Here is a 91,652-nt window from a genome sequence, read left to right as displayed (position 1 = left end):
GAATGATCTGCTTCTTCAGATCGCCGGCGCTTTCGTAGAATTCATCCGTTTTCTCAGGTGTACGGTTAAAGACAGCAATCTTGTTGCCTTTTTCCGCAATGTTGAGCGCCAGGTTGGAACCCATGACCGCAAGGCCGATAAGCCCGATTTCTGCCTTTTCCATAACGTCTCTACCTTGATGCTGTGCAGCGTCAGAACGCGAGTTGAACCTTCATCGATTTCGTGCGGTCACCGGCAGCTTCGAATGCACTGACGGCGTCCTCTATCGGATATGTGCCTGTTAGAAGCGGCTTCAGATCGACTCGACGCTGGTTGATCAGAACGACGGCCAGACCAAACTCCTCATGGAACCGGAATGTCCCCTTCATCTCGATTTCCTTGGCGACCACCATGTTCTGCGGGATTGAAACATCCCCGCCCAGGCCAAGCTGGACAAGCGTGGAACGCGGACGAAGGACCTCAAGGCCGGAACGGACTGCCCGCTCATTGCCCGACGCCTCGAACTGGACGTCGAAGTATCCCTTGTTCGCTGAGTAAGCCGAGAGTTCTTCCGGATGATTGGCAACGTTGATGACGCGATCTGCACCAATTTCCGAAGCCTTGTGCAGGACTGCGTCCATAACGTCGGTAGCGACGACTTCACGGGCACCGTGAGCACGTGCCGCGATGATCGCCAGCGCCCCGATCGGGCCGCAGCCCGAGACGAGAACGCGCTTGCCGATGAGTGGGCCGGCGCGGTTGACGGCGTGGAGTGTCACAGCGAAGGGCTCGGCCATGGCGGCTTCGTTGATCGAGACGCCATCGGCAACCTTGTGACACTGCCAGGCTTCGGCAACCAGCCGCTGGCGGAATGCACCCTGGATGTGCGGCATCGGCATGGCGGAGCCGTAGAACCGCATGTTCAGGCAGTGGTTCTGCTCGCCACGCAGGCAATATTCACAGGTGTTGCACGGGCGACTGGGTGATACGGCGACCCGATCGCCGACGGCAAATGTCGAGACCCCCGCGCCCAAAGCCTTGATCGTTCCTGCCACCTCGTGCCCGAGGATCATTGGCTCCCGGACACGGACCGTCCCGAAGCCGCCGTGATTGTAATAGTGGAGGTCGGAACCGCAAATGCCGCCGGCCTCGATGGCGACCTCTACCTGTCCAGGCCCAAGCGCCTCGACCTCGAACTCCTCGACCCGGAGATCCTTTGCTGCGTGAATGACGACTGCTTTCATCACCTTGTCCTCACAAAACGGGCGTCGGCAGAGATTGGCCGGCGAAATGCGCGGCAAGATTGTCACGCACGAGCTGGCCCATGGCCTTGCGGGTTTCAACGGTACCCGACCCGTGATGCGGCTGCAGCACGACATTGTCGAGTTCCACGAAGCGTGGATCGATCTTAGGCTCGTTATAAAAGACATCCAGGCCGGCGGCCTTGATCGTCCGATTTTGGAGGGCCGTTATGAGCGCGTCTTCATCGACAGTCGATCCGCGCGACACGTTGATGAGAATACCCTCTGGTCCCAGCGCTTCGAGCACTGTCCCGTTGATGATGTTCTTCGTGGCATCCCCGCCCGGAACAATGACGACGAGGAACTCCGCCCAACTGGCCAATGCAATAAGGTCGGGTTCGTGCTGGTAAGATACCTGCGGCTGCGGGTTGCGCGAGAAGTAGCGAATGTCGCAGTTGAACGCGGCAGCCCGGCTGGCGATCGCCTGGCCGATGCGCCCCATACCAATAACTCCCAGACGCTTGCCGGTGACACGGGTGACGAGCGGCATCACCGTCTTTCCCCACTGCCCGGATCGTACGAAGACATCCGCTTGCGGCATATGGCGCGCGGTAGCCAGCAGCAGTCCGAGCGCGATGTCCGCAACGTCATCCGTCAACACATCGGGCGTGTTGGTGACACGAATGCCATGGTCACGCGCATGAGCAAGATTGACCGCGTCCGTGCCGACGCCATACACCGAAACAACTTCGAGCTTCGGAAGGCTCCGCATCAGCTCCGCGGAGGCGCCGAGTTCACCGCGCGTGGCGATGGCGCGGATATTCCCACCCACCTCTTTGACGAATGCCTCGCGATCGGTAGCCTCGTAGAGCTTGTGAACCACATAGCGGTCCTCAAGATCGACCATATCCCATTGCGGATAAGGGCCAGCGAGTAGGATTTCGGGCTTGGACATGGCTTCCTCCGTCAGATTGTTATATCGCCACGCCGATAGGTCATCGTTGCAGCGTGTGCGATAGCGGTCGAGGCGATCCGCTCGACCGGCTGATCAATTTCAATGGTGATGACGTCGCGTTCGGCGCCCGGCAGTTCCAGTGTCTGCAACTGGCTGTCGAGAAGCGAAAGCGGCATGTAGTGTCCCTTGCGGGCAGCCAGTCGTTCCGCCAGCGTTGCGCGCGATCCCTGAAGGAAGACAAAGGTCACAGGTCCGGCAGCCCGCAGCCTCAAGAGATCGCGATAAGAGCGCTTGAGCGCCGAACATGAGATGACCGTTTCCGTGCTGGCTTTCAGTTCGTCCCCGAGGTTCTCGAGCCACGGCCAGCGGTCGCCATCGTCAAGGGCGATGCCGGCCCTCATCTTTTCGACGTTTGCTAGAGGGTGCCGGCTATCGCCTTCGATGAAGTGATAGCCGAGCTGGGAGGCAAGCAATTTGCCGACCGAGGTCTTGCCGCATCCCGACACCCCCATCACGACGAGGGGGCCGAGCTTTGCACTAGAGACAAGTTGTGATGCCGCCGTCGACATAAAGCGTGTGTCCGTTCACAAAGGAGGAAGCCTTGCTTGAAAGGAAAACAGCGGCGCCGACGAGCTCATCGACATTGCCCCAACGGGCGGCCGGCGTGCGCTTTTCAAGCCAGGCAGAAAACTCGGCATTGTCGACGAGCGCCTGATTGAGCGGTGTCTTGAAGTACCCCGGTGCGATTGCGTTGACCTGAAGACCATATTTGGCCCAGTCGGCACACATCCCACGCGTCAGGTTCTTCACTGCACCTTTCGTCGCCGTGTAGGGCGCAATTCCGGGACGAGCGAGTTCGCTCTGGACGGAGGCAATATTGATGATCTTTCCGCCGCCGCGCTTGATCATGTAGCGTGCAACAGCTTGGCCGACATAGAACACGCTGGAGATATTCGTCCGCAGCAACTGCTCCCAGCGGTCAGCCGGAAAGTCCTCGAGTGGCGTGCGAAACTGCATGCCGGCATTGTTCACGAGGACGTCGATCGCCCCGATATCACGCTCGATTTTCTCAACGCCTTGTTCAACAGCTGTGGGGTCGGTGACATCGAAGTCAGCGGTTACGACTTGATGTCCCGAATTGCCGAGATCGCTCGCGGCCGCAGCCAGCTTTTCCTTATCTCTCCCGTTCAGGACAAGGGTCGCGCCGTGCTCGGCGAGTCCCCTCGCCAATGCCAGCCCTATGCCCTGTGAAGAGCCTGTTACAAGGACCCTCTTCCCGGAAAGATCGAAGAGCGGATAGGTCATTTCTTGCTCCACACCACCACGAGGGCTCAGGCATCCACGACCAGGCCCTTGGCCTTCAGCACGGCCTCGAGATTGGACACCTCCACGACTGACTTTCCAGCCTTGTAGGCGGCAATGTAGCCGGCTTCGGCGTCCTCGCGTGCCTGCGACAGCTTGGCGACATCCAGTGCCTCATTCTTCCTGACGACAACGAGGCCGTCAGCATCACCGACGATGATGTCACCTGGATTGATGATTTCATCCCCAATGGTGATCGGTTCGTTGGTTGCTCCAAGCGTTTCTTTCACTGTCCCCTTGATGCAAACGCTCAAGGAGAAGACCGGGAAGCCAAGCTCGCGGAGCTGAACCGTGTCGCGTACGCCGGTGTCAGTGACGAGACCGCCAATTCCCTTAGCGAGGCAGGCGTTTGCCAGCACATCGCCGAAGGATCCGGCTTCCTCATATTCACCGGCGGAAACCACGATGATATCGCCGGGCTGGGCGTAGTTGATTGCGACCTGAAGCATGATGTTGTCACGCGGCGCGCACTTGACGGTAAATGCGGGGCCGCAAAGCTTCATGCCGTGATCAACCGGCTTTATGCGCGATGAAAGCGCACCCTTGCGACCCTGTGCTTCGTGGATTGTAGCCGGCGAGAATTTGGCAATGGCGGCGATCTCGTCCTTGGATGGGCGCTCGATCTTCTGGTTCAGCTTGATCATCTTTTCCTCCTTGGCGGGCACGCGATCCTCGCCTACCCGATGCTGCCAGCGTTTTATCAAGGCGCAGATCCATCGCACAAATATATGTTCTCGATGCCAGCTATAATTTCTCGATATACGAACGCATGCTCGATATCTCGTTGGCGCGGGTCTGACATCCGGCGAAATCCAACAGAGAGGGCAGAGCCTAGTGAATGATCTGGCTGAGGAACAGCTGTGTGCGCTCGTGCTGCGGATTGTCGAAGAACTCGGCCGGCGAATTCTGCTCGACGATCTGCCCCTGGTCCATGAAGATGACGCGGTTGGCGACCTGGCGCGCAAAGCCCATTTCGTGCGTCACGCAGAGCATCGTCATGCCTTCTTCCGCAAGCCCGACCATGGTCTCCAGAACTTCCTTGATCATTTCTGGGTCGAGCGCCGAGGTCGGTTCATCGAAGAGCATGATCTTCGGGTTCATGCAGAGCGAGCGGGCGATCGCCACGCGCTGCTGCTGACCGCCCGAGAGCTGGCCCGGATACTTGTTGGCCTGTTCCGGGATCTTGACGCGCTTCAGGAAGTGCATGGCGACTTCTTCCGCCTGCTTCTTCGGCATCGTGCGCACCCAGATCGGCGCCAGCGTGCAGTTTTCCAGGATCGTCAGGTGCGGGAAGAGGTTGAAGTGCTGGAAGACCATGCCGACTTCGCGGCGCACTTCGTCGATCTTCTTGAGGTCGTTGATGAGTTCGACGCCATCGACGATGATCTGGCCCTTCTGGTGTTCTTCCAGACGGTTGATGCAGCGGATCATCGTCGACTTGCCGGAACCCGACGGGCCGGCGATGACGATGCGCTCGCCACGCATCACTTTCAGATTGATGTCGCGCAGCACGCGGAAATCGCCGTACCACTTCTGAAGATTGACGATATCGACTGCAGGTGTGGTGTCTGACATTGGCGTTATCCGAGAAGGCGTTCTAGCGGGTACGGTTGACGGCAGAGAGGAACGAGCGAACCTCGCTCGGTGCGTCTTCGGAAAAAAAGGCGTCTGGTTCGCCGTTGAACTTGAGTTCGCCCTTCTTCAGGAACCAGATCCGATCCGACACTTCGCGGGCAAAACCCATTTCATGGGTGACGCACATCATCGTCATCCCTTCCTCCGACAGCTTCCGGAGTAGCTTGAGAACTTCGCCGACCATCTCCGGGTCAAGCGCGCTGGTCGGTTCATCAAGAACGAGAACGCCGGGAGTAAGCACAAGCGATCGCGCGATCGCGACCCGCTGCGACTGACCGCCGGAGATGTCTGCCGGAAGTGATTTTGCCCGTTCTGCGAGGCCTACCCGCTTGAGCATGTCCATGGCAGTCGGCTCCGCTTGCTTTCGCGACTGACCGCGTATGCGCTGCAGCGGGAGCATGACGTTTTCGAGCACGCTCAGATGCGGGAAAAGATTGAACTGCTGGAAGACGAAGCCGATACCGGTTCGCAGCTTGTTGACATCGACGCCGGCGGCATGAATGTCAGCGCCATCTACGGTGATTGTGCCTTCCTGGATCGGCTCCAGCCGATTGACGGTCCGCGCGAGCGTGGACTTGCCAGAACCGGATGGTCCGCACAGCACGATGGTACTACCTTTCGGCACGGTCGCCGATACCGACGTCAGCACCCGGAGTGCGCCGAACCACTTCGAGACGTTGCTGAACTCAATCATGCCAGCGCCTCCACGAAGAAGCGCCCCGTCCGCCTCTTGGCGATCCGGCGTTCGAGCCAGTTAGTCGCCTGCGAAAGGCAGAAGCACAAGATGAAGTAGGTCGCGGCCAGGATGCCAAAGATCTGCAGCGGTTTGGTTACTTCGTTCGAATTGACTTGCAGCATCACGTAGGAGAGTTCCGAAACGGCGATGATTGACCCGAGCGAGCTTTCCTTGATGATCGTCGTCAGCTGATTGATGATGCCCGGGATCACGTTGAAGAGCGCCTGGGGCAACACGACCCTGAACGTCGTCGGGATGTATCCAAGGCCCAATGCCTTGGCTGCTTCAGCCTGCCCTTTCGGCAGGCCCTTGATTCCTGCGGCCACGATCTCGCCGAGATAGGCGGTCTGATAGATCACGATCGCCACAACGAGTGTTACCGTCGCGTCGATTGGGAAGCCGATCAGCATCGGCAGCGCGAAATAAGCCCAGAAGATCAACATCAGCAGTGGGATCGCCCGCACTGAATGCACGAAGCCCGCGGCGAGCTTCTGAAGCCAGACCACGTTTCCCGTGCGCGCCAACGCAACGAGGACGCTGCACGGGAATGTGGCAAAGAGGCTGACGAAAGAGATGATAAGGGTGAGCGCAAGGCCACCAAGTTTGCCGTGCGGATACTCGCCAATAAGCAGCATCAACCCATATTCCCGGAGAATTTCCACCATTACTTGACCCGCAACTGGAAGCGCTTTTCGAGCCGGGACGAGGCCCACATGATCGCAAATGAAATAGCCATGTAGATCGCAGTGGTGATCCCGTAGGCTTCGAATATCCGGAACGACTGCTCCTCCACATATCGCGCCTGATAGGAGAGTTCCGCGACGCCAATGGCAGCGCCGAGGCTGGTCGCCTTGAACAGGATCAGCGTCTGGCCGAGAAGTGCCGGCAGGGCGAGCCTCCACGCCTGCGGCAGAATCACCCATCTCATGGCGCCGAGATAGGGGAGTCCGATTGACCTCGCCGCCTCCATCTGCGCCGGGTGTATCGAGCGCAGCCCGCTACGAAAGTCTTCCGACATATAGGCAGCCTTGTTGAGAGCAAGGGCCACGATCGCATAGCCCATCTCGGCACCGATATCGTTTAGGAAATCATTGACCGAGTCGGGAAGGATAACGGCAAAACCGAAATACCACACGAAAAGCTGGATCAGGATCGGCACATTGCGGTGGTACTCGACAAAGGCGGCAACCAGAAAGTTGGTTGGCTTGAACTCGGTCGCCCGAATAACGGTCAGGATGATCGCCAGGAGCAGTCCGAAGACCCAGGAGACAACGAATAGGATCATCGTTGTCTCCAGGCCCTGCAAGATCATGTCGAGATACTGGCCCTGCAGGACCTTGCCGAAGTCGAGTTGGTAACCCATGCAATTAGGCCCTAGTCAGATCAGTTGGTAAACCAGGTTTCCTGCGGCTTACCGAATTCGAATTTGCGCGTAGACTTCAGGTCCGAGTCCTTGCCGAGCCACTTGTCGTAAAGCTTCTGGCCCTCGCCGGACGTTTCGAGCTGCGCAAGAAAATCGTTGGCCGCCTTTACAAGCTCCGGGGAACCCTTGCGGAAGGCAAAGCCCGAGGGCATCGACAGAAGCGGTTCATCCAGGAAACGGAGCGCCTTGATTCCATCGCCGGCATTACGCTCGACAGCCTTGCCCTCGGAGTAGCGGTAGACCGTCGCCTTCACCTTGCCCTGCTGGAGAGCCAGGAACGAGGCGGCACTCGTCTCGAAAGACAGGATTCGAGCGTCCGGCAGCCGCTTTTCGGTGAGCGGAATGAGAACCGATCCCTTCACGAGGCCGATGCGCTGGCCGGAGAGGTCGTCGACCTTCTTGATGTCGGACTGGTCAAGTACAACGAAGTTGAAATCTTCGGCGATGTAGGCGCCGCTGAAATCGACCTGCTCGGCACGTTCCTTGCTGTAGCTCAGCAAGGAGGCGAGCACGTCGACACGGCCCTGGACCAGCTCTGCCATGCGGGTTTGCGGCGAGACCGGCACCAGCTCGGCCGTCACGCCGAGCGACTGGGCAAACTGCCGGCAGATATCGATCTCGTAACCCGCCGGCTCGCGGCTCTTAGGATCCTGGAAGCCGAGCGGTGGGGAGTTCGTCAGAACACCGCAAGTGATCTTTCCGGCTTTTTTGACGTCGTCCAGCTGGCTTGCGGAAACGGAATGGGTCAAGGCCGCGAGTCCGATAACGGATGCGGCAAGCAGTGTCTTGAAGCTCATGATGTCCTCCTACTGAGCGTCCTCTCGCTGACTATCCGTTTAAGTGGGTTGCGCTATTCTCACAAATATATATTGAAGATGACGGTTATAAAAATCCGTTATGGGGGCATCAAGCAGGCGTGGCACTCGATCTCCTGAAACTGCGCTACTTCGCCAAGATCGCGGAGTTTGGTTCGTTCACGCGAGCCGCGCACGAGCTTGGCGTTGCTCAGCCAGCGCTCAGCCTCCACATGCGCTCGCTTGAAGAACAGCTTTCCGTACAGCTATTGACCCGTACGCCCCGAGGCGTCGTCGTAACGGAAGCCGGTACCACGCTCCTGACGCACACTCAGGCTATTCTCAAGGCGCTCGAGCAGGCCGAGGCGGCGACGAAGGAGCAAGCGAAAAACCCCACGGGAGACGTTTCGCTCGGCGTGCTCGCATCCATAGCCCCTCTTGTCGCCGTCCCCATCCTCAAGATTTGCGAGGAACGCTTTCCCAAGATCCGGCTGATGATCAGCGAGGGAGACAGCCAGACCCTGCGAGCTGCGATCGAGACGAAGGCGCATGATCTCGCGGTCAATCTTGGCGAAGTCGCTCGCCCCACGGCATCGCCGCTATTCGACGAGATGCTCTACGCCGTCGGCCCGGCCGGGCATTTCACCCAAGACGGATCGTCAATCTCAATCAGCCAGGCGCTGGAGCTTCCTCTGATTTTGCCGACGCGCCGCCACGGTATCCGGATCCTCCTCGAGCGTGAGGCGCTCATTCTCGGAAAGGCGATCAACATCGTGCGCGAAATCGAGGGCCTTGCGAGCACCAAGGCTGCCATCGGCGCAGGCTTCGGCTTCACCGTTCTTGGCCGCGGAGCAATCTTCGAAGATTTTCAGAAGGGCGCCTTGTCTGTACTTCCACTGGCAGGCAAGGGATTTACGCGACGGCTGGTTCTGGATAGCCCTGTCGATCATCCCCAGACCAAGGCCGTGATAGAGGTCAGGAATATCCTGGTCGAAGTCGTGCGCGATCTCGGTGAACAGGGAAACTGGTCGTGCGTCGCCTCGTGAGCCGGCATAGCGCCATTTGAGGGTCGGCAACCCGCGTAGAAAGTTGAAGCGGCAGGGATCCCCGCCGCCTCGCGATCTCGAACCAATTGATATCTACGACGTTGCGCGCACGCCGTTCAGGGGATCGGGTCGAACTTCAGTTCAGACAGCGGCACGACCTTGTCGGTGCGGGTCATTTTGTATTCGGTGTTCGGCCCGAGCCAGGTATCCCAGATCTTGTTGATCTCACCCGAGTTGTCGAGCTTGTGCAGGATCTCGTTTACCTTTGCGGTCAGTGCCGGTTGGTCCTTTTGCATGCCGATGCCGATCGGCTGATAGAGCATAGGGCCTTCGATCATGCGCATCTTCTTGCCGCGCACCTGGGATTCGTTGACAAGCTTGGTGATGGTCATGGTGTTTGCGACCATGCCGCGCGCCTTGCCTTGCTGCAGGGCGAGGTACGCCGAGCCCGTATCCTGGAATGTCAACGGTTCGGACTTGTTGAGCTTGATCGACAGTTCGGAGGTTGATCCCTTGCTGGAGGCCAGACGCTGGCCCTGATAGTCCGCCTTGGTCTTGCCCTTGTCGTCGGCAGGGACCATCAGCATTTCCTTGGCCATGTAGTATGGATCGCTATACTGAATCTGCTCGGCGCGGCTCTGCGTATAGGCTAAGTTTGCGACCGTGATATCGACGCGGCCGAGCTTCACCTCTGATACGCGAGCTTCGACCGAGATCGGCTTGATCTCGGCGGCAACACCGAGTTCGCGAGCAACTGCTTTGCAAAGATCGACGTCGAAGCCGACCATTTCGCGGGTCTTCACATCGGGGGACGAAAAGGGAGGAACGTCAGCGTAGGTTGCGCAACGCAGCGTCTTGTTGGCAAGGATCGTATCAAGCTGATCGGCCTTGGCAGGGAGCGCCGCGGCGCCGGCAAACATCAGTCCGGCAGTAATGCATTTCCAGTTCATTGCTGTTCTCCGTTGTTATGAAGCTTTGCCCGTCAGTGCCGCAGATCCGAGAGAAAGCGCTGCGCGCGTGGGTGACGGGGATTCTTGAAGAATTCATCCGGCGTCGCGGTCTCGAGGATTTCACCAGCGTCGATAAACCAGATGCGGTCCGCGACATCGCGCGCGAAATTCATCTCGTGCGTGACGCAGAGCATCGTCATGCCCTCGGCCGCAAGGCTCTTCATGACCGCCAGAACTTCGCCAACCATTTCGGGGTCGAGCGCGCTTGTCGGCTCATCGAAAAGCATGACCGGCGGCTCCATGGCAAGCGCTCGCGCGATTGCCACACGTTGCTGCTGTCCGCCGGAAAGCTGTGCAGGAAAGGAATTTGCCTTATCAGCAAGACCAACTCGGTCGAGAAGCTTGATTGCCTTTTCCCGCGCAACATTCGCAGGTACGCCCTTTATCTTGATTGGAGACATCGACACATTCTCGAGGACCGAGAGATGCGGGAAAAGATTGAAGCTCTGAAAGACGAAGCCGATCCGGCTGCGCAATTTGTTCAGCTCGGAGGCACGCATCTTCGCGTGAATGTTCTGGCCTTCGAACTCAATCGCGCCGCTGTTGATCTCCTCAAGGCGATTGACGGTGCGGATCAGGGTCGACTTCCCCGAGCCCGATGGCCCGCAAATCACGACCACCTCGCCGCGCTTGACCTCGGCATCGATGTTCTTGAGCACCTGGTAGTCTCCGTAGCTTTTGCTTACGGCTGCGAGGCGAATGGCCTGCCCATCCTGCGGCTTTGACTGTGGCGCGGTCATAGTTGCTCCGTGAGTGTCTTGAGGGGCAGGCTTTCGGCCGGGAGGCGGACGTTGACGGGCCCGGCGCGGCGGCGCGTAATGCGCTTTTCGACGGTGTTGGCAACGAAAGTGAGCGTCCAGCACAGCACGTAGTAAACCAGTGCAAGCACCAGGAAGACCTGGAATGGCTGCGTCAGGAGCTGGTTATTGACCTGGCTTGCGGCGAAGGTCAGATCTGGAACGTTGATGACATAGCCGAGCGTCGTGTCCTTGATCGTGGAGACGAAGGTCGAGATCATGCTGGGGATCATGTTGTAGAGAGCCTGCGGAAGAATGACGTAGCGCATTGCCCCCAGGTAGCTGTGGCCAAGAGCGCGAGCGGCATCCATTTGTCCTTGTCCGAGCGAAACGATCCCTGCCCGCACAACCTCGCTCAGAAAGGCGCCTTCGTAGATCACGAGCGTCACGAGCATGATCCAGAAGCTCGGCACGTCAGCGCCTGTCCATAGCGGCACGACGAAGTAGCACCACAGGATAAGCATCAGCAACGGCACGCCGCGCGTCACATAAACGAGGCCTGTAACCGGCCACCGCAGGATTCGGAACTTCGAGAGGCGAGCAAGCGCCAACAGAATGCTCAGCGGAAATGCAAGAGCGATCGCAAGAACGGACAGAACGAGCGTATTCGCCAGGCCACCAAGCGGGCCGTTCGGATATTGACCGATCAACAGGAGCAGCCAGTAGTCCTTGAGGATGTTGACGATATCCTGGATCATCGGCCGGCCCTCAGAGCGGGATCCGCGCGCATCGAGATGACGGCACCGGCACCCATGATGATGAGTGAGAAAAACAGGTAGATCAGCGTGCCGACGAGATAGATCTCGAACGTCCGGAAACTAACGTTGTCGATCTCCTTGATCGCGTGGGTCAGCTCCGAAGCGCCGACGACGATCGCCAGACTGCTGTTCTTGAAGAGGGAGACGGAATGATTGATGAGCGGCGGAAGCGCGTTGCGAATACCCTGCGGCATGATGACGAAACGCATCGCGGAAACGTAGCCATGACCTAGCGCCTTCGCGGCTTCCATCTGGCCTGGGCTCACGGCACGAAGCCCGGAGCGAAGGTCTTCGCTGAAGTAGGCTGCCTGACAGAGCCCGAGTCCGATTATTGCGAAAATAGCTTCAGCGTTGTGATCTGCGAGCCAGCCCGTAACGCCATCCGGCATGAGAGTGTAGATGCCGAAATACCAGAGCATCAACTGTACAAGCGTTGGGACATTCCGATGGTAGGATACATAGGCCTTGACGATTGGATCCGCGAAACGAAGTGGTGAAATCCTAAGTCCCAGAAGCAGGATCGCCAGCGTCATCGCCAACGTCCACGAGCCGATATAGATGATGAAGGTCATCTCGACGCCATGCAGAAGCAGGGAACGATATTCCGGGTTGGAAAGTATCGCCGAGAGATCGAACCCGTTCACGGCTTTGTCCTCTCGCCGGCCTTCTCACTAGCGGGCGATTGGGGCTTTGCTGTCTGCAAGCCACCCATGACTTGAAGGGTCGGCGTGATCTCCATATGGCCGATGTTGACGGCAACTGGAGCAGCGATTGCAAAAGCGATCGCGTCGGCGATATCGCTCGCTTGCGGCAATTCGAAGCCGTCGATGAAGCGTTGGCGAACGCTCGGATCGTCGCCGTGCACGTGGTTGAAAATATCTGTGGCGACGCGACCGGGGCAGACTTCTGTCACGCGGACGCGCTTGCCGAAGGCATCAATGCGGAGCTGGTTCGACAGCATGGCAACCCCAGCCTTGACAGCATGATAGGTCGAATTGCCCCCGAAATTATAGTTTCCGGCAATCGAGGAGATGTTGATGACATGGCCACGATCGCGGGCAACCATGCCCGGAACGACCAGACGGCAGATATGCAGGACGGCGCGAAGATTGACGTCGACAAGCAGGTCGATATCGGCTTCATCCGCCTCGAGGAACTTCTTCGGCCGATCGACGCCGGCATTGTTGACGAGGATGTCGAAGTCGATGCGCGCTGAAAGGCTGGCCATAGCCTGGCGGTCGGTAACATCGATGGCATGCGCGATGCATCCGGTTCGGGCAGCAAGTTCGTTCAAAGCCTTCTCACTGCGAGCGACGGCATGGACCTCGATGTCCTCGCGGCGGAGCCGTTCCACCACGGCTGCACCGATGCCGGATGAGGCCCCTGTTACCAATGCTGTCTTGTAATCTGAGAAAGGCATCTTGGTTCCCTTTTTGTTGGCTCGGACCTTAGCGGAGCTTTTAACCCTTGCCTAAGACCGATTATTTCTGACCTAATAAGCAAGTCTTATGGACCGGACGCCGCTATCCAGCGCCTCGGATTCGGCCTACTGCGGGCCCGAACTCGGGAGGTACGGCAGGCTGCATGCGTTGCAAAACCCGCCCGCAGCAGTAAGAATAAACGCCAAAAAGCATCGGAACGCCCTGCCCCAGATGGATATCAAGCGCCTCAAATCCTTTATCGTCATCGTCGACAGTGGCAGCATTACGCGCGCCGCCGACATACTGCATCTTGCTCAACCGGCGCTCAGCCAACAATTGGCCGCGCTCGAAGACCATTTTGGCCAGAAGCTGCTCATTCGCAGCCAGCAGGGCGTCAGCATGACCGACGCCGGCCACGCCGTTTACCGGCACGCGCAGATTATTCTGCGCCAGATGGAGCAGGCCCAGGCGGACGCTTCCGCGGCCGGAAATTCGCTAGCGGGTCGGGTCTCGGTCGGGCTGGTTCCGTTCAGCAGCGCGGCTATGCTTTCGGTCGAACTTCTTGCAGAGACCCGCAGACGCCATCCCGGCATCCTGTTGCATCTGACCGAAAGTGTCGGGCAAACCTACAGCCAGATGATCATGAACGGCCGACTTGAGATGGCGCTCATTCACGGCATCGGCCCAATCAAGGGTGTTCGCTTCGAGCCAATCCTCAGTGAGGAGTTTTATCTCGTCGCCCCGCACGACTTTTCGATCGATGCGGATACGAAGCCGGTTCCGGTCAGCGCCCTGGACGGAATCCCGCTCCTGCTGCCGCCGTCCTACAACTTCGTGCGGCGCGCCATCGAGACCGCATTTACGCGCAGTAAGATCAATCTCAAGGTGGTCGCCGAGGTTGAAGTCGTAAGGACGTTGGCACGCGCGGTTTCAAGCGGCCTGGGGGCGACGATCATGCCGAAAGCGATTGCCGACCGTATCGTCACCGAATCGAGCGAGCCACTGGTTTGCCGGATTGTTTCCCCAAGGATCGAGGAAACATTGTCCCTATGTACCTCCGACCAGAATGCACTGTCGGAGCCCGCCCTTGCGGTTCGCGATATCCTTGTCGAACTGACGGAGCGCCTCAAGGATTAGGAGCCCGCGAAGGCGGACTCCGCTGCTTGTCGGATCAGCGCATGTCGTCGCAGAATTGCGCAATCCTGGCGCAGCCCTCTCGAAGCATCTCAATGCTCGTCGCGTAGGAGATACGGAAATAGGGGCTCATCCCATAGGCCGCACCCTGGACAGTGGCGACATGGTGCTCATCGACCAGAGCCATGACGAAATCGACATCACTCTCGATCTTGCGTCCCCCTTTGGTTCTCTTTCCGATCAGCGATGCCATGTTGGGATAAACGTAGAAGGCGCCTTCCGGCTTATGGCAGCGAAGACCGTCGATCTTTGAGAGCGTATCGACGACGAAGTCGCGACGTTCCCGGTAAATCGAGGCACGCTCCTTGAGCAGATCCTGGGAGCCGTTCAAGGCAGCAATGGCCGCGGCCTGTGTGACCGTGGAAATGCCGCCGCTATTTTGGCCGTTGACGTTGCTGATGGCGCCAATCAATTCCTTGGAGCCGCTGGCGCAGAAGCCAAGCCGCCATCCGGTCATCGCGTAGGCCTTTGATACGCCGTTCATCGTCAGCACCCTGTCGTGAAGCCGCGGCTCCACCTCGGCGATGGTGCAGAATTCGAAATCGTCATAGACGAGGTGTTCGTAGATATCGTCTGTGAGAATCCAGATGTCCGGATGGCGCAGCATGACGTCTGCGATCGCGGCCATCTCCGCGCGCGAGCACGCTGCGCCCGTCGGATTGTTGGGGAAGTTGAGGAGCAGCCACTTGGTGCGCGGCGTGATCGCGGCCTCAAGATCTTCGGCGCGAAGCTTGAAACCGGATTGCTCGAAGCAGGGCACCGGCACCGGCGTGCCGCCCGCAAACTTGACGATATCGGCGTAGCTTACCCAGGACGGGGTCGGGATGACGACCTCATCGCCCGGGTTGCAGGTGGCGAGCATCGCATTGAAGATGACCTGCTTGCCGCCACCGGAAACGATGATCTGGCTGGCGTCATAATCAAGATTGTTATCGCGCTTGAATTTCCGCGATATCGCCGTTTTCAGCGCCAACGTCCCATCCATCGGAGGGTATTTTGTGTCTCCGCCGAGGGCTGCTGCATGAGCGGCCTCGATCGCATGAACTGGCGTCGGAAAATCCGGCTCGCCGGAGGACAGGCTTACCACCTTTATTCCCTTGGCAGCGAGTTCACGGGCGCGCTGGGTCATGGCGGCGGATGCGGAGATGGAAACGTTCTTCAGGCGGTCGGCTACGGAGGGCATGGTCCGATCTTTCACTTTCGGGAAAATGTGTGACGGGGCTGGTGGATAGTCAGGACGCGAGCTCAAAAACCGATGCGAGCTCGGCTCCGGCTTGCTTGATTTCATTTCGGATGAGTTTTGCGAGCTCGAGCGAGCCAGGCGTGTCGCTGTGGACGAGGATGGACCGTGCCGGCATGTTGATTACGGTCCCGTCGATCGCCTCGACAGTACCGTCGAGCAAGAAACGGCGCACGCGAGTGCGTACCGAAGCTTCGTCCTTGACGAGGGCTCCGGGGAGCCCGCGAGCAACAAGCTTGCCACTGGCATCATAGGCACGATCGGCAAGGAAAAGGGACAACGTCCTCAGGCGCGCACGTTTGGCGGCTCTTTCTATCTCGCTGTCCGGAGTGACGAAGATCACCAACCGCTCATCCACTTTGGCGATCGCGTCCACCATCATATCCGCAAGCCTGGAGTCGCGATTGACCATGTTTCCCATCGCCGCATGGAAGGAAAAGTGGCCGACGGTCATGCCCTCGGCCTTGGCGATCGCTTGAAGAGCGCCCAACTGATAGATCATCTGCTGGCGCAGTTCATCAGGTTGAAAGGCGATCTCACGGCGGCCGAAGCCTACCCTGTCCGGCAAACCGGGATGGGCACCGATCCCAACGCCGTTTTCCTTGGCCAGACGAACCATACGCGCCATCGTCTCCGGGTCTCCCCCATGGAAGCCGCAGGCGATATTCGCGGAAGACACGACACGCATCATGGCCTCGTCGTCGCAAAGACGATAGGGGCCAAATCCCTCACCCATGTCCGAATTCAGATCGATCTTCACCGTGTCCTCCATTCAGGTCCGAGACGCCCTCAGGCGATCACGCCGAGCGCGCGCTTGACCATTGTTGCCGTTCGGCACACGTCCTCGACATAGCGGTCGACAGCTTGTTCCGCGGCCCTAGCTTCAGCGTGAGTGGACCGCACGAATCGGATCTTTGTCCCGATACGCGCTTGGCCGAGACGCCAAAGATCGCTTTCGATCACGCCGGCGATTTTCGGATATCCGCCTGCGGTATTCGCATCGCTCATCTGAATGATCGGCTCGCCACCTGGAGGCACCTGAACAACGCCAGGCACGACGCCATGAGAGCGCATTTCCACCGGTGCCTCCGGTTTGATCGGCTCACCCGACAGTCGATAGCCGGTCCGGTCGCTCTGCGGTGAGATCCGCCAGAGCTGGCTCCAGAACCGGTCCGCATCGGACGCAAAGAGGTCGTGCTCGCCTGCTGGAATTGCACGGACGTGCAGAACATCATCGATCGAGGAGGGGAAGATGCCCTGTAGAGCGGCAGCAGGCTCAACTACGGCGACCGGGCGGTACTGCACCTGGCTTTCAACCGGCGCGATCGCAAGTGCGTCGCCCGCAGCAAACGGGCGTCCATGGCTGCCACCAAAACCACCACGCAACGTCGTGCTTCGTGATCCCATGACGACCGGTACGTCCACGCCGCCGGCAACGGTGATATAGACACGGGCCATGCGACGCGGCTGGCGAATTTCCAGGACATCGCCCGGTACCGCTCGGTGGACACACCAAGACATCACGTCGCGATCATTCAACAAATTGGCGCCATCAGCGCCTGTGACCGCAAACTCGGCGATCGCGGCGAAACGCACCTTGAATGGAAAGGTTTGAAGTTCGATCGCGGCCGCGTCCTGCGCGTTGCCAAGAAGGACATTTCCGACCCGGACCGCGAGCGGATCCATCGCACCGCTGGCCGAGACGCCGATCGCACGATAGCCGGGACGGCCCAAGTCCTGGACAGTGTTGAGCGGGCCGGTTTGGACAATCTCGATCACAACTCGATCCTTTCCGGGAGAAAGCGTACGACATCGCCGGGTGCCATGAGCGCGGGGGTGGCTGATGTCGGATCGAACATCTTCTGGTCGGCGTGGCCGATCGAGTTCCAGCCGTTGGGGCCGGTCAGCATAGCAACGCCGGTCTGCATTCCCCCGATTGTGACGGATCCTTTTTCCATGCGCAGCGACGGCACCTTCTTGCGCGGCATATAGATGCCTGGATTGAGGCCATGCAGGTAGCCAAAGCCGGGTGCGCTTCCGAGCGCGAAGACCCGGTATGTTGCTTCATGATGGAGTTTGACGACTTCGCGGTCGCTCAGGCCCGAATGATCACAGATGGCCGCAAGGTCCGTGGCATATTCGCCACCGTAGACCACGGGGATCTCGATGGTTTTGCCGTTGAGATCGACACTACGGGCCTCCCACCAGGCAGCCTGGAAGCGCTCGACAAAGAATCCGGGGTCCTCCGGCGTTTCCTTGAGGATTGCGAGCAGATTGGTCATGCCCGGAATGACCTCTCCAACGTCATCCCATTCCCCGACCAAGCGCGCCACCGCCCAAATAAGTCGTTGTGCCGGCAAGTCGAAATCACCGGGAGCCTCAAGCAAGAAGGATCGGGCACCAATAAACGAAATGCGAGCGCCCTCGCGAAGGTTGGATGGAGTATCGCAACGGGGCGGGTTGTTGGCTGGCTGGATCGTCATGGCGTTTTCTGGATCTCGAACAGGGGGGTTCCGAAACCTGTCAAGGTCTCAGGCGCGATAAGCTGCCGCCGAAGCAGGCCGGAGTGTGTTGCCACCAAGGGAACCAGGATCGGGCCGATTGCCATGAAACCGAGGATTTCACCCTGCGATATCTCGCGCGCGTCCTCGTCATTTTCGACCGCAACCGGTCGAAAATGACCAGCGATCGGCGCCTTGATGACCGCGTTGTCGGCGGAGTTGCCCGGCGCAACCTTCAAGTGGGAAACTTCGATATCCTTGTTCGTCGAAACGACGATCCTGACATGGCCGTCCCGCGTGGTGATCTCGAGACCTTCGACGCCGGCCCTCGTGAGCGCGTCGGATAGAGCAGCGATCGTCACCGGATCCGAAAGACCGATGGCACTCATGCCGGCCTCCTCTGCTTGAGCCAGTGCTCGAGGTAATGGATGTCGGTCTCGCCCCGGCCAAACTCCTCGTCATCAAGAAGCGCGCGCAGGAACGGTAGGTTCGTAGAAATTCCGCCGATGCGCGTCGCTGCCAGGGCATCGCGCATCCGGGCGATTGCAGCAGGCCGGCTCTCCGCGTGGACTATAAGCTTGGCAATGAGCGAATCGTAGTAGGGCGATACCCGGTATCCTGCATGGATATGCGTGTCTACGCGAACGCCTGGACCTTCTAGGAAGCTCAGATCGTTGATGGTGCCGGCCGATGGCAGGAAGCTGTCGGGATCTTCAGCGTTGATACGGCACTCGATCGAATGACCGTTGCATACGATCTCGGCCTGGCGAAAGGCTAAGGGACGGCCCTGGGCGACACCGATCTGCTCCTTGACGATATCGACTCCGCTCGTCATTTCGGTGACCGGGTGTTCTACCTGAAGTCGGGTGTTCATCTCGATGAAATAGAACCGCCCGTCTTCGTAAAGAAACTCGAAGGTTCCGACGCCGCGATAACCGATCTGCCGACAGGCTTCGACACAGGCTTGACCTACTGGGCCGATCGTATCGGCCGCAATCCCCGGAGCGGGCGCTTCTTCAACCACTTTCTGATGCCGGCGCTGCATTGAGCAGTCGCGATGGCCGAGCCACACCGCGTTGCCGTGGTTGTCGCAGACGACCTGTATCTCGATATGGCGTGGATGCTGCAGGAACTTTTCCATGTAGAGTTCGGCTGAACCGAACGCCTGGCGGGCTTCCTCGCGCGTCAGCGCGATCGCTTCATGAAGCTGTTCCGGCCCGGATACGACGCGCATTCCACGTCCGCCGCCACCGCCTGAGGCCTTGATTATTACAGGGTATCCGATCTCACGCGCGGTGCGCTCGACCAGTTCACGGTCATCGGGAAGTGCAGTGTCCGGACCGGGAACGCACGGGACCCCAGCCGATATCATCGCGCGCTTTGCAGCGATCTTGTCGCCCATGGTGGCGATCGCGGAGGCGGGTGGTCCGACGAAGACAAGGCCTGCGCCATCGATCGCTTCCGCGAACGAGGACTTTTCCGACAGAAAGCCATATCCGGGATGAATGGCACCAGCACCGGTCAATCGCGCGGCAAGAAGGATCGCGTCCTGGTTCAGGTAGCTCTTGGCCGCTGCAGAAGGCCCGACACACAGGAAGTGTTCCGCCGCTTCGCCATACTTCGCAGACCTGTCCGCCTCGGAGCAAATCATCACGGTCTTGAGTCCGAGCGAATGACAAGCTTTCTGGATTCTGACCGCAATCTCGCCGCGGTTGGCGATGAGCACGGTATCAAAGCTCGCATTGGCTTTCTCGACGACGAGGCAAACGCTCATTCGGCAATCTCCGCAAGCATGTCACCTACTTCGACCTCGGCGCCGTCGACATCCGTAAGCGCGGCGATACGCCCCGCGCGCGGCGCTGCAACGCGATTGAAGACCTTCATGGCTTCGATGATGAAAAGGGTCTGCCCCTCCTCGACCACGTCGCCGATTTGAACGAATGGCGGCTCACCGGGAGCGGGAGTGCGATGCAGGATGCCGAAAACAGGAGCAGTCACGGTCTCGAAAGCCACGCCAGCGGTTGCAGATGCGAGCGACGTCAGTGTTGACGCCGGGGAAGCAGTGCCTTCCTCCGCACTCAGTTGATCACGTACGCGGAAGATGCGAACAGTCGTGTCTTTTTCCGTGACGGACAGTTCGGTGACATTCGACCGCCCCACGAAATCGATCAAGGTTTTTATCTTCTCCAGATCCATCAACATCTCGACACATTGGAATGCAGCTAGCGATGACGGCCCGTGCCGAAATCGGTGTTTGAATTCGTAGCATGATGAGTATGACGATGGGGTCAGACGAAGTTTTGATGACCGAAAGAATCTGGGCAGCATCCGGCGCTAACGCCAATCTCGTTGCCAGGAGTTGGACGACTAAATTTAGAGTACGGCGTTATGATTTTGGGCCGCAAGCGCGTTGGCCGGTCTTGAAGGGACCAGAACCTTCGACCCATGATTTCATTGCGGGCTCCAGCGGCCCGGGCTTCGGTTTCTAATCAATCAACGTTCACTTCGCAGAGCATGCTTGACACGCACGATCAGTAGCGCGACGGCCCCAACTACAATCGGAATCGACACGAGCACGACCTTCAAAATTCCGAGGAGGTAGTAGCCAATCGCGATGACGGAGAAGCCCTCCACCGCCCGCTGGATCTTTACCTGAGTGGCCGCACGCTCGTCCGGGAACCACTACGCCGGCCCAGCCTTCTGCCGCGGCGAGCGTTGTTGTCGAGGTAACGCTCAGTACCCGCGAAGATCCGAGCAGGCCATATACGATAGCGGGGACTAACGCAGTGTAGAGCCCAACCGCCACAGGCAACCCCGCGACCGTCGCGTAGGCCATCGCCTTGGGCAGCACCACGGTTGCAGCCGTCAGGCCAGCAATGACGTCGAAGCGGGGCGCATCGGAGGGGCGGCTGCTATTGCTGGCGCGTTATAGTTTGCCGATCCTAGCGTAGGGTCGGCCGCTCGCCGGCACCAGCGATCATATCTGGATGCTTCGGGGCAACCTTGGTATAGTGTGTACCTCCTGAGCCAACGGTAGGGTCGCTCTTCTGTGGAAAATCCCGTTACTGCGATCTCATCCCGTAGCGCGCTTTTGCGAACCCTGATGCCGGCACACGCAGCGCTGTCGCTGGCGGAATCGTCCCTGGACCGTCGCGATCTGGTCAAGTGCATTGGCAGGATCCGCGCGGGAGCCGCGACGATGGGTGATCCCATGCCTTCGACGGTTTCTCTGACGGGAGACCAAGATGCCCGATGATACGACTCCTGCCGGCGGCACCCACCGTCAACTCGGGCTTGGCACAGCCGGCCTGATTGAGCGCAGCATCACTTTGCTGATGGTCGTGGTCCTGCTTGTCGGCGTGCTCGCGATATTGAAGCCCTTTGCCGCCGCCATCCTTTTCGGGGCGACGTTGGCGATTGCCGCCTGGCCCTTGCGCCAATGGATGATCGGCCGAGGTGTCGGGCCTCGCCTGACTGCAGCGCTGCTTCTCCTGCTTTCGCTTCTGGTGATCGTGTTGCCGGCACTGATCATGGCTCCGGTCCTCACCGACGAACTGAAGGCGTTCACGGAGAGCGTCGAGAACTACTTCGCGGCAACACCACAACGTCCCGGCTGGATCGAGAACGTCCCCCTGATCGGTGGCAAACTTGCTTCTGCATGGGATGGTCTACTAGAAGCGAAGGGTGACGTCGCCACTGCACTTGCACCCCAATCCGAGATTTTGCAGCGGTGGCTAATCACGGCGGCGCGTGCGCTTGGCGACAGCGTCGTCCAGATGATCCTGGCGCTGATCGTGGCAACCATGTTTTGTATCAACGGGAGCAAGCTGGTTGAAGAACTGGATAGCATCGTCGTCCGGCTGGGCGGGGCAACGGCGCATGCCAGCCTTCTTGCAGCGGCCGGCGCGGTTCGCAGCGTCTCCTATGGCGTGATCGGCACAGCTCTCGCGCAGGCAGCGCTACTGGTGCTCGGCCTGGCACTCGCAGGTGTGCCTGGTGCGACCACGCTCGGCTTCGTCGGCCTACTGCTCTCCATCAGCCAGATCGGAGCCCCCCTCCTGGTGCTGATCTGGGGTGGTGCGGCGTGGTGGCTGTTCGGACAGGGCCAGGTCGGATGGGGGAGCTTCATGGTCGCATGGGGAGTTTTGGTCAGTATGGTCGACAACGTTCTCAAACCATGGCTGATCGGTCGCGGCATTCGAATGCCTATGCCTCTGACGATCCTGGGCGTCTTTGGTGGCTTTATCGCCTTTGGCTTCCTTGGTCTGTTTATTGGACCGACGCTGCTTGCTGTCGCTTTCGTCCTGCTGCAAGCATGGCGGACGAGCCCGCCCGGCTAACAACTGGCTTCCAATTGGATCGCGGCAAAGGCGAGTTACCGAGGATTGCCGCTTAAACTTCCAGAAGATGTCGACGGACTTCGTCTCCTTGGAGCCAAGCGGAATCGGAGGTGTCGATGCAAGTGCTCTAGACATCAACATGGACGCAGAAACGCGCAAGAAGCGCGGCGGCTTGCCCGCATCTGGGACAGCGGTGGGTCAAATGCGTTGGCCGGCGAAATATGATATATTCTTGCATATTACGAGGAGGTGAACCTGCCAGATGTAGCCGAAAAGGCGAGGTCGACAACAATGATGGGGGGTGAAAAAGGTAAGTGGCTGACGCAACCCAAAACCAATTGGCGCGCTGGCTGCCGGGGTTTCAATTTCTTCGTCAATACAAGGCTGCCTGGCTTTTCCATGATTTTGTTGCAGGGATCGTGCTGACCACCATGCTGGTGCCGGTCGGCATCGCCCATGCCGCAGCGTCGGGGACACCTGGAATTTACGGGCTCTAGGCGACACTTGTCCCTTGTTAGCCTATGCGGTGTTTGGCGTATCGCCGTCGACCGAGCCGGCTCCATCAGGCGCAGTTCGGGCCGACAGCGAGGGCCGGTGATTCCTCGGAGCAACGCCGGCTGGCACTTGCAACAGGAAATTGCGGAATGTCCACGCCGCTGCACGAATGCGTGAATGCTGACACAACAAGGATGTCGACTTCGGTTACCAAAATGGGAGCATGTCATGGCAGAGGACAAGATGAAACTGGATGTGGATTTTGACCAGAAGCGTGAGATCCCTGTGGGGGACAGCGGCCGCGTACGCTTTCGTTTCCGCGACATTGCCGTGGAGCCCGGAAAGTCGGTTTCGCTTAAGGATTTCGACCCGGATTTTACCGGCGGCTATGACGACAAGGCCGGGGCGCTCGAAAAAGTGGCGGCAAACGTCGACCGCCTGTCTGCGATGCAGGAAGTTCTCTATGCCCAGGATAACTACGCCCTATTGATCATTTTTCAGGCCATGGACGCGGCGGGCAAGGATGGCGCGATCCGCCATGTCATGTCCGGGATCAATCCGCAGGGCTGCCAGGTCACAAGCTTTAAGGCGCCGTCGGCGGAGGATCTAGATTATGGCTATCTTTGGCGCGCATCAAAGGCGCTGCCAGGGCGCGGCATGATCGGCATTTTCAACCGATCCTACTACGAGGATGTTCTGGTTGTCAGGGTTCACCCGGAACTGCTTGAAAAGCAAAAGCTTCCGGCGCGCGCTCGCAAAGGAGATATCTGGCAACGCCGGTTCAAGGAAATAAACAATTTTGAAAAATATCTTCGGCAAAACGGCACAATCGTTTTGAAGTTTTTTCTCAATGTCTCCAAGAAGGAGCAGAAGAATCGCTTCCTGGCGCGGATAGACGAGCCAGAAAAGAACTGGAAGTTTTCACCGGCGGATTATGCAGAGCGAAAACACTGGGACGACTACCAAAAGGCGTTCGAGGATATGCTGGAAAACACCAGCACGGAGTGGGCTCCCTGGTTCGTCATTCCGGCCGACAACAAATGGTTTGCCCGGCTGGCGGTTTCGGAGGTGATCTCCGGGGCCTTCGAGAGGATCGATCTGCAGATGCCTGTGGTCAGTGAAGCGCGAAAGAAAGAACTGGGGCAGATACGAAGCCAGCTTCTCGACGAAGAGGACTGATGGCGCGGCTCTGTCGCTGGCATGTTGTCCGTCGCCACCCCGTGCCTGTCGCTTCAGGGCAGCGCGGTGATTTGAAACACGTGGTAGCCCCACGGCGGCAGATCGAGATAGAGCCCCCTTGAGACGAGGGCGCTCCCGTCGCGGTCATAGCTGGCGAGACCCATCAGATCCTTGAGCCGCACCGCTCGACCGGCCAGGTCGGGGAACGGGAGCTGGACAAAACACTGGCTCTGGTTTGGAGCATAGTTGACGACGATCATCTGCCGCTGGCCGTCATTCTTCTCCCAGGCCCAGGAGATGAAGCAATCCGACGTCCAGTTGCCCTCCCAGGCCGGCACGCAGTCGAGCAGACGCCACTGGCCGTCGCGGACGATCGGCTCCCGGAGCACTGCCAGAAGGTCTTCGTAGAACTGCTGGCAGGCCTCACTCACCGGCTCCAATGGCGCACGGATCAAATGCGGCGAGATGCGCTTCTTCCGCCCCTCGAACTGGCCCTGATGAAAGAACCGCAGTCCAGGCGAAAGGAAGGTCACAATCGCCGCGGCTTGGTGCATCTCGGGCGTGAAGGTCGCAGCGACCCGGGGCTCGTCGTGGTTCTCCAAAAACCGAGCAAGCTTCTGCTGGTAGTCGAGCCCCGCGTACAGATGCTCGCGCACCGGCCGCGCGTGGCGCTCCCGCAGGCGATCGTAAAGCCGCTTGTCGTAGGCGTAGTCGAAGCCCTGCTGCTGCAGCGTCCATTCCATGTCCCAGTACACCTCGGCCATGAAGGTAAACCCCGGGAATTGTTTGCGGACGCGTTGCGTCGCTTGCGGCCAGAACGGCTCGGCGTGGATGTGCCACGTCCGTTCGAATACCTCCGGCAACACCAGCATCGCCATGTCGCAGCGGACCCCGTCGCACTGCTTGGCGATGCGCAACAGCTCGCCGATCATCGCGTGCTGCAAGTTCGGATTGCCGTAGTTGAGCTGCAGCGTGTCGGGCCAGCCGTCGAAATACGGGTCGCGGCCGTAGGCTAGCACCAGCGGCCCTTTCGACGTTCGCACGCGGCAATAGTTCTGCGGTGCCTTTGCGAAATCGGCGTCGCTGCCGTGGACGAAATAGTCGGGATGTTGTTCGAGCCACGGGTGATCCGGCGCCATGTGATTTGGCACGAAGTCTAGCAGCAGCCGCAGGCCACGCTGCTTGAGCCGTTCGCGCAGGCGCGCCAGCGCAGCATCGCCACCCAGACTGGAGTGCACGGTGTAATCGGCTATGGCGAAGCCCGATCCTGCGATGTCTGTCTCGCGCAGGTCGGGCAATGTCTCCTCAAACTGGTGGCGCCAGTCTAGGTTGGTGCGAGATACACTTTGTGCCGCTGGACCGGTCTGCCAGACGCTTAGCAGCCAGATCCAGTCGAACCCCATCTCGGCAAGGCGCTCCAGCTCAGTGTCGGGAATGTCATCAAGCGCGGCCGGCCGGCCGAGCCCTTGGGACAGCTCGGTAAGCCAGACGCGCGTGTTGATCTGAAAGAGCGAGGGATGGAATCCCGTGTTCATCTCAGTTCCCTCTCCGCAATGGCTGCTCCTCTATCCGCTGCCTCGCGAGGCAGCTCCATACGCCCGTTCCCGGACGAGGCGGTCCACGAACCGCCGTTTCTCCTTCTCCTCCAGAATGTCGGCGGCGCTGGTACGGCCGAAGAGGTCGAGCAGGCGCGCGATCACGCCCGTCCAACCGGTCTGGTGACTCGCCCCGAGGCCCGCCCCGTTGTCCCCGTTGAAATATTCGTAGAAGAGGATGAGGTCGCGCCAGTGCGGGTCCTCCTGAAACTTCGCGGTCCCTCCATAGACCGGGCGACGGCCGTTCGCGTCTCTCAGGAAAATGCTCGTGAGCCGCTGCTTTATCTCCTGAGCCACCTCGAAGAGCGTCATGCGGCGACCGGAGCCGGTCGGACACTCGACCGTGAAGTCGTCGCCATAGAAACCGTAGAGATTGAGGAGCCCACGCACGATTAGCGCGTTGACCGGCATCCAGACGGGGCCCCGCCAGTTCGAGTTCCCGCCGAACATCCCCGTGTCCGACTCGGCCGGCAGGTAGGAGACGCGGTGGGCGTCACCCCCGACATGAAGAACGAACGGGTGGTCCTGGTGGTAGCGGGAGAGAGAGCGGACACCGTACGGGCTCAGGAACTCCCTCTCGTCGAGCATATAGCCGAGCACCCTCTCGAGGCGTTTCCTGGACAGCGGCGAGAGCAGGCGGCGCCCGGCGTAGCCGACGAAGCCGTGCTCGGTTGGAGCAACCTGCGCCACGACGTCGGGATGGCGCTCCCTGAAAAGGTTGACGAGTTCGCGAAGCTTTGGAAATCGTTCGAAGTCGTCTGGGCCGAAGATTGTGGAGGCGCAAAGCGGGATCAGCCCTACCATCGACCGGACCTTGAGGCGGGTCGCGGATCCGTCCGGCAGCCGCAGCACGTCGTAGAAAAATCCATCCGTCTCATCCCACATCTCGTCATTGTGCTCACCGATGCGGTCCATTGCGTAGGCGATCCACATGAAGTGCTCAATGAACTTGAACGCTGCCTCCTCGTAGACGGGATCGTGGTCGGCGAGTATGAGAGCGATCTCGATCATGCTCTGGCAGTAGAACGCCATCCAAGCGGTGCCGTCGGCCTGTTCGAGCGACCCGCCGGTCGGGAGCGGCGCGCTGCGGTCGAAGACACCGATGTTGTCGAGGCCGAGGAACCCGCCGGCGAAAACGTTCCGGCCGTCGGGGTCCTTGCGGTTTACCCACCAGTTGAAGTTGAGCATGAGACCCTGGAACGAGCGTTCCAGGAAGTCGATATCCTCCCGCCCGAGGGCTTGCTCCGTCCTGTAGAGAAAAAGCGTCGCCCACGCATGCACGGGCGGATTGACGTCGCTGAAGTTCCACTCGTAGGCCGGGATCTGCCCATTCGGATGCACATACAGGCTTCGCAGCATGAGGAGGAGTTGCGCTTTTGCGAAGTCCAAATCGACGACCGCGAGCGCGAGCGTGTGGAACGCGAGGTCCCATGCGGCATACCACGGGTATTCCCACTTGTCGGGCATGGAGATGATATCGCCATTGAACATGTGGAACCATTCGGCGTTGCGCATCCGCCGCCTGGAGGTTCCGACGAGAGGATGCGCCTCGTGCTCCTTGAGCCAGGTGTCCACGTCGTAGAAGTAGTACTGCTTCGACCAGAGCATCCCCGCAAGCGCCTGGCGGTGGACCCGCCGCTCGTCCTCGTTCAGCGACCCGGGGGTAATCCGCTGGTAGAACTCGTCGGCATCCTTTTTGCGGGCGGCCACCGTCGCATCGAAGCTCTTCGCGAACGGCCTCGCCGGCAGCCTTGCTGACAATCGCAACCGGACGATCGAGGCACCGCCCGCCGGCACGTCGAGAATGTAACGCGCCGCGGCCTTCGTGCCGGTCTTTTCCGGGTTGATGGCCCCGGTGTCACCAGTAACGACGTATCGGTGGAACGCGTCCTTGACGAACGGCGTCGGGTTCGGCTGCCCCCAGAGGAGGGAAACATTGCTCTCGTTCTCGGTGAAGAGAAATTCCGGACGTCCGTCGCACGCGAGCGTGTAGTCGCCGACCTCGGGGTGCGAGGCGTGGATGGTCCCACAGGCTTCCCGCAGGAGCGGCTTGGCCCCATTTTTCCCCCACGACCACGTGTTGCGGAACCAGAGCGTCGGCAGCACGTGGAGCCGCGCGGCCTCGGGCCCCCGGTTATGCACCGTCACCTGGATCAGCATGTCCTCAGGGTCTTCCTTGGCATACTCGAGGAACACGTCGAAGTAGCGGTCGTCGTCAAAGACAGAGGTATCGAGCAGTTCGTACTCGAACTCCTCCCTCGACCGGTGCCGGCTGGTCTCGACGAGGTCCCGATAGGGGAACTCCCGCTGGGGGTACTTGTAGAGATACTTCATGTAGGAATGTGTAGGCGTCGAGTCGAGGTAGAAGTAGTATTCCTTGACGTCCTCGCCGTGATTTGACTCGCTGTTCGTGAGCCCGAACAAACGCTCTTTCAGGATCGGATCGTGCTCGTTCCAGAGCGCGAGCGCAAAGCAGAGCCGCTGGCCGTCGTCCGAGATGCCGCCAAGGCCATCTTCGCCCCAGCGATAGGCCCGCGAGCGCGCCTGGTCGTGGGTGAAATAGTTCCAGGCGTCGCCCGACTCGCTGTAGTCCTCGCGTACCGTGCCCCACTGCCTCTCGCTCAGGTAGGGGCCCCATTTCTTCCAGGCCCCCCCCGCCTCTCTGTCCTCCTCGAGGCGACGTTGTTCCGTGACAAGGACGGACCGCGACGGCTGCGCCGGCTCGGCTTGCGCCCTTGCGCCCGATGGACCATTCGACATAGTTCGGCCCCCTCATTTTCCGTGGATACGCATGCGCGGAGTTCTGGCTCGCGGCATGTGTTGATTGTAGCGGAAATGCTGGGGGTCATGTTCAAATTTAGCGGAGAGCTTTCGCCGGCAACGCAAAGCGGAGAATTTCAAAGCCCCAGAGGACCGGCCTTGAGCGGAATCGAACTCGCGCCCCCATGGATCAGAACACCACGTCGCTATTAGGCATCGATTTTAGCACCAAATGGTGCTATGCGTGCAATAAGGCGCGGGAGATTGAAATGCGATCCACCATAAATCTTGACGACAACCTCCTGGAACGAGCCAAATCCCTGACAGGCACGAAGGAAACGGCGGCTCTTGTCCGTTTGGCGCTGGAGACGCTTGTGCGCGTTGAATCTGGCAAGCGGTTGATCGCTCTTGGCGGCTCTATGCCGAACGCCGAGGCTGCCCCTCGCCGCCGGAGCGAAGTGGCCAAGTGATCCTTGTAGATACCTCAATCTGGATCGACCATTTTCGGTATGGAGACGCCGACCTGAAAAAAATCATCGAGGATGACCGTCTGCTCTGCCACCCTTTTGTCGTTGGCGAATTGGCTCTAGGCAGTCTGCGAGAACGAGATGCCGTTATCGCGTTTCTCTCGGCTCAACGGGAAGCCGTGATCGCAACTCATGCAGAGGTAATGACTGTCATTGAGCGCCACTCAATATTCTGTATGGGGATTGGCTACACTGATGCGCACCTGCTGACTTCAACACTCCTTGACCGAAGAACCAGCTTGTGGACGCGAGACAAGCGCCTAGCGGCCGCAGCACAGAAGGTTGGTGCGCCGGTTTTTCTATCCGCGCAAATGCCCAACTAGTATTGAAGCGATGCACTCCCTCAGCATTTTTTACTATTGAGGGAATCGAACCGCAGGGGCATTCTGCGCTTTCTCGTTTCGCCACTTGGTCCAAAGGATAAAAAGGGGAGGTAGCGCGTACCTTTTCCCCAAACGGCGACCGATGCATTCTTCCCAGGCAGCATGATACGAACTCAGCCGGAAGGCGGAGGAACGATACGCAAGCCTTGCCAACAATCTGGCCGAGCCTTGCCGCCCTGATCGTCCAGCTTTCCGGTGCCTACGACACGATCATCGCCGCCGCCACCTCGACCGACAAGAACGTCATGCCGCGCGTGGCAGCCCTGCTCGACGTCGCCCAGGTTTCTGAGATCATCGACGTCGTCTCCTCAGACCCCTTCAAGCGGCCGATCTACTGGGGGTACTTGTAGAGGTACTTCGTGTAGGAATGTGTAGGAGTCGAGTTGAGGTAGAAGTAGTATTCCTTGACGTCCTCGCCGTGATTTGACTCGCTCTTCGTGGGCCCGAACAAACGCTCTTTCAGGATCGCGCTCGTTCCAGAGCGCGAGCGCAAAGCAGAGCCGCTGGCCGTCGTCCGAGATGCCGCCAAGGCCATCTTCGCCCCAGCGATAGGCCCGCGAGCGCGCCGGGTCGTGGGTGAAATAGTTCCAGGCGTCGCCCTGCGGATGTGTCAGCTGGCATTTGAAAGGCTGCTTTTCCATTGACCACTTAATGATCTATATTCTGGTCAATAGGGAGTAAGTGCATGAAGCTTTCAGAGCGGGTCAAGCCAATCAGTTATCTCAAGGCGCATGCGCCCGAGATTATCCGGACGCTAAAGGACAATCCGCAGCCGGTCGTCATTACGCTTCATGGAGAGGCGAAAGCCATTCTTCAGGACGTCGGCCAATACGAAGAAACACAAGAGACGGTGGCGCTCCTGAAGGTACTGGCGCTCACCAACCGGCAAGTGGAGGAAGGCAAAGTGCGCCCCGTTGCGGACGCCTTTTCGCGCATCCGCAAGCGTCTAGCCGACAGCCAATCCTGATGCCATATCGTGTCGTTTTGCTGAGGAAGCGGAACGCGACATCGAGGAGCTCTATCACATCATCGCTAGCCGCTATGGGACCGAGGCGGCAGAGCGCATCCTGACGGAAATTGAAAGCACCTGCGCCGAGCTTGAAGCACTCCCCGCCGGCGGAAATGTACCGAAGGAGTTGGCGGGTATCGGAATCTCCGAATATCGGGAACTGCACCATAAGCCGTGACGCATGATCTATCGCAGGCCACTGATGTCGTTGTCTACTGCGTCGTGGACGGACGCCGTGACATGCAGGCGTTTCTGGAGCGAAGGCTGCTGCGCTGATGTTAGGGCGGCGCGGTTTTTGGTTGTTATATCATCGACTACGACGGGATCCCGGCGGGCGTCGCTGAATGGAACCGACCAGCCTCAATGAACGGCGGCCGACGTCGGCGCGTTTACCCTGGTGGCCTCTTGGCCAACATAAGTGGATATCAGCATTGCGGCAATCTCGTCCAAGGACCGGTAACCCTCGTTGTATAGTTCTATCGCGGCCAGGCAGAGTACGCTTGTCGACTGCTCATTGGGGATAATGCCATAATGGCGATGCCAGGCCTGTACAGCTTCGGACATCGTTCGAAAATCAGGTTCCGGCTTCTGCAGCACAGGCTGTTCCTTAGTTACTTATTCTCGGAGGCCAGTTCACCCGGCTTGAACGAACCAGGCCCGCCTTCTGACGAAATGGCATCTGAACTCGCCTTTTCGTCTCCAGGTATCGTTGTCGCGCTGTGATGCGAAGGCGAAGACGTCTGGGGCAAGTCGTCGTCTTCGGCCAGTTCGCGCTCAGCCTCATACCAACGTCGATCCTGGCCTTCCGGACGACCCTCCGGCTCCCGCTTCTCGAACGCCCGGCGTCTCACGTGCTCCGTGTCCATGAAAGCCTCCATTGTTGGCAATCATAAACGTTCGCTGCACGGAGTGGTTCCTCGATTGCCGGTGGGGTCGCAATGACATTTTTGTGCACGATACGGGCATCTAACTCCGGATCCTGACCCGGATAAGACACTGACGCTGTTTCAAGCTCAAATGCGGTGAAGCACGGAGGGGTGGAATGTCTGACTTCCCAGCCCGGCGGCTGGCGACATAAAACTGAGCCGCGGTCTGGGCTGATCATGAACTTCCGGGGTACTTGGCTGCTACGGGCCTAGACAACGCTCAGCCGCCGCCTCGAAATTCGGAATGATGCCGAGCACCGCGGCAAAGGTGTCGAGCAGCGACGCATCGAATGTCGCCTTCACCGCCTCGAAACCCGACTCGAGCTCCATCTCGGACGGGATTGCACAGCTGGAACCTATCAAACCCACACGTATTTGTTGCGTCCGATAACTTTATCTAACTTGACCGATTATAATTTTTTGATACCTGTGAGGAAACAGGCAAAATGAGCGAGGATACCATCTTGAGATCCAACCTTATCTAAATCTGCAAAAGCGACTTTCTGACTGTCGTTTTGTTCTCTACGCAAATATCTCTCTAGTGGGACATTTGCTTTGGAGTCAGCAGGTAAATTTCGCTGGCGTAGATAACTGCTGGCTCAGATGAGGCGAGGTATACCTCGGCCATCTGAGCACCACGCATGTGATCTATCCTCGAAAAGAGGTAGGTTGTTCCATGTATTCTAAATCTAAAGATTCTTCATCTGATAACATAACGGAACTAACGGCAAACATCGTTACCGCCTACGTAAGCAGACACGATGTTCCCGTGCAGGACTTGCCTTCACTTATCGCAAGCGTTCAAGCCGCGTTAGGACAGGGGCATAAGGTTCCTGAAGCTGTACCGGAAACAAGGCCTTCGTTCGCCTCGCATCAGCGCCCAGCTGTGCCTATCGAACAATCGATAGAAAAGGATCACTTAATTTGCTTGGAAGACGGCCGGAAGTTCCGCTCGCTGAAACGGCATTTGAAAACTCAGTACAATCTAAACCCTGACGAATATCGAATTAAGTGGGGTCTTCCGCCCGAATACCCGATGGTTGCCCCCTCTTATGCCGCTCGGCGCTCATCAATTGCCAAGGGCATCGGTTTGGGCGTCAACGTATCAAGACGGTCAAACAAGCAGGAAGAGTAGGCTCCAAAGAGGTTAAAGCGGGAAATCTCGCTTTAACCTCATGAAAAGGGCATTGGCTCCAAACGCTTCATTTCATCTGTACAAAATAGGCTTATCCACTTGTTATCATTATTATTATGATCGCCCGGGTTCATATGGATAAAGAAATCCGGAGATACGATTCGGCAAAAGTGCAGCTGGGTTCCAGGCAGGTTGATAGCGCGAGAGTATACATAGATGTTGCTGGAGACAGATAGAATATTTTCTGCGAGCCTCTCGATGTTCCTGTCTGGTATGCTCGTTCCTATCTCCAGTGGAGCGACTTCGACGCCAAGCTCAAATCCTGCTTTGTTCGCGGCTTGGAAATTTTCTTTGAGAAACGTGCTGCCGTAGTCTCGACTGTTGAAGAATTCCATTTGGGGAAGCAGTAGAGATGTTTGCCAAGCTTCTGTAAAGGCCTTCGTTGTTGCCATTTCGGGATTGAGATCAGCAGAGCAGCCGCAGGAGAAATTGACTAATGCATCTGCATCGTTCGAGCGGTACTCGCAACACTTGACGCTGACCCCCGCCAGGAAGGAAATGTCGATTAATCTCAGGTTGCCATTGGAAGACATTTGATCGTGAATTTTCTGGGCCTTCCAATCTGTGAGGCTGCCCCGCAGACTGTTCCCCTCGATAGCGTTGCAGCGTCGGGAAACCCACATAGCCGTTGTGCACTGCCTTTCAACGAACTCCAACAGCGCGCCCCGAAACGCGTCGAGTTCATTGCGATGTATTGCCGAACCGGACGTATCACGTATCGGTGCGAATAGAGCGTCGCGCTGTGCGTCAAAACTGTGCAATGACAGAAGAATTGCCGGGTAGAGAGCTTTGCTATCGGAGCCCAAGCGGCTAACGTCCACAAGACGGAAGTTCGTGCCGTGCACGTCGTCGCGAACATCATCGTGGCAGGTTTGCTGGAGCGCAAACGCCAATGCGGCCTGTTCATCGACGTTAAGTCGCATGTCTGCAATGGCACCTGATTGTGTAGAGGTTACAGCTCGGAACGCCGTATAGCGTTCAAAATATTCTCCCATGGCTTTGACCGCCGCGCCTGGGCCAAAACCAAACCCGTGACCGTTGAGATCGTTGGTGTCATCTGCTGAGAAGACGGTAGGTTCATAGATGCAAGCCGGATAGGCTGGTGTTAGCCGATATCTCGGTGTGCTGGAGGCGAAATTGCGATATGAATGTTGCACTAGTCGTCCTCCGGATAGGCAAAAGCCTGAATGATTCCCGGCAACAGAATGCGGCTATCCAGCCCGCATCTCTTCGCCAGAGCGTACTCAGAAAAGCCAGATAGAACGCGGGACCGAATTCCTTGCTGTTGGGCAATTTGAAGCATCTGTTGGTACATCGATCCGACTTCCATCAGTGCGAGCCGATAACCGCGCGATCGATACTTGAATATCGCCTTTTTGAGGCTGATCAGATACACTACGTAGAACGCAGCGCGATCGATCTTATAGATATCGTTATATGAGGCGCTATCATATTCCCCTTGAAGCACCTCGAAAGCGTTGCTTACCGGCAGGTAATGCAAAACATCAAAGTCTGCGTCTCGTCCTGAGATGTTCCCCAGGATAACGACTGTTTCAACACTGTAGAGGGCGCCGCCCGAGGGATAAGGGCGCCGTCGGGCCTGGTCAGCGCCAAGAGCTTGTGAGAAGATTTGGCAAATAGTCTGGAAGTCGACAGACCTTGTTCCACCCTTTTCAAGAGACGGTAGTCGCCAGATCGATTCAGGGATATTTTTCCCGAGTGAGATCGTTCCAGTGATATGGGAAAACCTTGTTTCGAAGGCTTCCGCCCGCTTTAAGTCTTCGACCGTTAGATATGGCTGGCTCAGAGCGCTTTCTAGTGGGGAGCCGGCAACGGAGATACAATGCTGGTGAAAAGTGCGGATTTCGCTTTCAACTTCTGGGTCAACAAACTGGCTTGCGTGTGCGATTTGGTTGACCGACGATATTATTGCGTGTCGCATCGACGGTCTCTCCCTAAATATCACGTGGTGATGAGCTGAAATTTGAATGGACTCCCCTGTGTCGTTCAATGCGGCCAGTGTCGAGATTCAATTCGATCACGGTGCTGAGGTCGTCGGGGAAGAGCGGAGAAACACCATCTGCGATGAGTGGGCGAAGCCGCATATAAGCAAGGTGGAGTGCGGTTGCGGACTCGATTTGCGAGGCGGGAAATGTTGGTACCGCTAGCGTTTCGATCGCATAGGGATCAGAAAAGAAATAGTCTGCCCAACTAGAAGGCTTGAATTTTGAAGATCGATCAAGACCAGCGAGATTATGGACGCCGCTGAAATGATCGGGTAGGTCGATCGCCGGCGAATAGAATCCATCGACGATGAAATGTCGGAAAACGAAATATGAATGAAGCAAGATCGATTCTCTTCTCGATTTGCACGCGGCGTATATTTTCCTGGCGAGCTCAGGCTCGTAACGATCTTGAATAGCCAGGATAAGATCGGCGCCCGCGATATCTGCAATGTTTGCAGAAGAGCGGCATGACACAGCGTCACGATCGAGTATCAACTGCGCAACGTCATCGGCGAGTTTTTGGGACGGAGAAAAAACCACTACTTTTTTCATATCTTCGACTTTTCGGAGCACTCTCAGGCGCTCTAGGAACTGCTGAGCGGCCGTGACTGGGAGCGTCTGACTCTCTAAAATCTTCTCAATTTCCCGTTCGTGAACGCGAGATTGAAGTCCTTTAATTTCGCCAAGAGCAGCCACAAGATTTGCGTCGGTAACGCGCGCTGCGCCTACCGGCGTGAAAAGCTGCCATGCGCCATCTGTCGGCGCTGAACTGATTACGAACGGGGAAACCGAAAGCATCTTGCAACCCTCCTTGTGAAAGTGGCGGCCCCGATGTGGGGCCGCCGTCGTTCTCTAGACCGAAACCGAGCTTGCCGAGCCGGAAGACTTGCCGGAAGCGCCGCAGCGGCTGCTGCTGTCGCACCGGGCGCACGTTGCAGCGGTTTGAACCGTAGCATCGCCCCCATCGACGAACTCGATTTCGGTTCCAAACTGCGGCGGATTGAGAATCTGTGTAGTCATCACATACCTCCTATTTGCGGGTTGAGGTTGCAGCGAAAAATGCCGCAAAAGAAAAATTATTCCTAAATTCGTCTTAGTCAAGCATAAAAACAGTGCTAGTATGTATTTATTGGCAATTTCCAAGAATAATATTCTTAGTTATTGCCTAGTAATACTTTGCAACGGAGTGATATTCATGGGTAACTCGCAAAACGCATTTTTGGTAATAAGCAATATGCTTCTGAATAACAGCAAACAGCGCGCTCTGTTTCTGTTGGTATTATGCACTATAACGCTCACCGCAATTGGTTCAGCGTTGTTTCCAGTATTCTTCTCCCTAGGTATTGATGCGCTGGCCGAGGGAGGTGCGAGTGTCAATGTAGGTACTCGCTATATAATCGCTTTCGGAATTGGCCTGACAGTTGTCGGGGCTCTAGAGCAGGCCCAATGGCTTACATTCGGACCAATGAACCTGCGTCTTCAAAGACACCTAACGAGGCATGTATTCGAACATGCTCTTTCCCTGCCGTATCGTAAGCTGAAGGAATATACGACTTACGAGATTGGCAGAACCGTAGAGCGTGGCCTCGATGCGGTCCGCGAAATCACGTCAAATCTGACCTTCTTCCTGATACCTACATTTATTGAGCTGATCATTGCGGCGTCGGTTATAGCCTTCATGATCGACGTATGGATCGCGTTGCTACTATTTTCCGCGCTGCTCCTGTACGCGATCATCGCCAACGTATCGGCAGCCAAAATCAGAAGATCCACTGAAAGTGCGATGGAGACCGGGATCGACGCTTGGAATTTCGGTCTTGATGGCGTCGCTAATGCAGAACTTGTTCAGCAGGCCAACAGGGTCAATGAATTCGCTGAGCGTTTAAACCGCAAGCTCAAAGTCAACGATCAAGCGTGGGCTTTGACATTCCAACAGAGAGCTTTTTTTGGCGTTCTCCAGGCGCTTGTGTTCGGCGCTGTCGTGACGGGTGTACTCTGGCGTGGGGCCTCGGATGTTGCCGATGGGACGATGACCATCGGCAATTTAGTACTGCTGAACACTTACATTATCCGGCTGCTGCAGCCAGTCGAAACCTTTGCAAGGGTTTATCGGGAGGTGAACTCCTCCTTGGGAGAAGCCAGATTGCTTATGGAGCTTCTCTCGACGCCTGTACCTGAAATGCTGACGCAGCCTGTTGGCTGTGATCGATTGCCGATGACCCTGGAACTGTCTGATATAGCGATCTCGATGAATGAACGGGACTTATTGGCCGACCTTTCCCTTATGGTGCCGGCTAGGGGGAAGCTGTTCATAGTCGGCCCATCGGGCGTTGGAAAATCATCTTTGTTGAAGGTGATCTCGTGCCTGTCCATGGCTGATCGTGGCAAATACCTCATCGATGGCGCGTTGGTCACTGAAGGAAATGCGGGTGGTTTTAGGTCGAGTATCAGCGTCGTGCAGCAGGACTGCCTTCTATTCGATTGGTCGATATCTGAAAATATTGCATTTGGCGTAGAGGCGCCTCAGGAGGAAATAGAAAAGGTCATTCTAAGGCTTGGCCTGCATGACGTGGTGCAACGTCACCAAGAATTGGGAGAGCCAACCGTCGGCGAGCGCGGCAGCCGTTTGTCGGGCGGAGAAAAGCAGCGGGTATCGCTCGCGCGTGCACTTCTTGCCAAACCCCTGCTACTTATTCTTGATGAGCCTACGGCAGCACTGGATGAAATAAATCGGAAGGGTGTTTTAGATGCAATCGCGGAATTGCAGCAGACATGCACCACGGTTTTTGTCACTCATGATCTCTCCATAGTGGACGCTGAAAGCGAAGTTTTGTTCCTCGGACCAAATCACCTCTATTGGACGGGAACTCATGCGGATCTCCAAAGGGAGAGCGGGGAATACCAGGCATTTGTGGACGGCAAAGTAATCGGGCAATTTTCTGACATGTCGCAGAAATCCTGAGTTTCTCGACAAGATTGTCGGCCCTGGAAAATCAGGGAAATTCTCTCGCAAAGCTCGCTTGCAAGAGTCACGGTTTCGCGACAGATATATGCGACAGGATTACGCCGCTGGTGACATCCCCTCGGCCTTGCCTCCTACCAGCGCCCAGATCTGGCCAAGAGGAGCGAAGATCAGGCCACGCGGCAGCCGATCATGTCAGTTTGGATTTCGTTACGCATCACAGCTCCGCCGTGACGGCTCACTGCATTACGACAGGCAGGACGAGACAGCCGAGGCTGCCCCGAATTTCGTTCGCTAGAGCGATCCAAGTTTTGCGAGAGCGTCGGAGACACCCTTGTCATATGCAGGATCGGTCTCGTGCAATTTTCATATGACGTTGCTTCACCTCGCTCCGGGCGTCGCCCATCGCGCGCCTGCCATTGAAGCGCTTCAAGCGTCTGGGCTCGTTTCGCGAGCTACAAAGAAACGGCATTCCAAAGTTTGTCTAACTTTATTCGGCAAACTCGGATTGTCGATCAATCCTTGGAAGTAATCCCTTCAAATTGGCCGAATTGAGAATATTTCAATCCAGACTCATGAGCGCCGATTTTCGCCCTCGCAGGCAATTGCAAGCGTCGCCTGTGCCAGCACATCACAGCCGATGACGGCATGCGCAGGCTCGACATACTCGGCCTCGTTGTGACTGAGCCCATCGCGGCACGGAACGAAGATCATCGCTGCCGGCGCAACGCGATTAACGAACAGCGCATCGTGAAAGGCCCCTGATAGCATTACCGCGCTTTTGACCCCGCGCGCAGCTGCTGCCTGCTCGATTGCCCGCTGCAATGCGTCGGAAAAGACGCAGGGCGCCATATCGAACGATCGGGCGATCTCGGTCGTGCATCCCTGCCGCTTCGCTTCCTCCGCTATGCGCGATGTCACGAGCCGTTCGATATCATCCAGCCGCGATGGCTCTGGATGACGCATATCGACCGTGCAGTGGACCTTGTCCGGGATCGCATTGACCGAGCCAGGCTCGGCTGAAATCCGCCCAACCGTAAACCGCGCGTCCGGATCGGCTGGCATCACCGCCTCGTAGAGGCCAGACAGCGCCGCGGTCAGCGCCCGCAATGGATCGCGGCGATACGACAGTCCCGTCGTGCCGGCATGGGCCGTCTGCCCCGTAACCGACACATCCAGCCAACGCGTGCCCTGGATACCCTTTACCACGCCGATCGGAATGTCGTTCGCCTCGAGAGAGGGCCCCTGCTCGATATGGACTTCGATATAGGCGTGAATCGGAAAGCCGAGCGGCAGCATCTCGGCCTCGGGCAGGCTCGCGATCGTCAGTGCCAGTTCCTCGGCAAAGCCGGTGCCATCGGTGGCGACCTTGCCCTGCCAGACGGCCGGAATCTCACCCGCCGAAAAGGCCATGGATCCCATGCATCCCGGCGCAAAGCGGCACCCCTCCTCGTTGGTCCAGGAGACCACAACGACGGGACGCGCCGTCTCGATCCCCGCGTCCTCCAGGCTCTCCAGCACCTCGAAAGCAGAGAGGGTGCCAAGCGCGCCGTCGAACCGGCCGCCGGCCGGCTGGCTGTCGAGATGACTGCCGATGATCACCGGCGCGAGCGTATCGTCCCGGCCCTTGCGTCGGATGAAGAGGTTGGCCATCGAGTCCTGAAAGACGAGGAACCCCCTCGCCCAGGCAAGCTCGGCCAGAAGCCGCCGCGCCCGGCGGTCGCCTTCTGTCAGCGCCTGGCGATTGACGCCGCCCTTCGCCGTGCCGCCGATGGCGGCGAAGGTTTCGAGCCGGGCGTTGAGACGATCGTCGTCTATATCGAGCATGGTTTCACCTCAGAGATAAGGAGCGTCGTGGAAGGCGATCTCGAGCGCCTGCGCGCGGCCGAAGATGCCGCTGAGCCGGGAACGTTCCTCCAGGCTCATGCCCTCGCCGGCGTCATCGAGCTCTGCCTTCAGCCACAACGCCTGGGCGGCGAAGTCCTCATGCGCGTGCAGGTCCACCCACTCCTTGAGCAGCGGATCGCTCATCTCGTAACGGGTGGCCTCCTTCGACCAGGTCCAGTACATCCACTCGGCGGCAAACATGGCGGCGACCGTGTCGAGGTAGCCACCATCCCGAGAGATCGCCAGCATGTCGTCGCGGAACGCCGCCACTTCGGGGATCGCCGTGTTGTAGGCCGCGGGATCAATACCGCGCTCGGCGAAGGTCTTTTCGAAATAGGCGATCTGCTGGTTGGCCAGCGCATCGAGAACGCCGATCAGCCAGCGCTTCTGGGCGATCGTCTCGGCCTTGGCGGCTGCAAAGGCAAAGATCGAGATGGCGGTATCGACGAAGGCGCCCTCGAAAACGAGGTAGCGTTCGAAGACTTCCTTCGAGAGCCTGCCTGCCTTGATGTCCTTGACGAAACGATGGGTTACCATCGCATCGAAGACGGCGGCATTTTCACGCAGGATCTGCTCGGACAGTGTCTCGCTCATATCAGCCTTCCAGACCCGGACGCGCGGCTTCGACGAAGGCCTTGACGCGGGAGAGCTCCACAGGATTCCACCAGACGCCGCCTTCCTTGAGCGAGGACGCGACGATGACGCCGTTCGTCCGCTTCAGGATCTCGACGATATTTTCCTTCGTAACGCCAGAGCCGACGAGCAGCGGCAGATGGGTCGCGGCGCCGATCGTCTCGATCTCCTCCACGGTCGCCGAATTGCCGGTGCGCTGGCCGGTGGCAATCACCACATCGGCGTCGAAGAAGGCGAGATCGCGGGTCAGTTCTTCGATCGTCCGGTCGGCGGTGATCGCGTGCGCGCCATGCTTCACATGGCTGTCGGCGAAGACCTTGATGTGCTCGGCGCGCAGAGCCGAGCGGTAGCGCATCGCTTCGGCCGCGCGACCTTCCATAAAGCCCTCGTTGGCGACATAGGCGTTGGCCCACTGGTTTACACGGATAAACCTGGCGCCGCCGGCCATGGCGATGGCGAAGGCCGGGATTGGGGCGTTTGCAAGCACGTTGATGCCCATCGGGATGCCGGTCGCCCGTCTGATCCGGTCGGTGACGACGGACATGAAGGCGGATGTCTCGGGGCCGATATCCTCGGGCTTCGAGAAGGGAATATCGCCGTGGTTTTCGATGATCAGGCCATGCAGGCCGCCCTCGATCAGTGCCTCGGCATCGCGCATCGCGACATCGTAGATCGCATCGACAGTCGCGCCGCGGTAGCGCGGGGCGCCGGGAAAGGGCGAGCAATGGATCATCCCGATCAGCGCCTTGTCAGTGCCGAATATTTCCCTTATGGCGCTTGAATTGTTATCCGAAATCGTCTGCATTTTCATTTCCTTTCGAAGGCCAGCCATGCCTGCCAATGTTCGTGCTCATGTCATCGGTAACGTCGCCGTCGACGAAACCATATCCGTTTCGACCATGCCGGAAGCCGGGGCTTCGATCCTTGGCCGCGAAGAAACACGCGACCTTGGCGGCAAGGGTGCGAACCAGGCCGTGGTCATGGCCCGCACAGGCCTCCCCACCACCCTCGTTGCGGCCGTGGGCGAGGATTTCCGCGCCCAGACCATTCGTGATCAACTGGCGCCAGAACCGGTCGAGGCCAAGCTGATTGCGCTTGCCGGCCGTTCCAGCGACTTCTCCATCATCTTCACCACGCCTGATGGCGAAAACGCCATCGTCACCACCACCGATTCAGCCGGATCGCTGACGCCGGGAGAGGCCATCGCTGCGCTCGACACCGCCGTATCAGGCGACCTCATGGTCCTGCAGGGCAATCTCAGCGAGGCAACCACGCTTGGCCTGCTCCAGGAAGCCCGCCGCCGCGACCTCGTTACCGCCTTCAACCCCTCGCCCCTCAGGCCCTATTTCGGCGACTTCTGGCCGCTGGTCGACATCGCATTCCTGAACCGAGGCGAGGCGGAGAGCCTCACCGGTTCATCCGACACGGCCGCGACCGAAAAGCTGCTGCAATCGGGCGTGCGCCACGTCGTTCTGACGCTCGGCGGCGACGGCGCCCTTTTGGCAAGCCGTGGGGCCGCTATCGCCACCATTCCGGCCGTGTCCACCAAGGCGATCGACACAACAGGCGCCGGTGACACCTTCATGGCGGTGGCGCTGGCTTCCGCCGCGTTGCGCGGCGTCGAGCTCGACCCCCGCGCCATCGGCCACGCCGCCTCCGCCTCCGCCTTGACAGTCAGCCGCCGCGGTACCCGCTCGGCCTTCCCGACCACCGACGAGCTGCAGGCGATCCTGGCGCGCTGAAGCGCGCCAAGGGCCATCGACGCCTCAGCGCTTGTCGCTCAGCCAGCCGAGGATATTCTTCCACAGGCGGCCATAGCCTTCCCATTCGCAGAAGGCGGGCGACAGCCAGTGCGGGCCGATATCGGATGTCCACGCCGCGCTGCGCCCCTTTTTGAACGTTCCGGTGACGAGCAGCGGATGGCCGCCCTGATCATCCGGCAGGCGGGCGACGACTTCGACGTCGGCGCGGTCGCGCACTTCCACCTCGTTGATGCCGAGCAGCAGCGGCCATTCACCGCTCATGCCTGCTACCGTGGGGTGGTCCGCCTTGGCGATGACGGCTCCCGTGCCTTCTGGAATCTCGACGCGGTCGTCATATGGCAGGCAGGTGACGGGGAGCACATCCTCGACCGGCGTGCGGCGCCAACGCGCCTTGCCGTCGATGCCTTGGAAGGAGAAATAGCCGCCGACCATCAACAGGCCGCCGCCCTTTTCCACCCAGGCCTTGATGAGCTTCAGCCGGTTCGGCACCGTCTTCGAATGCAGCCAGACAGCGGGCGGCAGCAGCAGCGAGTTCGCGCCGATATCCGACAGGATGATCACGTCATAGACGTCGAGCCCCGCCATATCGAAGGGGAATTTTTCAACTGCCTCATGGGCCGGCATGTAGGTCAGCTCGTACTCACTGCCTTCGAGCGCCTTTACCAGCGGCTCGGCGCCGAGATGGAAGGTGACGCTTCCGAACTGGTCGAAGCCTTTGTAATGGGTGGCGGAGCTGACCCAGCTCTCGCCGACGAGGAGGACTTTTTTTGTCATGGTCTTTCCATTTCTATAAACGTTCTGCGGTCAGGCCTTGGCCTCGAATACCGATCTCGGATTGTCGCACATGAGAATATCGAGCTGTTGATCGGTCAGCCCGTGGCGCTTCAGCCGCGGCAAGAAGTGCTTGAGAATGTAGGCATAGCCATTGCCTCCGTAGCGCGTCAGCATCATCTTCAGGAAGACGTCGTGGGAAAGGAGGATGCGATCGATATGCCCCTGCTCCACCAGCTTGACGATGGCGCGCGCCGCCTCCTCGTCGCTCGGGCACTGCACCTGCTGGTCGGCGTAGAAGAAATCCATGCCGATCATGTCGTATTCCAGGAAGGCGCCGCGCGACGCGAGCTCGCCCTGATAGGCAAGATCGTCATGCGACGGGTTCATGTGGCAGAGCACGGTGTGGCGAAGCTCCGCTCCCTCCACCGCCGCGATATCAAGCACCTTGTGGCCGAGCCGGAACCAGCCGGGCAGATGCACCATCAGCGGAAGACCGGTGCGCGCCTGCGCCCGCGCCGCCGCCCTCAGTGACTTCTCTTCCTGATCAGTGAAATCCGAGGACACCCCGATCTCGCCGATCAATCCGACCTTGATGTCGGTGCCATCTACGCCGGCGGTTGCTTCCTGAACGATCTCGTCGGCGATCTGGTCGATCGTCATGCCGGCGACCTTTGCCGGATGCGACGAGCCAAGATAGTAGCCGGCGCCCATGATAATATTGAGCCCGGAAGCCTGCGATATCCGCTTCAGTGCCCGGGGATCTCGACCGATGCCCTGGCAGGTCGGCTCGACAACGGTGTGTCCCCCATGTGCGGCGAAATCCTTGAGCTCGGTGATGGCCAGCGGCTCATCATCCAGCGTGATGTTGTGCTTGTTGACGAAAGGATCCTGGCGCAGCTCGCTCAGGATCTCCATGCAGACGAAGCTGTCGGAGAGGTACTGGCGCTCCGGCGTCTTCGGTGCATGCCACCAGCAGCGGCAGTCGTTGAGGATATGCTCGTGCATCAGCGTGATGCCGAGAGCAGAAGCAGGGATTGCCCCCGCTACGGTCATCACCTTGCCCGAGCGCACATGGGCTTCTGAAAGTTCGCTCATGCCGACCTCACTTCTTCTTTCCGCCGAAGCGGAAGTTAGTGGTAAAGATCTTGGTGTTGAGCCAGATTGCCACGAGGATGATGGCGCCCGTCACGATCTGCGTGAAGAAGGGCGAGATGTGCATCAGGATCAGCCCGTTGCCGATGACGGCGATGGTGAGTGTCCCGAGCACCGTGCCGAGAATGCTGCCGCGTCCGCCCATCAGCGATGTGCCGCCGAGCACCACGGCCGCGATGACCTGCAGTTCGAAACCGACGGCTGCGTTGGACGAGCCGGAGCCGAGACGGGCGGCGATCAGAAGTCCGGCCAATGCGCAGGCAATCCCTGACACCATGTAGACCGAGGCAACGATCCATTTCGCCGGCATGCCGACGCGGCGTGCGGCCTCGAGATTGGAGCCGACCGCGACGACTTGCCGGCCGTATTTCGTGTAGGCGATCACAACGTAGCCGATCACGGCCACAAGCACGGCTATCAGCGCCGGAACCGGAAGCCCGAGGAACTCGCCCCGGCCGAGCCAGAAGAAGCCGGGCGCATCCTTGATCGGGATCGAATATCCCTGCGTCAGCCACAGCGCGAAACCTCGCAGAATGGAGAGGCCCGCGAGCGTGACGATGAAGGCCGGGATGCCTTGATAGGCAATGAACCAGCCCTGGGCGATGCCCATCAGCGCGCCAAAGGCAATCATGCCGATCACTACAGTCGGCCATGGATAGCCCATGGCCATGATGATTGCCGCCACCGCATTAACCAGCGCCACCTGCGAACCGACGGAAAGATCGATGCCGCCAGTGATGATGACAAGCGTCATCGCGACCGCGACGACCAGGATGGGAGCGGCCTGGCGCACGACGTTGAGGATATTGCCCAGCGTCAGGAACGTGTCCGTGGTGGCGGAGAAGAAGACGAGGCAAGCGAGGAAGAACACGGTGATCGACAGCACCTGCGCGTGTTCGGAAAGGAAGTCCGCGACCGGCGATCCGGCCGCGCGTTCGGTATAGGCGCTCAATGCTTCTGCCCTCCGACGATGAGCTGCACAAGATCCTGCAAGTCGGTCTTGGCGATATCGCGTTCGGCGACCTTGGTGCCTTCGTACATGACGGCGATACGGTCGCAAACGCGGAAGAGATCCTGCAGACGGTGGGTGATAAGGATGACCGACACCCCTTTGGCCTTGACGCGGTTGATCAGGTTGAGCACGGCCTCGACCTCCGCCACGGCAAGAGCCGATGTCGGCTCGTCCATGATCAGCACCTTCGGATTGAAGGACGCGGCGCGCGCGATAGCGATCGCCTGCCGCTGACCGCCCGACAGTTTCTCCACCTTAGCACCAAGTCGTGGGATGCGGATCTCGAGCGCATCCAGCATGGCGCGGGCCTCGGTCAGCATGCGCGCGCGGTCGAGGAACGGTCCCTTGGTCAGTTCGCGGCCCAGAAACAGATTGCCGACCACATCGACATGGTCGCACAGGCTGAGGTCCTGAAACACCATTTCGATATTCCTATCGCGGGCGTCGGCCGGTCCGCTGAAGCGAACCTCCTGTCCGTCGACGGCGATCGTGCCGTCATCGGGGATATAGGTACCGGAGATGACCTTGGTCAGCGTCGACTTGCCGGCTGCGTTGTCGCCGACCAATCCCAGGCATTCGCCGGGATAAATGTCGAGATCGACGCCGCGCAGCGCCTGATGCGAGCCGAAGTTCTTGCGGATGCCCTTCAAGGAAATGCGGGGCTGGCGATTGCCGCCTTCGCCGGACTGCCGGGGGAGAATTTCTCCGCCCCCGGATCCTGCGACAGCGGTTGGGTGCTGTCTGTCAGAGATCATTTGAAAACGGCCCGGTAGGGTTCGACATTCTCCTTGGTGACGATAGTGATCGGCACCGAGATCGTCTTCTCGACGCTGCCGCCGTCCGAGATCTTCTTGAGGGCATCGACGGCCGCCGCACCCATGGCGGACGGATCCTGCTGGATCACGGCTGTGACGTAGCCCGCGTCGATGCCGGCGATTGCCTGGGCGGTCAGATCCCAGCCGAAGATCTTGACATCAGACTGCTTGCCCTGGCTTTCGACAGCGGCGATGGCGCCCATCAGCGCTGGCTCGCCGGTGGCGTAAACTGCGTTCATGTCGGGGTTGCCGGTGATAAGGTTTTCAGCGGCGGCCAGCGCGTTGTCCTGGATGTTCTGGCCATCGACGACGCCAGCGGTGGTGACGCCTTCGACACTTTTGACGGTCTTTTCGAAGCCTTCCTGGCGGACATTCTGGATGAAGGAGTTCAGTGCGCCGACAACGCCATACTTCACCTTGCCGCCCATGTTACTTTTCACATAATCGAGGAAGAACTTGCCCATGTCTGCACCAGCCTTGGCATTGTCGACGCCGATCTGCGCCTTCTGCGGGCCTTCCGGGAGAATCGCATCGATGGCGACAACGGGAATGCCCGCGGCGGCGGCCTGCTGCACGGCTGGCATGATGCCATTAACGTCGATTGCAACGACCGCGAGGCCGTCTACCTTCTGCTGGATATAGGTTTCGATGGCGCTGTTTTGCGCGGCCGGGTCGTTATTGGCGTTGAAGATCACCAGCTTGGCGCCGGCCGCGTCGGCCGCCTTTTGCGCGCCTTCGTTCATCTGGTTGAAGAACAGCGCCTGCTGGTTGATCTGCACAAGCGCGAAGGTCTTTTCAGCGGCGAAGGCACTCCCGAACGAGATGCCGGCAAAGACCGTGGTCGCGAGTGCAGTCGTGAACGTCCTGCGTGTCAGAATAGTCATGTCTTGTTCCTCTGGTTAGGTTCATCTTCGTTGCTTTTTTATTGTTTCGACGGCGGTGCAACGGAGTTCCGCACGACGATTTCGACCGGCAGCAGTTCCTCGGAGCGCAAGGTCTCGGGCTCCTGCCAGTTTGTTTCCAGAACGAGCGCCAAGGCGCGTTCGCCAAGCGCCCGGACGGGCTGGCGTATGGCGGTCAGCGGCGGCGCAAAAAGATGCAGCGGTCCGACGTCGTCGAAGCCGATCACCGAAACCTCGCCGGGAACCGAGACGCCCTCGGCAAGCAGCACTTCGATCAAGCCGATCGCTATTTCGTCCGAACTGGCAAAGATGCCCGTCGCCTGCTTGCCCTCATCGATAAAACGGCGCGCCGCCTGCCGGCCGAATTCCACCGTGAAGCTGCCCTCGTAGCGTGTCACCTGGAACGGCTCTCCACGCTCCATAAGCGCGCGTTCCAGGCCGAGGAAGCGGCGGCGCGTGCTGATCATTTCCTGTGGGCCGCCGATGTAGACGATGTGCCTATGCCCATGGTCTGCTAGATGCCGACCCGCGAGATAGCCACCCTCCTCGTTATCGGCGAAGAGTTTCGGCACTATCGCATTCGGCACGTCTTCGTCGACGATGACGACCTTGCCGGCCTGGTTGATCACTGCCGCCAGTTCGCCGTCGTCTGGATGGTTGGTAACGAAGATGAGGCCATCAACATGGTTGCGCGCAAGCCCTGTCACATATGAGATCTCACGGCCAGGGCGGTTGAGCGTCGCATGCAGCGACAGGGCGAGGCCGCGCTTATCCGCCTCGTGCTCTACAGCAGCAACAAGCGTTGCGAAGAACGGATTGGCAATATCCGGCACCACAAGACCGATCGTCTCCGAACGGCCGCGGCTCAGACGGCGCGCATGCGGGTTCGGCTCGTAGCGAAGTTCCCGGATTGCCTTGTCGATGCGCTCTTTGGTTTCAGGGGGAAGTTGAAGCGAACCGTTCAGAAGCCGTGATACCGTCGCTACCGATACGCCAGCGGCATCGGCGACATCCTTCAGGCTTGTAGCACGCTTGCTGGACATCATGTCTCCCTGACAGGATAACTAAGCTTGTAAAGCGATTTACTAAACCGCTTTACAATGACACCCGCAATCCCGCTGTCAAGCGTGAAAATTGGGCACGAAGAAAAATTAGGCGAAAGGCCCGCTTCCGCATTAGCCAAGGTCGATGGCGAACAATCCGTGACAGGCCTCGGGGCTCGAAGCGCGTTCGCGGGTGGTCTTTAGCGCGCAGGATCTAATTTAGCCCGCAAGCTTGGCAACCGGGCGTTTTCATGTGTCACGCGGAGCCTCGTGCCGCGATGCTGCAAAGAAGCCGAACGATGCCCGGCTCCAGCTTTTCGCGGCGCGAAAGCCCGAGGATCGCGAGGCCCGCACGATGCCCGATTTCCTTGAGTTCCATGTCGATCGTCGTGAGCGGTGGTCGTGTTTGCTTCGAGATGACCTCCCAGTTATCGAACCCAACGACGGCGACGTCGTCAGGGATCGACACACCCCGGTCGCGAAGCGCATCGATGACGCCGCGCGCAATTTCGTCGCTTCCACAGAAGATTGCATCAGGTTTTGGGCCTGATTGCGAATAGACAGCATCAATTGCTGAGTGTCCCCATTCTTCGGACCACTCGCCGAACATCACTTGGCCGGATGAGCCCACAAGTTCCCTATAGGCATCCGCACGGATCCGGGCGGCGAGGTAGTTCTGCACGCCGGTGATGTGCAGGATGCGTGACCTGCCCAGGGTCTGGAGATGTTGCACGGCAATGCGCGCACCCTGGGCATCATCAGGATGGAAGCTCAATCTATCGGCAGTACCGGCCACATGCAGGCAACCCGGTCGTGTTCGGTATCCGGCCTGAATCGATATCGAGTCTGACACCAAAACCCGGCTTCGAAACGGTCGAGGCGAATATCGATCTCGTTGAGCCGCTTGGACCGGAGACGATGAACTACTTCGATATCGGGCCGGTGAGCCTTTGCGCCAATGTCGATCCGGAAAGTGAGCCGCGTCCAGGTTCGCGTATGCCGCTTTCCTTCAACATGAACCGCATGCATCTTTTCGATCCGGCTGGGGGCTGTTCGCTTTCGTCCTAATGACATCAGGAATTGACCTTGCCCCCAGGTTTTATCCAGTTTTAAGTTCGCTCCAGCGGTTTTTTTGAAGTGCTACCCGATTTTGGGCCAGCGGGAGCTGGAATTTTCCGGGGTTAAGGCTCAGTTCGGCGGGGGTGCCGATGAGCCGTTCATTGTTGCCAACGGTCTCCGAACTGGGCCGCATGAGCAATCGCTCACTCCATGACCTTGGCATCGATCGCGGCGAAATCAAGCGGATCGCAAGAGCTGGCGCTCGCTAAGTCCGCGAAGACAATGTGCAGTTTGAAGCGCTCGTCCTACCAGGCGGGCGCTTTTGTTTTGCTAGTGATGGATAGCGCCAAAGCGCCCCGCGTATCGCCCTTACTCTTTGGGCAAAATATCGCTCCGATGGACGATGGCCTACGGCGTCACCATCTTCCGTTCATCCTCTGTGGAAAGAATTCTAGTTTCGGATCGAACGTCCCTCGTATCATACTAGAGTTGGCGCCCTCGAAGAGCCCGGAGGCAGTGAATGACCTGCGAGGCGAACTCGCGGGCCCGACCGGCCTCTTTCTCGTCGGCCGCGCGATCTCCGATGTCGAGGTAGCAGTCCGCTAGGAATTCGCAGAGCGGCAGAGCACTTTCAACCGCCTTTCGTGTCGCCTTCCCCGGGCGCGGAGTGGTAAGTAGCGGGAATTCTCGCATCGAGCTCGACCTCAGCTCGGCTTCTTTTGAAAGAGCCAGGAGGTCGTCGCCTCCGTCTGTCCTTGATAGTTCCGTCAACGATCTGAGCTGTCCAGACAATATCTGCTCAAGCATCGGCAAATCGCCTTTGTCGACCGTTAGAGTTTGATCTCGTTCCCGGTGAAATGCCAGTCGTCGCTCGCGTCTCAATGTTGCAACATGGCCGAGTTCCTCCCGGGCCATTCGTTCGGCTGCATCTCTAACGTCGTCCGACCCGGCATGGGCCGAGACGTAGGACCAGAACACGAACGCGCGTTCCTCGTTGCGAACGGCTATCGAGAAAGCGCGGTAGGCGCTCAACATCTCGGGAGCCACTTTCCCAGCTCCTTCGTCATCGAACAGGTGTTCCGGGGGATAGGCGGAAACCGCAAGTGTTTTGCATCCGAGTGCTTTCTCCCATTCATTCACTTTGCTCAAGTGCCCCTGTTCCTCGGCGACCAGCGCATCGAACACTGCCGCAAGCTCGGGGTGTCCCATCTCCGTCATTCTAAGACCGAGGGCGAGGTAACCTTCTATTGCTTCCTGTTCCATGGCACGACCAAGCGCCAAAAGCTCGTCCAACGACGCTAGATGCCAAGGATCGGAGGTCTTTGCTGGCATGCAGTCCACTCCTGTTAGGCCTTCCCCTTGCCGGATATGGGCCCATTTGAAACGCGTACGTTTTTCCAACGAGGAGTTGTCTTCGGCCGAGGTTAGGATACATTCTCATCTCGGAACTGCAAAGAAATCCAAGGCCAGCGCAATGAACTTTTCAAAGAAAGTTCGGTCGTCATGGTTAGCAAGCATGCTCGTGCTTGCGGTCGCGTTCGTCGGCCTCTCGTCCACAACCCCCGCATTCGCAGCCGGGCAGCTTCCCACCTTTCTTGAAAGAGTTCAGCCAAGCGAGCTTTTCGAGGGTGCCGACCGCTTCGGCGACGCCGTGGGAGACCCCCCCATCGCGCCGGTCTATCGAGGTGACGTTCTGCTTGGGTATGTCTACCTCAATTCCGATTTTACCAGTTCGGTTGGCTATTCTGGTAAGCCGATCCACATCGCAGTTGGCATCGATCCATCCGGAATTATCAGGGGCTTCAAGCTCATAGAACACCACGAGCCGATCGTCCTCGTCGGAATTCCCCAGGCCAAAGTCGTCGCCGCCTTGAATTCGATTATCGGCAAAGACCTTGGAAGGGTAGCCTCCGGGGCTGAGCGCCCGCCGGAGGTGGATATCGTCAGTGGAGCGACCGTCACGGTGCTCGTCATGGGCGACAGCGTCGTTCGCTCCGCCGTCAACCTCATCCGGAGCAAGCGCCTGGGCGCGAGCGGTCCGGCAGGTGTTAGACCTGTTTCAGTTGTCAAAACGCTCGACCTTTCGAGAGACCAGGCGAGCGACTGGCAGACCCTCCTCGGTGACGGCTCGGTCCGGAGCCTGCGGTTGACGGTTGGCGAGGTTTCGAAGGCCTTTGAAGAGGCCTCACATCCGGAAGCGGCTTCGCACCCGGAAACCGCGAACCCGGAAGACCGTTTCATCGATCTATACATTGCGCCTGTGAGCGTCCCCGCAATCGGCAAGACGCTCCTTGGAGATGTCGCGTATCAGCGCCTCGCCACCCAGCTCAAGCCGGGACAGTCCGCGATCCTCGTGGCCGGAGACGGGGCATACTCCTTTAAAGGCTCCGCCTACGTCCGCGGCGGCATCTTCGATCGCGTCGAATTGCTACAGAGCGGGCAAGGTTTGCGATTTCGCGATCGCGACCATACGAGGATCGCGGCTCTCGCGCCGTCGGACGCACCACGCCTGAGGGAGATAGCGCTGTTCGTTGTGCCGCCGGAATTCTCCTTCGAGGTGACCGAGCCGTGGGAGCTGGAAATGCTCGTGCAACGCAGCAGCACGGGCGCGCGCGACAAGTCCGTCATCCCCTATTCGATCCCATACGCCCTTCCGTCCACCTACTACACCGTGACGCAGACCTCCTCGCAAGAGCAGGTCCCGGTCGCCGCCGCCGAGAAGAGCGATCCGGCGGAAGCGAAACCGGAACCCGGCGAGCCTCCGCTGTGGAAGCGCATGTGGGGTATGAACAGAGCCTCGATTGCGATCATCGTCGCTGCGCTCCTCGTCCTGACGGCAATCTTCTTCTTCCAGGACTGGCTGGTCAAACGTCCGAAGCTGTTCGGATGGATCCGTACCGGGTATCTCGTTTTCACCCTCGTCTGGCTCGGATGGTACGCGAACGCCCAGCTGTCGGTTGTCAACGTCCTAACATTCACGAACGCGCTGGTCACCAATTTCAGTTGGGAGTTCTTCCTCGCGGCACCGTTGATTTTCATCCTTTGGGCCGCGGTGGCGGCCGGTCTGCTGTTTTGGGGGCGCGGTCCGTACTGCGGATGGCTCTGCCCGTTCGGTGCGCTGCAGGAGCTGCTGAGCCAGGCTGCGAAGCGCCTCAGAATACCCCAGGTGAAAGTTCCGTGGGGACTTCACGAGCGTCTTTGGCCAATCAAATACATGACCTTCCTTGGGCTTTTCGGAATGTCGTTCTATTCGATGGCCTATGCGGAGATGCTCTCGGAGATCGAGCCGTTCAAGACCGCGATCATCCTGAAGTTCATCCGTGACTGGCCATTCGTTGTCTTCGCTTTGCTACTCCTCGTGGCCAGCCTCTTTATCGAGCGGTTCTACTGCCGCTACCTCTGCCCGCTTGGGGCGGCACTTGCCATTCCAGGTCGTATCCGGACGTTCGAATGGTTGAAGCGCTGGCCCGAATGTGGAACGCCCTGCCAGCGTTGCGCGAAGGAATGTCCGGTGCAAGCGATACACCCTGAAGGCCCGATCAACGTCAACGAGTGCATCTACTGCATGCACTGCCAGGAACTCTACCATGACGACCAGCGCTGTCCCCACATGATCCAGGTACGGCTCAAGCGAGAAAAGTTCATGGCGCTGTCAACTCCGGAATCGAGAGGAGAAAATAAACCACCAAAGACGCTCGTTACTCATAATGGAGAACCGGTCAAATAGGCACGCGACGTATGCGGGCCGCACCCCAGGAGGCAAATACCATGTCGAATGAAGACAAAAAACTGCCCCTTTTCAACAGACGTCAACTACTGGGGACCACTGCCGTGGCTGCGGCCGCAGGAGCGGCGACGGCCAGCGGTGCGTTGGGCCTTTCGGGTGGGGCATCTCCAGCGATGGCCCAGGAACGCGCAAAGTGGGAGGTCAAACCTGGCGAGCTCGACGAATACTACACCTTCTTCTCGAGCGGCCAGTCAGGCGAAGTCCGCATCGTCGGTGTTCCGTCGATGCGCGAAATCATGCGCATTCCTGTGTTCAACCGTTGCAGTGCCACGGGATGGGGTCAGACGAACGAGAGCCTGAAGGTGCTTACGGAGAACATGCGGCCGGAGACGGTGGAGTTTCTCAAAGACCGCGGCGGCGTCTACCAGAACGGTGACCTTCACCACCCGCACCCATCCTTCACGGACGGCACCTACGACGGCCGCTATCTCTTCGCCAACGACAAGTCCAACACGCGGGTCTGCCGTATTCGCCTTGACGTCATGAAGTGCGACAAGATCATCGAGCTTCCAAACCAGCACACCGTGCACGGCCTGCGCGTCCAGAAGTTCCCCAAGACCGGCTACGTGTTCTGCAATGGCGAAGACGGTGTCCCGATCCCCAACGACGGCAAAGTACTGGACGATCCGAAGCAGTACCGCTCCATCTTCACCGCGGTCGATGGCGAGACGATGAAAGTCGCCTGGCAGGTCATCGTGGACGGCAACCTCGACAACGTCGATGCCGACTATCAAGGCAAGTACTGCTATTCCACCTGCTACAACTCAGAGGGCGGCGTGACCCTCGAAGAGATGATGAGCAAGGACCTGGACTGGGTCGTGGTGTTTAACCTCAAACGCATCGAAGAAGCGGTCGCCAACGGTGACTTCAAGGAAATCGGCGGCGTTCCAGTAATCGATGGCTCCCACGGTTCGAAGTACACCCGCTACATTCCGGTCCCGAACAGTCCCCATGGTATAAATACGGCCCCGGACGGGATCCACTTCGTGGCCAACGGCAAGCTCTCACCGACCGTCACGGTGTTCGACGTGCGCAAGTTCGACGACCTCTTCGACGACAAGATCGAGCCGCGCGACACAGTCGTCGCCGAAACTGAACTTGGGCTTGGGCCGCTGCACACGGCTTACGACGGGAGGGGAAACGCCTACACCACGCTGTTCCTCGACAGCCAAGTGTGCAAGTGGAACATCGAGGACGCCATTCGGGCGTTCAAAGGCGAGAAGGTCAATCCTATCCGCCAGAAGCTGGACGTCCACTACCAGCCGGGACACAACCACTCCTCGATGGGTCAGACCAAGGAGGCTGACGGCAAGTGGCTCATCTCGCTCAACAAGTTCTCGAAGGACCGCTACCTCAACGCCGGCCCACTGAAGCCGGAGAGCGATCAGCTGATTGACATCTCGGGCGACGAAATGGTGCTCGTTCACGACGGCCCCTCCTTCGCCGAGCCGCACGACGCGACGATCGTGCATGCGTCCAAGATCAATCCGCTCCATGTGTGGAAGCGCGAAGACCCATTCTTCGCCGACGCAGTCGCTCAGGCCAAAAAGGACAATATCGACCTCATGGTAGACTCCGAAATCATTCGCGATGGTGACAAGGTTCGGGTTTACATGACGTCCGCGGCTCCCGCGTTCGGGCTGACGTCCTTCACCGTCAAGGAGGGCGACGAGGTGACCGTATACGTCACCAATATCGACGAGGTCGAGGACCTGACGCACGGCTTCTGCATCGTCAACTACGGCATCAACATGGAGATCGGGCCGCAGGCGACGGCATCGGTGACCTTCAAGGCGGCCAAGCCCGGTGTCTACTGGTATTATTGCACGTGGTTCTGCCATGCGATGCACATGGAAATGAAAGGTCGCATGATGGTCGAACCTAAGTCGGTATGATGGTGCGCGTGACGATCATAGCGATGGTGGCGTTCTGGGTCGCCATCGCCATCCCCGCCGAGGCCGCAGAGCGGATGGTCACACCTGCCGATAACCTGGCAGCGATCCTGGAGGCGGCATCGCCGAGGGACCGCATTACCCTGCAACCAGGCAAGCACAAGGGTCCCGTGAAGATCGTCAAGCCTGTGACCGTGGAAGGGGAGCCGGGGGCTGCGATCATAGGCGACGGAAAAGGCACCGTCGTTACCATAGACGCGGCGGGCGTCGTTCTCCGGGGCCTTGAGATCAGCGGATCGGGCACGAACCTCGAAGGCGCGGACTCGGGTGTGTTCGCGACCGAGAACGCGAAAGGTGCGCTCATCGAACGGAACAAGGTCACTGGAAACCTCTACGGCATCTACGTCCACGGGGCGACCGATTCTTTGGTCCGCAACAACACGGTCATCGGCCTGAAGAAGGGCCACCTGAGCGAATTGGGCACCGGCATCGCGGTTTGGAATGCGCCGGGTGCCAAGATCGTCGGCAACGACGTCAGCTTCGGCCGCGATGGCATCTTCACCATCGCGAGCAAGCGCAATGTGTTCAGCGGCAACAACTTCCATGACGTTCGTTTCGCGATTCACTACATGTACACCAACAACAGTGAGATCAGCGGCAACACGTCTACTGGGAACGCAGTCGGCTACGCGCTCATGTTCTCAAACAAGCTGAAAATCATCGGCAATGTGTCTGACGGAGACCGCGATCATGGCCTCGTGCTGAACTTCGCCAACGGATCGCAGATTGAGGAGAACACCGTCATCGGGCGGATGCAGCCCCAGAGCCGCTGGACAACGGCCGGGAACCGCGACCCCGCTGACAAAATGCCTTCAGACGATAGTCCAGTGAGCCCCGACGTCAGCCTCTCGGGCGAGCGACTGGGCCCGGAGAAGTGCGTTTTCATCTACAACGCCAACAACAACCGACTGAGGGGCAACAGGTTTGAAGGTTGTTCGATCGGTATTCACTTTACGGCCGGATCAGAAGGCAACTCTATGAGCGAAAACGCCTTTATCAATAATCGCACTCAGGTCAAATACGTGGGAACCCGGTATCTCGATTGGTCGGCGGACGGCCGTGGCAACTACTGGAGCGACAATCCGGCGTTCGACCTCGATGGAGACGGGATCGCCGACAACGCCTACCGCCCGAACGATGTCATGGACAAGGTGATGTGGACCTCTCCCCAAGCGAAGGTGCTGGCCACCAGCCCCGCAGTCCAGGTCATCCGCTGGGCTCAGGCTCAGTTCCCGGCCTTACTGCCGGGGGGCGTCGTTGACAGCCATCCCCTAATGGCACCTCCCCCCCAAAAGGAGCCGGTGCAATGACAGCACCGACCGCAACAATTTCAGGCGTCGCCAAGCGCTATGGAAACGTCCAAGCGGTCAGGGACGTTACTTTCGAGCTCAACGAAGGGGAAACCGTCGCGCTTGTCGGCCACAACGGCGCCGGAAAGACGACATTGATCAAGCTTATGCTCGGCCTGATCCGCCCCTCCGCGGGCAACGTGCTTGTTCTCGGCGAAGACCCAGCCAAGGGCGATTTCGAGGTTCGGAGGCGGCTCGGCTACCTGCCGGAAAGCGTGTCCTTTCACATGGCCTTGACGGGGCGGGAAACCTTGGCCTTCTACGCGCGACTGAAACGGGTTGAGGTTTCCGTGGTGCCGGAGCTTCTTGAGCGGGTTGGACTGGCTGCGGTTGCGGCCGACCGTCCGGTCCGGACCTATTCAAAGGGCATGCGGCAGAGACTTGGTCTGGCACAGGCGCTGCTTGGCCAGCCGCGGGTCCTGCTCCTGGACGAGCCTACGAGCGGCCTCGATCCGGCTCTTCGCCGACGATTCTACGATATCCTGGGCGAACTGCGATCCGCTGGGACCACAATCCTTCTTTCGTCGCACGCACTCACCGAACTTGAAGGACGGGCCAATCGCGTGGTGATCGTCAACGAAGGCGTGAAGGTCGCCGATGGATCGCTGGAGACTTTGCGAACCCTTGCGCATTTGCCCACCCGCGTGAGCGTGAAACTTGCAGGCGGTGGTTCGCCGGTCGATTGGAAATTTGGAAGTGGCTGGAGGAAGACAGGTGTCGACACGGTCGAGACCGAGGTGACGGTGGAGGACAAAGTCGCACTCCTTCGAGAGGTCACGGCCAATCCTGCGGAGGTAGCCGGGGTGCACCTCGTAGAGCCGACACTGGACGATCTCTATGCCCATTTCCTTGGCGGGCGGAAGGCGGCCGAATGAAGAACATCCTTATCGTAGCCCGCAAGGAAATTCTGGAAGGGTTGCGCAATCGGTGGGTGCTCGGGGCAACACTTCTCCTTGCAGCATTGGCGCTCACCCTCACTGCGCTGGGCAGCGCGCCGACGGGTAACGTCGGGGTCAACCAGCTCGACGTGGTCATCGTCAGTCTATCCAGCCTCACCATTTTTCTCGTGCCGTTGATCGCGCTCCTGCTCTCGCACGACGCGATCGTGGGCGAGATGGAACGCGGCACCATGCAGCTGCTTTTAAGCTATCCGGTCGGGCGCAATCAGGTTATTCTCGGCAAGTTCTTCGGGCATGTCGCCATCCTCGCCTTCGCGACACTCTGCGGCTACGGTGCCGCCGCATTGGCCCTCGCGATCACAAGTCCTGACATTGACGCCGCCAGTTGGCGTGCCTTTCTCGCCATGATCGGGTCGTCCGTGCTTTTGGGTGCGGTGTTCGTCGCTATCGGATACCTGGCAAGCACGATTGTCAGCGAGCGGAGCACGGCGGGCGGCATAGCCATCGGCATCTGGCTACTGTTCGTCCTGATTTATGACATGGCGTTGCTCGGCGCACTCGTCGCGGCGGCGGGGCACGCTCTTCCCTCCGGTCTTCTGGACACGTTCTTGCTGCTCAATCCAACCGACGTCTACCGGATGCTCAACCTCGGGTCTGGAGACGCAAGCGCTCTTTCCGGCCTGGGCGGCGTCGCAAAGCATTCCGGACTTAACGCCGTATTGATGATTGTAGCGCTTGTCGCGTGGACCATATTGCCGCTCGCGCTTGCCGCGGTCGTATTTTCGAGGAGGGAGCTATGACACGCGCTTTGGTGGTCGGGATACTATTGTCGGCCTTTTTGCTTGGAGGGTGCAGGGAGGAGCAACGGGCCTCTCCGCCGCCGTTCGCGCTGACGTCGGAAGCAGTAGGCAGGTACTGCGGAATGAACGTGCTCGAACACCCCGGGCCGAAAGGCCAGATCATTCTCGATGCACAAGTTCCCGAACCCATCTGGTTCTCGTCTGCCCGCGACGCGCTGGCTTTCACAATGCTACCGGAAGAGCCGAAGGACATCGCGGCAATCTATGTATCCGACATGAGTAAGGCACCGAGTTGGGAAAAGCCAGGTGAGTCGAACTGGATCGACGCACGAAAGGCCTTTTACGTCATCAGCAGTTCCGTGCGGGGCGGCATGGGGGCGGAAGAGGCGGTCCCCTTCTCCACGGAGGAAGCGGCACGGCAATTTTCCGTCAAGAACGGCGGGCGTGTCGTCGCATTCAGTGATGTCCCCCAGGCCTACGTGCTGGGTTCAGGCGGTGCCGATGCCGATACCACCACCCCCACAAACCCCGAGAAGAAGTTGGAGGGACATGGTCATGGCTAGAGGATACACTCGCCGCCGGGCTATTGCGATTATCGCCGCGACGGCGGGCTTGCCCCTTCTGACCCGTGCGGAACCTATGGCGACAGTCATCAGGTGGAGCGGGCAAGCCCTCGGCGCACCGGCAACGCTTATTCTAAATCACGAAAACCAGGTTCATGCCACGCGGTTGATCGATGCGGTCGTTGCCGAGGTTGCCCGGCTGGAAGCCGTGTTCAGTCTCTATCGCGACGAATCCTCGTTGTCCGAATTGAACAGGGTCCGTGCTCTAGTCGCGCCTCCGCGTGATCTGGTGACCTTGCTTGGCTCCTGCCAGGAATATTGGACCATGAGCGGCGGTGCATTCGATCCGACTGTGCAGCCACTGTGGTCTTTATATCGCGACCACTTCATGCAGCCGGAAGCTGATCCCTCCGGCCCGCCGGCCGAAAAGATCAGAAATGCGCTCGACGCCGTGGGCTTCGACGGCATCGAATTCAATAGGGATCGCATTATCCTGACCCGACCTAAGATGGCAGTGACTTTGAATGGCATTGCCCAAGGCTACATCACGGACAGGATCGTGGAATTGCTGAGAGGGGCCGGGGTGACTAGCAGTCTTGTCGACATGGGAGAAAGCCGCGCGATAGGTTCGAGGGAGAATGGTACGCCGTGGCGGATCGGCCTCACAGAGCGACAGGACGAGTCTCCCGACGTGATTCTCGAAGTCACCAACAAGGCAGTCGCAACCTCGAGTGCGACGGGCTTCCATTTCGATGAGGCACAGCACTTCGGTCATATTCTCGACCCTCACACCGGAGGAGCCGCTGCATTGTACAGGCGCGTGACGGTCATCGCCGACAATGCGACCACTGCAGATGCTTTGTCGACGGCATTCAGCTTGATGCACGAGACCAGTATTCGATCGGTGATTGACCGCAGACCAGACGTGCAGGCAGACCTCGTCCGGGCGGACGGCGGCCATCACCGTTTCGAAACGCGAGCCTGAGGTGGCGCGACGGCTCGCGCTCGCTTTTTCCCTAGCGCAAACAACCAACCACGAGAGGAGTACGTGATCATGCGCCTTCTGAAAAATCTGACCGCGGCATCTATGCTTGCGGCAACCGCTGTTCCGGCGGCAGCTGCCGATTTCGAGGTTCACATGATGAACAAAGGGGCCGACGGAGTGATGGTATTCGAGCCCGCACTCACTAAGATCAAGCCGGGCGACACTGTGACCTTTGTGCCGATGGACAAGGGGCACAATGCCGAAACCGTAAAGGATATGATTCCTGAAGGCGCCGAAGCCTTCAAGAGCAAGGTCAATGAGAACCTGAAGCAGACCTTCACCGTACCGGGAGCTTACGTGATCAAGTGCACGCCGCATTTTTCTATGGGCATGGTCGAGGTTGTGGTGGTGGGTGATACCCCCGCAAACCTTGAGGCTATCAAGTCCGGAAAGCTGCCGAACAAGGCTCGCGAGCGCGTCGACAAGGCGCTTTCGCAGCTATAATCCTTCAGCTTTTAGGGTCGGCAGCAGAAGCTGTTCAAGGCGCAGTCGCCCGGCTGTCGTTGACCTGTGATCGTACACCTTATGGCAGCCCATCGCCTTGGGTATTGTCGCACAAGACATCCTCGACCACACGCTGGTCTTACTGCCGCAGCCATCACACCAATAGTAGCGATGGTGGATTGAAGTTCGCCCGTGTCGTCGGAACCCGAAAACTTGCCCACGCCTCACTGAAGCTCATGCGGCGGCGAAAAAGGGGCCTAACTCCGAACGCTGCCGGTTCCAACTTTCGGCATTACTGGGCCCTCCGCACCCGCTCCGACTGGGGCCGCCACAGCCGCCGCGATTGATCGCGCGATGGCCATCTGGGCGTCGAGAATGCTTCGACCCTTTATATTGACGTCGTAGTCGCTCGACCACACGACTGCGCCGTCTGCCCCCCGGACCAGGCGTGCGATTGCTCGCATATCATCAGGTTCCAGGCGTACGCTACCTTGCAGAGTGTATGTCGTGTCGGCCTCATTGGTATTGGCATTTCCGTCCTCGGCGATAACGATCAGCCCATTGAACTTCACGAGATTGACGACAATTTCGTTTGTCAGCCCGCTCAGGACTACCATCCAAGCGCCCGAGCGCGCGCTCGGCCAAGCTGAGACGCTCCAGCAATGAAAGCACATCAATCGCCGGCTCGGGCGGCAACGGTGGTGTTACGAACGCCCGTACTGTTTCATTGGCAGCGATCGTCTCGACGAAACGACCCAACCGATGTTTGGATTGGGAATCTGACATAACCCAGTATCAGCCGCGCCCGTTATTTAACCAAGGCGCACTTAATTTAATTAAGCAGCGGATTTAGATAAGAGCGCTTAATTAACGTGGGAGACATTGAACTCTGGAGCGCTGATCTAGAGTAATCTGCGTAAGGGCACAAATGCGATGGCCAGGCAGCATTCAAAGTATTACATCCTTTCTTAAAGCATTGCCTCCTAGCGCCAATGCACATCGCGAGGACTGTCGCTCCTGGTCCACCGCTCGATCCGCGCGATCTGCGCGCCGACCCGCGGGCGATAGCGCCGCACTACCCAGCCGTCGTCATGGACGATGGGGCGGCCGTCCTCGAGCGCCAGCTCGCCGCCGGGTGTTCTGCGAAACTCGGGAACCAGTTCCTCGACGTCCGACAGGGTGAAGGTGTCGCTGTCGGTTGCTTCCTCGTAGCGCGGCAGCCCCTTGTCCGTCTTGCGCCTGATGGCGGGAAGATCAAGCTCCCAGCCGAAACCGCACGGGGAATTGCCGGCGCCCGAGTCGTACGCCAAGGCGAGCGAAGGTCCGAAGCCCGAGCGGCCAGGGCTCAGGGCCAGCGGCACGCTCAGGGTACCCGTGCCCGTCACCGGGTTAGTCGCGAACTTCTCACCGATGCCCCGGATGGCGCCGCCGCCCTTGGGCAAAGCGACGGACAGTGGAACGACCGCGAACGGCTTGTCGGAGGCGGCCGTCGCAGCGAGCGTACCCGTAGCCGTGTCTCGTTCGGCCATTCCAGCCTCCCGACCCACCAGGGTGCGACCAGATTGCATTCGCCGTCGCGTCGTTGTCAAGGTTGCCCAATGACGTGCTTGCGGGCAGTTTGATTTCTGCCCCGGTGCGCCCCTCATTACCTGGTCATGGCCTCAGTATTGCTCGGTTTGCCTAAATGCCAATCGACATGATCTTCGCATCTGTGCGGCTCGGCGCGTGCGGATACACGGCCCACCGACTGAAGCATCAACCGCGATAGGAGCATAGGCTGATTTTTCGCTGCGCGCTTGTGCGTTCCAAGGACCAGTGAAACCCCGTTGGTCCTGCCCAATTTCGGATGAGTAGCGTCGTTCATAACCTCGACGACGGTATGATCGACCCACTCCGCTCCCTACCGCCCCGCCCTTGCCAGCGATCGTGCGATGTCGACAATATCGTCGCGGCCAGAGTGGGCTTCCAATGCCGGCCCTTAAGAAATGACATTGATTATATTTGACAAAATAAGAAAAGCTCGCCTACTGTCCTCAGTCCTAGGACAAAGGACTAATGAGGTGTCCTTCTATATCGCATGCCATAGCGTTCAACATTCGGCCTGAAAACCCTTCGAGTTAGTTGCGTTCAAGAATTATAGACCTGTTTGAGCCGAGACTGCCGAACGACAAACTCCATCGTAGCTTCAACGAAATCCGCAACAATACGCGCTACGCCAAGGTGGTGCCGGTAATTCAAAGCTGGGCAACAGGTATCCTCGACCCGAAAAGGTGAGGCGGAAAAATTCGTCAAGGAAGTTCCGTCAACCTTCAATTCGTCCATGTGGGAAATCTATCTCGACAAGGCTTTTACCGATCTAGGGTGTACCGTCGACTATCCCAAATCCTCACCGGATTTCTTCGTGAAGGGACCTGGGGAACAACGAGTTGATCAACCTCGTCCTCTCGCCGCGTTATTATTACGGCTGGGATCATTGCTAGCGTTGTGAGGCACCGCTCGAAAAATTCCAGCACGTGACGGGCACCTCCGACCGCAATGGCCCCTATACCGTGGATAGCTTCCGCGGCTCGGGTGCGGACTTCATGGAGGAGTTCAAGCCTTTCATTGAGGACGGCAAGACCATCATCTGCTCGCCCCACAAGGTTTATGGTCCCCAGGCCAACGATCTGAAGCTCTAGCTTGGCAAGCGGGGCATCAACCGGGTGATCCTCACCGGGATGCTGGCCAACGTGTGCGTCGATTCGCACATGCGCGACTTGCTCGAAGCGGGCTTCGAGGTCGCGGTGGTGCGTGACGCCGTGGCGGCCCCGAAGCTTCCCGACGGCGACGGCTATCTCGCCGCGCTCATCAACTATCGCTTCATGGCCAACGCATCTGGACCACGGACGAGACGGTCGATAAGTTCTTGGCAGGCGCTCGCTAGGGCCGCTTCCGCTGTCGATCGAGAGGGCATTATGACACGTTCAAACATCGCGACGGTGCCAGCCGGCCTCTTTGGCATGGTGCTGGGATTAGCGGGTCTCGGCGGCGCCTGGCGTGCAGGACACGTTGTCTGGGCGCTTCCCGTCTTCGTCGGCGAACTGGTGATGTTGACGGCAGGATTTGTCTGGCTGATCCTCACGTCACTCTACGCACTCAAATGGCTTATTGCGCGCGACGTAGCGCTTGCCGAGCTCGCCCATCCAGTCCAATGCTGCTTCGTCGGGCTCGTCGGCGTGGCGACGATGCTGGTCGCCGGCGGACTTGCGCCCTATTCCTACGGAGTGGCGCTTGCTCTTTATATCGGCGGCGCGCTCTTCACGTTCGGCTTTGCCATCTGGCGAACAGGCGGTCTATGGCAAGGGGGGGCGCGATATCATCCAGACGACACCGGTGCTCTATCTTCCGAGCGTGGCCGGAAGCTTCGTCGCCAGCACAGTTGGCGGTGCGCTCGGCTTCGCGGATCTTGGCACGTTCTTCTTCGGCATGGGGTTCTTCACGTGGCTGGCCATCGAATCCGCCCTGCTGCATCGGCTGCTCACCGCACCAACTTTGACAAGCGCCCTGCGGCCAACCCTTGGCATCCAGTTAGCGCCGCCGGTAGTCGGCGCGGTGGCGTTGATCGCGGTAGCGCCACAAGCACCAATACTCCTTGTACACGCAATGATCGGCTACGGCGTTCTCCAGGTCCTAATCTTGCTGCGGCTTCTGCCCTGGATCCTGAAAGAACCCTTCGCGCCGTCCTATTGGGCGTTCAGCTTCGGCGTAACGGCGCTTGCAATCGCGCCGATCCGCCTTATCGCTCTCGGAGACGACGGCGTCATCCTCTATCTAGCACCGGTCCTATTCGGTTTCGCGAACCTGTTCATGCTCATTCTAACAGCTGGGACGATTTGCCGGCTGTTGCAGGGCCGTCTCCTGCCACCACCTAATGTTGCGCCCACACCCTGACCAAGGCTCAGGAAAGTGGATGTACGCATATCGCCTGAATGTGATCATGCTTCTCTGGTCTTCATCCGGCCGGGACCGCGGTAGCAGTGCGTTTGGACGCCGCCATCAGCCAGGCAAAAGCGCGCCGCCATCGATGTGGTCGCCTTACGGGCTGCCGAGCTACCATGTCGTCCAGGACGTGCCGTCGCTCAGGGTTATTGGCGACGGTCTCTGGCAACGCGTGAAGATGCGTAAGGAAAACTGGCGCGATGGCTAGGACAGAGCGTCATCCCGCTGGGCCGGGGGTTCAGTCCGCACACGTGCCAAGAATTGGCGTCATCAGTTGCACATGTGCATCGATCCGCTAAAGAACCTCCGCGGGAACGGCCTCTCGCTCTGGCTGCGATCGCCATAGTTTATTCACCCGCGCGACGGTCTCGGCAACCGCTCTGAGAACGGCAGCTTCCCGGCGTGCGCGATGATCGTCGTCCGTGACACCGTCATGGGTTTTGACATGCCGCACGAGCAGCTATCCGCGCGTGTGATTTTCGAAGTAACGATAGCTCATCTCAAATCCGACTTTGCGAAAATCATCGATAGCGATGCGATCATGGCGGCCAGCTAGCTTATAACCAGCACTTTAAAGGGATGCGACGCCCTCTATGCAAGTTGTAACGTCGCCACCGACCCAGATCCGATCTTCGACCAGCTCCACATGAACACGTCCTTCCCGTCCAAGGACGGTACCTTGGCTGGCAATGTATGATGAAGAAGCGATGCCGTTACCAATCAACCATTGAGCGATGCCTGCATTTAAGCTGCCGGTTACCGGGTCTTCAAAACCGGCCGCGGAAAAGGCACGCACCTCGAAATCCGCTTCCCGCCCATCCTTTGTTAGATCCCAGGGGGCAACGACACCGACCCGTAATCCAGACAGGATGGCGAAATCCGGACGAAGCGCGAGGACGTCAGCCCTGGATCGCAGTTGGACAGCGAGCCAGCCAGGGCCATTGTCCACCCAGTTGGCATCGACGATGTCATCGGTTGTCAATCGCAGACCTTTGAGGACTAGCGTCAGTGTGTCGAGTTCCACCGGGCCTGATCGCCGCAGTTCGGGGGCTTCGAAAGAAAGTCGTCCATTGTTGCGCCGAATGTGGACTAGTCCCGCCTCGCACTCCTGGACAATCTCACCACTCTTTGGCCTTCCACCGGACGACAGCCATGTGTGGCAGCTCCCCAAAGTGGGGTGGCCTGCGAAGGGCAACTCAGCAACGGGTGTAAAGATGCGAACGCGGTAATCGGCATCTACCGACCTCGGCTGTAGAAGGAAAGTCGTTTCGCTAAGGTTCGTCCAGCGCGCGAAAGCAGCCATCTCAGATGCGGTCAAGGAATCTGCTCCAATGACAACCGCCAGCGGATTGCCCAGCAAAGCTTTGGAGGAAAAAACATCAACCTGCTGGAATGAAAATTTAGTGATTTCGTGTCTCATTACGATGTCCTGGTGCCTTAATGTATGCAGCGTTTTGGGGCAGATTGGTTTAACGCCCGGTTTGGGGCAGCATTTGTCGCTATTTATAGCGCAATCAGGTCGTCCCACCCAATCGCTGGTGACGTCTGTCTTGGGGCAGCGGGCAGGTTGGTCTCTACGGCCGACGTTAGGGCGCAAAGCCGCTCGATCGCGCTGCTAATACCGGAGCCATTTCCCCCACGTCCATCATTTCAGCTGTAAGGTGGGAGACATCGCTCAAAGGGGTTCAGGACCCATGCCCACAGAGAAGGAGGACCGTTCGCCTGTTGCGCTGGAACAGCGCGACGTAAGCGCCGACCTGGTCTTCTCCACCGGTCGTGCCTAGACGACAATCGTCCCAGACCCAGGAAGTGCGGTGGCCGAGATGGCCACGGCATCACGCGTCCGCTTTCGACCCAGGCGCTGGGGCAAGGATGCCTCGCTCGACAGCAAGTTCTATGAGTCTGGTGCTGAGGCTTCCCAAGGTCTCGGAGGCCACACCGATCGGCCGCATGCGTCGATGCACGTCGGTCGTCGTGACACCCGCGGCAGGCCAGGTGCCGCCGTCCGTGAAGAAGTTGTGCAACAAGGGCTGCAAGCGATCGATGGCGTTAGCGAACCGTGATTCCGCAGAAACCTTCGCCTCGAATTCGTCCCACAGCGCCCGGAACTCTTCCGCTTGGTCCTGGGGCAGCAATACGAATATCCGCTCCGCAGCCTTCAGCTCCCTTTCGGCCTGATTGGCGGCACCGACGCTATCGTAGGCAAAGGTGTCCCCGGCATCGATCTCCACGACATCATGGATGAGCAGCATCCTGAGTACACGCAGAATATCGAGAGGTTCGTCGGAATGCTCAGCCAGCACCATCGCCATCACCGCCAATTGCCATGTGTGCTCGGCGTCGTTCTCGACGCGCGAGCGATCCAGCAGAGGGGTTCTGCGCAAGACTGTCTTCAGCTTTTCGACTTCCAGAATGAAGGCCAGTTGCTCGGCAAGGCGCTGATTGCCCAGGAGGCATCCGATAGAATCCGCAGTCATTTGAATGGTCACATCAATACTCCATGGCGTTCGACACCCGCTGTCCATCGAGCTTCGGATGGTTCTGTATCGGCCCGTAGACAGTTTGTCGTGGATCCAATTAGCCTTGAGCGCATGCGAAGGAAAGATGCCCGAAACTCTCGGGCGAAGCGCCTGAGCGGAACGACGCAAAATGAGCCTTGATCGCATTGGCCGTTTTCACCCTTGCTCCCTGGACGGCAGCCGTCCCGGATCCCGATTCCTGAACGGAAAAGAACGACAGGTCGCTCAATCCACCGGTCGCCCGAATGGTCGTCAGATAGGGCGTCAGGAAATCCGGCCGACGCGCCTGCTCGCCGGAAAATCGGCCGCCGGATGGCAATGGCGACGAATACCGGACGATCCTCGAGCAGGCCGACCCTTCCGCCGGCACCGATCGTAAAGGTCCGGCGGGAGGCGACCGCGTTTCAAGAGGGACGATTGCTTCGGTCACCTTTTGATTAGCTACTTGACCAAGACGTTCCTACTTGTTGAGCGGTCCTCGGTCGCCCTCGCCGGAAATCCCTATCGGACCGCCAGATCAGGATAATCGGAGACGACAGCTACTACGAAATCCATCACTGCGCGCACCGCTGGAGTTTTTTGCAGGTCACCGTGAACCACTAGCCATATGTCGCGCGCGAAGTACGGAGCGCCCTCCTCGATCCGAACGAGATCGCGGTCGCGTTCACCGATAAAACAAGGCAGGGCTGCTACGCCCACCCCGGCCCGCACCGCGATCAGGTGCTCGCTTGAGTAAGTCAGTTCGCAAACGACCGGGCGCCCGCCGGCAATATCCAGCAACCACGATTGTGCTGGCGTATCGGCAAAAGTTTGGTCCCAGGCTATGAACTCCCAGCGTTCGGGTGCGGCTAAATGTGCATAGGATCGGTGCGCATAGAGGCCGAAGGCCATTGTGCCGATCTTCCGCGTGACGCTACCGGTTTCATTCGGCCTGACGAACCGCACAGCGACATCGGCCTCCCGTCGGCTGAGCGAAACACGCTGTGCTTGCGCGGAAAGCGAGAGCCGGATATCGGGATACTCCGCCCGGAAGCGGGTCAAACGCTCTGTCAGAAGATGCGTGACGAGCACTGGCGGCGCGCTAAGTGTGATCCTGCCAAAAAGCGGGACATGAGCGGCTTTCGCCAGACGAGCGATGCTATGGGCCGAAGTCTCCATCTCCAAGGCCCGCTCGAGCACCTGCCTGCCCAAGCTAGTAAGGCGCAGGATCGCGGCAGTCGATCCACCAGCTTCACGTCAAGTTCAGCCTCCAGCGCGGCAAGCCGCCTGCTGACAGTCGCGTGGTCCACCTTTAGGCCGCGGGCAGCGCCAGATAGCGTACCGCTTTGAGCAACGGCAAGGAAATGACGGATGTCTTCCCAGTCGACCATCTGTGCAAAATCTCCATGATCCTTTGCACATATACCGAATTTTCGCAGGGAACGCATCCAGGTAGTTTTCGGGCATCAGGATTTTTACCACGAGAGAGCGAGCATCATGACCGGACAACGTTTCAAAATCGGCATCGTTGGCGTGCAGCCTGGAAGAAGCTGGGCTGCGCGGGCACACATTCCCGCATTGCGAACGCTCTCGGACACCTTCGAAATCGTTGGGATTGCCAATTCCAGCAAAGCCAGTGCTCAAGCCGCCGCAGACGAGCTGGGAATTCCGAAAGCCTTCGCCAGCGTTGCCGAGATGATCGCCGCGCCAGACGTCGACATTGTCACCGTCGCGGTGAAGGTACCCCCGCACCTTGAAATTGTGAAAGCTGCGATCGAAGCGGGCAAACATGTCTATTGCGAATGGCCGCTTGGCAATGGACTGGCCGAAGCCCGCGAAATGGCGTCTCTCGCCAAGGCAAAAGGAGTGCTGGGAGTGGTCGGGACTCAGGCGCGCATCGCGCCTGAGATCGACTATCTGAGACATTTGATCCTCGACGGCTTTGTCGGTGAGGTGCTGTCGACCACCTTGGTCGCGCGAGGCGGAACTGCACTGGGCGGCGGCACCATCCCTGACACGAAAACCTACGGGTATTTGCTGGACCGCGCCAACGGTGCGACTCTGCTCACGATCCCCCTGGGGCACACACTGGCGGCGCTAAGGGATGTGCTTGGCGAAGTCGCGGAAGTTTCTGCTGTAGTGGCAACACGGAGACCCACGGCGATGGCAATCGACACCGGCGAAATGCTACCAGCATCGGCACCTGACCAGGTTTTAGTGAGTGGGATTTTGGCCAGCGGCGCCCCCATTTCGATTCACTATCGCGGCGGCGCATCGCGGGACGGCAATGGATTGTTTTGGGAAATTCACGGGACGGAGGGCGACATTCGGGTGTCAGGTTCATCCGGCCACATACAAATGGTGCAGCTTTCACTGACGGGTGGACGCGGCGCAGAGAACGCATTTCGTGCGCTTGAGATTCCGGCCTCATACCGAACCGGTTGGCCTGAGGACGTGGAAGCTGGGAATGTCGCACGTCTCTATGCCAGAATGGCCAAGGATCTGCGGAACGGCACTCGTACTGCACCAAGTTTCGAGGATGCGGTCGGAATACACCGGGTTATCGACGCAATCGAGAGAGCGGCCGAAAGCGGATATCGAGTCGCGCTAAGCAGCCACGGAGCATAACTTCGGTGCCATGGGCTGCGAAAATCTTTTGGCATGCTTTGGTCAGTCGGATAAGCGACACACTTAGGCAACAAAAGCAGCGGGGTTTTGCTTGATCAGCAACGTAGCCCCACCCGAGTAGAATTCTTTCGCACAGTGCCCGTTCGCCTTTTCTGCGTCCAGCGCTGCACCTGCGTGACAGGACCCCCACGACCGCTGTTGGCGGCCGAAAGGCGAGATTGACAGTAGACCGCTCTGCACCCGCAAGCAGCGGTCATACACACGCTCGTTCCCGAGCGACATCAGCCTGTTACCTGAGTGTCGCTCCAGACAAGAGAGCGACCATCGGCGGATCGGACCTCAAGCCGAGCGACTGGCGCGCGTTTTTCTCGGTCCACAAGCGAGGAACGATCCTCCCCGTCAGTGAACAGGTAATCTTCACCCCATTGTCGGAGTGCAACGATAACGGGGAACAGACCGCGTCCCTTTGCCGTGAGGACGTATTCGCGGTATGCGGTTCCATCCGAGGCTGGCACGGTTTCGAAAATCCCTCGCTTCGCAAGGTCGCGCAATCGGGTCGACAACACCCCTTTGCTTATGCCCAGCCCGTTCTGGAACTCGCCAAAACGACGCTTGCCGTCGAAAGCGTCGCGGATGATCAAAAGCGACCACCAGTCGCCGATTGCATCAAGAGAACGCGCGACCGGGCACCCGGCATTCCAAAGACTAACCCGTTTCACCATCGCTATCGATCTCCAATCCAAACTGGTTCTATCTTAGAACTAGCTTTGAGGTGAGCCAAGTGGTTTCAACGTCAAATGAGTTGAAACCACGAGGAGCAGCCACGATGAGTGAGAACACAGCAGATGCCGCGAACAGGGTTCCAGCACATGGGTTGTCGAGAGTACAGACGCTGATCATCGCGGTGGCAGCAGGCGTGAGTGTGGCCAATATCTATTACGCTCAGCCCCTGCTCGATCTCATGGCGCATGACCTCGGCATCTCGTCCTCCAGCATCGGTCTTGTCGTCACGCTGACGCAAGTCGGATACGGGCTGGGCTTGATCTTCATCGTGCCGATCGCCGATCTCACCGACCGCCGAAAGCTTACCATCATCCAAGGGCTGCTTTCGGCGATCGCTCTTATCGTCGTGGCGACGGCCGGGGCCAAGACGATACTGTTCGCTGGCATGAGCGCGGTCGGATTGCTGGCTGTTCTCGTTCAGATACTCGTTGCCCAGGCCGCGGCCCTGGCGACGCCGGTTCAACGCGCCGGCGTGGTAGGCACGGTCACCAGCGGCGTCGTAACCGGCATCCTCGCAGCTCGATCCGTTGCCGGCACGATTGCCGATTTCGGCGGATGGCGGACGGTTTATCTGACATCTGCGCTGCTCACGGTCGCGATCGTCGGTATCCTTGTGCAGGTGCTGCCAGGGCGAGCGGCAGAGCGGCATTCCGAAACATATCTCAACGCTCTCGTCTCCGTTCCATCCACGTTCCTGCGCGAGCCGATTCTGCTCTTTCGAGGCATTCTCGCGCTTCTGATCTTTGCATCCTTCAGCACGTTCTGGACCTCGCTGGTGCTTCCACTCAGCGCTCCGCCATTTTCATATTCACATACCTTGATTGGGCTGTTCGGATTGGTTGGACTGGCAGGTGCGATTGGAGCAACATCCGCTGGAAGACTTGCAGATAAAGGCTACGGTCGATGGACGACCGGAATTTCTCTGGCGCTCATACTCGCATCCTGGGGTCTGATCGCTTTCCTTCCACTCTCCATTTCAGTGCTGTTAGTTGGCGTGTTCGCGCTCGACTTGGCAGTCCAAGCCGTCCACGTGACCAACCTCAGCGTCGTGGTGAGCGTGCATCCGCACAAGAGTGGCCGCCTAATTGGAGGCTACATGATCTTTTACTCGATTGGCAGCGCTCTGGGTGCGATCGCCGCAACGGCAACCTACGCGCGGGACGGCTGGTCGGGGATTACCATCTTGGGAGCAGCTTTCAGCGGGTTTGCGCTCGCAGTGTGGATCTCCAGCCAGCTTTTCAGCGAACGCAGATCGAACAATCGTTCGGTCGAATGTCCCCACGGATGAGAGCTTTGGGCCGATAGCCGGATGCAGCCATATCCTGACTGTCACCATAAGCAGCCACTGCAATAGCATATCAGCCGTACTGTTCGGCATTCGGTCTAGCATTCAATCGGCTTCTCGCCAGCGTTCGCTCGCGAGCGAGTTTACATGGTCAACCGGCCCGGTTGAGAGCCTCTCTCCGGGGCCCGGCCAGCGACCGTGCGATGGTGGAAAATCTCGGTATGGCACAGCGGTGCTGGAGCGGGGGTCGTCCACCTCATCAGGTCAAGGTCAGCAAGATTCGGGTGGTTTACCTGGTGCTTTTATCGCCAACACTCTGCGGCGATAGAGAGTTAAGCGTGAGTGCCACGCCGATTGGCTCAATCGCATTGCGACACGAACGCTCGGAGTAAATGATGAACAAAGAGATATTTAAAAATGTAACGCAGCAACAAGAGTTACGAGGATGGGGGGGAGTTTGGTCACTATGCTTCGGAACCTTTGCTTTGGTATCGAGTGAACTCGCGCCGATCGCTGCTCTTCCTGTCATAGCTCGGGACTATGCGATAGACGCGGGATCAGTTGGCCTTGCAGTAACGCTTCCGGCCCTCGCGGCGGCCATCGCGGCACCTCTTTTCTGTTGGTCACAAGCAGACCGAAAGACGCTACTGCTGGCAATGATGCTGCTTACGTTCGTTGCCGATATGGTCGGCGCATTTAGTGGTGGTCTCACGCTTCTTTTGTTAGGGCGGTTAGTTCTTGGAGTATCTATCGGTGGCTTCTGGTCGATCGGAGCGACTTCCGCCGCGAGGTTGGTGCCACAGCATCTAAAAGGTCGAGCAATTGCGATCGTGTTCGGCGGAGCTTCCGCCGGCAGCGTCATCGGGTTGCCGCTTGCGTCCGCCATTATACAGGCACAAAGTTGGCGAGCAGCTCTCTTGGTTTTCGGCACTATCGCGATTTCCATCGCACTAGCCCAATTGTTTTTGCTTCCAAAACTGCAACCACAGAACAAATTCCATTATTCTTCTCTTTGGGAGCTTCTCCGCATACCAAATTTCGCCGAGGGGCTGGCCGCAACCTCTCTTTTAATTTCGGGCCATTTCATTGCCTACACTTTCCTCGCTTCTCTCATTGGGGAATTGCAAGTACCCAATGGAATTTCTCCATGGGCGTTCTTTGCTTTTGGATGCGCAGGACTTATATCGAACACCATATCTGGAGAATACGTACAAACGTATTTCCGCCAAATGGCGCTGTTGTACTCACTTCTATTAGGTCTTTCACTGCTTGCGCTTACCCTTACTCACAGCTCTCTAGTGGCCGCATTCAGTATAATCGTGTGGGGAATTGCGTTCGGAGGTATTCCCATCTGCTTGCAGGTTTGGTTGCTAACGGCCGCTCAGGATCGCCGCGAAATCAGCGGAGCGGCGTTCGTCAGTGTCTTTCAGATTTCTATCGCGGTGGGAGCGCTCGCTGGCGGGTTTCTCAACGAGAGATTCAGCATTCAAGGCAACATGGTCGCCGGTTGCGCACTCGCGGGGACGACAGCAGCGCTTATCGTCATCGGCCGAATTGCGAAACGTCTTTCCGGCGAACTGAGCCGATCATAGGCGGGTCGTTCAAAAGATCTGACTGCTTACGAATTGGCCAAGATGTGAAGCGTCTGTACAAAAACCACGGCCTTCCAACTTAGAGGTACCTCGGTTTGTCTGAACAGTTTTGGGCATTTCGCTAAGTGGATTTTCGCCTTGATTGTGCCGCGACCCTCATTGGGTGTCAGCGCGTTGAAGCAGGCCTGATCCGGCGTCTGCCGGTCAAGGGACGAATGTGGGCATCGGCTATTGTAAAAGGTCAGATATCGGCCGATGCCGACGCGGGCCTCGGATACTGTCTTGTCGGCGTGGAGGTAGACTTCCTCGTATTTGATCGAACGCCAGAGCCGTTCAACGAACACGTCGTCCCGCCACGTACCCTTGCCATCCATCGAGATGGCGATTTCCGCCTTCTTCAGCACGGCCGTGAAGTCCACCGAGGTGAACTGCGATCCTTGGTCAGTGTTGAAGATATCGGGGTCGAAAGCCCGTCCCGCGGCGGCGGGTGGGACTGTCAAGTGGCGTGGCGCGGAAGGTGGGAAGTCTTCTCGGGTCCGCCTACGGACTGGCGCCGAAGATGGACCGGCTTCACGGGCCGCTTGACCGGCCTGGCCGGCGATGTCATGGGGCGGATACAAACATGCGGCCCGGAACGGGCCGGGCCCCTCTCCTGACTCACTGCCCGGGGAGGACCGTGTCATTCCGTTGCAGGAAGAACGCCTATTTTAGGTGGATTCACGGCGAAGCTGCCGGCTTCAGCGCGTGGTGAGCCGCTAATGTCGGTTGACGAGAGGGCCACTCGACACTATGTTGAGAGCTAACAACTAATCCAGCATCCTGAGAGACATGGGCTCCGGGCGGTTGGGGTAAAAAGCCGGCGCAAGCCGGTTTTTTTTGCCTTGGGGGTAGGGAGTGCCGGCGTTACAACACGCGTCTATATCGACGGCTACAATCTTTACTACGGCTGCCTGCGCAAAACAGCGTTCAAATGGCTCGACGTTCTCGCCCTGTTCGAAACGCAAATCCTGCCGTCGATCCTCTATAGGCCAGCGCCGGGCGCCGAGCCGGCGACGATGACGCTGCATCCGGACAGCGCGATCAAGTATTTCACGGCCAAGATCATCGAAAGCGCTGCCAAGGGCGAAGATTCGGTGTCTTCGCAGGCCCAATACCACAATGCCCTGACGACGCATTGTGGTGGCAGGCTGTCCTTCGTGATGGGCCATTATTCTCTCTACAAGGCCAACCAGCATATCGTTCCCGCAGACGATCCAAAGCGCTGGCCACGCGATTGCGACAAGATCCAGGTCTGGAAACTCGAGGAGAAGCAGTCGGATGTGAACCTGGCGCTTCATCTCTACGACGACGCCCTGAGCGGCGAGGTCGACCAGGTGGTGCTGGTCACCAATGACACCGACCTTGCACCGGCTCTGGAGATGTTGCAGGCGCGTTGCCCCCACATCGTTCGCGGCCTGGTGATCCCGACGCGCAAAGTCGGCGCGGGCGGCGATCTTGAACGCGAGGCAAACGTGTCGCTGGCGAAGCTGGCTCACTGGGTCAGGCGGCATATCTCGGAAGATGAGTTGCGGGCGTCGCCGTTGCCGGATGTCGTCCCCGGCCGCCGGCGGGCCAGCATCAAACCGCATTCATGGTATCCGAAGCCGCATCACCTCACGAAAATGCTGGAGATGGCCCGCCCGGTGCTGCGCACCGAAGGCGAAATTTTGAAATGGGCGCGCAGAGAGAGCGTGCAACTCGGCGGCCGTCGACCGATCGATCTGATAGAGACGGATGCTGGTGCGGTCGAAGTGTTCGACTACATCGAAGCCTATATCCGCAAACAGCTCGACAGGGCCGGCGATCAGGACGATCTCTCCTCTCAATCCTGAATTTGACGGGTGGGAAGGGAGCGCGAGGGATGGGGCCTCAGGGGCATCCCTCGTCCTGGCCCGCACCGCTTGGGTAGCGGTAAGGGACAGGCACACGCAGCGCCGGGCTGATCGGCCTCCCTTGTAGGTCACAGTTCCTTCACTTGGGCAGACGAATGCGGGCGAGGACAGGTGGATGCGCCGCCTCATCGGCGCATATGCTCGCCTGCTCACGCCTTCAGCGCCGCCATCCTTTCGCCGAGGAGCCACAGAGCCTTGTTGAGCTTGATATCCTGATCGATGCCGTTGACGGCGCGGTCTTACGAGCATCCCGGGCGAACCGGGCAAAGCGCGATTGAATGGCGCTCCAAAAGCTCGCCGTGGTCGATCAGCAACTTAGTCCAATTTCCGCAAGTAGCAGTTCCGATGAAACGGCCAATACTCGTTCTACTCAGCGTAACCCCCGCACTGTCCAGCATTCGCGCATAGCAGCCTTCGGCATCTGTCGAGGGTATCGAGATGTGGAAAGTCAAGCTACGATCCGGTTGATGCGCCGCTAGAAAGGCTCGGATTGTGGGCGAGGCGGCATCGTGCACCGCATTGATAGTGGCGCACACCATATTTTCTGCAATAATTTTATCAAGTGACGACATTGCGCTTTCTTTCCGATTACAGGCCGCCAATATTTCGACAGCTCCTTAAGTGTTTCGGCCTGAGGTTTCCTCGTCCAGAGTAATTGCATGAGCCGAAAACAGGCTAAAGCGAGCGATGACTTACAACTTCCAACCGGGATTTGGCGAATTACTTGCTCGCCTTCGATATGATCTTTGACGGCTCCTTTCGTTTTGCCGCAGCGTGACGATATTGATCGTGCGACTGCATCATTCACCCTATCAACGCCGTAGCGATCAAGCCTGCACGCATGTGAAGATCCTCGGATGCGGTGGAGCGCAAAAGCCTAAGCTGTCAGGCGGCTTCAGTCGTTGTTCCTGCCTGGACGAGACTGACCGCCGTTCGGAGTTGCGACCGGTCGTTGAAGAGCTTAGTCGCCGGTTCTGCAAAATGATCCGGACATGACACGGACAAATTTCGCTTCGTCGATGCCACGGCTTTCGACCACGCATTCGAGACAGTCCTTTCGTCTGGAAAATGAGGTCCGGCCGGTACCCCGCGCCGTTGTTTTGACGAGATGTAGGGTTTGCTCGTCCCAACTACCACGAGCCGGATCCATAGGCGGGTAGCCGTACGAGTCGAAGATCCACCATAATGGATCGCGCATTACGGGATCAATTCCAAGTACGCCATGCGCGGAGAAGACTGATCCATCGCTTCGTTCCTCACGGCAATCGCACAACAGGAATACTCGGGGCTCGTCCCAGTGAAACCACCACGCGGTCTGAGTCGGCCCAGCGCCTCCCCAGGGGTTTGAATGGATTGTCCCCCTCCCTTCCCACCGACCGAGAAACATTTCGAGCTTTTCTCGCTCGTACTCAATCGCTTCCATGACAAGTTTCCGAAATCTGACAGTGGACAACCGATATAGGGGTTGGCTATATACGTCAATAATACTCCTTTTTTTATTGATATCGCCAAGCGGCCGAGTCTAGTAGGGACTTCGATATGATAACGATGCGGGATTTTCACCGCGAAATGAGTCCGTACAAAATGAAACACAGGCATGCCGAAGGGCAGCTTTTTCTCCTTCGGAAAGGTCTGTGCAATTTTACGACGGCAAGCAGCGCTTGGCTGATGACGCCCTACAAGCCCTGCTGGATACCGCCAAACGAAGTACATGAAACCGAAACGCTGGGACATGTAGAAGGCACAAGTTTTATGATCGACGAAAACCTGTGCAGGAGGCTTCCTAGTTCCTCGTTCGTGATGAAAGGGACAAACTTGATCTTGGCGGTCGTAGATAGGCTGAGGACGGTTACCCGTTCCAGTCTACGCGAAGGCAACTTGTTCGAAGTTCTGCTCGATGAAATAGCAGAAGGCGAGCCCGATCGGCTGCATTTGCCACTTCCTCGAAATCAGGCCCTCCGCAACCTGGCGTCCGCAATCTACAACCATCCAAACGACCGACGCAGCATGGAGGAATGGTGCACGAAGCTGGACATACCAGGCCGAACATTCATCCGCCGTTTCAAAGACGAAACGGGGCTTACCTTTGTTGACTGGCGCCGCCGGTGCCGCATTATCCGGGCAATTGCGATGATGCGCGAGGGCCACGGGATAGACGCCATCGCTACCAAGGTCGGCTACCACAGCGCGAGTTCGTTTATAACCTCTTTCCGCCGGATGACAGGAACGTCACCGCATCAATTCGCTATTGAGAATCAACTTCGTGTCGGCCACTAGATTCAATCCCGATACGGTTCGTTTGCCTACGTCCCGATGAACGCATGGTTGCCAACACAATCACAAATACATCACACACCAGTCGCCACACTGACCAGCCAACGACGGATTGTCGTTTCTTCTGCTTCCGTGAAGCCCTACGTCTTTTTCGATTCTAGCAGACACAGATTTGCTCGCACCAACTCACTTGTTGCGAACTGGCGCCAGAGCGGCAATCCCACCATTTGCGATCGATTACGGGTCCCCCTCCTATGCAGGTCGATCAGCGCTTCGCAATGAAACCTTGGCAGCGACAAGATCGAAGCCCAAACTCGGCGAAAAAAATGTGGACAGCCCCCCACATTGTCAGCGCAACCAATAACATCACGTTCATGTAGAGGAAGGTAAGAGTGGCCGCCCCGCTCGTTGCAACTCCACCAAGGCGCGCTATCTTATGAACCAATCGTTGAGCGGTAACCTATGCCACGCCCTTCAAAATCCTCTATTGCGCGTGCCAGTGGCGCCGACAAGAAACCGAAAGCGGAGGCAAGCCTCGCACACGATCCCAGTTCTCACGAGCAAGAAGCATCCGGGTCGTTCACTCAAACCGATCAGCCCCCCTCTCCCAGAACTTTTAGCGAGAGCAGGCAGGCAGTCTTCAATCTTTGCCGTGCGCTCCGCCACGATCTGCATGCATTCTTCACCTCGGCCAAGGTGACGGCAAAGGCGGGAGCTTCCCAACTGTGGACGAAACTTAAGGCTTCGAAGCGAGCGTCTGTCAGACCGGTTGCTATTCGTCGCTGGTTGGCGATTGCACTTCCGAAAACCTTCACGCGTGTTCGCAGTCTTTTCATGGAGCTGATCAGACGCAGCCGGAAGGCATGGCTTCACACCAGCGGACTGAAGATCACGGTCGCATCCATTTTTGTTGCCTTCGTGCTGTTTGGGAGCAGCCTGTTGGTGTGGGCGCTGAAGGATGTTCCCTGGAGCGAGATCCGCGCCGGAACGCTGAAGCCCATCGTGGTTTTGGAAACTTCAAATGGCGAGCCGTTGGTCAGACAGGGGCCCTACCAAGGCCCCTACGCGCAATACGAAGCGTTTCCACCTCATCTGGTCGATGCCGTCCTGTCGATCGAGGATCGGCGGTTCATGGATCATTTCGGTATCGATGTCCGAGGTATCGGAAGGGCGCTGGTACGAAATTTCGCGGCTGGTTCGGTCGTAGAAGGTGGCAGCACGATCACGCAGCAACTAATCAAGCTGCAATACCTCGACAGCGACCGAACGATAAAGCGAAAGATCCAGGAGTTCGTGATCGCCATTTGGCTGGAGTGGAAACTGGGTAAGAAAGAGATCCTCACGCGTTATCTGAACACCGCATATCTTGGGGCCGGCGCAACGGGGATGCCCGCAGCCGCTCGGATATATTTCAACAAGGACATTGGTGCGCTCGACTTGGCCGAATCGGCAATGCTTGCGGGATTGCTGCGAGCACCGAGCCAGTGGAATCCGATCGACAATTTCGAAGGCGCCCGACAACGGACCTCGGTCGTTCTCGACACGATGGTTGCCAACGAAAAGATTGCAGCGTCGGCAGCAGAGAGCGTTAGAGCGCGCTTTGCTCAATTGCATCCGACGGCACCGCCGCCGCGCGCCGGAAGCTGGTTTGCCGACTGGATCTCCCCCCAGGCGAGCGAAATCGCCGGAACATCGCCGGGATCGACCACTGTCCGCACCACGCTCGTTCCACACTTGCAGCAGATCGCTGAAAGGGTCGTCAAAAGAGCTCTGGACACTGAAGGAAAAACTAGGGGGGCGTCGCAAGCGGCATTGGTTGTGATGATGCCAGACGGAGCCGTCGTTGCGATGGTCGGGGGTCGCGACTACAAACAAAGCCAGTTCAACCGGGCGGTCACGGCGATGCGGCAACCGGGCTCGACGTTCAAACTGTTCGTCTATTATGCAGCCCTCAAGGCCGGCTTGGGCCTAACCGACCAAATCCTGGATGCCCCGATCGAGGTCAATGGATGGTCGCCGGAGAATTCCAGTGGCCGCTACCGCGGCTGGGTCACACTCGCCGAGGCATTCGCGCGGTCGCTCAACGCGCCCGCAGTGGCGCTCGCGCAGGAGGTTGGGCTCGACAAGGTGATTGCAGCAGCTCGAGAACTCGGAATTAGTGCGCCGCTCGCCAACACGCCATCACTGGCTCTCGGCACATCGGAAATCAGCCTTCTTGACCTCACGAGTGCCTATGCATCCGTCCACCTCGGCAAAGCACCCGTTGAACCTTGGGGCATCGTTGATTTTCAGGCGTCGGGACAGGAAAAGTCGTTTCGGGTTGGTCCTCCGGCCACACCAGCCACTGATCTAGCGCAATATCAGCCTGATCTGCTTCGCCTACTCCAGTTGGTGGTCGAGCGGGGCACGGGGCACGATGCCGACCCTGGCTCTTTCGCAGCCGGCAAGACCGGCACGAGTCAAAATAATCGCGATGCTTGGTTCGTGGGTTTCACAGGCCCACTCGTTGCTGGCGTATGGGTTGGCAATGATGATGATACGCCGATGAAGGGCGTCACGGGCGGCAATCTTCCGGCGCATATATGGCGGGATTTCATGCGCGAAGCGCTGGCGGAGCCCGGGGCGAACCCACTTGTCGGTGCACAGGCCACGCCACAGTCCTGCAACGTCAGGGCCTGCTCCCGTAGCTATCGTTCTTTCCGCCCGTCCGACTGTACATATCAGCCATACTCTGGCGAACGGCGACTCTGCGAAAAGTGAACCCAGATGATGGGACTGATGGAGCTGACCGATGGTCTGTTCCACCTGCCTGTTGTGCTGCTCGCATAGGCACTTACGTCAACGTGACTCTAATTGTACCGCTAGAGCAATAGTTGCGGAACGTGATGATGAACGTCGGCAGATGCGGGCGCTGATGGCGACGCGGTTGTCGCGGCCGTGAAGAGCCGGCGCGAACCGAAACCGGTCAGCTGCCTGGCCTGTCTTGTCGACCAATGCAACGCCGTGCTTGACGTGATCGGCAGATGCGCTGATCAGCGTCTTGATTTCGCTGGCAGCGGAAGCAGAGCGCTGGGCCAACTCGCGGACTTCCTGGGCAACTACTGCAAAACCCTTGCCAGCCTCTCCTGCGCGCGCGGCCTCTACCCCGGCATTCAGCGCGAGAAGGTTTGTCTGGAATGCAATGTTGTCGATCACGCCTATAATTTGGCCGATCTCCTGCGAAGAGCCTTCGATCTTGAGCATTGCGTCGACGGCGTGGGCAACGATAGCGCTCGAATCTTCGGCGCCGTCTTTCGCCTTGCGCACCATTGAACCGACAGTTTCCGCAAGTGTGCAGGTCTGGCGGACCGTTTCCACCGCATGGGAAAGAGATGCGGCGGTTTCGGATAGCGAGGCCGCCTGATTTTCAGTCCGCTGGGACAGATCGGAGTTGGCGTGGTTGATCTGCGCAGATCCGTTGCGCACTGAATTTGCAACGTCGCCCACCTGCCTCAAAACAGCGTCCAGCTGTTCGACAGATTCGTTGAAGGCATGACGCAAGTCGTTCAAATCGCCTTCGAGCTCTTCCGCGATACGCACGGTCACATCGCCCTTGGAAAGCTTGGAGAGCGCCGAGCGCAGGCAGGTAACAGCAAAGGTGACTGAACCATGTGCCTTGGCCCGCAACTCTTCCTGGGCCTCGCGCGCCGCTGCTGCTTTATTGTCAGCGTGCCGAGCCATTTCCGCCATTTCTGTCGCCTTGCGGCCCGCCGCCTGGGCCTGCGCAACGGACCGCTCCGCTATCGCGAAGGCGGAGACCATGGCTGACGTGAGAGCGATCAGCGCGCCAGCCTGCAACACAAGAACGGCGGCATGGAGAACCACCCGATTGAAGTACGACTCCCCAGGAAACACGGCGAGAGGAACGGCGACATAGAGAACGAGGTGATGCAACGCCACGAGCCCGGCAAAGGCGACGATCGCGCGCCAATCGACCCACGCTGCGCAAATCGCCAACGCCGCGAAGAAATACATATGCAAGTCGATCTGCAGCGGCGAGCCTTCGAAGCCGTAGACGAGAAAGCCTACGCTGGTGGCCATGGCCATCGAGGTGACAATTCGGGTTGCAGGGCCCGAGCGGTCGCGCCACCATGTGAAGCTGGCCGTGATCGTTATGATTGCGGCAGCGATCACCGAAGGCAGGTCGAAACTTTCCGGTCTGACCAAATTTCTGACGGTTAGCGCGGCAAGGTTGATCCAGAGCAAACCAACAATTCCGAACGAGGCGCGCGTGCGCAGTTTTTCCAAAGCATCCATCTTAGGCTCCTGCCCGGCAGCCGACTGCCAGAATGTGATTGAGAACGAGAATGGCGCCGGCGCTACGCAGGCGTTCCGGAAACCCGGCTGTGTCCGAATAGGCGACAGCGAGCCAAGGGCGGGTACCAGCCAGGACAAAAGCTCCTTCTGCCTGGCCGACAACATCCATCATATGGGACGGAGGCAGACGCGGATCCGTCACCACCAGGACGAATGGCCCGCGCGGCAGCGAAAGTGCACCGAGGAATAAGCCAGCAAAGAGAAGGGCGTAGAGGGCGATCGGTCGCCAGCAAGATTTTTCGGCATGCGTCATTCAAGTAGTCATGTGTTCGCATCGGCGCTCGCTTCGCACTCGCGGTTAATGCCACACACCTGGCCCGCGCCGTTCCCTCAAATTAGCGATATATGGTTTACGACGCATTAAGCCGCTGCGTGATGCCCCGATGAGCGGCGTAAGGATCCTCAAGGTCCGGCATTCGCATCGAAACCGTTCCGCTCGGCCCTTCCCGATCATTCCAGGCTAGCTCCGCATTCCAGGGCCGGTGATCTGTGACCGATGTATTTACTGGTGGGGTAGCCGAAGAAGAGGGCTCCCGATTGACGGTATGACGCTGGATAATGCTGTTGACGCCGCAGACCTGCTTCACGCCAAGGACCTCTTCCACCGGTGCAAGATCGACAATCGCGCACGAGCCGAAAAGCATTCTTGACGACGGATCCGAATGCGTTGGTGAAGCCGATCCACGAGAAGGCGATGCCGGTGCTGCTGCTCACGCCAGAGGAGACCGATATCTGGATGCGGGCCGTGGGACGAGGCGATGCACCTGGCCCGGCCGCTCCCAGACCACGCGCTGATCGCCAAGGTCTGGCGATATTGCGAAGCCAACGCTATCAGGGCGAAGACCGTCACGATGAAAGTGAAATACGCTGACTTCGCGCAGATCACACGAGCCAGGACATGCGAAAGGCCTTTCCATCGGCCGGAGAAATTGAAGAGACTATCGCCTTGCTGCTCAAGCCCATCTTCCCGCCGCCAAAGGGCGTTCGATTGCTGGGCGTCACCCTGTCCTCGCTTGAGAGAGCAGATGACCTCCCGACAGACCAGTTGCTATTGACGCTCTGACCTGCCGACAAGACGATCAACGATGTTTCGGCGTCCGGTTGCTGACGAACAGCCCATGCAGACGAGTTGCCCGCGCATCCTTATCCTCTTTGTGGATAATGAACCGAGGAATGGTCATATTTCAATTTCCTGATATCTTGCCCGCATTGTGTGGGGAGTAGACGTTATGAAGAGTTTGGTTCCAGACGCATTTTACTGGGCGCGATCAGACAGGCACACCGGTGGCCGGACGACGATCGTGCAAGTGTCTACGATTTTTGGCGAGGATCCAGACTTCTGGACCTTGGCGTTAGTCGGCTCCGATCAGCATCACATGATAAGTGATTTCGAGATCATCGCGCTCGTTGAGCCGCTGGAAGGCTACTCGTTGCGGCAAGCCGCCGAGTAGCGGCGGCGATCGTGATCTCCGCCGGTGGCTTGGACCAGTCCTCGGCCGCAAAAGTGGCCCGACCTATCCACCGCAAAACCCCTGCCGCTCAAAAGAAAGCCCTCGCAGGAGAACGAGGGCCGCAATTTGATCCGTCGCAAAGGGGGTGACGGTAAACGCACTCTTCTTTTGTGCATGCAGTTATATTTGAAACTGCTTAATAAATCGAAAGTCTTCCGCAGACCGCCAGCGAGCGCCCACCTGCCGCCACAGCCTCCTCCCGCGCTTGCCATGTTCAAGCCGAGCTACATTTTACGCGAGATCGAGGTTCAATCAGGAGCCCCCATGAGTCCCGATCTGTTTGCTTTTCACGTCAGGATAACCGGGAAGGTTCAAGGCGTGAGCTATCGTGCCTGGACGCGCGATCAAGCGGTCCAGCTCGGACTAACGGGCTTGGTCAGGAACGAGGGTGATGGGTCTGGTCCGTCCTTATCGTTGGAACGTCGAAGGCAGCGTCGGTAATGCTGGAGCGGTTCTGGGACGGACCATCCGGTTCGAGCGTCAGCGCCGTTGATCCGCAGGCGAACACTTTGGACCGAACTCGAGATCATTTCGTGATAACCCCTAACGAGAAAGTGGAAGCCAGCTGTGTGCGTTGCTTGCTTGCGATTGCTCGTCGGTCTATGACTTCAGCTCCAAAAGCTGGCACTAGGAGAAGTTTGTGGCGAATGGCACTGTAAAGTTTTTCAATCAGGACAAGGGCTTCGGCTTCATCACGCCGGACAATGGCGGTCCGGATGTCTTCGTGCATATCTCTGCAGTACCGGGTGGATCGCTGCGTGACGGCCAGAATGTCAGCTACGACCTGGGTCAAGATCGTAAGACCGGAAAGTCCAAGGCCGAGAACGTCCGTCCGGCCTGATCGAGATCAATGATAAGAAGGGCTCGAAATCGTTCGGCCCTTCTTCGTTTGCTCACACTTTCCCTCGCGTCCGGCATTATCCCGGAGCGTTGGCGCTCAGATAGGCGAACCTTTTCCGATGCGGACCTTACGCTCGAGGTCTGCTGGAGTGGGGGTGAAAATGAAGCAATTGGAAGACCTTCAAACAGTTACCTTTAATCTGCAAGGTGAGGCAAGCCCTATCGCCTGCCACTCAAATCGCACGTATAGCGATTACGCTTCCCTTCGCCGAAGGCTGCCAACGATAGTGCTGATCTCTTCTTCGAGATGCCGTCCTCGATAAACGAACGACGTCTCGTGGCGCGCATACTGGCCATCTCGATCGGCGCTGAGCCAGTTGTAGGAGCCGATGCAAAGAGTATCAGTGTCGATCGCCACGATCTTGCTGTGCAATTTCGGAAGCTTGTGCAGCCGAACGCCAATCCGTGAAAGGGCCTTCTCTACGGCTTCCATCTGAGTCAGTCCATCAGGAGCCTGGCCTTGGTTGAGCAGCGGATCAGCAAACACGTCGACTTCGGCGCCCCGCTGGACGACGGCTTCGAAGGCCGCAAGGATTCCGACTCGTTCCATCGTTGATACGATCACCCACGGGCTGACGATGGTGTAGCGGCGGCCGGCACCGGTTGCCGGTGCCGCCGCTTCCGTCAGCAGTTGCAGGAGTGTTAAGGCTTCCCGGCGCTGGGTGTCGCTCAGGTCTACCGGCCGGGCTGTCACGAACAGATCCAATTGCATGCGAAATTGCTTTCTCATGGCTTATCCCTTCGGCTTCTTGCACCGAGTGACAGGGTAAGAGAGAATCAATAAGAGCGCGCAGTTCAATAAGCTTCGTTGCCGATAGACGCGGCTCCGCTACAATCTCGATCGAACTTGCAGCAGGATCAAACATCCATGCGAGGATTTGAAATGAGCCACCATGGCCTTGTCGAATCAGCAGATAATGAACACCTTCGTGTTCATGGCTGCCGTTTACCAATACAGTTTGGTCAACCAGTGGATGGAAGGGATACGTGACCGTGGATTCGAATGCCAGAAACCCGGCATTATGAACCCGGCTTCGACCTTGGAGCTGAGAACTGGGCGGCCATCGCCTCGCTGATTGAGACTTGCAAGCTCAATTCCATCGATCCGTTTCGCTATCTCACCCGTACGCTCGTGGCCATCGTTAAGGGCCACAAGCAAAGCCGAATTGATGAGTTGTTGCCGTGGCGTTGCCAGTTGGCGCAACGATAGCCCAAAAGCGTCAACCAGCGCGAGCGCAATTCACGCCAAGTTACATACCTATTTACCGTAACGTACTTCCGCCGCCGGTCTTATTCGAGTGCAATCATGCGGAACCTGGGCTTATCGCGAATAGTTGCGATAGGGACAAGGTTGCAGCATGAAAATCCCGTAGTTGTAGAGGACCATGCCATGAGCATTCGACGCTCCGCAGTATATTCGATTCTGGCGGCTTTAACCGCGTTGATACCGGCGACCTGCGCACTTGCCGAGAGTGCCGAGGATGCAGACCAGCGGCAGGTCGTCCTGCCGTACGCTGAGCATAAGTTCGACGGCAATATCGGCACGACCTACAAGGATTCCGATCCCGCTCAGTTTCCAAAACGCCTTCAGGCTCCGAAGGGCGCACCGAACGTATTGCTCGTCCTCCTGGATGATGTCGGCTTTGGACAGTTCTCGGTTGCCGGTGGAGGCGTGCCATCACCTGCCATGGAAGCGCTTGCCAAGGAAGGACTCCTTTACACGCGCTTTCATACGACCGCACTCTGCTCGCCAACACGTGCCGCTCTGCTGACAGGACGTAATCATCAAGTCGCGGGCACGGGCATCATCACCGAACTGGCAACGGGCTATGACGGCTATACCGGCATTATTCCCAAGGACACGGCAACCGTCGCCGAAATCCTTCGCCAGAACGGATACAACACCGCGTGGATCGGCAAGAACCACAATACGCCTATCTACGAGACCAGCATGCAGGGTCCGTTCGATCATTGGCCGAATGGGCTCGGCTTCAACTACTTCTACGGCTTCATGGCGGGAGATACCAATCAGATCAGGCCCTACATATTCGAGAACCAGACGCCGAAGGGCACGCCAACTGAGGACAACTACTTCCTGAGCGTCGATCTGGCCGACCACGCAATCAAGTGGCTCAAGGACGCTGAGGCCATCGAGCCCGACAGAAGCTGGTTCTGCTATTTTGCTCCCGCCGCTACGCACGCTCCGCATCAGGCACCCAAAGAACTGATCGACATGTTCAAGGGCAAGTTCGACATGGGTTGGGACGAATACCGCAAGCAGACCTTCGAACGACAGAAGAAGATGGGAATCGTACCGCAGAACGCGGTCCTGACCGAACGGCCCGCGAGCCTTCCGGCATGGGATAGCCTCAACAGCGACCAGAAGAAGCTATACACGCGGATGATGGAGGTCTTCGCCGCCTACGGCTATCACGTTGATCAGCAGGTAGGCCGAGTCCTCGACTATGTCGAGTCCTTGCCTGATGCCGACAACACGATGATCATCTATATCGTCGGCGACAACGGAGCATCGGCGGAGGGTGGTTTTGACGGAACCCTGAACGAAAACGCGTTCTTCAACGCCTATATGATGCAATACAAGGACATGCTTTCCCACATCGATGAGATCGGTACGGAGAAGCACTTCAACCATTTCCCGGCTGGATGGGCCTGGGCCATGGACACGCCGTTCCAGTGGACCAAGCAGGTTGCCAGCCATCTCGGCGGCGTTCGCAATCCGATGATTGTCCGGTGGCCTGCCAAGTATAACAAGGGCGGCGAAATCCGCGCCCAGTTCGAGCACGTGATCGACATCGCGCCGACGATCCTTGATGCGGCCCATATCCCCGAACCGCGCAGCGTGAACGGCACCGCACAGGTTCCGATCCAAGGCAAGAGTTTCCTCAGCACCCTGACAGACCCGAACGCGAAGGAAACCCGCACCAGCCAGTATTTTGAAATCTTTGCCAATCGTGGGATGTACAAGGACGGCTGGTGGGCAGCATCGCTTGCCTCCGAGCCATGGGTCGCAGAGCGCGGTGAATTCGACCCGCTCAAGGCCAAGTGGGAACTCTACAATTTGAATGAGGACTTCACTCAGGCAAAGAATGTCGCGGATCAGAACCCGGACAAGGTACAGGAGCTTTCCGCCCTGTGGTGGGCCGAGGCATCGGCAAACAAGGCCTTGCCTCTTGACTGGCGTGGAGCTGAGCGTTTCAGCGGTGAACTGACCGGTAAGCCCAACCTCGCCGGGGGACGGACAAAGTTTGTCTATCAAGGCACGCTGGCAGGACTGCCGGAAGCATCCGCGCCAGACTTAAAAAACAAGTCATTCTCCGTTGGAGCCAAGGTTGAGATTGGCGACAACGCAAACGGCATGATCTTCACGCAGGGTGGAAACACCGGAGGCTGGGCGTTCTACCTCAAGGATGGCAAGCTAGTCACCGCCCACAACTACATTGATGCAGAGCATTACGCCGTATCGAGCGATACACCGATCCCTTCGGGCACCCACGACCTGAAGATGGACTTCGCATACGAGGGGGGCAAGGAATTCGGCAAAGGCGGCACGGTGACGTTGTCGCTGGATGGCAAGCAGGTCGGGACAGGCAAGATCGAAAAGACGACCCCTTTCAAATACTCGCTGTCGGAAAACCAGGATGTCGGTACCGATACGGGCACACCTGTAACCTATGACTACAAGACGCCCTTCAGCTTTGGCGGAAAACTCAATGAGGTGACGGTAGAAATAAAGCCATAACAACCGAATGCCCATGGCGGTCGGCGATCTCGTCGACCGTCAGTGCGGTCGCAAGTCCTCCACATGGTGCTGCGCCGATCTGCTTCGTCGGATTTAGGTCAAGGTGTCAGCGGGACACCGCTTACTTTGAATTCCATGTGGGAGAAAATGAACATTTATAAGCGCCGCATAAGTGCAGTTCTCGAAGCCGTCATCACTATGAGATTTTAATTTCTGCGAGCTCGCGTTCGCATGGATCCCTGACGCCGGAACGACCATCTTCAGTAGCCATCTTAGGAATTGGAGTCTCGAAGATGTATTTCGAACTTAAGGACGCCACTGCCGATATCCTTGCCAAGAGCCGACGCCGCGAGGATCTTTGCGATCTTCCGCTGAACCTGATTACCTCGGAAAAGGAAGCGTACGACATCCAGGCAATCGCACAGGACGCGCTGGGCTTTGAGAGAAAGGGCTATGCGATCGTCGGTACGAGCGACGCGTCGCGGCGGATGTTAGGTTTGACAACGCCGGTCTACGCTGAAATTCCCTCGTTCACGTTTCTGGAAGGAATAAAGGAGTTCCGACTTCCACCGGAAACGATTGGGGTCCAGTGTGAGTTCGTGTTCACCATGCGCCGATCCTACCCGGAGCCAGGAGAGGTGATAGACATTAGAACTGCCCGCGACGCCATTCTTTCCTGTCGACCGGCCATTGGGATCATTGGCCGCCGGACCCGCCGGACATTCATTGGCGACTATGCGGCGATCGCCGACTTCGGCCTGCATGTTGCAACGATCTGCGGCGATCCGGTTTCGGAGGTCGCGTTTGGCGACGTCGCCAGGATCGACGTTACGACGTTTCTCTTCAAGCACACGGTCTTTTCGGGGAAGGCGACATCGGTGATGGGTGACCCGCTGAATGCCGTCACTTGGCTCGCAGCCGAGCTTGCGGCAAAGGGCCGACAGCTCGAGCCGAACGAGATCGTCGCAACTGGCTCGTGTACGAGAATTCTCCAGGTCTGGCCGGGCCAACATCTGGCTGCCGACTTCGGCCCGCTTGGCCAGATCGAGTGCATCTTTACCTGATACGACCGAATGGAGTTTCCCGAAAAAAAAGCAGAGGCGAAATCAGACGACGACCATCATCGCCAGCCAGCCAGTGCCAGTCGCGCGGGCAATCCAAGCGGCGATAACGGGGATCTGGTCGGCCGCGCGCCAGACAGCGGCCCAGATGAAAATGTTGAATGGCATCGGCAGGAAGAACACCAGGACGGCCAGCCAGTCTGGATAACCGAGTTGGACGATCAGGATCGCAAGGCCCAAGAAACCCAGATTGAGCACGGTGCCACACACGAACATGTCACGCCACAAGAGCACTTTGATCGGAACGCGATCGCGGCTCCGGTCCCTCACATACCGCAATAACAACGCCAGACCGCCTTCCACATTTTCGTAACAAACTTGCGCAACCGTATCGGTGGATTGAAGGACCTCAGATCACCATTTGCTCCCCGAGCTCGACGACGCGGTTGCTCGGAAGCTGGAAGTAGTCAGAGGGATCGATGGCAAAGCCCGCCATGGCGATAAACAGTTTGTCTTGCCAGTGCGGCATGCCGGTGTTCGGATCGCCGACGAGCTTGCGCTTACCGACGTAGAAGGATGTCGACATGATCTCGAAGTCGAAGCCAGCCTTGCGGCAGAGCGGCAGGGCCGCGGAAATGTTCTGGTCCTCCATGAAGCCGTAGAGCAGCTGGATCGAGGTGAACCGGTCTGAAAGTTTCCTGAGGGTCACTCTGTCGTCCTCTGAGACATACGGCCGCGGGGCCGTCTTCACGTTGAGAATAACGTTATGCTGGTGAAGGACCCGGTTGTGCTTCAGATTGTGGAGCAGGACATTGGGCGTCATGTCGGGCAGGCTTGAGAGGAAGACGGCGGTTCCCGGAACCTGGACCGGCCCATGATCCGACCTCCGTTCGAGCGACGCAAGGAAGCGCTCGAGGGGAACGTCGTTGTTCGCAGCCTTCGCCCGGACGAATTTCGTCCCCTTCCTCCAAGTCCACATCATGATCATCAACACGCCAGCAATCATGACTGGAACATAGCCGCCATCGTGGATTTTCAGCAGATTGGCCCCTAGGAACACGCTCTCGAGCAGAAGAAGCGGCAAGAGGACCAGGAGAGCCGTCGGCACCTTCCAGCCCCATACGACTCTAAGAAACTGGAACGACAAGACAGTGGTCACGACCATCGCGCCGGTAACGGAAATTCCGTAGGCAGTCGCAAGCGCTTCCGAAGATCCGAAGGTAGTAATCAGTGCGAGCACGCCGATCAGCAGGACGACGTTGACGGCGGGAACGTAGATCTGGCCCGTGTTGGAAGCGGAAGTGAAACAGATCTCCAGCCGTGGCAAAAATCCCAGATGAATTGCCTGGCGGGCAAGCGAGAAGGCGCCGGTGATCACGGACTGGCTCGCGATGATTGTCGCAGCGGTCGCGAGAAGAACTGCGGGAAGCAACGCCCACTCCGGAAACATCAGGAAAAACGGGTCGGTGGCGGCAGCCGGGTGGCTCAAAACGAGAGCACCTTGGCCGAGGTAGTTGAGCGCAAGCGATGGAAATATCACGACGAACCATGCGACCTGGATCGGCTTGCGACCGAAGTGCCCGAGGTCGGCGTAAAGGGCTTCCGCTCCCGTGACCGTCAGGAAGACCGCACCCAAAATGACGAGGCCAACGAAGCCGGCATGGGTGAGGAAATCCAACGCATAGTATGGGTTGATGGCCAGGAGAATTGTCGGATCGTCGGCGATGTGCAGAAGGCCAGCAATACCCATGACGACGAACCACAGCAGCGTGATCGGGCCAAAGAATTTGGCGACGATTGCCGTGCCGATTGACTGTATAAGGAACAACAGGAGCATGATCGCCACTGCGATCGGCAGGACATACGGCGCAAAGATGGGCGTTACGAGTTTAAGCCCCTCCAGTGCCGAAAGCACCGACAGGGCCGGCGTTATCATGGCGTCGCCGATGAAGAGCGCCGCCCCGATAATGCCCGCGAAGAAAAAGATGGTTGCGTGCCGGCTGGTCTTCTTCATGAGCAGTGCCAGCAGGGAAAGTGTGCCGCCCTCCCCGTCGTTATCCGCTCTCAGGAGAAAGAGGACGTACTTGAAGGTGACGATAATGGTGAGAGTCCAGATCATCAGCGAGATGAGCCCGATCACCTCGTGCGGCGCAACGCCGTCATGGGCAAATGGCCGGAGAGCTTCCCTAAAGGCGTAGAGCGGACTTGTCCCGATGTCGCCATAGACGACACCGATCGCGCCGAGGACAAGAACCGCCAGCTGCTTCGAGTTCTGATTGTCATTGCCTGCATGCGCGGTGGCGGTCATGAATATCTCGCGGTTGCTTGAACCGCAGATATGGGGCCGAATTGTTAAATTTGAATGCCGTGGCAGGCCTTCGGGCAGGTTGGTCCGAAGGGAACCCTCGAGACTGTGGAGCAAATGCCTGCCCGGAAGTTGCGCACATCAGGCCTTCAGGAATGCCGAGACCGCCCCACCGACGCTTGCGGGTAAGCAATTAGATCTCTGCGCTTGCGTTCTTGGGATTGGCTTGTCATTCGTCGCCACTCCCCGAAATATCAATAGTCATTGTGGCCATGTGATTTTGCTACAAGATAATAAGTTCCGACTGCAACCCTGAGATAACCGGTGCGTAAAAGGATAGTTCGTGACCGTCGTTGCTGCATATCTCTACAGAAATGGCAAAAGAGCGGAAGCTGTCTCCCTTGTGGATCCACGTGCCACAGAGGCGAAAGACGAGTTCGTCTGGTTTGGACTTCATGATCCATCCTTCGAGGAACTTGGTTCCCTTCAGAAAGCATTTCGCCTGCACCCTCTTGCAGTCGAGGACGCCCTCAATGCGTGGCAGGTGTCAAAAGTGGACGTTTATGAGGATCAGATCTTCGTAGTCGCGAAGACCGCCCACTTGGAGGGCGATGAGATCGAATATGGCGAAACCTCGATCTTTGTCGGACGACATCACATCATCTCCGTTCGCCACGGATCGGACCGCGGTCACAGCGAGCTCAGGAAGCAGCTTGAGGCGTCTCCCCAGATCCTCAAGAACGGTCCCGACTACGTCCTTCATGGCATCCTCGATTTCATTGTCGATGGCTACCTTCCGGTGGTGGAGGTGATCGAAGACAATGTTCTCGCCATGGAGCATGACATGCTGGACGCTTTCCTCGGACGAAGGGAAATAAAACGGCTATTCAAACTTCGTCGACAATTGATCCGTTTTCAACGCGTGCTCGGACCAATGACGGAGGTCTGTGGCAAGCTCGTTCACATCGACCTCCCCTGCGTCGATGCGGAAGCGAAGAACTATTTCCGGGACGTCCACGATCACGTACGTCGCGTTGAAGGCATGGTGGGCGGACTGAAGGACGTGATCACCTCGGTATTCGAGGCAAGCAATCTCCTTGAACAGCAACGCCAGGGCACCATCACGCGACAGCTTGCTGCATGGGCAGCAATCGCTGCCGTCCCGACCGCCATTGCGGGGATTTATGGGATGAACTTCGAGAACATGCCGGAACTGAAGACACCGTATGGCTACTATATCGTGGTGGCCGTTATCGTTACGCTATGTGGCTCGCTCTACTTTCGCTTCAAAAGATCGGGCTGGCTTTAGATCCCATGAGGGTGCGCCGGGAGACCGGCAAGGAGTAGATGGTGAAAGTCCATTACGATGAAGGTGTAGCGAACCACGTCGGCCCCGAGCCGTGCGAAGGCATCCGCGAGGATGTCGGCGAAGCGTCGGTAGG

The 91,652-nt window shown here is 58.4% G+C and carries 92 protein-coding genes and 12 pseudogenes; 43 read left to right on the top strand and 61 right to left on the bottom strand.

Annotation, left to right across the window (positions count from 1 at the left end):
- From IB244_RS25050 to IB244_RS25000, 11 genes are all read right to left on the bottom strand, one after another.
- Nucleotides 1-163 (bottom strand): NAD(P)-binding domain-containing protein (locus tag IB244_RS25050; RefSeq protein WP_192306057.1); only part of this gene is annotated, 163 nt, incomplete at its 3' end.
- A 28-nt stretch (nucleotides 164-191) separates the two neighbouring features.
- Nucleotides 192-1,223 (bottom strand): L-idonate 5-dehydrogenase, encoded by a 1,032-nt coding sequence (locus tag IB244_RS25045; protein ID WP_192306055.1) that lies wholly within the window; start codon nucleotides 1,221-1,223, stop codon nucleotides 192-194.
- A 10-nt stretch (nucleotides 1,224-1,233) separates the two neighbouring features.
- The gene (locus tag IB244_RS25040) at nucleotides 1,234-2,175 is read right to left on the bottom strand and encodes a 2-hydroxyacid dehydrogenase (RefSeq protein WP_192306053.1); all 942 of its coding nucleotides are present in this window, start codon (nucleotides 2,173-2,175) and stop codon (nucleotides 1,234-1,236) included.
- Between the two features lie 11 nt (nucleotides 2,176-2,186).
- Nucleotides 2,187-2,744, bottom strand: a complete 558-nt coding sequence (locus IB244_RS25035; protein WP_192306051.1) for a gluconokinase — start codon at nucleotides 2,742-2,744, stop codon at nucleotides 2,187-2,189.
- Nucleotides 2,713-3,480 carry an SDR family oxidoreductase gene (locus tag IB244_RS25030; protein WP_192306049.1) on the bottom strand — a complete coding sequence of 256 codons (768 nt, stop codon included), beginning with the start codon at nucleotides 3,478-3,480 and terminating at the stop codon, nucleotides 2,713-2,715. The genes IB244_RS25035 and IB244_RS25030 overlap by 32 nt, the downstream gene beginning before the upstream one ends.
- Nucleotides 3,481-3,506: 26 nt before the next feature.
- The gene (locus tag IB244_RS25025; protein ID WP_192306047.1) at nucleotides 3,507-4,181 is read right to left on the bottom strand and encodes a 4-carboxy-4-hydroxy-2-oxoadipate aldolase/oxaloacetate decarboxylase; all 675 of its coding nucleotides are present in this window, start codon (nucleotides 4,179-4,181) and stop codon (nucleotides 3,507-3,509) included.
- A gap of 187 nt (nucleotides 4,182-4,368) precedes the next feature.
- Nucleotides 4,369-5,112 carry an amino acid ABC transporter ATP-binding protein gene (locus IB244_RS25020; RefSeq protein WP_192306045.1) on the bottom strand — a complete coding sequence of 248 codons (744 nt, stop codon included), beginning with the start codon at nucleotides 5,110-5,112 and terminating at the stop codon, nucleotides 4,369-4,371.
- A 22-nt stretch (nucleotides 5,113-5,134) separates the two neighbouring features.
- Entirely contained in the window at nucleotides 5,135-5,866 is a 732-nt protein-coding gene (locus IB244_RS25015) for an amino acid ABC transporter ATP-binding protein (RefSeq protein WP_192306043.1), read from the bottom strand.
- On the bottom strand, nucleotides 5,863-6,573 hold the full coding sequence (locus tag IB244_RS25010) for an amino acid ABC transporter permease (RefSeq protein WP_192306041.1): 711 nt from the start codon (nucleotides 6,571-6,573) through the stop codon (nucleotides 5,863-5,865). The genes IB244_RS25015 and IB244_RS25010 overlap by 4 nt, the downstream gene beginning before the upstream one ends.
- The gene (locus IB244_RS25005; protein WP_192306039.1) at nucleotides 6,573-7,271 is read right to left on the bottom strand and encodes an amino acid ABC transporter permease; all 699 of its coding nucleotides are present in this window, start codon (nucleotides 7,269-7,271) and stop codon (nucleotides 6,573-6,575) included. Before IB244_RS25005 ends, IB244_RS25010 begins: the two co-directional genes overlap by 1 nt.
- Nucleotides 7,272-7,291: 20 nt before the next feature.
- Nucleotides 7,292-8,128, bottom strand: a complete 837-nt coding sequence (locus tag IB244_RS25000; RefSeq protein ID WP_192306037.1) for a transporter substrate-binding domain-containing protein — start codon at nucleotides 8,126-8,128, stop codon at nucleotides 7,292-7,294.
- A gap of 119 nt (nucleotides 8,129-8,247) precedes the next feature.
- Here IB244_RS25000 and IB244_RS24995 point away from each other — a divergent pair, with 119 nt between their 5' ends.
- Nucleotides 8,248-9,171, top strand: coding sequence for a LysR family transcriptional regulator (locus tag IB244_RS24995; RefSeq protein WP_192306035.1), 924 nt, complete (start codon nucleotides 8,248-8,250; stop codon nucleotides 9,169-9,171).
- Nucleotides 9,172-9,287: 116 nt separating this feature from the next.
- Here IB244_RS24995 and IB244_RS24990 read toward each other — a convergent pair whose 3' ends face one another.
- Genes IB244_RS24990 through IB244_RS24970 form a run of 5 tightly spaced genes read right to left on the bottom strand, consistent with a single transcriptional unit; the run spans nucleotide 9,288 to nucleotide 13,156 of the window.
- Nucleotides 9,288-10,121 (bottom strand): ABC transporter substrate-binding protein, encoded by an 834-nt coding sequence (locus IB244_RS24990; RefSeq protein WP_192306033.1) that lies wholly within the window; start codon nucleotides 10,119-10,121, stop codon nucleotides 9,288-9,290.
- A gap of 32 nt (nucleotides 10,122-10,153) precedes the next feature.
- A complete protein-coding gene (locus IB244_RS24985; protein ID WP_192306031.1) occupies nucleotides 10,154-10,921 on the bottom strand; it encodes an amino acid ABC transporter ATP-binding protein in 768 nt (255 codons plus the stop codon).
- Complete coding sequence (locus IB244_RS24980; protein ID WP_192306029.1) at nucleotides 10,918-11,676, bottom strand: amino acid ABC transporter permease; 759 nt, start codon at nucleotides 11,674-11,676, stop codon at nucleotides 10,918-10,920. The genes IB244_RS24985 and IB244_RS24980 overlap by 4 nt, the downstream gene beginning before the upstream one ends.
- Nucleotides 11,673-12,380, bottom strand: a complete 708-nt coding sequence (locus IB244_RS24975) for an amino acid ABC transporter permease (RefSeq protein WP_192306027.1) — start codon at nucleotides 12,378-12,380, stop codon at nucleotides 11,673-11,675. The genes IB244_RS24980 and IB244_RS24975 overlap by 4 nt, the downstream gene beginning before the upstream one ends.
- Nucleotides 12,377-13,156, bottom strand: a complete 780-nt coding sequence (locus IB244_RS24970) for an SDR family oxidoreductase (RefSeq protein ID WP_192306025.1) — start codon at nucleotides 13,154-13,156, stop codon at nucleotides 12,377-12,379. The genes IB244_RS24975 and IB244_RS24970 overlap by 4 nt, the downstream gene beginning before the upstream one ends.
- Before the next feature lie 232 nt (nucleotides 13,157-13,388).
- On the opposite strand from IB244_RS24970, the gene nac reads away from it, so the two are divergent.
- Complete coding sequence (gene nac, locus IB244_RS24965) at nucleotides 13,389-14,294, top strand: nitrogen assimilation transcriptional regulator NAC (RefSeq protein ID WP_192306023.1); 906 nt, start codon at nucleotides 13,389-13,391, stop codon at nucleotides 14,292-14,294.
- Nucleotides 14,295-14,328: 34 nt separating this feature from the next.
- Here the strand turns inward: nac and IB244_RS24960 are convergent, their stop codons facing one another.
- The 9 genes and pseudogenes from IB244_RS24960 to IB244_RS24920 all read right to left on the bottom strand — a co-directional run.
- Nucleotides 14,329-15,534, bottom strand: a complete 1,206-nt coding sequence (locus IB244_RS24960; protein ID WP_192306021.1) for a pyridoxal phosphate-dependent aminotransferase — start codon at nucleotides 15,532-15,534, stop codon at nucleotides 14,329-14,331.
- A 49-nt stretch (nucleotides 15,535-15,583) separates the two neighbouring features.
- Entirely contained in the window at nucleotides 15,584-16,351 is a 768-nt protein-coding gene (locus IB244_RS24955) for a 5-oxoprolinase subunit PxpA (RefSeq protein ID WP_192306019.1), read from the bottom strand.
- A 29-nt stretch (nucleotides 16,352-16,380) separates the two neighbouring features.
- Nucleotides 16,381-17,370, bottom strand: a complete 990-nt coding sequence (locus IB244_RS24950) for a biotin-dependent carboxyltransferase family protein (RefSeq protein WP_192306017.1) — start codon at nucleotides 17,368-17,370, stop codon at nucleotides 16,381-16,383.
- A complete protein-coding gene (gene pxpB / locus IB244_RS24945) occupies nucleotides 17,367-18,074 on the bottom strand; it encodes a 5-oxoprolinase subunit PxpB (protein WP_192306015.1) in 708 nt (235 codons plus the stop codon). The genes IB244_RS24950 and pxpB overlap by 4 nt, the downstream gene beginning before the upstream one ends.
- Nucleotides 18,071-18,481, bottom strand: coding sequence for an acetyl-CoA carboxylase (locus IB244_RS24940; RefSeq protein WP_192306013.1), 411 nt, complete (start codon nucleotides 18,479-18,481; stop codon nucleotides 18,071-18,073). Before IB244_RS24940 ends, pxpB begins: the two co-directional genes overlap by 4 nt.
- Nucleotides 18,478-19,866, bottom strand: a complete 1,389-nt coding sequence (locus tag IB244_RS24935) for an acetyl/propionyl/methylcrotonyl-CoA carboxylase subunit alpha (protein ID WP_192306011.1) — start codon at nucleotides 19,864-19,866, stop codon at nucleotides 18,478-18,480. Before IB244_RS24935 ends, IB244_RS24940 begins: the two co-directional genes overlap by 4 nt.
- A complete protein-coding gene (locus IB244_RS24930; protein ID WP_192306009.1) occupies nucleotides 19,863-20,288 on the bottom strand; it encodes an acetyl-CoA carboxylase biotin carboxyl carrier protein in 426 nt (141 codons plus the stop codon). Before IB244_RS24930 ends, IB244_RS24935 begins: the two co-directional genes overlap by 4 nt.
- 297 nt (nucleotides 20,289-20,585) lie before the next feature.
- A pseudogene (locus tag IB244_RS24925) lies at nucleotides 20,586-20,762 on the bottom strand (DUF3422 family protein); the annotation flags it as partial.
- Nucleotides 20,763-20,766: 4 nt separating this feature from the next.
- Nucleotides 20,767-20,970, bottom strand: a pseudogene (locus IB244_RS24920) (SulP family inorganic anion transporter); the annotation flags it as partial.
- Between the two features lie 367 nt (nucleotides 20,971-21,337).
- Between IB244_RS24920 and IB244_RS24915 the strand changes: the two are divergent.
- The 3 genes from IB244_RS24915 (at nucleotide 21,338) to IB244_RS24905 (ending at nucleotide 24,106) form a co-directional block, all read left to right on the top strand.
- Nucleotides 21,338-22,432, top strand: a complete 1,095-nt coding sequence (locus IB244_RS24915) for an AI-2E family transporter (protein ID WP_192306007.1) — start codon at nucleotides 21,338-21,340, stop codon at nucleotides 22,430-22,432.
- Nucleotides 22,433-22,746: 314 nt separating this feature from the next.
- Entirely contained in the window at nucleotides 22,747-22,929 is a 183-nt protein-coding gene (locus IB244_RS24910) for a SulP family inorganic anion transporter (protein ID WP_192306067.1), read from the top strand.
- 226 nt (nucleotides 22,930-23,155) lie between these two features.
- Entirely contained in the window at nucleotides 23,156-24,106 is a 951-nt protein-coding gene (locus IB244_RS24905) for a polyphosphate kinase 2 family protein (protein ID WP_156932755.1), read from the top strand.
- A gap of 53 nt (nucleotides 24,107-24,159) precedes the next feature.
- On the opposite strand, the gene IB244_RS24900 is transcribed toward IB244_RS24905, so the two are convergent.
- A complete protein-coding gene (locus IB244_RS24900) occupies nucleotides 24,160-25,641 on the bottom strand; it encodes an alpha-amylase family glycosyl hydrolase (RefSeq protein ID WP_192306005.1) in 1,482 nt (493 codons plus the stop codon).
- A gap of 30 nt (nucleotides 25,642-25,671) precedes the next feature.
- A complete protein-coding gene (locus IB244_RS24895) occupies nucleotides 25,672-28,461 on the bottom strand; it encodes an MGH1-like glycoside hydrolase domain-containing protein (RefSeq protein ID WP_192306003.1) in 2,790 nt (929 codons plus the stop codon).
- A gap of 269 nt (nucleotides 28,462-28,730) precedes the next feature.
- Here IB244_RS24895 and IB244_RS24890 point away from each other — a divergent pair, with 269 nt between their 5' ends.
- The 3 genes and pseudogenes from IB244_RS24890 to IB244_RS24880 form a co-directional block, all read left to right on the top strand.
- Nucleotides 28,731-28,931, top strand: a complete 201-nt coding sequence (locus IB244_RS24890; protein ID WP_169681686.1) for a type II toxin-antitoxin system VapB family antitoxin — start codon at nucleotides 28,731-28,733, stop codon at nucleotides 28,929-28,931.
- Nucleotides 28,928-29,311, top strand: a complete 384-nt coding sequence (locus IB244_RS24885; protein WP_169681688.1) for a type II toxin-antitoxin system VapC family toxin — start codon at nucleotides 28,928-28,930, stop codon at nucleotides 29,309-29,311. Before IB244_RS24890 ends, IB244_RS24885 begins: the two co-directional genes overlap by 4 nt.
- A 199-nt stretch (nucleotides 29,312-29,510) precedes the next feature.
- A pseudogene (locus IB244_RS24880) lies at nucleotides 29,511-29,712 on the top strand (electron transfer flavoprotein subunit alpha/FixB family protein); the annotation flags it as partial.
- On the opposite strand, the pseudogene IB244_RS32540 reads toward IB244_RS24880, so the two are convergent.
- Nucleotides 29,706-30,012, bottom strand: a pseudogene (locus IB244_RS32540) (hypothetical protein); the annotation flags it as partial. The pseudogenes IB244_RS24880 and IB244_RS32540 overlap by 7 nt on opposite strands.
- Before the next feature lie 44 nt (nucleotides 30,013-30,056).
- On the opposite strand from IB244_RS32540, the gene IB244_RS24875 reads away from it, so the two are divergent.
- Nucleotides 30,057-30,338, top strand: coding sequence for a type II toxin-antitoxin system Phd/YefM family antitoxin (locus tag IB244_RS24875; protein WP_192306001.1), 282 nt, complete (start codon nucleotides 30,057-30,059; stop codon nucleotides 30,336-30,338).
- A pseudogene (locus tag IB244_RS24870) lies at nucleotides 30,338-30,656 on the top strand (type II toxin-antitoxin system RelE/ParE family toxin). Before IB244_RS24875 ends, IB244_RS24870 begins: the two are co-directional and overlap by 1 nt.
- A gap of 84 nt (nucleotides 30,657-30,740) precedes the next feature.
- Here the strand turns inward: IB244_RS24870 and IB244_RS32535 are convergent.
- The 3 genes from IB244_RS32535 to IB244_RS32810 all read right to left on the bottom strand — a co-directional run bounded on the left by IB244_RS32535 (nucleotide 30,741) and on the right by IB244_RS32810 (nucleotide 31,636).
- On the bottom strand, nucleotides 30,741-30,944 hold the full coding sequence (locus IB244_RS32535; protein ID WP_113164165.1) for a hypothetical protein: 204 nt from the start codon (nucleotides 30,942-30,944) through the stop codon (nucleotides 30,741-30,743).
- A gap of 47 nt (nucleotides 30,945-30,991) precedes the next feature.
- A complete protein-coding gene (locus IB244_RS24865; protein WP_169681690.1) occupies nucleotides 30,992-31,246 on the bottom strand; it encodes a DUF2934 domain-containing protein in 255 nt (84 codons plus the stop codon).
- Nucleotides 31,247-31,507: 261 nt separating this feature from the next.
- Nucleotides 31,508-31,636 (bottom strand): hypothetical protein, encoded by a 129-nt coding sequence (locus tag IB244_RS32810; RefSeq protein ID WP_281419662.1) that lies wholly within the window; start codon nucleotides 31,634-31,636, stop codon nucleotides 31,508-31,510.
- Nucleotides 31,637-31,982: 346 nt separating this feature from the next.
- Between IB244_RS32810 and IB244_RS24860 the strand changes: the two genes are divergently transcribed.
- The gene (locus tag IB244_RS24860; protein WP_192305999.1) at nucleotides 31,983-32,441 is read left to right on the top strand and encodes a MucR family transcriptional regulator; all 459 of its coding nucleotides are present in this window, start codon (nucleotides 31,983-31,985) and stop codon (nucleotides 32,439-32,441) included.
- Between the two features lie 38 nt (nucleotides 32,442-32,479).
- Here IB244_RS24860 and IB244_RS24855 read toward each other — a convergent pair whose 3' ends face one another.
- The 4 genes from IB244_RS24855 to IB244_RS24840 are packed head-to-tail and all read right to left on the bottom strand — an operon-like array spanning nucleotide 32,480 to nucleotide 35,527.
- Nucleotides 32,480-33,658 (bottom strand): YcaO-like family protein, encoded by a 1,179-nt coding sequence (locus IB244_RS24855; RefSeq protein WP_192305997.1) that lies wholly within the window; start codon nucleotides 33,656-33,658, stop codon nucleotides 32,480-32,482.
- The gene (locus tag IB244_RS24850) at nucleotides 33,658-34,443 is read right to left on the bottom strand and encodes a nitroreductase family protein (RefSeq protein WP_192305995.1); all 786 of its coding nucleotides are present in this window, start codon (nucleotides 34,441-34,443) and stop codon (nucleotides 33,658-33,660) included. Before IB244_RS24850 ends, IB244_RS24855 begins: the two co-directional genes overlap by 1 nt.
- Before the next feature lie 13 nt (nucleotides 34,444-34,456).
- The gene (locus IB244_RS24845; RefSeq protein WP_192305993.1) at nucleotides 34,457-35,305 is read right to left on the bottom strand and encodes an McbB family protein; all 849 of its coding nucleotides are present in this window, start codon (nucleotides 35,303-35,305) and stop codon (nucleotides 34,457-34,459) included.
- Nucleotides 35,306-35,359: 54 nt separating this feature from the next.
- The gene (locus tag IB244_RS24840) at nucleotides 35,360-35,527 is read right to left on the bottom strand and encodes a phazolicin family TOMM bacteriocin (protein ID WP_192305991.1); all 168 of its coding nucleotides are present in this window, start codon (nucleotides 35,525-35,527) and stop codon (nucleotides 35,360-35,362) included.
- A 175-nt stretch (nucleotides 35,528-35,702) separates the two neighbouring features.
- On the opposite strand from IB244_RS24840, the gene IB244_RS24835 reads away from it, so the two are divergent.
- Nucleotides 35,703-37,469, top strand: coding sequence for an ATP-binding cassette domain-containing protein (locus IB244_RS24835; RefSeq protein ID WP_192305989.1), 1,767 nt, complete (start codon nucleotides 35,703-35,705; stop codon nucleotides 37,467-37,469).
- 573 nt (nucleotides 37,470-38,042) lie between these two features.
- Here the strand turns inward: IB244_RS24835 and IB244_RS24830 are convergent.
- The 3 genes from IB244_RS24830 to IB244_RS24820 are packed head-to-tail and all read right to left on the bottom strand — an operon-like array spanning nucleotide 38,043 to nucleotide 40,794.
- Entirely contained in the window at nucleotides 38,043-39,296 is a 1,254-nt protein-coding gene (locus tag IB244_RS24830) for a Zn-dependent hydrolase (protein ID WP_192305987.1), read from the bottom strand.
- Nucleotides 39,297-39,305: 9 nt separating this feature from the next.
- Entirely contained in the window at nucleotides 39,306-39,950 is a 645-nt protein-coding gene (locus IB244_RS24825; protein ID WP_192305985.1) for a TenA family protein, read from the bottom strand.
- Between the two features lies 1 nt (nucleotide 39,951).
- Complete coding sequence (locus tag IB244_RS24820; protein WP_025661805.1) at nucleotides 39,952-40,794, bottom strand: BtpA/SgcQ family protein; 843 nt, start codon at nucleotides 40,792-40,794, stop codon at nucleotides 39,952-39,954.
- A 25-nt stretch (nucleotides 40,795-40,819) separates the two neighbouring features.
- Here IB244_RS24820 and IB244_RS24815 point away from each other — a divergent pair, with 25 nt between their 5' ends.
- Nucleotides 40,820-41,731, top strand: coding sequence for a ribokinase (locus IB244_RS24815; RefSeq protein WP_169681699.1), 912 nt, complete (start codon nucleotides 40,820-40,822; stop codon nucleotides 41,729-41,731).
- Between the two features lie 24 nt (nucleotides 41,732-41,755).
- Here IB244_RS24815 and IB244_RS24810 read toward each other — a convergent pair whose 3' ends face one another.
- The 7 genes and pseudogenes from IB244_RS24810 to IB244_RS24780 all read right to left on the bottom strand — a co-directional run.
- Nucleotides 41,756-42,526: a glutamine amidotransferase gene (locus tag IB244_RS24810; RefSeq protein WP_169681700.1), complete on the bottom strand. Its 771-nt coding sequence runs from the start codon at nucleotides 42,524-42,526 to the stop codon at nucleotides 41,756-41,758.
- A 30-nt stretch (nucleotides 42,527-42,556) separates the two neighbouring features.
- Entirely contained in the window at nucleotides 42,557-43,621 is a 1,065-nt protein-coding gene (locus IB244_RS24805; RefSeq protein WP_169681701.1) for a phosphotriesterase, read from the bottom strand.
- A 7-nt stretch (nucleotides 43,622-43,628) separates the two neighbouring features.
- The gene (locus tag IB244_RS24800; protein ID WP_169681702.1) at nucleotides 43,629-44,630 is read right to left on the bottom strand and encodes an ABC transporter permease; all 1,002 of its coding nucleotides are present in this window, start codon (nucleotides 44,628-44,630) and stop codon (nucleotides 43,629-43,631) included.
- Nucleotides 44,627-45,445 carry an ATP-binding cassette domain-containing protein gene (locus IB244_RS24795; protein ID WP_029792518.1) on the bottom strand — a complete coding sequence of 273 codons (819 nt, stop codon included), beginning with the start codon at nucleotides 45,443-45,445 and terminating at the stop codon, nucleotides 44,627-44,629. Before IB244_RS24795 ends, IB244_RS24800 begins: the two co-directional genes overlap by 4 nt.
- Nucleotides 45,442-46,389, bottom strand: a complete 948-nt coding sequence (locus IB244_RS24790) for a substrate-binding domain-containing protein (RefSeq protein ID WP_025661799.1) — start codon at nucleotides 46,387-46,389, stop codon at nucleotides 45,442-45,444. The genes IB244_RS24795 and IB244_RS24790 overlap by 4 nt, the downstream gene beginning before the upstream one ends.
- A gap of 38 nt (nucleotides 46,390-46,427) precedes the next feature.
- Nucleotides 46,428-47,450: a LacI family DNA-binding transcriptional regulator gene (locus IB244_RS24785; RefSeq protein WP_169681703.1), complete on the bottom strand. Its 1,023-nt coding sequence runs from the start codon at nucleotides 47,448-47,450 to the stop codon at nucleotides 46,428-46,430.
- Nucleotides 47,451-47,706: 256 nt separating this feature from the next.
- Nucleotides 47,707-48,240 (bottom strand): annotated as a pseudogene (locus tag IB244_RS24780) (substrate-binding domain-containing protein); the annotation flags it as partial.
- A gap of 23 nt (nucleotides 48,241-48,263) precedes the next feature.
- On the opposite strand from IB244_RS24780, the gene IB244_RS24775 reads away from it, so the two are divergent.
- On the top strand, nucleotides 48,264-48,518 hold the full coding sequence (locus tag IB244_RS24775; protein WP_312867265.1) for a TOBE domain-containing protein: 255 nt from the start codon (nucleotides 48,264-48,266) through the stop codon (nucleotides 48,516-48,518).
- Nucleotides 48,519-48,658: 140 nt separating this feature from the next.
- Nucleotides 48,659-48,778, top strand: a complete 120-nt coding sequence (locus IB244_RS24770) for a DUF1127 domain-containing protein (RefSeq protein WP_169681705.1) — start codon at nucleotides 48,659-48,661, stop codon at nucleotides 48,776-48,778.
- Nucleotides 48,779-48,992: 214 nt separating this feature from the next.
- On the opposite strand, the gene IB244_RS24765 is transcribed toward IB244_RS24770, so the two are convergent.
- On the bottom strand, nucleotides 48,993-49,841 hold the full coding sequence (locus tag IB244_RS24765; RefSeq protein WP_169681706.1) for a ferritin-like domain-containing protein: 849 nt from the start codon (nucleotides 49,839-49,841) through the stop codon (nucleotides 48,993-48,995).
- Nucleotides 49,842-50,025: 184 nt separating this feature from the next.
- Here IB244_RS24765 and IB244_RS24760 point away from each other — a divergent pair, with 184 nt between their 5' ends.
- The 8 genes from IB244_RS24760 to IB244_RS24725 all read left to right on the top strand — a co-directional run bounded on the left by IB244_RS24760 (nucleotide 50,026) and on the right by IB244_RS24725 (nucleotide 59,348).
- On the top strand, nucleotides 50,026-52,236 hold the full coding sequence (locus tag IB244_RS24760) for a NosR/NirI family protein (protein ID WP_246733646.1): 2,211 nt from the start codon (nucleotides 50,026-50,028) through the stop codon (nucleotides 52,234-52,236).
- 41 nt (nucleotides 52,237-52,277) lie between these two features.
- Nucleotides 52,278-54,191 carry a TAT-dependent nitrous-oxide reductase gene (gene nosZ, locus IB244_RS24755; RefSeq protein ID WP_169681708.1) on the top strand — a complete coding sequence of 638 codons (1,914 nt, stop codon included), beginning with the start codon at nucleotides 52,278-52,280 and terminating at the stop codon, nucleotides 54,189-54,191.
- The gene (locus IB244_RS24750; protein ID WP_246734644.1) at nucleotides 54,191-55,558 is read left to right on the top strand and encodes a nitrous oxide reductase family maturation protein NosD; all 1,368 of its coding nucleotides are present in this window, start codon (nucleotides 54,191-54,193) and stop codon (nucleotides 55,556-55,558) included. Before nosZ ends, IB244_RS24750 begins: the two co-directional genes overlap by 1 nt.
- A complete protein-coding gene (locus IB244_RS24745) occupies nucleotides 55,555-56,472 on the top strand; it encodes an ABC transporter ATP-binding protein (RefSeq protein WP_169681711.1) in 918 nt (305 codons plus the stop codon). The genes IB244_RS24750 and IB244_RS24745 overlap by 4 nt, the downstream gene beginning before the upstream one ends.
- Nucleotides 56,469-57,296, top strand: a complete 828-nt coding sequence (locus IB244_RS24740) for an ABC transporter permease (RefSeq protein ID WP_192241793.1) — start codon at nucleotides 56,469-56,471, stop codon at nucleotides 57,294-57,296. Before IB244_RS24745 ends, IB244_RS24740 begins: the two co-directional genes overlap by 4 nt.
- Entirely contained in the window at nucleotides 57,293-57,859 is a 567-nt protein-coding gene (locus IB244_RS24735; protein ID WP_169681715.1) for a nitrous oxide reductase accessory protein NosL, read from the top strand. The genes IB244_RS24740 and IB244_RS24735 overlap by 4 nt, the downstream gene beginning before the upstream one ends.
- On the top strand, nucleotides 57,852-58,844 hold the full coding sequence (locus IB244_RS24730) for an FAD:protein FMN transferase (protein WP_192305982.1): 993 nt from the start codon (nucleotides 57,852-57,854) through the stop codon (nucleotides 58,842-58,844). The genes IB244_RS24735 and IB244_RS24730 overlap by 8 nt, the downstream gene beginning before the upstream one ends.
- Nucleotides 58,845-58,913: 69 nt before the next feature.
- Nucleotides 58,914-59,348, top strand: coding sequence for a pseudoazurin (locus tag IB244_RS24725; protein WP_169681717.1), 435 nt, complete (start codon nucleotides 58,914-58,916; stop codon nucleotides 59,346-59,348).
- A gap of 257 nt (nucleotides 59,349-59,605) precedes the next feature.
- Here the strand turns inward: IB244_RS24725 and IB244_RS24720 are convergent, their stop codons facing one another.
- From IB244_RS24720 to IB244_RS24715, 3 genes and pseudogenes are all read right to left on the bottom strand, one after another.
- On the bottom strand, nucleotides 59,606-59,965 hold the full coding sequence (locus IB244_RS24720; RefSeq protein ID WP_246733653.1) for a hypothetical protein: 360 nt from the start codon (nucleotides 59,963-59,965) through the stop codon (nucleotides 59,606-59,608).
- Nucleotides 59,961-60,134: pseudogene (locus tag IB244_RS32530) on the bottom strand (Fic family protein); the annotation flags it as partial. The gene IB244_RS24720 and the pseudogene IB244_RS32530, both read right to left, overlap by 5 nt.
- Before the next feature lie 197 nt (nucleotides 60,135-60,331).
- Nucleotides 60,332-60,877, bottom strand: a complete 546-nt coding sequence (locus IB244_RS24715) for a SpvB/TcaC N-terminal domain-containing protein (protein WP_169681718.1) — start codon at nucleotides 60,875-60,877, stop codon at nucleotides 60,332-60,334.
- Between the two features lie 984 nt (nucleotides 60,878-61,861).
- Here IB244_RS24715 and IB244_RS31920 point away from each other — a divergent pair.
- The 5 genes and pseudogenes from IB244_RS31920 to IB244_RS24695 all read left to right on the top strand — a co-directional run bounded on the left by IB244_RS31920 (nucleotide 61,862) and on the right by IB244_RS24695 (nucleotide 63,882).
- Complete coding sequence (locus IB244_RS31920; RefSeq protein WP_210258253.1) at nucleotides 61,862-62,026, top strand: hypothetical protein; 165 nt, start codon at nucleotides 61,862-61,864, stop codon at nucleotides 62,024-62,026.
- A 39-nt stretch (nucleotides 62,027-62,065) separates the two neighbouring features.
- Nucleotides 62,066-62,620: pseudogene (locus tag IB244_RS32975) on the top strand (isochorismatase family protein); the annotation flags it as partial.
- Between the two features lie 7 nt (nucleotides 62,621-62,627).
- Nucleotides 62,628-63,278 carry a hypothetical protein gene (locus IB244_RS24705; RefSeq protein ID WP_312867266.1) on the top strand — a complete coding sequence of 217 codons (651 nt, stop codon included), beginning with the start codon at nucleotides 62,628-62,630 and terminating at the stop codon, nucleotides 63,276-63,278.
- Nucleotides 63,279-63,297: 19 nt separating this feature from the next.
- Nucleotides 63,298-63,534: a hypothetical protein gene (locus IB244_RS24700; RefSeq protein WP_192305980.1), complete on the top strand. Its 237-nt coding sequence runs from the start codon at nucleotides 63,298-63,300 to the stop codon at nucleotides 63,532-63,534.
- 201 nt (nucleotides 63,535-63,735) lie between these two features.
- Nucleotides 63,736-63,882: a hypothetical protein gene (locus IB244_RS24695; RefSeq protein WP_169681721.1), complete on the top strand. Its 147-nt coding sequence runs from the start codon at nucleotides 63,736-63,738 to the stop codon at nucleotides 63,880-63,882.
- Between the two features lie 15 nt (nucleotides 63,883-63,897).
- Here IB244_RS24695 and IB244_RS24690 read toward each other — a convergent pair whose 3' ends face one another.
- The 4 genes from IB244_RS24690 to IB244_RS32525 all read right to left on the bottom strand — a co-directional run bounded on the left by IB244_RS24690 (nucleotide 63,898) and on the right by IB244_RS32525 (nucleotide 67,215).
- Nucleotides 63,898-64,746 (bottom strand): PhzF family phenazine biosynthesis protein, encoded by an 849-nt coding sequence (locus IB244_RS24690; RefSeq protein ID WP_192241796.1) that lies wholly within the window; start codon nucleotides 64,744-64,746, stop codon nucleotides 63,898-63,900.
- A 415-nt stretch (nucleotides 64,747-65,161) separates the two neighbouring features.
- A complete protein-coding gene (locus IB244_RS24685) occupies nucleotides 65,162-65,815 on the bottom strand; it encodes an HD domain-containing protein (protein WP_192305978.1) in 654 nt (217 codons plus the stop codon).
- 531 nt (nucleotides 65,816-66,346) lie between these two features.
- A complete protein-coding gene (locus IB244_RS24680) occupies nucleotides 66,347-67,003 on the bottom strand; it encodes a LysR substrate-binding domain-containing protein (protein ID WP_246734657.1) in 657 nt (218 codons plus the stop codon).
- Nucleotides 66,895-67,215, bottom strand: coding sequence for a LysR family transcriptional regulator (locus IB244_RS32525; RefSeq protein WP_246734643.1), 321 nt, complete (start codon nucleotides 67,213-67,215; stop codon nucleotides 66,895-66,897). Before IB244_RS32525 ends, IB244_RS24680 begins: the two co-directional genes overlap by 109 nt.
- A 106-nt stretch (nucleotides 67,216-67,321) precedes the next feature.
- Between IB244_RS32525 and IB244_RS24675 the strand changes: the two genes are divergently transcribed.
- On the top strand, nucleotides 67,322-68,452 hold the full coding sequence (locus tag IB244_RS24675; RefSeq protein ID WP_192305976.1) for a Gfo/Idh/MocA family protein: 1,131 nt from the start codon (nucleotides 67,322-67,324) through the stop codon (nucleotides 68,450-68,452).
- A gap of 281 nt (nucleotides 68,453-68,733) precedes the next feature.
- On the opposite strand, the gene IB244_RS24670 is transcribed toward IB244_RS24675, so the two are convergent.
- Nucleotides 68,734-69,174 (bottom strand): winged helix-turn-helix transcriptional regulator, encoded by a 441-nt coding sequence (locus tag IB244_RS24670; protein ID WP_018858689.1) that lies wholly within the window; start codon nucleotides 69,172-69,174, stop codon nucleotides 68,734-68,736.
- Nucleotides 69,175-69,278: 104 nt separating this feature from the next.
- On the opposite strand from IB244_RS24670, the gene IB244_RS24665 reads away from it, so the two are divergent.
- Nucleotides 69,279-70,523: an MFS transporter gene (locus tag IB244_RS24665; protein ID WP_192305974.1), complete on the top strand. Its 1,245-nt coding sequence runs from the start codon at nucleotides 69,279-69,281 to the stop codon at nucleotides 70,521-70,523.
- 392 nt (nucleotides 70,524-70,915) lie between these two features.
- The gene (locus IB244_RS24660) at nucleotides 70,916-72,112 is read left to right on the top strand and encodes an MFS transporter (protein WP_192241803.1); all 1,197 of its coding nucleotides are present in this window, start codon (nucleotides 70,916-70,918) and stop codon (nucleotides 72,110-72,112) included.
- A 167-nt stretch (nucleotides 72,113-72,279) separates the two neighbouring features.
- On the opposite strand, the pseudogene IB244_RS24655 reads toward IB244_RS24660, so the two are convergent.
- Nucleotides 72,280-72,576 (bottom strand): annotated as a pseudogene (locus IB244_RS24655) (transposase); the annotation flags it as partial.
- A gap of 417 nt (nucleotides 72,577-72,993) precedes the next feature.
- Here IB244_RS24655 and IB244_RS24650 point away from each other — a divergent pair.
- The 3 genes from IB244_RS24650 to IB244_RS24635 all read left to right on the top strand — a co-directional run bounded on the left by IB244_RS24650 (nucleotide 72,994) and on the right by IB244_RS24635 (nucleotide 79,077).
- Nucleotides 72,994-73,983: an NYN domain-containing protein gene (locus IB244_RS24650; protein ID WP_210334325.1), complete on the top strand. Its 990-nt coding sequence runs from the start codon at nucleotides 72,994-72,996 to the stop codon at nucleotides 73,981-73,983.
- A 1,599-nt stretch (nucleotides 73,984-75,582) separates the two neighbouring features.
- Complete coding sequence (locus IB244_RS24640; protein ID WP_169681731.1) at nucleotides 75,583-76,320, top strand: AraC family transcriptional regulator; 738 nt, start codon at nucleotides 75,583-75,585, stop codon at nucleotides 76,318-76,320.
- Between the two features lie 459 nt (nucleotides 76,321-76,779).
- Complete coding sequence (locus tag IB244_RS24635; protein ID WP_192305971.1) at nucleotides 76,780-79,077, top strand: PBP1A family penicillin-binding protein; 2,298 nt, start codon at nucleotides 76,780-76,782, stop codon at nucleotides 79,075-79,077.
- Nucleotides 79,078-79,155: 78 nt separating this feature from the next.
- On the opposite strand, the gene IB244_RS32805 is transcribed toward IB244_RS24635, so the two are convergent.
- Both IB244_RS32805 and IB244_RS24625 read right to left on the bottom strand, forming a co-directional pair.
- The gene (locus IB244_RS32805; protein WP_210334324.1) at nucleotides 79,156-80,613 is read right to left on the bottom strand and encodes a methyl-accepting chemotaxis protein; all 1,458 of its coding nucleotides are present in this window, start codon (nucleotides 80,611-80,613) and stop codon (nucleotides 79,156-79,158) included.
- A 1-nt stretch (nucleotide 80,614) separates the two neighbouring features.
- Complete coding sequence (locus IB244_RS24625; RefSeq protein ID WP_192305969.1) at nucleotides 80,615-80,926, bottom strand: hypothetical protein; 312 nt, start codon at nucleotides 80,924-80,926, stop codon at nucleotides 80,615-80,617.
- A 393-nt stretch (nucleotides 80,927-81,319) separates the two neighbouring features.
- Between IB244_RS24625 and IB244_RS33230 the strand changes: the two genes are divergently transcribed.
- From IB244_RS33230 to IB244_RS24605, 5 genes and pseudogenes are all read left to right on the top strand, one after another.
- The gene (locus tag IB244_RS33230) at nucleotides 81,320-81,544 is read left to right on the top strand and encodes a hypothetical protein (RefSeq protein ID WP_192306065.1); all 225 of its coding nucleotides are present in this window, start codon (nucleotides 81,320-81,322) and stop codon (nucleotides 81,542-81,544) included.
- A complete protein-coding gene (locus IB244_RS33225; protein ID WP_409564086.1) occupies nucleotides 81,465-81,728 on the top strand; it encodes a hypothetical protein in 264 nt (87 codons plus the stop codon). Before IB244_RS33230 ends, IB244_RS33225 begins: the two co-directional genes overlap by 80 nt.
- 174 nt (nucleotides 81,729-81,902) lie before the next feature.
- Nucleotides 81,903-82,124 (top strand): hypothetical protein, encoded by a 222-nt coding sequence (locus tag IB244_RS24615; RefSeq protein WP_018860335.1) that lies wholly within the window; start codon nucleotides 81,903-81,905, stop codon nucleotides 82,122-82,124.
- Between the two features lie 324 nt (nucleotides 82,125-82,448).
- Nucleotides 82,449-82,726: pseudogene (locus tag IB244_RS32510) on the top strand (acylphosphatase); the annotation flags it as partial.
- 98 nt (nucleotides 82,727-82,824) lie between these two features.
- Nucleotides 82,825-83,025, top strand: a complete 201-nt coding sequence (locus tag IB244_RS24605) for a cold-shock protein (RefSeq protein ID WP_018860334.1) — start codon at nucleotides 82,825-82,827, stop codon at nucleotides 83,023-83,025.
- Between the two features lie 252 nt (nucleotides 83,026-83,277).
- On the opposite strand, the gene IB244_RS24600 is transcribed toward IB244_RS24605, so the two are convergent.
- Nucleotides 83,278-83,814 carry a phospholipase D-like domain-containing protein gene (locus tag IB244_RS24600; RefSeq protein ID WP_192305967.1) on the bottom strand — a complete coding sequence of 179 codons (537 nt, stop codon included), beginning with the start codon at nucleotides 83,812-83,814 and terminating at the stop codon, nucleotides 83,278-83,280.
- Between the two features lie 55 nt (nucleotides 83,815-83,869).
- Nucleotides 83,870-84,094, bottom strand: a pseudogene (locus IB244_RS33220) (DUF5372 family protein); the annotation flags it as partial.
- 20 nt (nucleotides 84,095-84,114) lie between these two features.
- Here IB244_RS33220 and IB244_RS24590 point away from each other — a divergent pair.
- The 3 genes and pseudogenes from IB244_RS24590 to IB244_RS24580 form a co-directional block, all read left to right on the top strand.
- A pseudogene (locus tag IB244_RS24590) lies at nucleotides 84,115-84,294 on the top strand (transposase domain-containing protein); the annotation flags it as partial.
- A gap of 180 nt (nucleotides 84,295-84,474) precedes the next feature.
- Complete coding sequence (locus IB244_RS24585; RefSeq protein ID WP_192305965.1) at nucleotides 84,475-86,844, top strand: arylsulfatase; 2,370 nt, start codon at nucleotides 84,475-84,477, stop codon at nucleotides 86,842-86,844.
- A 293-nt stretch (nucleotides 86,845-87,137) separates the two neighbouring features.
- Entirely contained in the window at nucleotides 87,138-87,908 is a 771-nt protein-coding gene (locus IB244_RS24580; protein WP_192305963.1) for a 2-keto-4-pentenoate hydratase, read from the top strand.
- Between the two features lie 42 nt (nucleotides 87,909-87,950).
- Here the strand turns inward: IB244_RS24580 and IB244_RS24575 are convergent, their stop codons facing one another.
- Both IB244_RS24575 and IB244_RS24570 read right to left on the bottom strand, forming a co-directional pair.
- On the bottom strand, nucleotides 87,951-88,244 hold the full coding sequence (locus IB244_RS24575) for a hypothetical protein (protein ID WP_192305961.1): 294 nt from the start codon (nucleotides 88,242-88,244) through the stop codon (nucleotides 87,951-87,953).
- Between the two features lie 70 nt (nucleotides 88,245-88,314).
- Nucleotides 88,315-90,213, bottom strand: a complete 1,899-nt coding sequence (locus IB244_RS24570) for a potassium transporter Kup (RefSeq protein ID WP_192305959.1) — start codon at nucleotides 90,211-90,213, stop codon at nucleotides 88,315-88,317.
- Between the two features lie 340 nt (nucleotides 90,214-90,553).
- Here IB244_RS24570 and IB244_RS24565 point away from each other — a divergent pair, with 340 nt between their 5' ends.
- Entirely contained in the window at nucleotides 90,554-91,519 is a 966-nt protein-coding gene (locus tag IB244_RS24565) for a magnesium and cobalt transport protein CorA (protein ID WP_192305957.1), read from the top strand.
- Nucleotides 91,520-91,652 lie beyond the last annotated feature (133 nt).

It is taken from the genome of Rhizobium sp. RHZ02 (genome assembly GCF_014851575.1).
Taxonomy (GTDB): Bacteria; Pseudomonadota; Alphaproteobacteria; order Rhizobiales; family Rhizobiaceae; genus Rhizobium; species Rhizobium altiplani.
The sequence above is the reverse complement of the archived record's forward strand: the minus strand, read 5'-3'. Positions and strand labels throughout refer to the sequence as shown.

Bases quoted from the DNA above. Each gene is read 5' to 3' on its own strand.
- IB244_RS25045 (WP_192306055.1), bottom strand. From the start codon at position 1,223: ATGAAAGCAGTCGTCATTCACGCAGCAAAGGATCTCCGGGTCGAGGAG.
- IB244_RS25040 (WP_192306053.1), bottom strand. From the start codon at position 2,175: ATGTCCAAGCCCGAAATCCTACTCGCTGGCCCTTATCCGCAATGGGAT.
- IB244_RS25035 (WP_192306051.1), bottom strand. From the start codon at position 2,744: ATGTCGACGGCGGCATCACAACTTGTCTCTAGTGCAAAGCTCGGCCCC.
- IB244_RS25030 (WP_192306049.1), bottom strand. From the start codon at position 3,480: ATGACCTATCCGCTCTTCGATCTTTCCGGGAAGAGGGTCCTTGTAACA.
- IB244_RS25025 (WP_192306047.1), bottom strand. From the start codon at position 4,181: ATGATCAAGCTGAACCAGAAGATCGAGCGCCCATCCAAGGACGAGATC.
- IB244_RS25020 (WP_192306045.1), bottom strand. From the start codon at position 5,112: ATGTCAGACACCACACCTGCAGTCGATATCGTCAATCTTCAGAAGTGG.
- IB244_RS25015 (WP_192306043.1), bottom strand. From the start codon at position 5,866: ATGATTGAGTTCAGCAACGTCTCGAAGTGGTTCGGCGCACTCCGGGTG.
- IB244_RS25010 (WP_192306041.1), bottom strand. From the start codon at position 6,573: ATGGTGGAAATTCTCCGGGAATATGGGTTGATGCTGCTTATTGGCGAG.
- IB244_RS25005 (WP_192306039.1), bottom strand. From the start codon at position 7,271: ATGGGTTACCAACTCGACTTCGGCAAGGTCCTGCAGGGCCAGTATCTC.
- IB244_RS25000 (WP_192306037.1), bottom strand. From the start codon at position 8,128: ATGAGCTTCAAGACACTGCTTGCCGCATCCGTTATCGGACTCGCGGCC.
- IB244_RS24990 (WP_192306033.1), bottom strand. From the start codon at position 10,121: ATGAACTGGAAATGCATTACTGCCGGACTGATGTTTGCCGGCGCCGCG.
- IB244_RS24985 (WP_192306031.1), bottom strand. From the start codon at position 10,921: ATGACCGCGCCACAGTCAAAGCCGCAGGATGGGCAGGCCATTCGCCTC.
- IB244_RS24980 (WP_192306029.1), bottom strand. From the start codon at position 11,676: ATGATCCAGGATATCGTCAACATCCTCAAGGACTACTGGCTGCTCCTG.
- IB244_RS24970 (WP_192306025.1), bottom strand. From the start codon at position 13,156: ATGCCTTTCTCAGATTACAAGACAGCATTGGTAACAGGGGCCTCATCC.
- nac (WP_192306023.1), top strand. From the start codon at position 13,389: ATGGATATCAAGCGCCTCAAATCCTTTATCGTCATCGTCGACAGTGGC.
- IB244_RS24960 (WP_192306021.1), bottom strand. From the start codon at position 15,534: ATGCCCTCCGTAGCCGACCGCCTGAAGAACGTTTCCATCTCCGCATCC.
- pxpB (WP_192306015.1), bottom strand. From the start codon at position 18,074: ATGACGATCCAGCCAGCCAACAACCCGCCCCGTTGCGATACTCCATCC.
- IB244_RS24940 (WP_192306013.1), bottom strand. From the start codon at position 18,481: ATGAGTGCCATCGGTCTTTCGGATCCGGTGACGATCGCTGCTCTATCC.
- IB244_RS24935 (WP_192306011.1), bottom strand. From the start codon at position 19,866: ATGAGCGTTTGCCTCGTCGTCGAGAAAGCCAATGCGAGCTTTGATACC.
- IB244_RS24930 (WP_192306009.1), bottom strand. From the start codon at position 20,288: ATGGATCTGGAGAAGATAAAAACCTTGATCGATTTCGTGGGGCGGTCG.
- IB244_RS24915 (WP_192306007.1), top strand. From the start codon at position 21,338: ATGCCCGATGATACGACTCCTGCCGGCGGCACCCACCGTCAACTCGGG.
- IB244_RS24905 (WP_156932755.1), top strand. From the start codon at position 23,156: ATGGCAGAGGACAAGATGAAACTGGATGTGGATTTTGACCAGAAGCGT.
- IB244_RS24900 (WP_192306005.1), bottom strand. From the start codon at position 25,641: ATGAACACGGGATTCCATCCCTCGCTCTTTCAGATCAACACGCGCGTC.
- IB244_RS24895 (WP_192306003.1), bottom strand. From the start codon at position 28,461: ATGTCGAATGGTCCATCGGGCGCAAGGGCGCAAGCCGAGCCGGCGCAG.
- IB244_RS24890 (WP_169681686.1), top strand. From the start codon at position 28,731: ATGCGATCCACCATAAATCTTGACGACAACCTCCTGGAACGAGCCAAA.
- IB244_RS24875 (WP_192306001.1), top strand. From the start codon at position 30,057: ATGAAGCTTTCAGAGCGGGTCAAGCCAATCAGTTATCTCAAGGCGCAT.
- IB244_RS32535 (WP_113164165.1), bottom strand. From the start codon at position 30,944: ATGTCCGAAGCTGTACAGGCCTGGCATCGCCATTATGGCATTATCCCC.
- IB244_RS24865 (WP_169681690.1), bottom strand. From the start codon at position 31,246: ATGGACACGGAGCACGTGAGACGCCGGGCGTTCGAGAAGCGGGAGCCG.
- IB244_RS32810 (WP_281419662.1), bottom strand. From the start codon at position 31,636: ATGGAGCTCGAGTCGGGTTTCGAGGCGGTGAAGGCGACATTCGATGCG.
- IB244_RS24860 (WP_192305999.1), top strand. From the start codon at position 31,983: ATGTATTCTAAATCTAAAGATTCTTCATCTGATAACATAACGGAACTA.
- IB244_RS24850 (WP_192305995.1), bottom strand. From the start codon at position 34,443: ATGCGACACGCAATAATATCGTCGGTCAACCAAATCGCACACGCAAGC.
- IB244_RS24845 (WP_192305993.1), bottom strand. From the start codon at position 35,305: ATGCTTTCGGTTTCCCCGTTCGTAATCAGTTCAGCGCCGACAGATGGC.
- IB244_RS24840 (WP_192305991.1), bottom strand. From the start codon at position 35,527: ATGACTACACAGATTCTCAATCCGCCGCAGTTTGGAACCGAAATCGAG.
- IB244_RS24835 (WP_192305989.1), top strand. From the start codon at position 35,703: ATGGGTAACTCGCAAAACGCATTTTTGGTAATAAGCAATATGCTTCTG.
- IB244_RS24830 (WP_192305987.1), bottom strand. From the start codon at position 39,296: ATGCTCGATATAGACGACGATCGTCTCAACGCCCGGCTCGAAACCTTC.
- IB244_RS24825 (WP_192305985.1), bottom strand. From the start codon at position 39,950: ATGAGCGAGACACTGTCCGAGCAGATCCTGCGTGAAAATGCCGCCGTC.
- IB244_RS24820 (WP_025661805.1), bottom strand. From the start codon at position 40,794: ATGCAGACGATTTCGGATAACAATTCAAGCGCCATAAGGGAAATATTC.
- IB244_RS24815 (WP_169681699.1), top strand. From the start codon at position 40,820: ATGCCTGCCAATGTTCGTGCTCATGTCATCGGTAACGTCGCCGTCGAC.
- IB244_RS24810 (WP_169681700.1), bottom strand. From the start codon at position 42,526: ATGACAAAAAAAGTCCTCCTCGTCGGCGAGAGCTGGGTCAGCTCCGCC.
- IB244_RS24805 (WP_169681701.1), bottom strand. From the start codon at position 43,621: ATGAGCGAACTTTCAGAAGCCCATGTGCGCTCGGGCAAGGTGATGACC.
- IB244_RS24795 (WP_029792518.1), bottom strand. From the start codon at position 45,445: ATGATCTCTGACAGACAGCACCCAACCGCTGTCGCAGGATCCGGGGGC.
- IB244_RS24790 (WP_025661799.1), bottom strand. From the start codon at position 46,389: ATGACTATTCTGACACGCAGGACGTTCACGACTGCACTCGCGACCACG.
- IB244_RS24785 (WP_169681703.1), bottom strand. From the start codon at position 47,450: ATGTCCAGCAAGCGTGCTACAAGCCTGAAGGATGTCGCCGATGCCGCT.
- IB244_RS24770 (WP_169681705.1), top strand. From the start codon at position 48,659: ATGAGCCGTTCATTGTTGCCAACGGTCTCCGAACTGGGCCGCATGAGC.
- IB244_RS24765 (WP_169681706.1), bottom strand. From the start codon at position 49,841: ATGCCAGCAAAGACCTCCGATCCTTGGCATCTAGCGTCGTTGGACGAG.
- IB244_RS24760 (WP_246733646.1), top strand. From the start codon at position 50,026: ATGCTCGTGCTTGCGGTCGCGTTCGTCGGCCTCTCGTCCACAACCCCC.
- nosZ (WP_169681708.1), top strand. From the start codon at position 52,278: ATGTCGAATGAAGACAAAAAACTGCCCCTTTTCAACAGACGTCAACTA.
- IB244_RS24750 (WP_246734644.1), top strand. From the start codon at position 54,191: ATGGTGCGCGTGACGATCATAGCGATGGTGGCGTTCTGGGTCGCCATC.
- IB244_RS24745 (WP_169681711.1), top strand. From the start codon at position 55,555: ATGACAGCACCGACCGCAACAATTTCAGGCGTCGCCAAGCGCTATGGA.
- IB244_RS24740 (WP_192241793.1), top strand. From the start codon at position 56,469: ATGAAGAACATCCTTATCGTAGCCCGCAAGGAAATTCTGGAAGGGTTG.
- IB244_RS24735 (WP_169681715.1), top strand. From the start codon at position 57,293: ATGACACGCGCTTTGGTGGTCGGGATACTATTGTCGGCCTTTTTGCTT.
- IB244_RS24730 (WP_192305982.1), top strand. From the start codon at position 57,852: ATGGCTAGAGGATACACTCGCCGCCGGGCTATTGCGATTATCGCCGCG.
- IB244_RS24725 (WP_169681717.1), top strand. From the start codon at position 58,914: ATGCGCCTTCTGAAAAATCTGACCGCGGCATCTATGCTTGCGGCAACC.
- IB244_RS24720 (WP_246733653.1), bottom strand. From the start codon at position 59,965: ATGGTAGTCCTGAGCGGGCTGACAAACGAAATTGTCGTCAATCTCGTG.
- IB244_RS24715 (WP_169681718.1), bottom strand. From the start codon at position 60,877: ATGGCCGAACGAGACACGGCTACGGGTACGCTCGCTGCGACGGCCGCC.
- IB244_RS24700 (WP_192305980.1), top strand. From the start codon at position 63,298: ATGTACGCATATCGCCTGAATGTGATCATGCTTCTCTGGTCTTCATCC.
- IB244_RS24695 (WP_169681721.1), top strand. From the start codon at position 63,736: ATGATCGTCGTCCGTGACACCGTCATGGGTTTTGACATGCCGCACGAG.
- IB244_RS24690 (WP_192241796.1), bottom strand. From the start codon at position 64,746: ATGAGACACGAAATCACTAAATTTTCATTCCAGCAGGTTGATGTTTTT.
- IB244_RS24680 (WP_246734657.1), bottom strand. From the start codon at position 67,003: ATGGAGACTTCGGCCCATAGCATCGCTCGTCTGGCGAAAGCCGCTCAT.
- IB244_RS32525 (WP_246734643.1), bottom strand. From the start codon at position 67,215: ATGGTCGACTGGGAAGACATCCGTCATTTCCTTGCCGTTGCTCAAAGC.
- IB244_RS24675 (WP_192305976.1), top strand. From the start codon at position 67,322: ATGACCGGACAACGTTTCAAAATCGGCATCGTTGGCGTGCAGCCTGGA.
- IB244_RS24670 (WP_018858689.1), bottom strand. From the start codon at position 69,174: ATGGTGAAACGGGTTAGTCTTTGGAATGCCGGGTGCCCGGTCGCGCGT.
- IB244_RS24665 (WP_192305974.1), top strand. From the start codon at position 69,279: ATGAGTGAGAACACAGCAGATGCCGCGAACAGGGTTCCAGCACATGGG.
- IB244_RS24660 (WP_192241803.1), top strand. From the start codon at position 70,916: ATGAACAAAGAGATATTTAAAAATGTAACGCAGCAACAAGAGTTACGA.
- IB244_RS24640 (WP_169681731.1), top strand. From the start codon at position 75,583: ATGATAACGATGCGGGATTTTCACCGCGAAATGAGTCCGTACAAAATG.
- IB244_RS24635 (WP_192305971.1), top strand. From the start codon at position 76,780: ATGCCACGCCCTTCAAAATCCTCTATTGCGCGTGCCAGTGGCGCCGAC.
- IB244_RS32805 (WP_210334324.1), bottom strand. From the start codon at position 80,613: ATGGATGCTTTGGAAAAACTGCGCACGCGCGCCTCGTTCGGAATTGTT.
- IB244_RS24625 (WP_192305969.1), bottom strand. From the start codon at position 80,926: ATGACGCATGCCGAAAAATCTTGCTGGCGACCGATCGCCCTCTACGCC.
- IB244_RS24615 (WP_018860335.1), top strand. From the start codon at position 81,903: ATGAAGAGTTTGGTTCCAGACGCATTTTACTGGGCGCGATCAGACAGG.
- IB244_RS24600 (WP_192305967.1), bottom strand. From the start codon at position 83,814: ATGAGAAAGCAATTTCGCATGCAATTGGATCTGTTCGTGACAGCCCGG.
- IB244_RS24585 (WP_192305965.1), top strand. From the start codon at position 84,475: ATGAGCATTCGACGCTCCGCAGTATATTCGATTCTGGCGGCTTTAACC.
- IB244_RS24580 (WP_192305963.1), top strand. From the start codon at position 87,138: ATGTATTTCGAACTTAAGGACGCCACTGCCGATATCCTTGCCAAGAGC.
- IB244_RS24570 (WP_192305959.1), bottom strand. From the start codon at position 90,213: ATGACCGCCACCGCGCATGCAGGCAATGACAATCAGAACTCGAAGCAG.